Source organism: Shewanella sp. Choline-02u-19 (assembly GCF_002836205.1).
In the GTDB taxonomy this organism is placed as follows: domain Bacteria; phylum Pseudomonadota; class Gammaproteobacteria; order Enterobacterales; family Shewanellaceae; genus Shewanella.
The window spans coordinates 2,076,173-2,191,515 of record NZ_PJBE01000013.1 but is presented as its reverse complement, the minus strand read 5'-3'; the positions used below and the strand labels follow the sequence as shown (position 1 = coordinate 2,191,515).

The 115,343-nt window shown below is 42.7% G+C and carries 90 protein-coding genes, 3 tRNA genes and 1 other RNA gene (1 of these 94 cut by a window edge); 50 read left to right on the top strand and 44 right to left on the bottom strand.

The genetic code is table 11. From position 1 onward, the window contains the following. On the bottom strand, positions 1-208 hold the beginning of the coding sequence (locus tag CXF83_RS16280; RefSeq protein ID WP_101093269.1) for an alpha/beta fold hydrolase. It extends 1,676 nt beyond the left edge of the window; only the first 208 of its 1,884 coding nucleotides appear in the window; the start codon lies at positions 206-208; its stop codon lies off the left edge, out of view. Between the two features lie 967 nt (positions 209-1,175). Here CXF83_RS16280 and CXF83_RS16270 point away from each other — a divergent pair. Continuing rightward, complete coding sequence (locus CXF83_RS16270) at positions 1,176-2,183, top strand: DUF1254 domain-containing protein (protein ID WP_101093265.1); 1,008 nt, start codon at positions 1,176-1,178, stop codon at positions 2,181-2,183. Between the two features lie 128 nt (positions 2,184-2,311). On the opposite strand, the gene CXF83_RS16265 is transcribed toward CXF83_RS16270, so the two are convergent. Together CXF83_RS16265 and CXF83_RS16260 are read right to left on the bottom strand one after the other, a co-directional pair. Beyond that, positions 2,312-3,214, bottom strand: coding sequence for a mechanosensitive ion channel family protein (locus tag CXF83_RS16265; protein ID WP_101093263.1), 903 nt, complete (start codon positions 3,212-3,214; stop codon positions 2,312-2,314). 320 nt (positions 3,215-3,534) lie between these two features. Further along, positions 3,535-5,844, bottom strand: a complete 2,310-nt coding sequence (locus CXF83_RS16260) for a peptidase U32 family protein (protein ID WP_101093261.1) — start codon at positions 5,842-5,844, stop codon at positions 3,535-3,537. Positions 5,845-5,956: 112 nt separating this feature from the next. Here CXF83_RS16260 and CXF83_RS16255 point away from each other — a divergent pair, with 112 nt between their 5' ends. The 4 genes from CXF83_RS16255 to CXF83_RS16240 all read left to right on the top strand — a co-directional run bounded on the left by CXF83_RS16255 (position 5,957) and on the right by CXF83_RS16240 (position 8,557). Continuing rightward, a complete protein-coding gene (locus CXF83_RS16255; protein WP_232775132.1) occupies positions 5,957-6,622 on the top strand; it encodes a glutathione S-transferase in 666 nt (221 codons plus the stop codon). Between the two features lie 51 nt (positions 6,623-6,673). Beyond that, positions 6,674-7,315 (top strand): Vat family streptogramin A O-acetyltransferase, encoded by a 642-nt coding sequence (locus tag CXF83_RS16250; RefSeq protein WP_101093259.1) that lies wholly within the window; start codon positions 6,674-6,676, stop codon positions 7,313-7,315. A gap of 202 nt (positions 7,316-7,517) precedes the next feature. Continuing rightward, positions 7,518-7,925, top strand: coding sequence for a GFA family protein (locus CXF83_RS16245; RefSeq protein ID WP_101093257.1), 408 nt, complete (start codon positions 7,518-7,520; stop codon positions 7,923-7,925). Positions 7,926-7,957: 32 nt separating this feature from the next. Then, positions 7,958-8,557: a GNAT family N-acetyltransferase gene (locus tag CXF83_RS16240; protein ID WP_101093255.1), complete on the top strand. Its 600-nt coding sequence runs from the start codon at positions 7,958-7,960 to the stop codon at positions 8,555-8,557. Between the two features lie 176 nt (positions 8,558-8,733). On the opposite strand, the gene CXF83_RS16235 is transcribed toward CXF83_RS16240, so the two are convergent. Then, positions 8,734-10,806, bottom strand: a complete 2,073-nt coding sequence (locus CXF83_RS16235) for a TonB-dependent siderophore receptor (RefSeq protein WP_101093254.1) — start codon at positions 10,804-10,806, stop codon at positions 8,734-8,736. A gap of 521 nt (positions 10,807-11,327) precedes the next feature. Between CXF83_RS16235 and CXF83_RS16230 the strand changes: the two genes are divergently transcribed. After that, positions 11,328-12,077, top strand: coding sequence for a cytochrome b/b6 domain-containing protein (locus CXF83_RS16230; protein WP_101093252.1), 750 nt, complete (start codon positions 11,328-11,330; stop codon positions 12,075-12,077). A 116-nt stretch (positions 12,078-12,193) separates the two neighbouring features. On the opposite strand, the gene CXF83_RS16225 is transcribed toward CXF83_RS16230, so the two are convergent. Next, positions 12,194-13,030 carry a pseudouridine synthase family protein gene (locus CXF83_RS16225; RefSeq protein ID WP_101093250.1) on the bottom strand — a complete coding sequence of 279 codons (837 nt, stop codon included), beginning with the start codon at positions 13,028-13,030 and terminating at the stop codon, positions 12,194-12,196. 310 nt (positions 13,031-13,340) lie between these two features. Here CXF83_RS16225 and CXF83_RS16220 point away from each other — a divergent pair, with 310 nt between their 5' ends. After that, the gene (locus tag CXF83_RS16220) at positions 13,341-15,062 is read left to right on the top strand and encodes a phospho-sugar mutase (protein ID WP_101093248.1); all 1,722 of its coding nucleotides are present in this window, start codon (positions 13,341-13,343) and stop codon (positions 15,060-15,062) included. Between the two features lie 361 nt (positions 15,063-15,423). Here the strand turns inward: CXF83_RS16220 and CXF83_RS16215 are convergent, their stop codons facing one another. Genes CXF83_RS16215 through CXF83_RS16200 form a run of 4 tightly spaced genes read right to left on the bottom strand, consistent with a single transcriptional unit; the run spans position 15,424 to position 19,866 of the window. Then, positions 15,424-16,455, bottom strand: a complete 1,032-nt coding sequence (locus CXF83_RS16215; RefSeq protein ID WP_101098033.1) for a radical SAM/SPASM domain-containing protein — start codon at positions 16,453-16,455, stop codon at positions 15,424-15,426. 3 nt (positions 16,456-16,458) lie between these two features. Further along, the gene (locus CXF83_RS16210; protein WP_101098032.1) at positions 16,459-16,857 is read right to left on the bottom strand and encodes a hypothetical protein; all 399 of its coding nucleotides are present in this window, start codon (positions 16,855-16,857) and stop codon (positions 16,459-16,461) included. Continuing rightward, positions 16,854-17,216 (bottom strand): hypothetical protein, encoded by a 363-nt coding sequence (locus tag CXF83_RS16205; RefSeq protein WP_101098031.1) that lies wholly within the window; start codon positions 17,214-17,216, stop codon positions 16,854-16,856. The genes CXF83_RS16210 and CXF83_RS16205 overlap by 4 nt, the downstream gene beginning before the upstream one ends. Continuing rightward, positions 17,194-19,866, bottom strand: coding sequence for an SMEK domain-containing protein (locus tag CXF83_RS16200; protein WP_101098030.1), 2,673 nt, complete (start codon positions 19,864-19,866; stop codon positions 17,194-17,196). The genes CXF83_RS16205 and CXF83_RS16200 overlap by 23 nt, the downstream gene beginning before the upstream one ends. 1,408 nt (positions 19,867-21,274) lie before the next feature. On the opposite strand from CXF83_RS16200, the gene CXF83_RS16190 reads away from it, so the two are divergent. Then, positions 21,275-21,910 carry a class I SAM-dependent methyltransferase gene (locus CXF83_RS16190; protein ID WP_101093621.1) on the top strand — a complete coding sequence of 212 codons (636 nt, stop codon included), beginning with the start codon at positions 21,275-21,277 and terminating at the stop codon, positions 21,908-21,910. Positions 21,911-21,988: 78 nt separating this feature from the next. Here the strand turns inward: CXF83_RS16190 and panP are convergent, their stop codons facing one another. The 15 genes from panP to CXF83_RS16115 form a co-directional block, all read right to left on the bottom strand. Continuing rightward, a complete protein-coding gene (gene panP / locus CXF83_RS16185) occupies positions 21,989-23,635 on the bottom strand; it encodes a pyridoxal-dependent aspartate 1-decarboxylase PanP (protein WP_101093620.1) in 1,647 nt (548 codons plus the stop codon). A gap of 194 nt (positions 23,636-23,829) precedes the next feature. Further along, positions 23,830-24,987, bottom strand: coding sequence for a glycerate kinase (locus CXF83_RS16180; RefSeq protein ID WP_101093619.1), 1,158 nt, complete (start codon positions 24,985-24,987; stop codon positions 23,830-23,832). A 169-nt stretch (positions 24,988-25,156) separates the two neighbouring features. Beyond that, the gene (locus tag CXF83_RS16175; RefSeq protein WP_101093618.1) at positions 25,157-26,515 is read right to left on the bottom strand and encodes a GntP family permease; all 1,359 of its coding nucleotides are present in this window, start codon (positions 26,513-26,515) and stop codon (positions 25,157-25,159) included. A gap of 269 nt (positions 26,516-26,784) precedes the next feature. Beyond that, a complete protein-coding gene (locus CXF83_RS16170; protein ID WP_101093617.1) occupies positions 26,785-27,936 on the bottom strand; it encodes a sugar diacid recognition domain-containing protein in 1,152 nt (383 codons plus the stop codon). A 37-nt stretch (positions 27,937-27,973) separates the two neighbouring features. Beyond that, positions 27,974-28,585: a uracil-DNA glycosylase family protein gene (locus CXF83_RS16165; protein ID WP_101093616.1), complete on the bottom strand. Its 612-nt coding sequence runs from the start codon at positions 28,583-28,585 to the stop codon at positions 27,974-27,976. 29 nt (positions 28,586-28,614) lie between these two features. Further along, complete coding sequence (locus CXF83_RS16160; RefSeq protein ID WP_101093615.1) at positions 28,615-29,190, bottom strand: hypothetical protein; 576 nt, start codon at positions 29,188-29,190, stop codon at positions 28,615-28,617. Between the two features lie 167 nt (positions 29,191-29,357). Next, positions 29,358-31,475: an MtrB/PioB family decaheme-associated outer membrane protein gene (locus CXF83_RS16155; RefSeq protein ID WP_101093614.1), complete on the bottom strand. Its 2,118-nt coding sequence runs from the start codon at positions 31,473-31,475 to the stop codon at positions 29,358-29,360. A 13-nt stretch (positions 31,476-31,488) separates the two neighbouring features. Next, positions 31,489-32,478, bottom strand: coding sequence for a DmsE family decaheme c-type cytochrome (locus tag CXF83_RS16150; protein WP_101093613.1), 990 nt, complete (start codon positions 32,476-32,478; stop codon positions 31,489-31,491). Between the two features lie 105 nt (positions 32,479-32,583). Beyond that, a complete protein-coding gene (locus tag CXF83_RS16145) occupies positions 32,584-34,587 on the bottom strand; it encodes an OmcA/MtrC family decaheme c-type cytochrome (RefSeq protein ID WP_332871145.1) in 2,004 nt (667 codons plus the stop codon). 359 nt (positions 34,588-34,946) lie between these two features. Beyond that, on the bottom strand, positions 34,947-37,172 hold the full coding sequence (locus CXF83_RS16140) for an OmcA/MtrC family decaheme c-type cytochrome (protein ID WP_101093611.1): 2,226 nt from the start codon (positions 37,170-37,172) through the stop codon (positions 34,947-34,949). Between the two features lie 465 nt (positions 37,173-37,637). After that, positions 37,638-39,890, bottom strand: coding sequence for a multiheme c-type cytochrome (locus CXF83_RS16135; RefSeq protein ID WP_157822950.1), 2,253 nt, complete (start codon positions 39,888-39,890; stop codon positions 37,638-37,640). Between the two features lie 586 nt (positions 39,891-40,476). Then, the gene (locus CXF83_RS16130; protein WP_101093609.1) at positions 40,477-42,636 is read right to left on the bottom strand and encodes an OmcA/MtrC family decaheme c-type cytochrome; all 2,160 of its coding nucleotides are present in this window, start codon (positions 42,634-42,636) and stop codon (positions 40,477-40,479) included. Between the two features lie 59 nt (positions 42,637-42,695). Further along, complete coding sequence (locus tag CXF83_RS16125) at positions 42,696-44,609, bottom strand: OmcA/MtrC family decaheme c-type cytochrome (protein WP_101093608.1); 1,914 nt, start codon at positions 44,607-44,609, stop codon at positions 42,696-42,698. Between the two features lie 33 nt (positions 44,610-44,642). Beyond that, a complete protein-coding gene (locus CXF83_RS16120; protein ID WP_101093607.1) occupies positions 44,643-46,763 on the bottom strand; it encodes an MtrB/PioB family decaheme-associated outer membrane protein in 2,121 nt (706 codons plus the stop codon). A gap of 15 nt (positions 46,764-46,778) precedes the next feature. Then, entirely contained in the window at positions 46,779-47,693 is a 915-nt protein-coding gene (locus CXF83_RS16115; RefSeq protein ID WP_232775199.1) for a DmsE family decaheme c-type cytochrome, read from the bottom strand. Between the two features lie 493 nt (positions 47,694-48,186). Between CXF83_RS16115 and CXF83_RS16110 the strand changes: the two genes are divergently transcribed. The 3 genes from CXF83_RS16110 (at position 48,187) to glnS (ending at position 52,564) form a co-directional block, all read left to right on the top strand. Continuing rightward, entirely contained in the window at positions 48,187-48,426 is a 240-nt protein-coding gene (locus CXF83_RS16110) for a FeoA family protein (RefSeq protein WP_101093606.1), read from the top strand. Further along, positions 48,419-50,713: a Fe(2+) transporter permease subunit FeoB gene (feoB, locus tag CXF83_RS16105; protein WP_101093605.1), complete on the top strand. Its 2,295-nt coding sequence runs from the start codon at positions 48,419-48,421 to the stop codon at positions 50,711-50,713. The genes CXF83_RS16110 and feoB overlap by 8 nt, the downstream gene beginning before the upstream one ends. A 180-nt stretch (positions 50,714-50,893) precedes the next feature. Continuing rightward, positions 50,894-52,564 carry a glutamine--tRNA ligase gene (glnS, locus tag CXF83_RS16100; RefSeq protein ID WP_101093604.1) on the top strand — a complete coding sequence of 557 codons (1,671 nt, stop codon included), beginning with the start codon at positions 50,894-50,896 and terminating at the stop codon, positions 52,562-52,564. Positions 52,565-52,663: 99 nt separating this feature from the next. On the opposite strand, the gene CXF83_RS16095 is transcribed toward glnS, so the two are convergent. After that, positions 52,664-53,260 (bottom strand): Yip1 family protein, encoded by a 597-nt coding sequence (locus tag CXF83_RS16095; RefSeq protein WP_101093603.1) that lies wholly within the window; start codon positions 53,258-53,260, stop codon positions 52,664-52,666. A 206-nt stretch (positions 53,261-53,466) separates the two neighbouring features. On the opposite strand from CXF83_RS16095, the gene miaE reads away from it, so the two are divergent. After that, a complete protein-coding gene (miaE, locus tag CXF83_RS16090) occupies positions 53,467-54,246 on the top strand; it encodes a tRNA isopentenyl-2-thiomethyl-A-37 hydroxylase MiaE (protein WP_101093602.1) in 780 nt (259 codons plus the stop codon). Positions 54,247-54,267: 21 nt separating this feature from the next. On the opposite strand, the gene CXF83_RS16085 is transcribed toward miaE, so the two are convergent. Next, positions 54,268-54,984, bottom strand: coding sequence for a UDP-2,3-diacylglucosamine diphosphatase (locus CXF83_RS16085; protein ID WP_101093601.1), 717 nt, complete (start codon positions 54,982-54,984; stop codon positions 54,268-54,270). A gap of 10 nt (positions 54,985-54,994) precedes the next feature. Beyond that, positions 54,995-55,489, bottom strand: coding sequence for a peptidylprolyl isomerase (locus CXF83_RS16080; protein WP_101093600.1), 495 nt, complete (start codon positions 55,487-55,489; stop codon positions 54,995-54,997). A 319-nt stretch (positions 55,490-55,808) separates the two neighbouring features. On the opposite strand from CXF83_RS16080, the gene cysS reads away from it, so the two are divergent. Next, complete coding sequence (cysS, locus tag CXF83_RS16075) at positions 55,809-57,188, top strand: cysteine--tRNA ligase (protein WP_101093599.1); 1,380 nt, start codon at positions 55,809-55,811, stop codon at positions 57,186-57,188. 226 nt (positions 57,189-57,414) lie between these two features. Here the strand turns inward: cysS and folD are convergent, their stop codons facing one another. Then, complete coding sequence (folD, locus tag CXF83_RS16070) at positions 57,415-58,284, bottom strand: bifunctional methylenetetrahydrofolate dehydrogenase/methenyltetrahydrofolate cyclohydrolase FolD (RefSeq protein ID WP_101093598.1); 870 nt, start codon at positions 58,282-58,284, stop codon at positions 57,415-57,417. A gap of 519 nt (positions 58,285-58,803) precedes the next feature. On the opposite strand from folD, the gene CXF83_RS16065 reads away from it, so the two are divergent. The 9 genes from CXF83_RS16065 (at position 58,804) to CXF83_RS16025 (ending at position 67,838) form a co-directional block, all read left to right on the top strand. Then, positions 58,804-58,880, top strand: a tRNA-Pro gene (locus CXF83_RS16065). Positions 58,881-58,944: 64 nt separating this feature from the next. Next, a tRNA-Arg gene (locus CXF83_RS16060) sits at positions 58,945-59,021 on the top strand. A gap of 8 nt (positions 59,022-59,029) precedes the next feature. Beyond that, positions 59,030-59,105, top strand: a tRNA-His gene (locus CXF83_RS16055). A 254-nt stretch (positions 59,106-59,359) separates the two neighbouring features. Next, entirely contained in the window at positions 59,360-60,664 is a 1,305-nt protein-coding gene (gene tig, locus CXF83_RS16050) for a trigger factor (RefSeq protein ID WP_101093597.1), read from the top strand. A 90-nt stretch (positions 60,665-60,754) separates the two neighbouring features. Beyond that, positions 60,755-61,366 (top strand): ATP-dependent Clp endopeptidase proteolytic subunit ClpP, encoded by a 612-nt coding sequence (gene clpP, locus CXF83_RS16045; protein ID WP_101093596.1) that lies wholly within the window; start codon positions 60,755-60,757, stop codon positions 61,364-61,366. A gap of 85 nt (positions 61,367-61,451) precedes the next feature. Then, positions 61,452-62,729: an ATP-dependent protease ATP-binding subunit ClpX gene (clpX, locus tag CXF83_RS16040; RefSeq protein WP_101093595.1), complete on the top strand. Its 1,278-nt coding sequence runs from the start codon at positions 61,452-61,454 to the stop codon at positions 62,727-62,729. Positions 62,730-62,877: 148 nt separating this feature from the next. After that, positions 62,878-65,223 (top strand): endopeptidase La, encoded by a 2,346-nt coding sequence (gene lon / locus CXF83_RS16035; RefSeq protein WP_101093594.1) that lies wholly within the window; start codon positions 62,878-62,880, stop codon positions 65,221-65,223. A gap of 254 nt (positions 65,224-65,477) precedes the next feature. Continuing rightward, positions 65,478-65,765, top strand: a complete 288-nt coding sequence (gene hupB / locus CXF83_RS16030) for a nucleoid-associated protein HU-beta (RefSeq protein WP_198553577.1) — start codon at positions 65,478-65,480, stop codon at positions 65,763-65,765. 213 nt (positions 65,766-65,978) lie between these two features. Continuing rightward, complete coding sequence (locus CXF83_RS16025) at positions 65,979-67,838, top strand: SurA N-terminal domain-containing protein (protein ID WP_101093592.1); 1,860 nt, start codon at positions 65,979-65,981, stop codon at positions 67,836-67,838. Positions 67,839-68,138: 300 nt separating this feature from the next. Here the strand turns inward: CXF83_RS16025 and fabV are convergent, their stop codons facing one another. The 7 genes from fabV to pspF form a co-directional block, all read right to left on the bottom strand. Then, positions 68,139-69,341 carry an enoyl-ACP reductase FabV gene (gene fabV, locus CXF83_RS16020; protein WP_101093591.1) on the bottom strand — a complete coding sequence of 401 codons (1,203 nt, stop codon included), beginning with the start codon at positions 69,339-69,341 and terminating at the stop codon, positions 68,139-68,141. A gap of 104 nt (positions 69,342-69,445) precedes the next feature. Beyond that, entirely contained in the window at positions 69,446-70,231 is a 786-nt protein-coding gene (locus CXF83_RS16015; RefSeq protein ID WP_101093590.1) for an ATP-binding cassette domain-containing protein, read from the bottom strand. After that, positions 70,212-71,219: a peptide ABC transporter ATP-binding protein gene (locus CXF83_RS16010; RefSeq protein ID WP_101093589.1), complete on the bottom strand. Its 1,008-nt coding sequence runs from the start codon at positions 71,217-71,219 to the stop codon at positions 70,212-70,214. Before CXF83_RS16010 ends, CXF83_RS16015 begins: the two co-directional genes overlap by 20 nt. A 4-nt stretch (positions 71,220-71,223) precedes the next feature. After that, on the bottom strand, positions 71,224-72,114 hold the full coding sequence (locus CXF83_RS16005) for an ABC transporter permease subunit (RefSeq protein ID WP_101093588.1): 891 nt from the start codon (positions 72,112-72,114) through the stop codon (positions 71,224-71,226). Further along, on the bottom strand, positions 72,101-73,132 hold the full coding sequence (locus tag CXF83_RS16000) for an ABC transporter permease (protein WP_101093587.1): 1,032 nt from the start codon (positions 73,130-73,132) through the stop codon (positions 72,101-72,103). Before CXF83_RS16000 ends, CXF83_RS16005 begins: the two co-directional genes overlap by 14 nt. Continuing rightward, complete coding sequence (locus CXF83_RS15995; protein ID WP_101093586.1) at positions 73,132-74,760, bottom strand: ABC transporter substrate-binding protein; 1,629 nt, start codon at positions 74,758-74,760, stop codon at positions 73,132-73,134. The genes CXF83_RS16000 and CXF83_RS15995 overlap by 1 nt, the downstream gene beginning before the upstream one ends. A gap of 65 nt (positions 74,761-74,825) precedes the next feature. Then, complete coding sequence (gene pspF, locus CXF83_RS15990) at positions 74,826-75,872, bottom strand: phage shock protein operon transcriptional activator (protein ID WP_101093585.1); 1,047 nt, start codon at positions 75,870-75,872, stop codon at positions 74,826-74,828. Between the two features lie 177 nt (positions 75,873-76,049). On the opposite strand from pspF, the gene pspA reads away from it, so the two are divergent. The 6 genes from pspA (at position 76,050) to CXF83_RS15960 (ending at position 81,574) form a co-directional block, all read left to right on the top strand. Next, positions 76,050-76,733 carry a phage shock protein PspA gene (gene pspA / locus CXF83_RS15985; RefSeq protein ID WP_101093584.1) on the top strand — a complete coding sequence of 228 codons (684 nt, stop codon included), beginning with the start codon at positions 76,050-76,052 and terminating at the stop codon, positions 76,731-76,733. Positions 76,734-76,753: 20 nt separating this feature from the next. Next, positions 76,754-76,987 carry an envelope stress response membrane protein PspB gene (gene pspB / locus CXF83_RS15980; RefSeq protein ID WP_101093583.1) on the top strand — a complete coding sequence of 78 codons (234 nt, stop codon included), beginning with the start codon at positions 76,754-76,756 and terminating at the stop codon, positions 76,985-76,987. A gap of 66 nt (positions 76,988-77,053) precedes the next feature. Further along, positions 77,054-77,449 (top strand): envelope stress response membrane protein PspC, encoded by a 396-nt coding sequence (gene pspC / locus CXF83_RS15975; RefSeq protein ID WP_101093582.1) that lies wholly within the window; start codon positions 77,054-77,056, stop codon positions 77,447-77,449. 68 nt (positions 77,450-77,517) lie between these two features. Then, a complete protein-coding gene (locus CXF83_RS15970; RefSeq protein WP_101093581.1) occupies positions 77,518-78,963 on the top strand; it encodes a YcjX family protein in 1,446 nt (481 codons plus the stop codon). Positions 78,964-78,969: 6 nt separating this feature from the next. Continuing rightward, positions 78,970-80,070 (top strand): TIGR01620 family protein, encoded by a 1,101-nt coding sequence (locus CXF83_RS15965; protein ID WP_101093580.1) that lies wholly within the window; start codon positions 78,970-78,972, stop codon positions 80,068-80,070. Between the two features lie 325 nt (positions 80,071-80,395). Beyond that, the gene (locus CXF83_RS15960; protein ID WP_101093579.1) at positions 80,396-81,574 is read left to right on the top strand and encodes a trans-sulfuration enzyme family protein; all 1,179 of its coding nucleotides are present in this window, start codon (positions 80,396-80,398) and stop codon (positions 81,572-81,574) included. Positions 81,575-81,678: 104 nt separating this feature from the next. Here the strand turns inward: CXF83_RS15960 and CXF83_RS15955 are convergent, their stop codons facing one another. Beyond that, a complete protein-coding gene (locus CXF83_RS15955) occupies positions 81,679-83,073 on the bottom strand; it encodes an SLC13 family permease (protein ID WP_101093578.1) in 1,395 nt (464 codons plus the stop codon). 386 nt (positions 83,074-83,459) lie between these two features. On the opposite strand from CXF83_RS15955, the gene CXF83_RS15950 reads away from it, so the two are divergent. From CXF83_RS15950 to CXF83_RS15940, 4 genes are all read left to right on the top strand, one after another. Next, positions 83,460-83,771, top strand: a complete 312-nt coding sequence (locus tag CXF83_RS15950; protein WP_101093577.1) for a ComEA family DNA-binding protein — start codon at positions 83,460-83,462, stop codon at positions 83,769-83,771. A 193-nt stretch (positions 83,772-83,964) separates the two neighbouring features. Beyond that, positions 83,965-84,061, top strand: an RNA gene (ffs, locus tag CXF83_RS15945) — signal recognition particle sRNA small type. Positions 84,062-84,163: 102 nt separating this feature from the next. Continuing rightward, positions 84,164-84,313, top strand: coding sequence for a hypothetical protein (locus CXF83_RS22560; RefSeq protein ID WP_157822949.1), 150 nt, complete (start codon positions 84,164-84,166; stop codon positions 84,311-84,313). Between the two features lie 154 nt (positions 84,314-84,467). Beyond that, the gene (locus CXF83_RS15940) at positions 84,468-85,856 is read left to right on the top strand and encodes a coproporphyrinogen III oxidase family protein (RefSeq protein ID WP_232775130.1); all 1,389 of its coding nucleotides are present in this window, start codon (positions 84,468-84,470) and stop codon (positions 85,854-85,856) included. Positions 85,857-86,118: 262 nt separating this feature from the next. Here the strand turns inward: CXF83_RS15940 and CXF83_RS15935 are convergent, their stop codons facing one another. The 6 genes from CXF83_RS15935 to dinG all read right to left on the bottom strand — a co-directional run bounded on the left by CXF83_RS15935 (position 86,119) and on the right by dinG (position 91,592). Next, positions 86,119-86,385 (bottom strand): late competence development ComFB family protein, encoded by a 267-nt coding sequence (locus CXF83_RS15935; protein ID WP_101093575.1) that lies wholly within the window; start codon positions 86,383-86,385, stop codon positions 86,119-86,121. Between the two features lie 64 nt (positions 86,386-86,449). Continuing rightward, on the bottom strand, positions 86,450-87,358 hold the full coding sequence (locus CXF83_RS15930) for a histone deacetylase family protein (RefSeq protein ID WP_101093574.1): 909 nt from the start codon (positions 87,356-87,358) through the stop codon (positions 86,450-86,452). 12 nt (positions 87,359-87,370) lie between these two features. Further along, positions 87,371-88,069, bottom strand: a complete 699-nt coding sequence (locus CXF83_RS15925) for a DUF2057 domain-containing protein (RefSeq protein WP_101093573.1) — start codon at positions 88,067-88,069, stop codon at positions 87,371-87,373. A gap of 9 nt (positions 88,070-88,078) precedes the next feature. Continuing rightward, the gene (locus CXF83_RS15920) at positions 88,079-88,741 is read right to left on the bottom strand and encodes a primosomal replication protein (protein ID WP_101093572.1); all 663 of its coding nucleotides are present in this window, start codon (positions 88,739-88,741) and stop codon (positions 88,079-88,081) included. Beyond that, entirely contained in the window at positions 88,738-89,511 is a 774-nt protein-coding gene (locus CXF83_RS15915) for a sulfite exporter TauE/SafE family protein (RefSeq protein WP_101093571.1), read from the bottom strand. Before CXF83_RS15915 ends, CXF83_RS15920 begins: the two co-directional genes overlap by 4 nt. An 8-nt stretch (positions 89,512-89,519) precedes the next feature. Further along, complete coding sequence (gene dinG, locus CXF83_RS15910; RefSeq protein WP_101093625.1) at positions 89,520-91,592, bottom strand: ATP-dependent DNA helicase DinG; 2,073 nt, start codon at positions 91,590-91,592, stop codon at positions 89,520-89,522. Between the two features lie 101 nt (positions 91,593-91,693). Here dinG and CXF83_RS15905 point away from each other — a divergent pair, with 101 nt between their 5' ends. From CXF83_RS15905 to CXF83_RS15865, 9 genes are all read left to right on the top strand, one after another. Further along, complete coding sequence (locus tag CXF83_RS15905; protein ID WP_101093570.1) at positions 91,694-94,078, top strand: DNA polymerase II; 2,385 nt, start codon at positions 91,694-91,696, stop codon at positions 94,076-94,078. Positions 94,079-94,310: 232 nt separating this feature from the next. Next, positions 94,311-95,516, top strand: coding sequence for a porin (locus CXF83_RS15900; RefSeq protein ID WP_101093569.1), 1,206 nt, complete (start codon positions 94,311-94,313; stop codon positions 95,514-95,516). Between the two features lie 1,141 nt (positions 95,517-96,657). Continuing rightward, on the top strand, positions 96,658-99,633 hold the full coding sequence (locus CXF83_RS15895) for a TonB-dependent receptor domain-containing protein (RefSeq protein ID WP_101093568.1): 2,976 nt from the start codon (positions 96,658-96,660) through the stop codon (positions 99,631-99,633). Between the two features lie 1,001 nt (positions 99,634-100,634). After that, positions 100,635-101,417: a DUF3450 domain-containing protein gene (locus CXF83_RS15890; protein WP_101093567.1), complete on the top strand. Its 783-nt coding sequence runs from the start codon at positions 100,635-100,637 to the stop codon at positions 101,415-101,417. Next, the gene (locus CXF83_RS15885; protein WP_101093566.1) at positions 101,417-102,772 is read left to right on the top strand and encodes a MotA/TolQ/ExbB proton channel family protein; all 1,356 of its coding nucleotides are present in this window, start codon (positions 101,417-101,419) and stop codon (positions 102,770-102,772) included. The genes CXF83_RS15890 and CXF83_RS15885 overlap by 1 nt, the downstream gene beginning before the upstream one ends. Continuing rightward, a complete protein-coding gene (locus CXF83_RS15880; RefSeq protein ID WP_101093565.1) occupies positions 102,772-103,296 on the top strand; it encodes a MotA/TolQ/ExbB proton channel family protein in 525 nt (174 codons plus the stop codon). The genes CXF83_RS15885 and CXF83_RS15880 overlap by 1 nt, the downstream gene beginning before the upstream one ends. A gap of 13 nt (positions 103,297-103,309) precedes the next feature. After that, the gene (locus tag CXF83_RS15875; RefSeq protein ID WP_101093564.1) at positions 103,310-103,714 is read left to right on the top strand and encodes an ExbD/TolR family protein; all 405 of its coding nucleotides are present in this window, start codon (positions 103,310-103,312) and stop codon (positions 103,712-103,714) included. A 1-nt stretch (position 103,715) separates the two neighbouring features. Continuing rightward, on the top strand, positions 103,716-104,336 hold the full coding sequence (locus tag CXF83_RS15870; protein WP_101093563.1) for an energy transducer TonB: 621 nt from the start codon (positions 103,716-103,718) through the stop codon (positions 104,334-104,336). Between the two features lie 2 nt (positions 104,337-104,338). Next, on the top strand, positions 104,339-105,586 hold the full coding sequence (locus CXF83_RS15865; protein WP_101093562.1) for a tetratricopeptide repeat protein: 1,248 nt from the start codon (positions 104,339-104,341) through the stop codon (positions 105,584-105,586). A gap of 78 nt (positions 105,587-105,664) precedes the next feature. On the opposite strand, the gene CXF83_RS15860 is transcribed toward CXF83_RS15865, so the two are convergent. Next, the gene (locus CXF83_RS15860) at positions 105,665-106,177 is read right to left on the bottom strand and encodes a diguanylate cyclase domain-containing protein (RefSeq protein WP_101093561.1); all 513 of its coding nucleotides are present in this window, start codon (positions 106,175-106,177) and stop codon (positions 105,665-105,667) included. A 75-nt stretch (positions 106,178-106,252) separates the two neighbouring features. Between CXF83_RS15860 and CXF83_RS15855 the strand changes: the two genes are divergently transcribed. From CXF83_RS15855 to CXF83_RS15830, 6 genes are all read left to right on the top strand, one after another. Then, positions 106,253-108,076, top strand: a complete 1,824-nt coding sequence (locus CXF83_RS15855) for a DUF885 domain-containing protein (protein WP_101093560.1) — start codon at positions 106,253-106,255, stop codon at positions 108,074-108,076. A 107-nt stretch (positions 108,077-108,183) separates the two neighbouring features. Continuing rightward, complete coding sequence (locus tag CXF83_RS15850) at positions 108,184-108,462, top strand: peptidylprolyl isomerase (RefSeq protein WP_101093559.1); 279 nt, start codon at positions 108,184-108,186, stop codon at positions 108,460-108,462. A 36-nt stretch (positions 108,463-108,498) separates the two neighbouring features. Then, positions 108,499-109,032, top strand: coding sequence for a GNAT family N-acetyltransferase (locus CXF83_RS15845; protein ID WP_101093558.1), 534 nt, complete (start codon positions 108,499-108,501; stop codon positions 109,030-109,032). Positions 109,033-109,111: 79 nt separating this feature from the next. Further along, positions 109,112-109,357 carry an RNA-binding S4 domain-containing protein gene (locus CXF83_RS15840; RefSeq protein ID WP_180961101.1) on the top strand — a complete coding sequence of 82 codons (246 nt, stop codon included), beginning with the start codon at positions 109,112-109,114 and terminating at the stop codon, positions 109,355-109,357. Positions 109,358-109,366: 9 nt separating this feature from the next. Continuing rightward, a complete protein-coding gene (locus tag CXF83_RS15835) occupies positions 109,367-109,753 on the top strand; it encodes a ribonuclease E inhibitor RraB (protein ID WP_101093557.1) in 387 nt (128 codons plus the stop codon). Between the two features lie 127 nt (positions 109,754-109,880). Next, complete coding sequence (locus CXF83_RS15830; protein ID WP_101093556.1) at positions 109,881-111,845, top strand: NERD domain-containing protein kinase family protein; 1,965 nt, start codon at positions 109,881-109,883, stop codon at positions 111,843-111,845. Positions 111,846-111,875: 30 nt separating this feature from the next. Here the strand turns inward: CXF83_RS15830 and gcvA are convergent, their stop codons facing one another. Beyond that, entirely contained in the window at positions 111,876-112,766 is an 891-nt protein-coding gene (gcvA, locus tag CXF83_RS15825) for a transcriptional regulator GcvA (protein WP_101093555.1), read from the bottom strand. 150 nt (positions 112,767-112,916) lie between these two features. Between gcvA and CXF83_RS15820 the strand changes: the two genes are divergently transcribed. The 3 genes from CXF83_RS15820 to CXF83_RS15810 all read left to right on the top strand — a co-directional run bounded on the left by CXF83_RS15820 (position 112,917) and on the right by CXF83_RS15810 (position 115,162). Beyond that, positions 112,917-113,696 (top strand): TSUP family transporter, encoded by a 780-nt coding sequence (locus CXF83_RS15820; RefSeq protein WP_101093554.1) that lies wholly within the window; start codon positions 112,917-112,919, stop codon positions 113,694-113,696. A gap of 209 nt (positions 113,697-113,905) precedes the next feature. Beyond that, on the top strand, positions 113,906-114,112 hold the full coding sequence (locus CXF83_RS15815; protein WP_101093623.1) for a hypothetical protein: 207 nt from the start codon (positions 113,906-113,908) through the stop codon (positions 114,110-114,112). A gap of 501 nt (positions 114,113-114,613) precedes the next feature. Next, on the top strand, positions 114,614-115,162 hold the full coding sequence (locus CXF83_RS15810; RefSeq protein ID WP_101093553.1) for a hypothetical protein: 549 nt from the start codon (positions 114,614-114,616) through the stop codon (positions 115,160-115,162). Positions 115,163-115,343 lie beyond the last annotated feature (181 nt).

Sequence of the window (115,343 nt, the reverse complement as noted above, 5' to 3'; positions counted from 1 at the left end):
ATGAGGCTAGGTTCAATGCGCCTGCTGATGTACCAATTAAACAATGAAATGGATTATAATTTGCTTTCAAGAATGCATCTAATACACCAGAAGTGAATACACCTCTCTGGCCTCCACCTTCACAAACTAATGCAAATTTGTCGACATTTTCATGTCGTAAAGGGTAAGCGTCAGTATCGATCTGAGAAATAGAAAAATGATTAACCATAAATTTATATACCGATGATTTAATTCAACATTTGTAACAGCGGTGAAATATTCATTAAGAACATCCAGCCTAATGATGGAGTATCAAAAAACAGAGAAACTTAAAAATAGTCCATATACATAATTATAGCACTATCGTATGTCAGATACAGATCGCTAGATCTCAGCAGTAAGTGTCACACGCTTGTTGGTTATAAATGCATAGGGACTTAGATGCCCTAAGGCTTTTAGAATCCTCATGTTAATCAATAAATTGATTTTAAATTGTTGCTCTACTGATTGTAACCTCTTGGTATTCCTTATTAAACGATGTTGCAACATCACTCCCCCCTTAAAATAGAGTTTCAGCAGCATGGTTGACCATCATTTTTTATGGCCAATGACAGATAAATAGACATTAATTGTTATCATTGCTTAGCCGTGTAATTACTTTGTTTTTGATTGAAATTTAAGTTTTACGAAATGCTTAATAAAGTATAGCGGATTAGCTTATATAGATAATTAGACAGAGGTAGGTAATCTTCCATTTTTATAGACACTTAAGATTTTCTATAAACAGTCTTTAAATCTGAACAGGATATAGTTCATTGTTGCCATATACATCAGCGCCGCGGTGTTTTTTAGATAGTTTGATTTCTTTGCTTAGATTAATAGCTTCATCTTCAACGGATTATTTTGTACCTAGCGTGACTATCGTCGACAGTATCAGTACTGATCGATTACCTTCATTTTTGCACCAGCTTAGCGCCTTATACTCGGGTACCGATCTTACGGGGCAGCTTGAGTTATTGACCTTAATAAGGCGATTATCCAAGTGTTAGCTAAAGAAAAGACTGAAAGGATTTATCTCATGTTGGGTGATCAGCAGAGTATTGATATCTCTGCTTGAGCAACGTATGTTGGCTATTCGTGGGTGACGGATGTTATTTTTAATAATTAATAATTAACCAAATAAGGAAATAACTAGAATGAGTAGAAGGAATTTTTTGGCCATTATCGTCTTCAATATCGCAACGATTTCACCGGCTATAGCAACTGAACTCGTTGTAACGACCAGTAATTATCCTGTGGTTGAAACTCATCGGCAGATGGCAATTACTCAAACAAATGCGGGTGGCATAAATAAATTTTATCACAAGCGCCAAGTCCCTCCAGTGGATAATCAACCGGTTATTCGCATGAACCGCGATACACTCTATTCAATGGCACTGATAGATACCGTAAAGGGGGCCACTGTGACATTACCTGAGACGGTTGGTCGCTATATCTCACTTATGTATTTAGATGAAAATCATCGTGTCTATGACATGGTTTATACGGCAGGAGAGCATGAGATACCATCTTATACGGATTACATGTATGTATTGGTTCGCATTGGAGTCAAAAGCGGTGATGAGCAAGATCTTGCGGCTATTCATTCAATACAAGATCAAATTAAGCTCTCTGCGACGAGTGCTAGAACATTCGAGCCGATAAAGTACGATCAAGTGTCTTACGACAAGATTCATCATGCAATATTAGAAAGCTTCACTCAGTCAGGGTTGCGTGATACAGAAAAAATGTTCGGAACGTCCGCTTATGTTGAACCGGATAAATATCTGATGGGGACCGCGATAGGTTGGGGAGGGGCTACCTGGAAAGATAATATTTATCAGTTTTCTAAGTTTTACGAAGGGGCTGAGTGCCAAGCAACAACTTTTGACGATCCTGATAATGTTGGTGGCTTCTGGTCGATTACTGTTTACGACAAAGCTGGCTTTATGTTTAACGACGTTGCAAACATCAATTCAGAAATCGCTGAACGCAACAAGGATGGTAGCTTTACGGTCCACTTTGGCTGTAATGACAAAATAAACAATATTCCAATTGAGAATGCGTCTGGAGTGTGGAATGCGGCTATGCGACATTACACGCCCTCTAAAAAAGTCATCAGTGGTAGCATAAAACCCATGGATTCAATTTATCCCGTTCAATAGTTGTGAGCAACGTATGCAGTCGCACAAGAAGGTTATGTGCGACTGGTGCGAGCGTTAATGCCGAAGTTGTTAATATTGGCCTACATTCAATGGCTAAATGCTCTGTTTTGATAAGGTAATAGCAATAGTTAACGACTTTCTAGCGACGAGCTATCAATACTTAACCCTTCTTTTGGCCCGCCCTTTAGCTCACTTTGCGGAGTAAAGTGTTGGTGATAGGCAATCATAAAGTCTTCTCTTATCAGCTGCTCTAAGTGCATGGCGCGCTCAGTGGGGCAAAAAATCATGATATGCACATTTTGCTCGCCAGTTGGGCCACTATTGATATGAATATGCGGTTCGCTGCCGGGTAAGTCGACACCAGCATGCTTTTCTATTACACCGTTATAGCGCTTGGCCACTTCAATAAAGTCTTCACAGTGTTGTTCTATTTGAAGGGTTAACGCAGGAAACAGCGGGTAGAGATTAACGAACTCAACCACGGTAATCGTAATACTATGGTAAACATAGCGCTTCATAAAGTTGAGGTTTTTGACCGCATAGGTAAAAAACATACTGTTAGGCAGCGTGGCGGTTTTACCGGTGAAATGATATTGACCATGGTGCAGATCGATCTCTTGGATCACCGTGGCCATTAAATTGTGTTCAATCACTTCACCGTATATTTTTCCGACTTCAATCCAATCCCCAATCACAAATGAACGTGAACTCGCACGCTGTATGGAGCCAGTAAAGCAAAGAATAATCTCCTTTGATGCTACCACCAACGCAATTGCAATCGCCGTTACCGACAGGGCAAACTTGCTGACTTCGGTTTGCCACAGCATGAATAGAATAATGACAATGAGAAAAAAGGTGCTGTTTTTAGTGCGTGACATCCATTTACGTTGCACATCAGAAAGAAAAGCAACATCGCCACGAATACGTGCAATGATAAAACGCTTTATGACTGAGATAGTCATTATTATTAACACGGTTAATAATAATTTGTGTTCGAAAAGGAAATCGACTGCTAATGCTATGTTATCCACTTATTTTGTTACCTTTATTTTTGTTTATTATGCTGCTGGATGACGGTTTTCTGTGCCAATACTCTATGGGGAATATAGCCAGAAAACAAGATGATTAACACAGCACTTATAACGGGGAATAATTGAAGCAGGAGCGAGTCGAGATACAAAGTCATAGGCGCTAGCAGTTATAGGATTAAACTGTTAAGCCAGAACGACTCTAGCTTAACAGTGGTATAGCGCTTTATATAATTGTGCGTTTAATCTACCTAATTTAATCGTGTTCTCTAATCTAATAACGTCCAGTGACTCTTCTGACGTTATTAGATTAATGCGACTGTTTATAAACCGTTGTGATATTGCAGTACAGTCGATTGTGGCACCATGTTGTCGAGCGTAGCAACCGCTGCCGATTGGCCATCGAGGAGCTGCTCGAACTGTTTGATTAACAATGCTTTATCAGGTGAGGGCTTATCACCGGCGCCAATGTTGGTTAGATCAATCATAAAGCCATCAAACAGATTGGCGAGATCGTCAATGATCTCAGTATTTAAGAATTGATCTTGATTATAAATACTTGGGTAGCCTGCTTTTTGCTTATCAATGGCAAACTCGTCACCTTTAAGATTGGTGATGCTAGTTGATTTGTCGCAAGACAGCATACAGCCGTTATCGATACGCGGTTTTTCACAACCGACACTTTGCTGGAAGAAGCACTGTCTGCTGGCCATCAGCAAGATGGGGTGATAGATGCTGTAAAACATCTTGAAGTTCTTAGGCCTAGCAATATGCTTGATCTGCTGCTGGTTTATCTCATTTGAGATAAAGGCGCCGTGGCAGTCAAACTGCTCCTGCATCGCCAATAGTGCATAAGAGTTGGTGGTGTTTAAAAATGGTCCTGCAATCCACTTGATGCCGAGTTCAAAGGCACGATGTGCAATACCGGTATTGTTGGTCACAATCAGCTCAGGTTTCACCTGCTCTAAAATGTTTAAGGCCACATCATAGTCTTTACCGATTAATACCGATGGGAACCAGGGGATCAAGCGCGGGTTTTGCTGCAGAAAACTCACATACTGAGTGCAGCCACGCTTATAGGCGTCAGGCAGCTTGAAATAGATATCGGCATCAGTGTTATCTGCTAATGCCACATCGGCCTCATCACAGATCAAAATAGATAACTCAGCCCGTAGACTCTCGCTGCCATCACGCTTGAGCGGTTTTGGGTGCTTAGTGAGCTTAGGCAGCTCAACAGCAGGCAATACCGGCGTACCATGGTTGAGTGTTAACAGCAGCTGTTTTTTAAGGGTAGTGAGCTCTTTAAAGGGAATACTTAACCCTGTGGCTAAGTCATCAATTACTATTGGCTTGAGTGCGAATTCTGCATTGTTGAGACTCTTAAAGCGTTTTTCAATGGCGCCAAGGTCAATACAGGCATCGTCGCTTTTAGTCAGTAAACTGCGTGAATGCAGCACAAATGAACGTGGCTCAAGCTCGGTTTTACCGACAACGAAATCGAGACTAGTCACCTTAATCGATAGTGGGGTATCTAGCTGACCCGAAAATGCCAGAGTGAGTGGCAACTTATCAATCGTCAGGTGCTTAATCTTATCATCTACACTGGCTTGAATTTGACTCTTTTCGACTTGCAGCGCTTGCTCTGCATCGTGAATTTGTACCACTGAAATAGACTGGCTACCGTTTTGAGTCAGCTTGTCTTTGAGATGGTTTTTCGAGTTATCACGTGGATTGTCGATAAACATCGATTGGTTCAAGTCACCCTTTAAGAATGAGTTGGTGAGATCGCGGTTAAACACTTTATATAAGCGCTCGCCATCTTCCAGCAACTCACCGGTTTTGAGGTAGCCATCAATCTGTTTTCGGAAGCTATCAATGACAGTATGAACGTAGCTGGCGCCTTTAATACGGCCTTCAACCTTAAACGAATGTACGCCGGCTTCAATCAGCGCAGGTAGGTCAAAGAAAGCTGAATTGTCTTTAATGTTGAGCGGGAAGTTATGACCCGTCTCAGTGGTTTCATACTCTTCACGGCAAGCTTGGCTACAACGGCCACGATTGCCGGAGTTACCGACGCTGGCGGAAGTGGAATAACATAAGCCTGAGAAAGCGATGCACAGTGAGCCATGAACAAACACCTCGGTGGTAATGTCATGTTCTCGGCCAGTGGCTGTCAGCTCGGTGATTTCCCGCAGGTTAAGCTCTCTAGAGAGGTTAACCCTTGATGCACCCAATTTCTTTAGAAAAGGCAGCTGGCCGCGGTTATGCGTTGTGAGCTGAGTGGATGCATGCACATCCAGTGTCGGAAAGTGCTGTTTAATTAGCTGGAACATGCCAATATCTTGCACTATCACACCGTCTAATGTGGTGTTGGCAAGCTTGCTGAGTAGTTTGGCTAGTGTTTTGAATTCGTTTTCTAAAATCACGATATTCAATGTGAGAAAAATCTCACATTGATACTGGTGTGCTAAACGAATGATCCCAACAAGTTCCTCAAAGGAAATATTAGCGGCACGGTTACGCGCATTAAAGGTGTCTAAGCCACAATAAACAGCATCGGCTCCGGCAATAATTGCCGCTTTAATCGCATTGATATCTCCGCCTGGTGCTAATAATTCAATCTTTGGATCCATGGTTACAACTTGTTGTCAGAAATTTAATGGGGGGATGTTACCCGTATATTTTGTGAATGAATATCGTTAAAGTAAATTATTCGCATTTGATAATTGAGCTGATTGAGCAACAATGAACAAAATCATGGCATTACCCGTACTGTATTCCTTGAGAAATTGCCCCTACGCGATGCGCGCTAGATTGGCCATTTATGCATCCGGCCAGCAAGTACAACTGCGCGACTTAGTGCTAAGCAACAAACCCGCAGAGATGCTAGAGGTATCCCCAAAAGGTACGGTACCGGTTTTGGTGACCTCGAATGGTCAAGTGATTGAAGAGAGCTTAGAGGTGATGCTATGGGCATTTGAGCAAAGTGATCCCGATGATTTTTTAGACAAAGCAAACCAGAACGTACTTGATGAGATGCTTGGGATTATCGCGATATTTGATAATGAATTTAAAGGCCATTTAGAGCATTACCGCGCCGCTAAACGCTATCATGAACCGACATTGCCAGAGCATAGGGAAGCGTGTGAAAGCTACCTTGTTCAGCTTGAGCAAAGGCTCTGTCAGCAAGAGTATCTAATGTCAGATAAGCCTACTATTGTAGACTTAGCTCTAGTGCCCTTTATTCGACAGTTTGCCCGAGTTGAACGCCAATGGTATTTACAATCACCTTATCCAAAGCTCAGGCAGTGGCTCAATACTTATTTACAGAGTCGAATGTTCAGTAAAGTCATGACCAAATATCCAATGTGGTTAGACTCAAAAGAGGTCGTTGTTTTTGGTGAACATTAGTCTTACGCTAGAAAGTAAGCGATAAAATTATACTCAGTAGAAGGAGGCACCATGTTTGGTCCAAATCCAAATGATAAAGAGCCTATGGAGGGGTTTCCTCAGGTAGGGTTTCTAAAAAATTTCATCGAAAGTGACAATATCATTGTTGGTGACTATACCTATTTTGATGATCCGGACGGGCCAGAGCACTTCGAAAAAAACGTCTTATATCATTTTCCTTTTATCGGCGACAAACTCATCATAGGTAAATTTTGTGCGATAGCTAAAGATGTAAAGTTTATCATGAACGGAGCCAACCATAAGGTGGATGGCTTCTCCACCTACCCATTTCAGATTTTTGGTAACGGCTGGGAAAAGGTGACGCCTAATGCAGGGGATCTCCCCTATAAAGGCAATACCGAGATTGGCCATGATGTCTGGATAGGCTACGATGCCACTATTATGCCGGGAGTTAATATTGGACATGGCGCAATTGTAGCCAGTAAGTCAGTAGTGACGAAAGACGTGCCGCCTTATTGTGTGGTAGGAGGGAACCCTGCGATTGTGATAAAACAACGATTCGAGCAGGGCACTATTGAACAGCTATTAGCGATTGCTTGGTGGGATTGGCCAATAGAGAGAATATCGGTGCATTTATCTGCAATAGTCGGCGCAGATCTAAGCGCACTGGCGAATACAGCTGAAGAAAAATAAAAGAAATAGGTCGTTTTGTGTCTGAAGAGAATCGGAGCTAAGGTTAGCTGATTTTTAGAGCGGTTCAAGCTGAGGGCTGCGAAAGCTGTCTAGAGTCTTTTGTGCGGTAATGATAGGGCTGACGATGAAGTGGTAGTCGCTAGAACTCAACAACAGCAATCGAATAATAACCACAAAAGAATAGTCAAAGGAGCAAACTGATATGTACGCAGGACAGTGCTTATGTGGCGAAATTAAAGTACAAATAGTGGGTAGTATTACCGACATCATTCATTGTCATTGCTCGTTATGTCGTAAAAACAGTGGCACAGCGTTTGCGACCAATGGTTTTGTACAGAGCAATGCATTTACTATTTTAACGGGTGAGAGTCTGCTCACTACTTTCTCTTTTAAGCCTGGTCGTCATCGCCATTTTTGCAGTCGATGTGGTTCACCAATCTACAGTTCAAATGAACAAGACCCTAGCCGTATTAGAGTCCGTCTTGGCTTACTTGATTCTGATATTATAGAACGGCCGTTATCCCACAATTTTGTGACGTCAAAAGCAAATTGGGAAGATTTAGATGCTAACCTACCAAGGTACCAGGCGTTTGAGCCCAGCCGCAGCTAATGCAGATTAACGCGAAAAAAGGAATGATTTAAATGGAAGTAAGATTAGCCACTCAGAATGATATGCCAGCCTTTTTTGAATACCTTAATCGGCAACTACAAGAAAATGGTGTTGATGATTCTCCGGTGTTTCAGCCCTTATCTCGAGCCCAATCCGAGTCGCAGATGACGGATGCAATGAAGCGCCGTTTTTCAGAGGGTATTGAGCGTGAAATAGGCCAGAGTGGCTGGCGTAGAATGCTACTTGCTTTCTCTGAGGTACAGGGCAATGTTGTCGAGGGGGAGACCGTTGATGGAGAAGAGAGCAAGATTATTGGGCATATTGATATTCGACCGCACTCAGAGTCTCATACCGAACATCGGGCGCTATTAGGCATGGGCGTTGATTTATCAGTAAGAGGCAAGGGGCTTGGGCGCAAGCTTATTGAGTCGATTGAGAGTTGGACCTTACAAAACACTGGCCTTGAGTATATCGATTTATGGGTGTTGTCGAATAACCTTGCCGCGATTAAACTCTACCAACGCAGTGACTTTATTAAGTGCGGTGAAATAACCGATATGTTCAGAATTGATGGAAGAGCACTGGCTTACAGTATGATGTGTAAGCCGTTAGCGGATAATCAGCATAAGTGAGCATCAGTCACCTGCCATTTGTGATGTAACAAAGACTGCTCTAATAGAGGTTATTGATCTAGCAAACAGGCGATAAACGTATAACGTAATAAAGCGATAAGCATAAAAAAGCCTAGAGAAGACTCTAGGCTTTTTTGCTTAATGGCATATTGCCAGTCTTAAGCTAAGGTGCCGCGTTAGAAAGTGTAGCTTATACCAAATTTAACTGTTCTTGGTTTACCTACGTTCACTTCACCGTTTTCACCGCCACCTAAGTAGTCAGTATCAAATAGGTTTTCGATATTCACTCTAAGCTGTAGATCTTGGCCTGCCACTGGAATAGCATAACTAATGCCGGTATCAATGCGAGTATATGCATCCTTCTCGAAGGTATTAGCGGCATCGCCAAAGCGTTCGCCCTCGTAGAATGCGCCTAAGTTAACGGCCATTCTGTCATTAAGTGAATATTTAGCCCAAATAGAGGCGGTCCACTCTGGGACATCTTCAGGGCGGTTACCATTATATTTATCACGTGATTCAAATTCAGCATCGAGATACATGACCGAGGTGATCAAAGAAAGGTCATCGTTTATTTGGCCCATGGCACCAAACTCGAAACCTTTATGACGTTGCATACCACCTTGAGTGGTAATTGGATCATCTGGAGTTCCTTCATTGATAAGAATATTTTCACGTTCAATGTTGAACACTGCAGCGTTTAAGCGGATCTTACCTGACAGCAACTCCCATTTAGTCCCCAGCTCTAGCATTTTTCCTTTAATAGGATCGAGCTCTAAGCCATAACTGCCATCTTCATCGTCAAGTACGCTGCCCTGTGGCTCAAAACTCTCGCTGTAGTTGGCATAAATAGACGCATTATCGACTGGATGATAAATGACACCGAACTTTGGTAATGCTGAACTATTGTCAGCATCTGTTTTATCTTGTTGGTCGTAGCGCACACCTAATAACACTTGCCACTCATCATTAAGTGAAATTAAATCTTGAGCAAACACGCCATAGTATTGGTATTCTTCGCTAGAGGCTTTGGCATCAGCATAATCTAGGTCTTGCTGAGGAACGGTTAACCCAGTGCCGATGTTAGCATCGAAATTATCGCCTTTAACTTTTAGCGAGCTGTATTGGTGATCAACATAGTTGCCGCCGAAAAGTAGATCATGCTGCATTCCCGCTAGCTCAATTGAACCGACAACATCGAAGTAAAACGCTTGTTGTTGCCAATCTTCAAGCTTGTTGTAAGGATTGTTTTCATAGCTGCCGGTGTCAGGCTCATAACTGCCGGTCTGTGGTTTACTTTCCCAACGCTCACGTTCGTTGTGTTGTTTGTTATAACCTGCCGCGAGCTCCCAATCATCGGAGAGCTGATAGCTAATATCGGCCCCATAGTTTTCGCTTTGAGCATCAATCTTGGTCCAAGGCATGTCCCAAATCATCTCCTCGCCGCCGACAACATCACCATTATCGTCAATTAAGGCACCGCTGTCTTGGCCCGCCAGTTCATCTGATTTGTCATAGTGCAAAGAGAGGGTTAGATTGTCGCCGATATCAAAATCGGTCATCAAACTACCCACTAGGAAGTCACTTTCTGCCGCGTCTCCATCTTGGTATTCACGCCAGTTTTTATTTTGCTCTTTCTCAAGTACGGCGCGATAACGAATAGTTTGCTCTTCATTTAAGCTGCCACCAGCATCGAGTGATCCCCGAATAGAGCCATTCTCATCGCCCTTAAGACCGATGGTTAAGAATGAATCATAAGTGGGCTTTTTAGTCACTAAATTGACTAGACCACCAGGTGTTGATTGTCCGTAGAGTAGGCTCGATGGGCCTTTTAGCACTTCTACATTTTCAACTAATGCCATCGGTAATCTGTACTTAGAAAAGTGCTGGTGGCCATCTTTAAGCAGGTTGGTGCTTTCATCCAAACTAAAACCACGCAAGCTAAAGCGTTCTCTATCTGTGGTTACGCGACCAATTGACACACTGGCATCATTTTTAAGGGCATCACCTAATGTGCGTACTAATTGATCATCCATTATCTCTTTAGGAATAACCACCACTGACTGGGGCGTGTCTAGTAATGACACATCTGAGCGCATGGCCCCATGAGCTTGATCGGTTTTGTAATGCTGTTGGTGACCCATCACGGTGATGACTTCTATGTTGGCATCATCTACGGTCGTTGCCATCGCAGCGCCGGAGTGCAAAATGCCAGCAATAAGTGCGGTAATTAGCTTTACTTGGGTATTCATATGATCAGCCTTTATAGCTCTTTGCGATGACAGCTCTTACGTAAGCCAATCCCGATATTCCGTATCAAATGTTAAGCGCAGGTTAGAGTTAATTTGGTTATGTTGTGTAAGATTCTCAATTAGGCATGGATGGTAATGAGAATGGCTATCAATATCAAACACATTTGATTATTAAGTAAGCACTTGAACGGGCTGATGATAATTATTGTGAAGCCTGTCACTCGGGGTATTATTTAATGTTAAAGATGTTTATTGGCGTAAGGCCAACCGTGGCGGGGGCTGTGGCTAGGTTTGCTTGAACAGCATTGAGCGAAAACGTTCTGTTGAATATTAATGAATATTAACTGAAACTTAAACCTGACAGTTTATACTGGTTTTTTCTAGTAGCAGTTTGATAGCAGCGTTGTTCCAAGTTGCTAGCAATAATATAACTAAAATGGTGGCTTTAACGGGCGTTTGTACTTTAGGTCATCAATTACCTTTATGACAACTCAGCAATGTTAGGGCGTTAGGAATACCGTATGAGTAATAAAATGAATAATAAAGTAGCCAATGAATTGGTTGAACACCAAGTTTGGGATAAACCTGTGCGTGTTTTTCATTGGGTCAATGTCGTGCTAATCACAGCATTAATGTTTGTCGGTTTAATTATGCTATTTAAGTCTGAACTTGGGATCAGTGGTTTGGCTGCAAAGATTAAACTTAAAGAGTTACACACCATTATTGGCTATATGTTTGCCGTTAATTTGATCATCAGGTTAGTGTGGGGCGTTGTCGGCACTGGATTTGCTAAATTTTCCACAATGCGTCCCAAAATAAGTGATGTAACTGCCTATAGACACCGTTTGAGTAAAGGCGAAAATCCGCAATATATAGGGCATAATCCTATCGGAAAGTTCGCTGTTGTAGCAATAATGACTCTGCTGGTGGTGATTATGACGACGGGGTTGATGCGTGCGGGAACCGACATCTATTATCCGCCTTTTGCGGGAGTGGTTACTCGTTACATCGCCGCTGATAACGTCGATCCTACCACCATAAAAGCCTATGACGATACTGGAGTGAATCTCGATAAAAAAGCCAGTATGAAGCCTTATAAGAGTCTTGCTGGCGACATTCATCTCTATAGTGTTTATCTATTAATGTTGCTTATATTGATGCATATCATCGGTGTTGTATTGGCTGAAGTACGTCATCAACCAGGTATTATTTCAGCGATGTTTTCTGGCAAGAAAAGAATCGCGGGTAAGTGCGAAGACAGTACTGATTAAACAATAATCATTGAGACGGTACTGATTAAAATCGTACAGACTTAGAACGACTTTAGTGTTAATGATTAAAGCCACTTTCTAAAATAGAACGTGGCTTTTTTGTCTCTATAGTCAACTTAAAAGTGCGGACGATAAGCTTGTGGTAGTTCAAAGACTTTATCTTGTTGAGTGATAGGGCAGATAAAGTTTAAATAGCATGAGGTGAGCTGTAAATTTGGCGTCGCTTCACTGCCATTGCCGTGTAATCTATCGCCCACCACCGGGTGCCCGATACTTGCCATATGCACCCGTATTTGGTGTTTTCGGCCAGACTCAATCTTCACCTGTACTTTAGATTGATTTAGCTCGGCGTTGTATTCAAGTCGGTGGGCGTATGACAGCGCCGACTTACCATCAACTTCGCTGTCGATAGTGACCTTTGCGGCAGAAAACTCGCCCTCTACGATCACCTGATAATATTTATCTAATGCGCGTGTTTCAAATAACTTAGCAATGGCCGCAGTGATCTTTTTACTGTGGCCCAATACGATAAGCCCAGTTGCAGCAAGATCGAGCCTATGGATAATATAGGCGCTACGAGCAGGCTCTAGGTGAGTCTCGGCAAAGCGATTAATCGTGCTATGGTCGCTCCACTTAGAACCTTGGCAGCGCATGCCAAATGGCTTAAACCATACACTGTATTGACCTTCGTCAAATAATAACTCAGCCGCGTCGACTTGTTCGTCTAACACTGCTTGATTGTAATAGAGGTGCACCTCATCGCCTTGATTCAACGCTTTTTTGGCGCGTCTTAAGCGATTAGTTTGTTTACCGTGAGTCAGCCAAACAGCGCCTTTTTGCATTGCCTGTTTTATTGTCTGTTTACTGAGTTCAGTTTGTTGTGACAGCAGACTCACCGCATCAATTTCGGGATCTGTGACCTTGATATGGCATTCAGTTTTAAGCAGGCTCATTTTTCTATTACGCAGTCATCAATGTTTGTGCGGCCATTTTACACTATCAGTGACCTTCGCTGCGACCACTATCTATTGGCTGTGTTTACCAATTGTAATGCGTATTGGAATTTGGGCGCTTGATAAATGAGTCGCGTTGAGCGGACATTTACTTGATGTAAAAACTTTAATGCAAATTATCTTGTTCTCTGTTTGGGCTAGGCTTAGTGTGGATACTAATCGTTTTCAATTGCAGTAGCCGTTTATGCTTATCGAGTATTGAGCATAAAACTAATAACGGTTATCTAGCGGGTACAAACTGGAGTGAACCATGGATACGCAGTTAAAATTTAGAGTACAGCATTGGCTTAAGAATGACCCTGACCCACTAATGCGTGCAGAGCTACAAGCCTTGATTGACGCGGGTGACGAACAAGCTATCACTGCTCGCTTTGCTGGGCGTTTAGCATTTGGTACCGCAGGGCTTAGAGGCGTAGTGGGCGCAGGACCGACTCGGATGAACCGTTTAGTTGTACAGCAAACATCTGCAGGGCTGGGGAAGTATTTAATGGCACAAGTCAGTGACATTGCCACGCGCGGTGTAGTGATTGGATATGACGGCCGCCATGACTCACAACAGTTTGCTGAAGATGCCGCCGGTGTGCTGTGTGGATTAGGGATTAAGGTTTACCTTACGAAAAAAATTGCCGCGACCCCACTCGTCGCATTTGGTGTGCTACACCTTGGTGCAGCCGCTGGCATTGTGGTGACAGCCAGCCATAACCCCCCGCAATACAATGGTTATAAGGTGTATTGGGGCAATGGCGCGCAAATCATCCCACCGCATGACAGTGGTATCGCGGCGTGTATTGAAAAGGCCGCCAACGAGCAGATAAAGGTCACCTCATTAGATGACGCATTAATCGCGGGTCATTTACAGATTTTGTCAGATGATTTTTATCAGGCTTATCGTGATGGTGTGCATCAATCACCGGTATTACAACATCAAACAGCGCCAGAGCAGGTGAGTCTCGCCTACACCGCTATGCACGGCGTGGGCAATGAAATGGCACTTGATGTGCTCAAAGACGCTGGCTTTACCAAGGTCTATTCTGTCGCGGCTCAAGCGCTGCCCGATGGTGATTTTCCAACGGTAAACTTTCCAAACCCTGAAGAGAAGGGGGCGATGGATATGGTGATGGCGGAGGCTAAAAAGCACAACGCAATGTTAGCTTGTGCCAACGATCCTGATGCGGACCGCTTTGCCGTTGCTGTCCGTAAATCGGATGGTGATTACCAAATGCTGACTGGCGATCAAGTCGGGGTGTTATTTGGCCACTATCTACTGACACATGCACCCGATAATCAGCGATTCACGTGCACCACGATTGTGTCATCGAGTCTTTTATCTAAAGTTGCCACCAGTTTAGACGCGACTTGTCGCACAACGTTAACCGGCTTTAAGTGGCTGACCAATGTCGGTATGACCGAACAAACAGACGATAATCGATTTTTGTTTGCCTATGAAGAAGCGCTCGGTTACACGCTTGGCACTATGGTGTGGGACAAAGACGGTTTATCAGCATTAGTTGGCTTTGCACAGTTGACCGCAGAGCTTGCAAGCAAAGGGCTAACGATTTGGGATAGATTAGAGTCAATATATCAACAGCATGGGTTCCATCTTAATAGCCAGGTAAGTATTGCGCTAAAACCGACAACGCCCAACATTGGCGCTTATTTACGTGACAATCCACCACAATCGATAGCAGGCCACAAAGTGGTGTCGACCGACGATATCAGCCTAGGTAAACGCTTGTTTGCAGACGGAGGCGAAGAAGATATTAGTTTGCCTGCCAGTGATGTACTCATCTATCGCCTTGATAATGACGCCAGAGTCATTGTTAGGCCATCAGGCACTGAGCCAAAAATTAAGTGTTATTACGAAGTGGTAGTGGCAATGACGGCTAGCGATACGCTAGCTACAGCTCAATTACGGGCGCAAGTTGAAATGGATGAATTTATCCAAGCGCATCAAGCGTCACTGCCTAAGTAGTGGGTTAAAAGTAAATTTCGATGAACAGTCTATAAAGCCACCGAAAGGTGGCTTCTTACTTTTAAAATAGTGGTTATGCGAGTGTCAGCTCAGCAGAGTTTGATGCAGTTGGTCTAAATTGAAATTGGACATAAACGATTTAGAGCTAAAGCTCTTGAAGTGATGAGTGTCATTAGGGAAAATATGGCTAACGAATATGCGGTAACGTCCTAATAAGGACATTAAATACAAACTAAAACCGATTACTATACATGGAGTTACAGGGGGAAGGCTTTAAAAATCCCACGCCCATGTAGCTCATATGTAGCAAGCGGTAGCTACGAGTCTATTGTTATCATTCATAACAGCGTATATGTATCAACTATCTATTACCACAAACAACAATTTCATCAAATAATGGACATCCATTTAAACAAATTTTCTTACTAGAGCAGCCTCCACACCTGTTCGAAGCGAAGTAGTCACGAAATCCCGTAAAATTATCTGAATTTTGCCAGATATCTAAGAAATTACCATTTTCTGGAATCACATCCCCTTCATGGAGTTCTTTTTGAAAAGAGCACGGATATGCTTTCATATCTTCTGATATAAACATTGAGAATCTACCAGCATCACAAGCTTCAATTGTTTTTACATTAGCATCAGTTCTAGCGAATAAGCCACTAACGCAACATGAGTCAAAACCGACTTTAAACTTAGAAACGTTAGAGGTTGCTAATGCAAAGAATTCTTGAACGAGAGGGCTATTTCTTAATAACCTTTGCTCATACACTTTTCTACCCGTAGGTTTATAATTTAAAAAAACTAATGCATTAATCCCCTCTAGTAATAAAGGTGGTTTTTTTAGCCATTCAATTGCTTTTGTAATGCTACTTGCATCTAATAAAAAGTGAATGTTCGTTTTAATATTCATTTGGGTTAACTTTTTTATAGCTTCTTCTGTTTCGATATATGGTGCATAGGCACTTACAGCTACAGCTCCACAAAACTCTTTAGACGCTTTTAACACCTCGGAAGTAAGACCTCTACCGTTCGTAGTATAATTCGGCACAATTCCTTTTGAGTATGTATACTCTAAAAAGCTAATAAACTCTGGATGTTGGTTGGGGTTACCTCCACCAAGAGCAACTTGATAAACCCCCATTTTTTCTGCTGCATCTATTACATAACAATAGTCCTTATAAGACATATGAGTTCCAGACTTATCTGACTCTCTATAGCAAAAAACACAGCCTTTATCGCACCAATTTGTAATTGCAATATCTAATAATTCAGGGCCGTGTGGAGCCCAAAACGGCTCCGGTGCACCTTTATCTTCAACTCTAGCAAAAAAACCTGTTTTAGCATTAAATAATGTGCTGTAACCTAAATCTTTATATGTTCTAAATTTCATAACTTACCAATAATTGCTGTACGCACTGATCAATAGCTCCGAAGATTCAATTTCAAATGATTCGACGCATAAAAAACTTTCTGGTAATTCGGCATCGCTACTCAACCCACCAATTACAACATTATGCCCTTTAGATAGGGCTTCCTTAGCATGTTTTATTGTTTCCTGTGAAAAATCAGGATATTTGTCTTTAGAAGGAAGCTCATCCTCTCGATGTATTTTGGTACCATCAACAATGGCATCATTTACAGCGTGATATAAATCATCAAACATATTGCTAAGAGGGCTATCTAGCTCTACGCCTGCCGCATCAAAAAAGCGCTCTTTTGTTAATTCATCTTTTGAAATATAGATGAATGATGTAGATGAGCTATTAGAAACAAAATCTGTTTTTATTTTCATTTTTTCTCCGATAAAATTTCCAATACTTTTCCAAAGTATGAACCGCCATAGTTTTCATCGAGTAATTGAAAATTAGGTTGAATGATAAAAACATGTTTTCTATCCAAAAGATCACGTCCAACCTCACAACCTAAAGTCTTGCAAATAAACTCTGAAAAACTACCATATTCAACAGAATAAAATTGACTGTACTCTAAACTATAGTCAGTAGATAAAATAAAAATCTCTCTATATATTTTCCAAACTATTCTTTTAGAAAAAGAGTTAGGTTTAACTTTAATTTTTACACAGAAATCCTCAAATGTTGGCATAATATCTAAGGCAAGAACAACTTCTTTAGAGTGTAAGTATTGGTGCATTATTTTTACTCTCCCTTATTGAATTTCTTAAGTTCATAAGAAAACTACATTTTGCAACATTTAAGTAATCACATGCACTTTCTATAGTTGTAACGGGTAAGTTTTTGATGCTATTTATAAGTTCATATTGAAGATGTCCATTTGAAAGGACAGCCACTTGTATGGAGAAAGTCAATCCATTTTCACTGATTTTGTTTCCCCCCTCAATAGCCTTTATACAATCACTAATATATTTATCAGCTTTACAGTAACGAGAGTGGTAGTTCGAATAATGGTCATCGAGCATAATAGAGATGAACGTTTTGTAATCACAGTCTTCGACTGTATTTATAAAATCGATTAAGACAGAAATATTTAATATCCTAGTAAGATCTTTTTGTATGAAAAGTTTATACGCCATAACTCTTAAAGGCTCTCTATCTTTATATGAACTTAATATTTTATTAACAATAACAAGATCATTGTCAGTATGAAACTGCTCCCTTATGCTCATAATACAAGAAGAGTAAATCGAGTGGAAATTAGTTATATTTTCAATTTCCGTATAGGCTTCCACATTCTTCTTAATCCTTGTGAGCAAGTAGAAATACTTAATCACACCCTCTTGACTAGGAGTATTATTTATCATATCGATACACTCTCTGACTAATGCGGTTTCACCACTAAAGTTATTGCACTTATCAATAAAATAAAATGCAATCAAGAAGTCTCTTAACTCATCATAAGTAAAATTAACCTGTTCAGCCCCAAGATCTAATAAGCTTTCTGATGGCAACTCTCTTCTTAAAATAATATCATCATGTACTAGTTTTTCTACAATATTTATTTGCTGCGCATCAAGATTTGAAAGAGATATATTAATAAAATCATTAGCCTCGAGCATAGATTTAATTAATTTAAATATTGTTGGCATCAATCGTTTTTTTTCTGTTACTGAATAATTTTTCGCCACAACATTAAATATATAAGTTTCAAATAGCTCAACTTTATATATTTCTGTTACCTTACCAATATGTGTTCCTTCACTGGATTCACAAAAAATCCTCAATAATAAGAAATCATCTAATAAAAAAGATTTTGCTGAATTAGAAAGAGATCCTTCAATTTCAAAGTATTTAAAGTAAGATCTGAGCGCGTTACTTAATTGTAAGTCAGTAAATTCTCGTTTTAAATCTTTAATCCTATAAGTCATTTTTTCAAGTGATGAGTTTGCTAAATAATCGAAATTTTTATCAAAAAACTCACTTCTGCATGTAACCATTAACTTAATATCAATATATTGGGAAGAAACATTTATAAAGTCAATAAGTTCACATTTGAATGATTCACTATTTTTAATCTCATTTATTCCATCTATTATGATCAAAAATGGTGTACCTCTAGACTCTGAGATGCTTTCTGCAAATTCACAAAGCTCAAACTTATCATTAATGGTAGAAAAATACCTCTGATTCGTTATAAATTGTGTAATATGGTTATCACTAAACTTATTCAATTCTCTAGCAGGGATAAATACTGTAGGTATATCAAATGCTATTGTAAATTTTTCAGCAAAGTCGCATAGAAAGTTTGTCTTACCCTGACCTGCAAAACTTGTAATTAAAAACACCTTGCTTTTAATTAATTTGATGTCATCTAATATGGACTTTAATAAATTAATTATCGGGTACAACTCCCCCCAAATGGCATATTTTAATAAAGATGCCATATCCTCTTTATCTACAGGGGCTCCAATATTTTCAACCTCTTGATCACCATAAGCATTATACTTATCAAACTCAGACGCTTTCAGATTAATGTATTTTTCAAATGATTCTATAGAGTTCAAAAACTCCTTATATGTACCTTTACTATTTACTAACTCTACTAATTCCTGAGGATTAAATTGTATTTCATCAACATTCAACTTTTTAAGATATTCATTGAGGATTGATACATCGATTTTACTTAACTTACGAAATATTTTCCTATGGAAAAATAGAGGGTTAGAGAAAATCCTTGCTTTGTTCTTCACATGAACAGGTTCACAATAAACATTAGGGATATACTTCTTTGTTTTTATTTCATTACTGATTTTTTCTAACGTTCTTTCTTGTAACCCATCTAATTTGTCTCTAATAATAGTGAACTTGTCAATTTTTTTAAATTCAGAATCTAAAATATCTAAAATAATACCTGATAACGTAGCATCATGTTCCCTTTCAATTATCACTAATAGAGAAGAAAAATCAATAATGTCATCTTGTATATTAAAATTTGTTTCCTTTGCTATTTGGATTAGTTGTTTAGAAGTATAAGACTTTTGCTTTTCGGTAAGGATGAACACCTTAACGTTAATATAAATTTTATCTAACCCATACTTCTTATACTTTGTCAGCGTATTTAATATTTTGGCTGAACTACTTGTAGATGTTATTTGAAAAGATTTTTTAGATTGATCACAAGCTAGATCTATTGCTGGAAAATTATCCTGAGTAGCATTCAGGTTTTTTAAATTAGGTAGTGAATAAATTTCTTTAAGCAATGGGATGCAAATTGTTTCAGATATTTTATTAATATCATAAAGCCCTAAACAATTTAGCATTTTTACCTCAGAAGAAATCCGAGAAAAATATGCTGCTATTTTTTTTAAATTAATATCCCTTTCCATATTCCAACGACACGTCTAAGTTGCTGATATTATTCTTTAATATTACAGTTAAAAATGATGCTCAGCAAGCTGTTTTCCAAATTTACAGTCTAAGTATTAGTACAGTTATTTACAGAACTCCAAGTAAAAGCATCTTTACCATTCTGGCTGGCGACTAGCAAAAGATTTGTGAGAGGTTTCTGAATGTATTCGATTCGATCTATAGCCTAGTTTCTAGCTTAAGCTGCTGTTGAGGGGTACCTGATTTTCGTTTGAAGTTTTCACCATTCAAGGTTATATCGTCAATGCTCCTTGGACATTTTTTAGAGCCTAACCTGAAAGGTCTTATGCCTTCCCTATTCTCCATTGGTAAAGTCAGTGTAGTGGTATAGATAATTTGGCCACTCATTTGAAGGTTACATTATTTTTTTGAGGGTAAATACAAACAGCTAAACTTCAAGATATATCCATTTCAAACACGTTTTGGGGCAGAAATGCGTTACCTTCAGACAAAGGTGGTTCCAATGACCTGCGGTCAGCGTATGTGCAGACGCAACTGAGGCTCGCTGCAACTTTTTATAAAAGAAAGGGTCCATGTGAGCTCAACGAAGACATCTGACCTCCAAGGACGGAGGAAATGCCAAATTCTGTATGGAGCAGAATTGGCCATGCCATCAAAGGCCTCAGCCGCATCTACACTGGTTTCGAAAAGGACAACGCTCCAGCTCCTGCATTTTCAATTTTAAAACAGAAATCTAACCCCCTAACTACTTAGGCAGCGAATAACACCATCTTCCCCGTTGGACATTTTCGCTTTTCAGACAATTTCGCCGGGGCGCTGAGGGATTGACTCTTATTAAATCAAGAACGGGCGCAAGCGCTTTGCCCTTGGCTCTGGTGTGGGCGAAGCACCACGACGTTGACTTGGATTTTGAAAAACAATAACGGATAGATCAGCCAAATCGTTATGGGGCATAAACGAGCTGGCTTTTGGCAATGGTGGCACCGCGGCATTTGTAAATCCATCGACATCAAATGTCCCTTCGGAAGCATTAGGCTTGAATAGATAATTCAGGCTGTTCCCACTTCACTTCACGGCATACCCTGCGTCTGACTGCCTAGTATTTCCGCCACAGCAGCTCTCATCATTGACGGTGGCTGAGAGAAGTCGGCCCCATCTGCAATAAAGAACGTCGGGATATTACCCGCTCTGATTTTTTGCCAACTAATATCTCTCTTGGCATTTTGACCATGTCGAGCGGAATGAGTCAACTTGTGGGGGTATTGTTTTCACTTAAAATGATATTGAACAGGACATTAAACAGGAGATCATCTAGCAGTTGTAAATCAGCCTCTTGCAAGCTAGTGTAGATGATTAATTAATCAAAAGCGGTATAAGTGATAAGCACTGAGTGCTAGGGAATAGCGAATGGATAATAATCAAATATCGGTTAATACCTTTGATAAGCTGGCTCAAAGGTATCAGGATAAATACATGGATCTTGCTATGTATTCAGACACCTTTGATTCTTTTATTAGCCATTTACCCACCGATGATGCTCGCGTGTTAGAGCTGGCTTGCGGGCCGGGCAATATCACTCAAATGTTATTATCTGAAAAACCAAATTTGTCGATATTAGCAACGGATCTAGCACCCAACATGCTGATGTTGGCCAAGAAAAACAACCCCAAGATAGAGGTTCTGCAGCTAGATAGCCGCCATTTAAACCGCGTTGAAGAGCAGTTCGATGCCATTATGTGTGGTTTCTGTTTACCTTATCTTGATAGGCTGGAGGCAATAGCGCTGATTGATGCCGCGGCGCTGCGCCTTAAACTTGGAGGAATTTTGTATCTGAGTACCATGGAGGGGGAATGCCCGAACGTGCGCGAAGATACTTCAAGTGATGGTGATAAGGTCTTTACTTACTTTCATCATGCGGAGCAGTTAGTGCCGGCACTGAATCGTCGAGGCTTTAAATTGTTGGCGCTACAACGCAAACAACAAGCTAGCCCGATGGGTGAAGTCACAGACCTGTTTATCACCGCTCGGCTAGACTCAGAATAAGAGCCGTTTAATAAGCGCTATTGAACAAGCGTTATCAATAACAACTATGGCGTTGGCAGTTAGCAATCACAGGCTTTGTTATAGCTGAGCTAACGCCATTAGTTTAGGTAAAAAGGTATTGTCTTGAGAGGCGATAACCGTTTGCTCGGCAAGTACCTGCTGTAAAATCTCATGGGTCGTGAGTGGATTGGCTAACACGACTCGAAACACCACGGCTTTGATCTCCATCAGCTGCTTGTTCTCAGGATTAATACGGGTGCGTGAGACAAATGAGGTGCCTTGTTCACGCTGACGTTTCTGCACAAATTTAGTTAAGCCATCCAATAATTCATTAAACTCAGTCAGCTTTTGTACATCCTTGTTAGCTCGCGCCGTTGCCATCGCCGTTTGCACCACCTGCGGAACATATCGGTAGGTTAATAAGCAAAGCTCAGGCTTGGACACTAATTCAAACTCAGTATGCTTGTTAATTAAGCTCGCAAAGTAGTGCGCTTTCTCTAGACTGTTGTTGATCAGTATTTCATAACCATCGCGGCCAATAACTTGCAGGCAAGCATGGACTAGCATTGCCATGCCGGGACGCGATCCCTCTAACGTTTGGCTGCCTAAATCTTTTGAGCCTTTTCTGAGTATGTATTCGGCGTGGTGTTTAATGGCATTGGCAAAAGTGGGATCTTTAAAAATCACCATTCCTGCGCCCATGGGCACATACATCTGCTTGTGAGCGTCGATAGTCACTGAATCAGCCCGCTCAATTCCGGCTAATAGATGACGGTACTTTTTAGATAATAGACTAGCGCCCCCCCATGCGGCATCAACATGAAAGTGACAGTTAAGCTCTATTGCTAAGTCTGCTAATGCATTTAATGGGTCGATATTACCGGTTTCAGTTGTTCCCGCAACACCCACAATGGCCATCACTTTAATATTGTCTTCGGCAAGCTTGGCAGCGATTTTTCGCATCTGTACGACATCGACTTTGTTATCGTTTGAAGTCGGAACTTGAACAATGTTTTCGCGGCCGATCCCGAGTAAATCAGCCGTTTTAGATAATGAGTAATGGCCACGTTCAGAGACCAAAATCGCTAAGTCATCAAATCCATAGTGACGTAGCCCTTTAATCACGCCTTGAGCTGCAACGCCGCGATACTCACCATCTGCTTTAAGTAATTGGTTACGTGCAGTCCATAGAGCAGTGATATTAGCGACGGTACCACCTGAGCAAAACGCGCCTAATGAAACGTTAGCGCTGTGCATCCAACTCTGATAAAAATTATCATTCTCTTCATAAACAAGATGATGCATCATCCCCAAAACTTGACGCTCTAATGGCGTAAACGCTTTTGAGGTTTCAATTTTCACCAGATTTTGATTTAACCCCACCATCATTTTAGATAGCGGCAATACAAAGTAGGGCAGTGCAGATGTCATGTGGCCAATAAAGCTGGGTGCTGAGGTATGCACTGAATGCGCGACTAGCGTCTTCATCATGTCGTCAGCATAGTCTGAGACAAACTGCGGCGCGGCAGGTATTTGGTGTTGTTGAAAATCCAGCTCAATTTCGGTCAATGGCTTTTCAACGGCCACCACGCTGTCTTGTAAAAAACCCATTAAGTTCTGTGAGATATTTTGTTCAATAACACTAAGGGTTGAATCGGGGGCTTCTGGAACGGTAAAGATTCTCAGTAGTGCTTCTTCAGAAGCGGTGGCTCGTCTTGGTGTCATCGGCTAACAATCTCTATTCACCACACAGTGATTGTGTGCTGGATCAGTCTTTAAAATGGGATGCTCACTTTACTTTAAGCTTTCTAGCGCATCAAGTAGAAAAGTAAATTGCCATTATTGGCAGCGGCTTATTAAGTTTGCGATTAGCTTACTAAAAAGGCGCCGTAGCGCCTTTAATCGGACGTGGTTTGAGGCTATTTTGCTGGCATGGACAGCGAATAAAGTGCGGCAACATTTTTGCTGGTGGTATAAAGATTTGCTTTGGCGTTTGCTAACACTTCAGCTAAAGGTAAAGCGCGTGGCGTGATTGAAAATAGTGCTGTAAAGCCATGTTCTAATAACACATTGGCATCGTCACTGACACAACCTGCAATCGCGAGAACGGGTACATTGAACTGGTTGGCAACCCCCGCAACTCCCATCGGCGTTTTGCCGTGTAATGTTTGACTATCTAGCTTGCCTTCGCCGGTGATCACTAAGCTAGCGCCTTCAATATGGCTAGCTAAGTCAACGGTGTTCATCACAATGTCGATACCCGGTTTGAGCTGCGCATTGAGAAAAGCCATAACGCCGAGCCCCATTCCGCCTGCTGCACCAACACCCGCTAGGTGACGGTTGTCTTTGATGCCCGTTTGCGCAATAACATCTGCATAATGGTTTAGGGCACTGTCCAGTTGCTGCACCATGGTGGTTGTCGCGCCTTTTTGAGGGCCAAAAATAGCGGAGGCGCCATGTTCACCGCAAAGCGGATTATTAACATCGCAAGCCACTTCAAAGCGGCATTGTGAGACCAGTGGATGCAGATCCGTAATATCAATATGTTGTAACTGACTTAAGGCCGCACCACCTGGCGCTAGGGCGGTTGAATCAGCGTCTAAAAGATGTACCCCAAGTGCTTGTGCCATTCCTGCGCCGCCATCGTTGGTGGCACTGCCTCCGAGGCCGATAATAATATGTTTGATGCCACGATTAAGCGCGTCAACAATCAGCTCACCGGTGCCGTAGCTGGTGGTTAACATTGGGTTACGCTGGTCTGCAGCGACTAAATGTAAGCCTGATGCAGCGGCCATTTCGATTACGGCTGTTTTTTCATTGCCATGATAACTGTCGCCTAAAATGCCGTAAAAAGCGTTAACTTTGTGGCCTAATGGACCGGAAACCTGCGTCCAAATAAGGCGACCATTAGTCGCATCAACCATTGACTGCACGGTGCCTTCACCGCCATCGGCAACGGGGATTTTGAGATATTCAGCATTGGGTAATACCGTGCGAAATCCTCGCTCAATTTCGTTAGCCACTTCCATTGCGGAGAGGCTTTCTTTAAATGAATCGGGGGCTATCACAATTTTCATGCCGTCTTCCTATTTTCAGCGCAAGGCTGAAACTGTTTAAGCGAACGATTAGCCTTGTTCTAGGCAAATGTCTTATTAAGAGTATGAATAGTCGTGCTAACACGACTGTTCAAATGAGGAGGAAGGCGAGTAAGCACACTCGCCTTTTAATTGAGCTTAGATAAGAAACCTAGATAAGGAATAAGCTCAGTATATACACCACCGTCATGGCGGTGAGTCCTTGAATTAAGGTGGCCATGGTTTGTGCTTTATAAGCTTGCTTAACGCTCATGCGGCTAAACTGGGTAACAACCCAGAAGAAGCTATCATTGGCGTGTGATACGGTCATCGCACCTGCACCAATCGCCATGACGGTGAGCACTCTGCCCATGTCACTCGCAAGGCCGATATCACCCAACATAGGAGCGACTAACGCTGAAGTAGCAACAAGTGCAACAGTAGAGGAACCTTGAGCAGACTTTAATGCTGCAGCAACGATAAACGGCATAAAGATCCCGACGCCTAATGCCGACAGCGAACTGCCTAAAAACGCGCCAATTTCAGTTGCTTTGAGTACCGCGCCAAATGCGCCACCGGCACCAGTGATAAGTAGAATTGGGGCTGCTACAACCAGACCTTGGCTGATACGCTCGCTGAACTCTTTGACTTTGTTGTTACTTTTAAGCAGTGACAATGATAGGAAAAGACCAATCATTAATGCATTGACCGGTTGACCCAGAAACGCCAACACATCAAACAGTGTCCCATCCCCTAATGGAGCTGATGGGAAGTTGGCAATGGAGCCAAAACAGATTAATAGGATCGGCACGAAAATGGGTGCAAATGCTCGTATCGGGCTAGGCAGTTCACCATAATTTTGCTTGAGTGTTTCGTAGTCTTCAGTCTGAGTTAACAGGTCTTCTGCGCCTTCACCATCAGGTTGTACATTGGCAAATCGATTCGCCCACAGGGTGCCAGCAAGCGCCGCGAAAGCGGCAACAAACACACCGACAAAAATCACTAATCCAAGGTTAGATTCAAGCCCAAGGTTACCTGCTGCTGCAATCGGCCCAGGTGTTGGTGGTACAAAAGTGTGGGTGGCATAAAGGCCAGTTGCTAGCGCGACACTCATTGACACGCTAGAGACCTTCATTCTATTCGCCATAGACTGTTTAAGTGAGTTTAAAATCACAAAACCAGAATCACAAAAGACCGGAATAGAGACGATGTAACCAATGATAGACATGGTCAACGTTGGAAAGCGAGTGCCAAGTAATTTAATGACGACATCTGCCATGGTGATGGCGGCGCCACTTTTTTCAAGTATGGTACCTATGATGGTACCTAGTACGATAACGAGACCGATATAACCTAGGATGCCACCAAAACCTGAAGTGATGGTTTTGGCAATATCGGCGCTAGGTAGGCCATAGGCAAAAGCGGCAATAAACGACGCTATTATTAAGGTTAAAAATGGGTGTAACTTAAATTTAGAGGTAGCGATGACGATAAATGCAATCACCGCCAGCAAGATCATTACGAGGCTCATAGCGTTTCCCTGTAGGGGTATTTTTAATTTATGTGTAGGGTTTGATGTTACTTAAGCCAAATATGACCTCGACTCATTGTGAGTCGAGGTCATAGGATTTCAGGCTTAGCTATTATGCGGTTCGATGGGATGTATATCTTTGGTTGAATGCACAAATATATATCTAAAAATAAATGTTTTCTTGTTCAATTGAACATTTTTTTGCTTTGAGGCTGATGTTTAGGTCATATAGCCAAAGCGAATGATATGCAACATGAGTCATCAGCCTATTATCGGGTGGTTAACATCACTTGCCCTAGGTAGAGCTGCAGTAGACCATCCAATTTCTGTAAATTACTGCCGGTGATTTTTTCAATTTTTTCGAGTCGATAACGTAAGGTGTTTCGGTGAATAAACAGCGCATTGGCACACTGCTGTTGATCGCCAAAATGTTGTAAGTAACAGGTCAACGTTTTAGCCAGTTGACCATTTTTATCGGCACTGATTAATGATTGATATGGGCTTACTAGCTCTTGCCCACGCCAGTTATCTTTGAGGGAAGATAACAGCACTAACAGAGAGAAATCTTCATAAAGATATTTACTCTGCTCAGGGCGCATTTGAGAACCGATAGAAAGAGTCTCTAAAGCGGTTTGGTAGGAGCGATTAATTTCTTGTGGTTTCACAAAGAAATGCCCGAGGGATATTTTTAATCGTTTTCTCATTTCACTCGGTAGACGAGCGATAAGCTGATCAATACGCTCACTCTCAAGTGTTGCATCCCACTTCTGTCCATCAAGAAAAGCAGGTTTGAGGATCACCAGCTCAGTCATTGAGGTCATGGCGACTAAGTTACCGCGCGACGGATTTTCCAGTAAGTGCAATATCTGTTTTAGCATCGAATTAGCCGAGGTTTCCTCTTCGTCCGCTTGCACCTGAATAATGGCCGCAACACGAGGGGTGTCTAAGTTGATATCGAGCTGCGCCGCCCAGTTTAGCTGATGTGAGGTAAATGCACCGTCGGACTTAATCAAATCGATGATCAACTCCTCTTTTTGACGGTATTGCCATTGTGCCAGTTCAAGGGAGTTGGCTTGCTCAACAATGATTTCGGCGGTCATTTTAAGGAGCTCACCGTAATGACCGAGCTCTTTGGGGTCACCGGTGATGCCAATAACACCAATGATGTCGCCTTTATAATGCAGAGGCAGATTAATCCCCGCTTTGACGCCTTGTAAGGTGTCTTCACTTGCATGGCTAATTGCAACGGTTCTTTGTTGGCTAATGGCCAGTAATGCGCCTTCATGCACCTCACCAATTCGATGGGGATCGCCTGAGCCCAATATAATGCCGTGTTTATTCATTACATTGATGTTGTGACCAATGATTTTCATGGTGCGATTGACTATCTGTTTGGCAAGTAAGCCATCTAAAAAATACATTGATACCCCTAATTAAACTGAGCTGTAATTGAACGGTTTAGGTTTGCTCTGGACTGATAAGCGTGGCGACACGTTGCTGCAATTTGGGGATGATTTGTTGTTCGAACTCGGGGTGACGCTTTAGCCAAATGTTGTTTCTTGGGCTTGGGTGAGGCATGACTAACGTGTGTGGCCATAAGGTTTGCCATTGTTCTACTGCGTGGGTGACGGTTAATTTGCGCTTTAGATGCCACTCAATAGCGTATTGGCCCACCAGTAGGGTTAATTCAACATTGTGTAGTTCATTGAGCAAAGGTTGTCGCCATGCAGCTTCGCATTCGGGACGAGGTGGCTTATCGCCACTTTTCTTATCGGTTGTTGTGTAACTGCCAGGAAAACAAAACCCCATCGGCAGAATGGCAAACAGATCGGGGTTATAAAATTGCTCTCGCGTAACCCCTAGCCAAAGCCTGAGACGCTCGCCACTGGCATCGTCAAAAGGATGCCCTTTATGGTGTGTCTTTTGCCCTGGCGCTTGGCCAGCAATCAGTATTTTTGCATTGCTGGCAAGTTGCACAATAGGCTTGGGCGCAAACGGCAAGTGCTTAGCACAAAGCTGACATTGCTTTACTTGGCTAAGTAAATTGGTGAGGTTAGCATTTTCTCGCATAAGTGGAGGCGGACTCAGTGACGATGCATTTAGCTGTGCAGCGCAATTTGATAAGCCCAATACCCTAAATAACTGTAGCCTGTGATGAGTGTAGCGTAGCTCAGCAGTTTGACACTTAGCGTGCCACGACTTGACGCTGCAACATGAGCGATGGCCAAGGCAAATATGGTCAGTGGCGCGGCATAATAGGCAACAACCATGATCAATAATGCGACGGTCGCGAGAATTAACGGTGTTTTATCAGTAGGTGCATTAGCTGTCGGGCTCAGTTGTACTGGCAGTATACTCAACGCAATACTGACAATGATCACACCGATATTGAGTGAAATAGCACCGGCGCCTTCGATGTAAGTTATTGCTAATATAAAGGTTAATAGTGCAGGTAACAGCGAGATCAGTGTATGGATTTTGGCAAAACGTCTGCTGTGGTATTGACCTGTGAAATAGAATAAGCCAGTTAACAGCAGATTAAAAAAACAAAAGCCGCCAAGCGAGATTGCCAGCATTAATATATTGGTGGTGTCGGATTGAAACGCGAATGCAGGCATAGGCGCTAACAGACATAAACAGAGAAAAGGCTTGAGCAAAGAGGGCATACGGGTCATCGGGAGTCTTAGTAATCGAAGAGATGGCTTACAATCGCTTAAAGTGAGCCTAACTTCAAGATGAAAGCCGAGTAAATCGTTAGATTTAGATCTACGTCAGGCTATAAACCTTATTTTAGAGGCATAAAAAAACCCGCGATTGCGGGTTTTTAACGAAAGGCTAACGACTACAGACGGTAGCTCATGCTAAGCATGATGAGGTGCGCGTTGTAGTCATGGCTGTTACTGCCAAAACTTAACACGTTCCAGATCCCGTCTGGCGCAATATCATTGCCAGCGTCGTTATCTTTATAATTTTCCATCTTATAGTCTACGCGTACGTCCATCTTGTCCGTTGCACGGTATAAAGCGTAAACATTAACGTTATGGACTTTGGCATAGTAATCGCCGTAATCACCCGTAATACCTTGGGTAACTTGGGTGGTACTATTCGAATCTGAGTAAGTGTAATCAACACCTAAACGCAGTTTCTTTTCCATAAGGTTGTTGTAGCTAAAACCGGTACCAACCACATCGACTTGATCTTCAACAACGCCATACCAATTTGGGCTAGAGAAGTTGGTGCTACCTGCTTGATCTGAATCGATGTTTTGACGGTTGTAGAACGCCGTCAATGTCATGTCTTCAGTGAGCAAATAGCTGACACTTGCATCGTAACTCATATCTTTCGATTCAGTTAAGCCGATTTGTGTGTCGCTGTAATCGTCGAGCGCATAACGCGCACCAAAGTCGATAGTCAGCGTCTCAATTGGGCTGTGTGTAACACGGGCTTCAACTTGAGTACGGCTTCTATCCGCTAGGTTGTACTTACGCAGCAAGTCGTTTGACTCACTTGAAGTCCATTTTGATGCTTGATACTCAGAACCATCACGGTCGCTATAACTGCCTTTAACCCACATGTCCCACTTATCAAAGGCACTGACGCGGTACTTCGCCCAAACAGTGCTTTCTTCGGTGGTTTCGCGGTCTTGGTAGTTACGCTCATCTTTACGGTAGTCAAATCCACCTTCAAGTTTATGGCCACGAGCAAGACGGTAGTCAGCTCCTAACTTAGCTTTGTGAGTGGTGATGTCGTAAGGCGTGTTGTAAGCTGCTTGACCCGTTGTTGAGTCAATACTTATTTGCGTCCACTCTTCAATGTTGGTCTGGTTGTCACGGTCGTTGTAATCGTAACTCGCGTTTAAACGCAGTTGACGAGTAATACGTGACACAACTTTAAGTGTGGCGCCCGTGGTTTCAACTTTACCGTCGAGTGACTCTGTCGGCATTTGATAGCCGTAGCCTGAGCTGCTGTAGTCTTGGTCTTGCGTCATTTGACCATAATGAACTCGGCCATTGATGATCGTTTTGCCTGCTACATATTGACCCATTAACGATACTGTGTGTGCTTCATTATCTGGATCAAGTGACATATAGCCGGTCGTTTGTGCGCCAAACGTTGGGCTAAAGGCATTATCAAAAGACAGCTCACTGTACTCATTCTTAAAGATAGAGCCGTTGTAATTTAGCGCTGTAAACCAATTGTCACCGCCAAAACGAATACCCGCTTCAAGCGTATCAGTCGAGTAATCAACAGGTTCAGCAATCATCATCGATTGATTTGAGAAGCTACCAGAAGCTTGTTTAAGGCCGGTTTTGTCTTCACGCATATAATTGATGTAGGTGCTCCATAAAGACTCACCCTGCTGATTGACAAACGCGTAGTCAATACCTAACCCAGCTCGCTTACGTTTTAGCGATAGCTCAAGCGGGTTAAGGCTTGAGTTCAAGTTGGTCATGTCCGCAGTGCTACCGCCGTTTACCCAGTCACCAGGAAGGGTTAGGTTATCACTGCCAACTCCTTGGTAAGGGCTCATGGCGCTATCCGTTTTGTAGGTAGCAATCTGGCGATAATTTAGGTTTAGATTGTATTGACCCGCTTTGCCGACATTGATATCAGCTCGGCCATTTTCCATGCCGAGATTATCAGCTTCGATAGAGGCTTGGTAACCGCTTTTACCTGAGTATTTAAGGTCAGCATCAACTTTAGCTGCGAATTCATCTTCAGCGGCAAACGCATTTGCTGAATGAATATCGCTACTGTCGTTGTAACCTACACCGACACCCACAGTGCCGCTATAACCGGTTTCGACTGCACAACGTTTACAAGCCCATTTATCGAATTTTACTTTAGTGGTATTCGCATTTTGAATACCGTAACCGTCAGCTGCTATTGCGACGCTAGGTACAATTGCACCAGCACTTGCAAGTAGGGCGAGGGTGACTAAATTTAGTTTGAATTTCATCTTCTCGTCTCCGTTAGCGCTGGAACAGCTTGCCAGATGGATGGTTTGAACCATGGATCTGGTTATGACAGTTTAGACAGCTGCGGCCACCAGTAAAGGCATTATCGCCGACACTCGAACCTTGTCCTGTATTGCCCATGTAAGCTCTGCTTTCATGGCCATCGCTGGCATGACATTGTTGACACAGTTGCGGAGCACGCGTTTTTAACATGCCTTCATTTACACTGCCGTGAGGGTTGTGACAAGTAACACAATTCTCAGTAACGGGTGCATGCTCCCACAATTTTGGGCCACGTTTCTCTGCGTGGCATGAGTAACAGGTTTCGTTAACGCTAGGCTTAACGAGATCTGAATCACTCATTGATCCATGTGGGTTATGGCAATCGCTACAGACCATTTGGGCCCATTTCATTGGGTGGCTTGAGCGTTTGTTCATGTCGGCTTTCTGTTTGGTATGACAGCTAGTACAGACTTCCATTTCAGTATTTTTTGATAATACTGGATCTTTGGCTGCATGAATTGAGTGACAAGAAGCACAAGCAATATCAGCATTGTCATGGTGTCCACCATTCCAATCCATACGCTTGTCATCTTTGTGACAACTCATACAAACACTGTTTTGCTTTTCAGCAATTAGCGTAGAGTCTGGACCAAAAGCGATCATCGGCTCGTTGCCGCCACGGTTATGTTTACCCATTGGGCCGTGACACGCTTCGCATTGAAGGCCTGCCATCGGACTTTTACTTGAGTCTATAGAACCGTGAACACCGTCAAAGATGGCCATGACTTTTTCTGACTTCTTGTGACACATAAGGCAAGAGTCTGCGCCTTTTGGCGAGTATTTGCCTTCGGCGAATTTCTTGTCGAGTGTGGCTTCAACTTCATCAGGGCTCATCTTCGCATCCCACTTAGAAGCCATTGCAGTGTGAGCAAAGCTAAGTGAAAGTACTGCCGATGCTAATAGCGCTGGAAGTAAGGTTTTTAGTTTCTTGGTGATCTTCATAATCGATTTCCTAAACTTGCACAAACTTAGTGAAAGTGGGGGAGAGGACTCCCCCCCGATTTCAACACTTTTTAATTTTCAAAGTTGTTTTAAGTGGTGTACAAATTACATCTTAACCGCAGTGTGATCCGCTGGAGTTGGCGCATGGCAGTAGAAACACGTTTCTAGTTGAGCAGCGTTCGTCGCTTCCTCTTTAGATACGTTGACTAATGCACCTTGACCTTCAACGTGTGTCTTGAACTTGTCCATGTTGTAGCTGTGGCAAGAAGCACAAGTTGCCGCGATAGGCGTAGTGTATTGACCACCAGCAGTTGCAATCGCGCCTTTTTTCTTAAAGGCATCACGGTTGAAATCGTTATGACACTGGTCACAGTTCATTCCTGGGATTACCGCGTAATCACCTTGGCTGTGAGTCTTATGGAGTTTAGTCTCCAATGCACCCATGTTTACACCGCCAGCATAGGTACCGTCTGGAGTGTGGCAAGCTGCACAAGCATCTACACCGATGATCGGTTGGTCGTTAGCATCTTTGCTATGAGAAAGTTGCTCTGACATAACGAAACCAGCATGGTGACCACCTTTGTGGACTTGGAACTCAGCACTATGACATGTTGCACATGCGCTAAAGTTAACAGAGTCAACGTGACGCATACTTGGCGCTTCACCAGAAAGGGTAGCGAAAGCAAGATCGGCTTTCATACCTGTGTATTTGTCAGTGTCATTACCATCGAAATCAGGATCATCACATTTAACAAATTCGCCGTCAGCAGAGCACATAGCCCAACCAACAAAGGTGAAGGCTGTTTCGTCGTCAGCGCCAACAGCGCCAAGCTTAAGGTCTTTAGTTGTTGAGTAGACTAACTTACCATCTTCGATAGCGGCATTAGTATCAACAACACCGTTCTTAATCGCATTGATAGAGTCTTTGCCACCGTAACCTAGGGTTACGTTGTTTGGACCGACGTTAGTGATAACTTCAAAACGCTGCACCATTGGCAGGATGGTGCTGATATCAACTTCAGCGCCACTAGAGTCAACAACTTGAATACTAATTGTTGCCGCTTGAGTTGTGCTATCAATTGTAGACGCAACGTTGATGCCGTAAGTGTCGATTAGCGCTTTAGTGTCACCGAAGCTGCTAGTGTGTAGCTCTTCAGTCCAGCTTGCATTATGACAAGCAACACAGTTTGAGTTGTCAGCCTGTTGTGAGTGACCTTTACCTGCGACAAAATCGATACCAGTGTGACAGCTTGTACAGGTTTGCATGGTCGGCATACTTGACCAGTTGCCCCATTCCGTTAGCTCGCCACTATCTTCTTCTGGCGCAACGTGACAAGTTTGACAGTCGTTTTGTATCAGACTTTCAGCTTTTACCCCATCAAAGATGTAGCCTCTGCTTTCGAAGCTCTTATTGGAGTTGTGAATATTGTGGATCAGGTGATTCCACTCTTTCTCTTCTGACATACCATAGCTACCTGGAACATGGCATGTCGCACAGGTTTCTTGGTTGATATACGTGCTATGTCTGCGAGTCAGCGGCTCACCTTCAGCGTGGCATTTCGCACAGGCTTTCTGAGAAACAATGTTCTTAGTGTAAAGCGGCTCATAACCTTCACCAGAGAAGTCTTGTGACAGCTCTGTACGCGGCACGGATGTGACGCCATCTTGCAGTGTCGAAGCACTGGCGATAACGTTGTAACGTTGAGTTAATTCAGCGTTATAACCTACAACATCGATAGTGAAAGTGTAGTTACCATTTTTTAGGTCAATAAACTCTTTTTGGTTTCCAATCCTCTGCCACTGTGCACTATTACCCGCACCAGTAGCGCCCTGAGGGATAAGTTGATCTACATTTTTCACTTCAAGAGCTTTAAGACCAACAACGGGTAGGTCGTCTTCATTGGTTGCGAAGACATTGATTGTTGGCACACCGTCATTATAAGTCACATCAGTGACCTTTAGGTTTAGTGTGTTGATGTAGTCAGCTGCTGGGCCACCTGGGTTGCCAGGATTACCGTCAGTACCATCATCGCCGCCACAGCCGGTTAAGGCCATTGATACAGCGCTTGCTGCTAGGAGCAGCGCAATTTTAGATTTATTTACGTTCATCATTTTTTCCCTGCATAGGTTTTGGCACTGCCTAAACGTGTGGTCCGATTATGTAGACCGACTGTAATTTTTTAATTGCCGTTTAAGTCAATGCTGGAAATAAGATTCCCCAATGAAAGGCTAACGTAATGCAAGGCGAAAATCTGCATAGCAGGTGCCAATGTGTGACGTGGATCTTTCTATTTCTAAAGAGGTATTGGTGAGGGTTGCTAAAGCCGAATCAATATCAATAAATGCGCGATAAATATCCGAAATATGTAATAAAATGAGTATTGATGATGTGAGAATGACTCTCATTAAAAAAGGGAGGCTAAGCCTCCCTTTTTAGTGGTATTTCAGTTTACATATTCACGTTTAAACTAGTGGCTGCTGCCCCAGTTTGCATGTGCTTCAAGTAGCTGACTGTCATTGTGACAAGTTGAACAAGTTTCTTGAACATTTAACAGTTCGTATTCTGATGCAGGGATACCCAATGTTGTAAGCGCAACACCTTCTTCTAATAATATTCCGCCCATAGACTGGATATGAGAAGCTGTAGAAGTGTTCAAGCCATATGGCGCTACGTGACAACTAACACACGCTGCTGTTTGTGGAGAGACTACAAGTTGCTCATCCCCATAAACTGGCTTACCGTCGGCATCAACACCTGTTGTTACTTTACCAAAAGCAACTGGTGTAGCATCGCTGACTATTTTGCTTAGTGAGTAACCATCTTCACCGTGGCAAGATTGACACTCAGTCTTCTTGAAGAAGAGATCTCCTGAGCTGTCATAAAGGTAATGCTTGCTATGTACGATAACCGCTAAGTTAGAGCTAGAAGTCTTTCTATCACGTGTACCGTTGTGGCAGCTTGCACAACCATCCATGTCATTACTGAAACGATGCTTAATATCAGTGGTGTGACATTGCTGACAAGCGACCATTTCTGCATGTTGAGTACGTGGAGATGAGTCAACTACAGTTCCTGCTACGTTGAAGTAAGCGGTGTCTGAAACTGCATATGGACCTGAGTTTGATGCCGTTTTACCGTCATCACTCACATCACAGTCTTCTACAGTACCTTTACTGTCAAAACAAACGTGGATCTGGCTGCTAAGAGCAACAGTAACATCGGCAGTATTCATCACGTCTTCAACTTTGAAGAAGTTATGAGAATCATCACCATCTTGCATCAAAGATACATCAGGAATAGTAATGTCGATGGTGTTATCTGCACCTTCGGTAAATAGGTTGTAACCTACTTTCTGATAGTTAACGATAAAGTCATCATTGACTACACCGTTAAATACGATAGCACTTGTAGATCCGCCATATTTATATGGAGTTGGGTCAATTTGCGCTAAAGTAATAGTGTTATCACCGTTGGTGACAGTCATGTTTGCAGTAACAGTTTTAGTCGCTGCACTGTAAGTCATGCTGTTGAACGTTACTTTAGTTTCAGCTGCTTGCGCGGTAGTATTTTTTAGGTAGTGAGCAGATTCTGCACCACGTTGACCATCTGGGTCATTATGGCAAGATACACAGTTTGCTTTGCTTTCTGCTATCTGATCATTTTCAGAATCCCAGTGCCAGCTTGGCACTGCATATGGACTGTTGTGGCAGCTCATACAAGTTGCCGTATCTAAATCAGCTTTCCATGCATCAGCCATTGCGACATTTTCGTCTGGTTGGTGACAAGTTTGGCAATTCGATGCGATTTGTGGATAAATACCATTATCTGCATAGAAAGAATGGCTATGGATATCGTGAGCCATTGCTTTAATTGAACCGTCAAATTCGACAGAACCAGTAACGTTGCCAGCTTCATCTTTTTCATCTTTCATGTACGAGTTGTAATCGGCATGACAGAAAGTACAAGATTCTAAAGTGACGTTTCTACCGCCGTGCTTCGCGAGTGTGCCGTCTTGACCTGGACGATGACAAGATTGACAGGTTTCGTTAGCGATAACTGCTTTTGGTCTAGCTTGTTCAGTATCTGAACTTGGTTGCCAATAGTAGAAAGTATTGTTAACTAGATTTGCGCCTGCGTCGTTAGCAGATTTAACACTTAGGTAAACACCATTAGTGGCGTCTGGAGAGTAGGCATATTTACCCAAAGTATCAATGGCTTGGTTTAATACTAGTGTGTAGCTACCATCACCGTTGTCGGCTAAGCAGTCTTCACAGTTTTTACCTTTGAAGTATGAAGAGCCCGTAAAGTAACCTTCACCTTTGTCTTTGTTGAAGTAGCTCAACCAAATATCTCTTGGTGAACCCTCAATATCGGTGCCAGCTACTTCATCTTCAGTACCCACACGGCCGAATGAAACTGTACCTACATCTGATTGTTGTAAACCAAATACAGCTGCGCCGTTGGCATCAGCCAAATCGAAATTTAAGGTTAAGAAACCGTCTTCGCTTACGCTAGCTGAAGTAATATCAGCTTGTACATGTGACACTGACCCGATAGGTGTGCCAACTGGACCTGGCTTTCCGTCTTCGCCAGTTTTACCATCATCACCACCACAACCAGAAACTGCTAGTGAAAGCACTCCGGCTGTCAGTAGCGCTTTTGAAGTTGCGCTTAAGTTGAAAAATTTCATCATTTTTGTCCCTGCAATAGTTTTTTAATCATCACCAAAATAGATATAAGTTGAGAACAAATCTCATTAACCCACAATTAGTGTGCGGAATTTTATTTCCATCTCTAAGGCTAACGAAGCGGGAGGTTTTTAGCAGGTGTTTTAGCCGCTTTATGTGATTAAGATCTGACTATTTCTTTAGGGGTATACAAAAAAGTGCGTTTTTAGGACTATTTTAATTTTTGATTAAGAATGAGGCGACCTAAAAAGGCGGAATGTTGATGCTCTGTTGGTTTGGTGTTGGATGTAGTAACAGTATTTAAGTCGCTGTCACCAAATAAATAAAGTGTTACTGAGGTGGATTTTTAATAGGAGCAAAATAGTAGCTTAAAAATAAAAAAAGGATGAGAAAGCGAGTTCCTCATCCTTTGTATTTGTAGTACCTTCTACCACTTTTTGAGAGTGTTAGTCGGTGTCAACATACTTAAATTATTTAAGCATGTGGTTCTCTGCGACCTTTTCTGCATTATGACATGTTAGACATGATTCGCTATTCAGCATCGCTTCTGTATAAGTGCCAGCTACTACGCCACCCATCCCCTCGATGTGTGATTTGGCTGAATCTTTACCGCCACCGATATCGTAGCTACTAGATACGTGACACGATGCACAAACCCCAGCTTGTGGGCTAGAGAATGTTTCGTCTTTACGGTTCCAGCGCATTGGTGTTGAACGTGCATTCTCTAAGCTGTAATCGCTATTATCGTGACAAGCGGTACAGGTTTTAGTATCGACTAAAGACTGGACATCTTCACGACCATGAGCTTTACCGAATGTACCGTGAACTCGGACGATCATGCTATTGTAATCACCCGCTTCATGACACTGTGCACAAGTGTGAAGGTCTGCGTTTCGGTAGTGACTAGCGCCTTTTCGAACGACCATGTCATTGTTGTGACAGCTTGCGCAGTTGTCATAATTTACCGCACTTGCACGTTCGACCCCTGCAGTACCATCAAGCTTTAAGAACTCAGTTGTTGCTGCATTGGCGCTAAGGATCCCACTGCAGTTGCCCTCAGAATCGAGTTCAACCAAGGTTGACGCTTTATTCTTGAAGCAGGCACTGAAGCTTGCTGATAGCGCCAAGTCTGCGCCATTGTCAATCGCCTTAGCTAATGCTGGTAACGTATAGCCAGCAGGTGTTGCATCAACGACAACATTAAAACTACCATCGTCATTTGCAGTTACAGTGCTGCTAGCGCGTGATGCTAAAAAAGCGTCCGGCTTAACAGCATCAACAGCATTGGCATAAATCGTCAGTCTAGGTACGTAACTAGCGCTAACAACTTCTTCACCCATCATTAAGTTGACGGTGAAGCTAAGCTCTGCCACCTCTGTATTCCACACAATATTGCTGTAGCTTGTTTCGATGAGCTTACCGGCTTCAATTGCAGATTCACGACTTTCTTTGTCGTGTCCGGCGAAGTGACGGAAGGCGCCACCGCGAGTGTTACCATCGTTTGAGGTATGGCAATCGACACAACCGATATATGCGGTGCCACTGTCATCAGTTGTAGTACGGCCACCGTAGTGGTAATCGCCGTGACAGCTTTGACAGCTATCGGCATCCATATCTTTAAACCAATCTAGCGCGTGCACCGTTACATTTTCAGGCAGTGTTTCTGCTGTTTCAGTGTACTGCACATGGCAGCTTTCGCAGTTGGCGGTAGCGGCAGGGTAGTTGATTGGCTTTAACGGATTGCCTTCCTCATCAACTTGTGTAGTCCGGTCATATTTATAGCCAAAAACAGGGTTTTTAGCGGCGTTTCCAATGACAGTGTCAAACTTACCTAATGCACGACGATCACTTTCTGTCGCACCAGTATGAATAGCGTGAACCAGTCCTTTAATGGATCCATCGACGGTGAAGTTAACTTCATTACCTTCTTCATCTGTGCCTGCACCAGAATACTGTGTGTAGTCAGTGTGGCAGAACAGGCAACCATCGGCCGTATTTCCATAGTTACCATGACGGATGTGGTCTTCGCCAACATGGCAGCTGGTACACGTTTGGCTTTCTAGTACTAACTTAGGTGAGCTAACCGATTGCTCTGTCGCTGGCTCCCAGTAGTATGACTCAACATGCTTAACCTTATTGGCACCAGCGCCATAGGTCATTAGGTATACACCTTGAACCTGAGTGGCATCGTAACCGTAATCTAGGCTCTTAGTATCAATGATATCGGGCGCTGTAATGCGGTACTTACCACTACCAAGATACTCAAGACATTCTAGTCCTTCTTGGCAATTACGGTTCGGGCGCCAGTTATCTGTTCCAGTGACCAATGTGTCATTTTGCTTGTTACGATATGACAGCCAAATTTCACGCTCACCATCGGCACGTGAATCTACAGTGCTGCTATTACCTTCTGAATCGGTGATCTCGTAAGGCAAAAATGCTTCTGCTCGCGTTCCCATACGACCAAAGCTAACGCGGAATGGATCGGTTAGCTCCTCTAGTCCGGTAACGGCAACGCCGTTTAGGTTAGTAAAGTTAAACTCTATTGTAAGGGTGGAGTTTGCTTCATCGTAGCTGGCAAGTTCAACTTGGGTTTTAACTGCGGTTACATCGTTAATGTGCAATGCAATCTCACCATTATTGCCATCTTCACCATTTTCACCATCACTGCCACAACCCGCAAGCGCAAAAGAGAGTGCGCTAATGCCGATTGCTGATTTCACAGCTGCTGCTAATTTATACCGATTTATCATCATTTTATTCCCTGCATAGGTTTTATCTGCTGTGAGGTTTTTTACCTCTTAAGCGTGAGGGGCTTCCTCACCTTGATCTTACCCAAAAGAGGTAGCTCGCTATAAATCAATACAGCTAAATGTGAGGTATATCTTTTAGTCGTTATAAAATGTTAATTGTTTTTTAAGTTGTTATTTAACAGGTAGTTGTGGCGTTGCAGGGCAGAGGATTAATAATGGGTTAAGCTTGGCTCGCCAAAGCTTAATTTTAGCTGAAGGTTGAAGATGGTTTCACGATAGTTGTTGATTTAAATCAATTTTTATGGCGATCTTTAGTTCGTAATTTTAACGTTGCAGTTACATTCGGCGTTAACTTGTATGTGATACGTTAGCTCCTCGTGATGGGTAAGTGTCTTGAACTGTCTTATTAACACCATCCTAGGTGGATAGGCAATTGAGTGATGATACTTATCGCAAAACATCACGGAAACCAATGACTCAATACGTGCTTAAGACTATCTGAGAGTAAAAAAGGAGGCTTTAAGCCTCCTTTTTTAATTGCTAGATGATCAACATATTAGTTGCCGTGAACTTCAAGCAGTTGACTTGGATTATGGCAAGTCGCACACGCTTCTGCTGAGCGAGTTCTAACGTCATCGGCATCCATACCATCTAAAATTCCGCCATTAGAGGTGATATGACTTGCGCCTGAATCACTTAGGTACTTCTGATGACAACTTAAACAAGCTCCAGCATCAGATGATACCCAAATATCGACTCCGGTCGTAGTGTCGCCATAACGCCATACACGATCGGTTGCTCGACCTAGCTGGATGCCATCATCGGTGTGGCAGGTTGAGCAGTCTGTTTTGAGAACGGTACCAGATTGTACACCCGCATATTTAAGATAATGTCCCTCTGCTTCGTGGGCTTTATAGGCAAAGCTGGTCGGCTTCATGCCTCCAGGGAAGCTATCATCCCCTTTGGTGGTCTTGTCTGAGGTGTGGCATGTCTGACAGTTATAACCATTGTTATAATGATGATTTTCTTGATTGTGACAGCTCTGGCACTTTGCTGTGTCAACGATAGAACGACGCATCGCAGCTTGGGCGTCTCCATCGATGCCTGATCCTGACCAAACAAAGTGGTATGGCGGCTCTTTAACGGCTACAGAACGTGTCTTATCTGAACAAGCTGTCATTACCACTTCAGCCACGGCGTAACCGCCATTGTTAAAGCAGACTTCAACTGCTGACCATAGCTCAAAGGTTTTGCCATCGGGATTGGTAGGCATATCAAAGGTGCTCGCAACAATGCTAAAGGTCATCGTTGTGGCATCGTAGCTACCATCTTGGAGCTTAAAACGTCGCTTGCTGTATGATGCATCTGCATAAGCTGGGAAGTCTTTATCACTGTCCCAAGCAACCACCACACGGGTACCTTGATTAATAAACTCGCCAGCAACCGCTGCGCCAGTCGCATCGGTAATCTGGACATCAAACATCAGTTTACCAGCAGTATCTAGGCCTATATTACTGAACGTCACCCCCATAGCTTCTGCATCCGAGTAGGCTTTTAATACATCGCCATGACGTTTCTCTGCACTGCCAGTGCCAGGATAGGTATCTGTTGCGTTGTGACAAGATACGCAGTTGGTACTTGAGTGAGATTGTGAGGGTTTTTCTGTATGACACGCTACGCAAGCATTGTTACTCAGATCAGCTTTAAATAAGTCTGCATTAGCGGGCGCACCATCGCCTTCCACATGACACGAGGCACAATTGGCTGCCGGTTTTTGTGGGAACATGACTTTACCGTAGTCATGTAAGCTACCGCCGTAGCCGACGATTTTATAAGGGGCGGGAACGAGCCCATCTGGAGTGCTTGTCTCCCTATCTTGTCCTTTATGAATCGCGTGGATCATATAGGTGAACTCAACACTGTTGCCACTTTCTGGATCACCACTGGTTGCGGTATGACAACTGGCACAATTTTCTAAGTCAACTCTTCTGCCGCCATGTAGTTCGAGGCTTTCAGGTTGGTGACACGTATAACATGCTGTAATGTTAACCACATTTCTAGTTTGAATACCTGTGGTTTCACCAGAGGAGGGCTGCCAATCATGATGTGCATTAGCCGTTGCTTGGGGCAGTTTAAGCTCCAATGTGGCCCTGTGAGTATTGTCTTCTCCATAAGTAACGGCGAGTGGCTCTGTTACATTGCTAATATTTTGCATGAAACTATAGCTATAGCTACCATCACCATTGTCGACAAAGCAGTCTTCACAACTACTTGCCGCTTCTACATTAGCTTGATATTGGGCTGATGGTATTAGCCCTGATGTATCATCCGGTAGGTCACCAGGTTCTTTTAACACATTGATATAGGATTGCCATTGATAGCCACGGTTATACTCTACTTCGCCGAGGGTTTCGCTCACTTGGGCAAGCTGCGCAATACCAAACCTGAGATCGTAATCCTTTGTTAGCCCGAGCACGGCGACACCATTGGCATTCTCTAGGTTAAAACTTACAGTCACAGCGCCTTCTTCAACAGTGGCACTGGTAAATTCAGCCATTACAGTAGAGGTGTTTTCAATATTGACGCCAATAACGCCATCTTCACCATCGGCACCGTCATTGCCATCACTACAACCAAACAACAAAGCTGTACTAGCGAGTGCAATCAAACTGAGTTTTGAGCTTCTAGTTTTGATATCCATAATTTTGCGTTCCATTATTTATTCATCATAAATCAGTTAAAGCCTAGCAACCTGAGTTGTTAGGCTTATAATTTTTATTTTATGGGGTGCACTGCAAGCACATCGTAGGTGGCGCCTTGGCCATGACATGTCGCGCAACTTTCGGTCCCAGCGCTAGCGTCTGCTTCAGTGCCTTTAAAGACGGCACCTTGCTGAGCCATATGGGACATTGAGGTATCGCTAGTATGACAAGCACTGCATATTGCAGCTGTCGGACTGGTAAAGCTGCCATCATCAAATGCTAATGGCTGCACTGCACTATCAAGCGGCAATGCGGCCGTCAGCACGCCAGCGTCATCTTCAGTGTGGCACTGAGCACAATTTCCGATATTGCCAGGGTAGTTAATATCAGGATAGCTTTCACGTGAACCCGCATGCAGCGTATGTACTAAATGCTTATAATCTGCAGTTGATGCGGCAGGATTATCAGCACTGGCTTCAGCTTGCATATTACGGTTGTGACAAACTTGGCACTGTCCTTCAAGATCGTTTCGTGAACCGTGGTAGTTCAGCTGCTGATCGCCATGGCAGCTGCCACAGGTTTCGTTGGTTACAACGACTCGGCGTCCAGTATCACTCAGTGCTGTAGCACTAAAGAACTGATGGCTCGACTTGAGGTTGGTTGTGTTGTCTGTTTCAGCACAACTTGCCAACGTGTCGTCATCGCTGCAGAGCTTACCTTGAATGGCCAATGTGCCTTTGTCTGCGGTTAATTCACTAGGGACGGTGAGTCCGCTGATTTGATAAGTATATAATCCATCACTACCAGAGATAGGCGCCGTGTCCTGCAGTTTGATTGAACGGGCACTGCGGGTGGTGTAATCGACACTCACTCCCCAGTTGGCATAAATCCGTAGGTCATTGACAAAATTAAGCTTATCGGCACTTTCTGTGTAAACTTCGTTGGTTGCAGGGTTAGAAAGCCTTACCGCTAACTCAACGGTAGTGTCTGTTAATACTGCACTAACGATTTCCACATTAAATTGGCCAAGAACAGCATCGGTATCAGCTTGACTATGGGCACTCATGGTCCATTCTGAATTATGACAAGCGACACAATTACTATTGTCTTGCTGGGTTGGGTGACCTTGGCCCGCAGGGAAGTCAATATTGGTATGGCAACTGCCGCAAGCCTCCATAGTGGGCACGCGAGCCCAGTTCATGTTTTCGGTTAACGTTTCATCAGCAGCGTGGCAAGTTTGACAGTTAGCCAGTGACACTGGGAAACCGACTAAATGCTTGCCGTGAACCATGGGGGCAAATACATTGTCAGGATTGCTGACTTTATCTAGATTATGGCAAGTCACACAGGTTTCCACTTCATTGTATTTACTGCCATGAAAAGCCAAATCATTGTGGCAACTATTACACGTGTCCATTTCAATGAGGTTACGGGTATAAGCGGGTTCACTGCCTTTGTCTTGCCAATCGTGATGTTGGTTAGTGATAGGCAAAGCGGTGCCATCGGGTAAAGCATCGCCGCCCACTTTGATGACCACTCGCTGAGTAGCACCAGACATAAAGCTAATGTCATTCATGCCGTCAAATGCACCACTAAAAGTGTAGCTATATTGCCCATTTTTATGGTCGATAAATTCGCCGTCACAAACATTGGAGCAAGACTCTGACGTAAAATATTGCCACTGGCTGGCATTGCCTGCATTGGTATAGCCCATGGGTAGCAACTGAGCAGCTATATAGGTCGCAGACGGAATACCGACGACAGGTTCATCTTGCTCGTTGGTGATGCGGTAGTTAATCGTCGCAATACCAGCATCGAAAGCAACGTCACTGACTGCGATGCTAAGCGCGGTTATTTCTGTTGCTGGTGGCCCGCCGGGTTCTCCAGGGTTGCCAGAATTGCCATCATCGCCGCCGCAACCCGCTAATATGGCGATTAGACCTAGAGGAATACTTTTATGAAGTCTTGATTGGGTGATCAGTTTCATTTTTCTTTCCTTGAAATCCTTTAAATGACAAAACTACATTTGATAACTAAATGTCAGGCCAAAATAGTGAGCGTTATAATCGTGGTTTAAGTCGCCAAAAATCAGCACGTTGGGAATTGAATCAACGGCTAGTCCTTGGTTAAGCCAGTCTGAATCTTTGTAGTTTTCAAAGATCCAGTCGAAGCGTAATGCCATTTTTTCTGCTAACTGATATTTAGCAAAGGCATTGACGTTGTGCTTTTCGGCAAAGTAATCGCCATATGGCGAGGTGAGCCCTTGAATAACATCGGTATCACTTTGGCCATCAGAGTAAGAGTAATCTAAGCCCAAGTTGAGTTTGCTATCGAATAGGTTTTGGTAGTCTAAGCCTGCCCCAACGAGCGTTGACTGTTCATCGGTGTTTGTGTACCAATTGGGTAAGCCAAAGTTAGTGCTGCCAGCTTGTTCACTGTCACGCCAGTCTTGATTGAGGTAGGCATTAATGTTGAAGTCCTCATTTACCCTATAACTGGCTGAAATGTCATAGCCTTGAATATCAACACTCGTCAATCCAACTTGGGTATCATCATAGTCATCAAAGTTGGCATGAACGTTAGCGCTGGCAGAAAAGTCTTCTGAGCCACTGTAGGCCACATTTAGCTTATATTCTTGGCGCTCTCTATCGGCAAGATAGGACTTTCTTAAATAAGGATTACTGGGGCTTGATGTGGTGGTAACGGCGTTATAGGCGCTGCCGGTTCTATCGCTTGCAGTGGCTTTTATCCAAGCTGACCACGCGGGTGAAACACGGTAGTTGAGTTTTGCATACAGGGTGTTTTGCTGTAATGAATCTCTATCTAAGTCACTGTAGTCGTTATGATCATAACGATATCCACCATCAATATAGATACTGCGGCTAAATCGGTATTTGGCGCCGACATCGACTAATTGTTTGGTTCTGTCATATTCTGGGTTTACTGCGGTACCTGCATAGTAGCTATCAGTGATAACTTGAGGATAAGGATTGAGCGAAGTCTTATTATCTCTATCGGAATAGTCGTAACGCGCTCGCACGCTCAATCCACGTGCTAGTCGCCCTGAGTACTTTAACTTCATGTCGGTGGTATCAACTTGTCCATCTAGATTGCTAGTGGGCAGGACAGGTGATGGCCCGTTAATCGTCGCGGGGAGAAATGCTTGGTCTTGGGTAAAGCTGGCAACACTCAAATTCATTAATACCTGATGACCATTGCCGTTGAGTTGTGCATTAGCACCAACACGGTAGGCTTTGTTGTCAGGGGATGCTGCACTTTGGCCCTCATAGGCTGCACCAAAAGTGGGGGTGAATGCAGAGTTCCAGTTAACAGCTTGATGATCATTTTTATATTGGCTAAAGGATGAGTCAATGCCAACGAGCCAACCTTTGCCATTAAAGTATATTTTAGCGGCTAATTCATCGGTAGTGTCATCAATCGGCTGTGCCAACATGGCACTATTAGTTAATAGGTTGCCGGAGTAGGCACGTTTGCCTTGGCGTTTTTCATGTTGATAATTGATATCGGCTTTATAGAAGCTACCTTTATAGTCAGCTTCGAGTAAAAACCGATCGCGCTGAGTTTTGAGCGTGGTCTCGGTGACATCATTGTCTAACGTTGGCATTTGCCCTGTGGTTGCCCCTGTTTGCCAACTATCGGGCAGAACGAGTTGATCGCCACTGTTTCGATAAGGGCTTAGTGCTGCATTGGTATCGTAATTGGCTAATCCTCGATAACCGAGCGCAATTTGATATTGTCCGGGACGGCCGGTTTCAATTTTTGCGCTACCAGTGTCATAACCCAGTTTGTCTGCTTCGATTAGAGTTTGATAACCCGTTGCTGATGTGTAGTTAACATCGGCCTCAAGATGACCAACCGCACCATCGGTGTCAGTGCCGCTAGTATTGCCAAAATGGATATCACTGGCATCATTATAAGCGGCGCCAACGCCAACACTGCCACTAAAGCCTGATGATGTTACGCAGCGTTTGCATTGCCATTTTTCAACTTTTGCATTATCACGATTTGCACTTTGTAATCCATAGCCATCAGCAAGCGCTGGTGCGATGGAGGCGCTTATTGCTAACGCTATCAGAGATAGTTGTAGAGGCTTGTTAATATGGAACGGTAAATTTTTCATGGTTGCCACTCCTTGTTAGCGCTGCAGCAGCTTGCCAGATGGATGATTAGAACCATGCACTTGAGAATGGCAGTTCATACAACTCTGACCGGCATTAAATGCATTGGGGTTACCACCGAACACAGCATTTGAAGTATGGCCAACAGAGGCGTGGCATTGCTGGCATAACATAGGTGGCTTACTGATAAGCATGGCTTCATTCACGCTGCCATGTGGATTATGACAAGTCGCGCAATTTTCGGTGACCGGGGCGTGTTCCCATAACTTAGGTCCGCGTTTTTCGGCATGACAAGAGTAGCAATTTTCGTTAACGCTCATCTGCTTTAAACTGGCGTCGGCGAGTGTGCCGTGTGGATTATGACAATCGCTACATACCATCTGTTGCCATTTAAGCGGATGAGATGACCGTTTGTTCATATCCGCTTTCTGCTGGGTATGACAGCTAGTACAAACTGCAACTTCTGTCGCTCTGTCCGCAATAGGGTCGTGTCCGGTATGAACTTGATGACAGTTGGCGCAGCTGACGTCGGCATTGTCGTGATGGTTGCCACTCCATGCCATACGTTCATCATCGTTGTGGCAGCTCATACAAACACTGTTTTGTTTGTCGGCAGGGACAGGAGAGTTGGAACCAAAGGTGATCATTGGTTCTTTACCGCCGCGGTTATGTTTGCCTAATGGTCCATGGCAAGCTTCGCACTGCAGGTCGGCCATTGGAGAGCCTTTGACGTCGATATTGCCGTGGACGCCATCGAATAACGCCATGACTTTAGGACTTTTTCGATGACACATTAAACAGGTGTCAGCGCCTTTAGCTGAATACTTACCCTCGGCAAACTTTTTGTCTAATAACGCTTCGACCTCTTTAGGGGGTTGGTCATCCCATGGGGCAGACATGACATTAAAACTCAATGTCACTGCCGTGAGCATAAGTAGGTTGATTACCTTACTTGAGAACCATCCTGTGTTCTTATTCATCATGTCATTCCCATTCCATTCGCTTTCAATGCGTTATTTTTGGATTGTTATATTAGTATTTATGTAAATTACTAACTTAAGATAATAGAACAAAAATGTGACAAGTCCATAACATATGTAAGGTGATTTAGTCTTCTTGTTGCTGTTCTTTAAGGGCTAAGTCGAAAAGCGTGATCAAGATCACGTTCGTGTTCTGTTCGCTAATTGCTTGATAGAAGTGTAAATAATAACCATTATTATTTAGTGTGATTTAAACGTGGACGATTTATCTGTTAACAGTCGTTTATTAGTTGAGAGTTTTGTCACATAATAGAGAACACAATTGAAAATTATTATCGTTTACAGTTCGAAATATTGATCTAGGTAAGGTTTTTTAATCCAATGGTCATTTAAAATCGATACCAATTCAAAGAGAGTTGAGGCCTGTAATTAGGTGGAATGCACAATGAAGTTAAGTGAATTAAGTCCAGGCGATTTCGCCAGAATTTCTCAGGTAGGGCAAATTGATCTACCTGCTGTTGTAAAGCGCAAACTCCTATCGATGGGGATCACTCCAAATACTCGATTTTCTTTGATCCGCAGAGCACCTATGGGCTCTGGCGTAGAATTAGATATCCGAGGCAGTAAATTATGTATGCGTCGTGATTTAGCAGATATTATTGAGGTTGAAAAATCGAATGGATAAGCAATTTAACTGCGTCACTGTTGGTAACCCTAACGCGGGTAAGTCGACTCTTTTTAATGCGCTTACAGGCTCTAACCAGCAAGTTGGTAACTGGTCAGGTGTCACGGTCGAGAAGAAAACCGGTCAATTCGCTCTACAAGATACCGATGTTTTTCTAACCGACCTACCAGGCATTTATGATCTACTGCCTGCGGGGAATAGTTGTGATTGTTCACTAGATGAGCAAATCGCGCAGCAATATTTAGCTGAACAACCAATAGACGGCATTATTAACCTTGTTGATGCAACGAATATTGAACGTCATTTATATCTGACTGTTCAACTGCGTGAACTTGGTATTCCTTTAGTTGTTGTGTTAAACAAAATAGATGCTGCAGTTAGCCGCGGTATTCATATTGATGTTGCGCAAATGAGTAAAGAGTTAGGCTGCCCTGTTGTTGCTGTCTGCTCTCGTGATGAACAAGATATTGATAAGGTGAAGCAACAGTTTGTTGCTTTGCTGGATGGCAAGGTCTCTGAAGCGCCTTTGGTGCTTGACTACGATACAGAAATTGAATCAGCCGTGACTAACTTACTTGCACAAGATGAAATGTTGAGCCGAGGCCGCGCGTTAGCGATGCTTGCCAATAGCATAGGGTGTGGTAAATGTAAGAATAGCCAGATGGCCAGTGAAGTAGAGCAATACTCTCAAGCATTATCTCATCAAGGTAAAGATATTGAGATTATGGTGGCGACCACTCGCTTTAACTTTGTCGAACAGGTCTTTACTGGTTCGGTGAAAAGTGACAACGCAGAAACATTAACTGACAAGCTCGATAAGGTCGTACTTCATCCAATCGCAGGGATCCCAGTATTCCTGTTTGTGATGTATTTAATGTTTATGTTTAGTATCAATGTTGGTAGCGCGTTTATCGACTTTTTTGACATGACAGCAGGCGCTATTTTTGTTGATCATCTGGGCGCATTGATGAGCAGTTTTGGCTCGCCAACTTGGCTGGTGACGATTGTTGCTGGTGGTATTGGTCAAGGCATTCAAACGGTCGCGACATTTATCCCGGTGATAGCAGCACTCTTTTTAGTACTTTCAGTGCTAGAAGGCTCAGGTTATATGGCTCGCGCCGCCTTTGTTGTTGATGGGTTAATGCGTCGCATTGGTCTACCGGGTCGTGCATTCGTGCCTATGATTGTGGGCTTTGGTTGTTCTGTACCAGCCATTATGGCAACACGTACACTTGGCAGCGAACGCGAACGTATTGTAACGGGCATGATGGCTCCGTTTATGTCTTGTGGTGCACGTCTTCCTGTATATGCATTGTTTGCAGCAGCGTTCTTCCCAGAGTCTGGACAGAACTTAGTGTTCTTGCTTTATCTGATAGGTGTTTTTGCCGCGATTGGTACGGGTTTACTATTACGCTCAACCTTATTACCTGGCACTAGCAGTGCGGTAGTCATGGAGTTGCCGAGTTATGAAAAACCTAAGTTTAAAACGGTAATGACTCGAACGGGTAAGCGTACCAAAAGCTTTATCAAGGGGGCAGGTAAGACGATTGTTATCGTTGTAACCCTACTTAACTTTGTTAATGCCATTGGTATTGACGGTACATTTGGTCACGAAGATAGTTCTGAATCAATACTGAGTGTAGCCAGTCAGCAAGTGACGCCGTTCTTCGCGCCAATGGGCGTAGAACAAAAAAATTGGCCAGCAACAGTGGGTATTATCACCGGTATTTTTGCTAAGGAAGCCGTTGTAGGCACCTTGAATAGTCTTTATTCAGATGGCAGTGCAGGCGACGAAGAGCTTGCTCCACTGTCTGAAACATTTGCTGCAGCGTTAACGACGATTCCTGAAAACTTATTTGGCATTGCACTTGACGATCCGCTGTCTATTTCAGTTGGCGACGTATCTTCATTAGAATCAGCTTCAGAAGAATTAGAAGTTGATAGCTCTACCTTTAGTGCACTACAAGCCGGTTTCTCAGGAATTACAGCAGCATTTGCATACTTACTGTTCATTCTTCTATATACACCTTGTGTTGCTGCTATGGGCGCCTTAGTTAATGAGTTCGGTGGACGATGGGCGGCATTTGCTGGAGTTTGGACGTTTGCTTTAGCCTACGGTACCGCTACCGTGTTTTATCAAGGAGCTACGTTTGCTCAGCATCCATTGCAATCGAGTTTGTGGATTGGCTTTTTCGTTATCGCACTAGTGGTATTTTATGTGTGGCTAAAGAAGAAAGGCAGAAAAACACAAATAATTATTCCTGGTATTAAAGTGATTACCGAATAGCGCGATTAGCGTATACTCGATATGTATAAACAAAAGCAGCGATGATTCGCTGCTTTTTGCTCTGTAAATGGCTATGCTGTAACCATTAGTCGTGTTTTTAAGCGTGAACCGTTGACCCTAATATGGATCTATAGGATTATGCTTTTTCGTCATTAATCATCGTTCGCAAAGAGGAATTCCATGAGTCATGTGGACACTGAAGTACGTCCTAGTAACTTCATACGTAATATCATAGATGAAGATCTTGCCAGCGGTAAGCACACCAGTGTGCATACACGCTTTCCGCCAGAGCCTAATGGTTTTCTTCATATCGGCCACGCAAAGTCTATCTGCCTAAACTTTGGTATTGCACAAGACTATAAAGGTCAATGTAACTTACGTTTTGACGATACCAACCCTGAAAAAGAGGACATTGATTATGTGAACTCTATTCAGGCCGATGTGCAGTGGCTTGGTTTCCAGTGGGATGGCGATATTCGTTATTCTTCAAATTACTTTGAACAGTTGCATCAATACGCTGTTGAGTTGATCACTAAAGGCTTGGCTTTTGTTTGTTTTTTAAATGCAGAACAAACCCGTGAATACCGTGGCACATTGAAAGAGCCGGGTAAGAATAGCCCCTACCGTGATGCAACACCTGAAGAGAACTTAGCGCTATTTGAGAAAATGCGTAACGGCGAATTCAAAGAGGGTGAGTGTGCACTAAGAGCCAAGATTGATATGGCGTCGCCGTTTATGTGTATGCGCGATCCCATTATTTATCGTGTTCGTTTTGCTCATCATCACCAGACTGGCGACAAGTGGTGCATATACCCTATGTATGACTTTACCCATTGTATTTCGGATGCGATTGAAAATATTACTCACTCGCTTTGTACGCTTGAATTCCAAGACAATCGCAGATTGTATGATTGGGTATTGGATCATCTTGATGATTTCCAAGCACCAAACCGCACGCGTCAGTATGAGTTCTCAAGATTAAACCTTGAGTACACATTGATGTCTAAGCGAAAGCTCAATGACCTTGTGGTACGTAATCTTGTCTCTGGTTGGGATGATGCTCGTATGCCAACCATTGCAGGCTTTAGACGCAGAGGTTACACAGCAGCTTCAATTCGTGAATTCTGTAAGCGCATTGGTGTGACCAAGCAAGAGAACATGATTGAAGTCGCAATGTTGGACGCTTGTATTCGTGAAGAGCTTAATGAGTTTGCTCCACGGGCAATGGCTGTTATCAATCCTGTTAAATTGGTGATTGAAAACTACCCTGAAAACCAAATTGAGATTGTTCAAGCACCAATACACCCGAGCAATGAAGATATGGGTAAACGCCCACTATCATTTGGTCGAGAGCTTTTCATCGACGCGGATGATTTCCGTGAAGAAGCTAACAAGAAGTTCAAGCGTTTAGTACAGGGTAAAGAAGTTCGTTTACGTAATGCTTATGTGATTAAAGCTGAGCGTTGTGATAAAGATGCTGACGGTAATATCACCACTATTTACTGTACTTATGATGATGAAACATTGGGCAAAAACCCAAGTGACGGTCGTAAGGTAAAAGGGGTGATTCATTGGGTTGAGGCGTCGACTGCCAAGCCTGCTGAGTTCCGCTTATATGAGCGTTTATTTATCGACACGAATCCTGCTGCTGCAGAGTCAGTTGATGAAGTGCTAAACCCACAATCATTAACAGTTAAGCAAGGCTTGGTTGAAGCTGGCTTAGTTGATGCTGCACCTGAAAAAGCTTACCAGTTTGAGCGTGAAGGCTATTTCTGCGCCGACAGTAAAGATTCAGCTAAAGATAAGCTTGTCTTTAATTTGACGGTCCCCTTACGCGATACTTTTGCTTAAGTCATATTCAGCCTATTTGCTGAATGATTAAAAAAGCCGACATTATGTCGGCTTTTTTGTATCTTCTAGAAAGAAGACTGTCTCATAATATCGTGAGCACTATTGATACATTGGACCGAAACCCACACTCCATAAGATCACGCTAGAGGCCATCAATCCGACTAAAAGTACTAATCCTGCAGTCACCACTGAGCTTGCATAGATAAAGCCTTTCTCTTCGGGAATATTCATTATAATGGGAACGCCGGTGTAAAGCAGGTAAACCGAGTAAGCTAAGCCGGCGAGTCCAACGATCATAATGAACCAGAGTGTTGGATATAAGGTGGCTAAACCTACCATGAATAACGGGGTGGCAGTATAGGCGGCAAGTTCTAATGCTTGGGTATAACTGGGTTCGGCATCAAAGGTTTTGGCCATCCAAAAAGCCAGATATGCGAGTGCGAATACGCCAGCGATGAGACCAAAGTACATACCTGTAGACATGATGAGTGCGCTATCCGATGTTAAAAACTGACGCTCTCCAACACCAAGATCCCAACCAATTTTTGAAGTCGCGAAATAAGTACAAATAGCGGGAATGAGTGCAACGATTAATATGTGACTCAGACTGCTTCTAAGTGCTTCGTGATTTTTTTCTATTGTTTGCCACTCTTCTTTTGGATGAGTGTAAAGCCCCATTAAGTGATTCAATATCATTATAGTTATCCTTGTTTAGCATTTAACTTTTAGATTAAATTGGCTCGCCAAACTGCAGACGAACTTTTTACAGCTCTAAGGCTATTTATTGAACAAAACTAACCAAGAGTCAAGCCAATCATTTTAAGCATAGGTGTTAAGCTAGGATTGTGCAGAGAATAACTGATAAAATAGTCAGCCTAACGAACAGAGCAAAGAGCCTTAGCATGCAGCAGTTACTTGCACCTATTTACTCATTTTTAAAATGCGAAACACCAGATAGTTGGATTGAAGAGGCGAAAAAGCCAGAGCAACTGAAAGGCTTGTTAATTGATCATTGTAACTGTGAGTTAAAAGCCGCGCAGACAGCGATGTTTTTGATCCGTAAATACGCCATCGATAAGCAAAGTGGACAGGTATTATTGAACTGGGCCAAGCCTTATGAAGATTTTGTTTACATCAAAGATCGTGATACTGGCGCCTTTTTGTCTAAAGAGAGCAAAAAGAATGAATTACTAGGGGAGTTGGTTGCCCGCAAAGACTTTGCCCATAGTGACGATCTCATCCAGAAGATGGTGCGCCTTATTAAAGAGGAATTTCACCACTTTGAGCAGGTATTGGAGATTATGCATAGCCGCAAAATTGACTATCAGAATGTTAGAGCTGGTCGCTATGCCAAAGGCATGATGAAGCAGGTGAGAACACACGAACCTGCAACCTTGATAGATAAGCTGATTGTGGGTGCATTCATTGAAGCCCGCTCGTGTGAACGTTTTGCAAAGTTGGCACCTTATTTAGATGATGAGCTTAAAAAATTCTATATCTCTTTACTGCGTTCAGAAGCGCGCCATTATCAGGACTATTTAAAGTTGGCTCAGGCTATTTCTACGACTGATATAGGTGATAGAGTTGCGCATTTTGCGACGGTTGAAGCGGAACTTATATCGTCAGCGGATGAAGACTTTAAGTTTCATAGCGGCGCACCAGTTATGGCTGTAGGCGCTTAAATAATGAACCGGCAAGTAACCCTACTTGCCGAAAGGAAGCTCGATAAGTTCGATATTGTCTTGGCTAACACACAACATGCTACCTTGCTCATACCAATCACCGACGACGATACGACGTTTGCCATTCGTGAGTGAGTGGATAGCAGGGCGGTGAGTGTGGCCATGGATCATCTGCTGCGTTTGTGTTGAATCAAGTAATTCAAGTACGGCATCTGGTTCTACATCCATAATACTATAGCTTTTTTGCTGATTACTGCTTTGGCTACGGCTTCTTATTTTTGCAGCAATACCCAGCCGTTTTGATTTAGGCAGATGCGCATAAAGCCATTTAGTCCACGCCATATTACGGAATTTTCTGAAGCGTTGATAAGGTTTGTCGAGAGTGCAAAGGCTATCGCCGTGCAAGATGACGGAGTTAATGCCATACAAATTGAGGACAACGACTTCAGGCAATAACGTCATGCCACTACGTTTTGCAAATGTACTGCCAATTAAAAAATCTCGATTGCCGTGAATAAAGTAAACGGGGAGTTTTTGTGTCGCTAATTTGATTGCATCAGCAAGTTGATTTGCAAATGGTTCAGCAATATCATCGCCCACCCAGACTTCAAACAGATCACCCAGGATATATAAAGCTTCGGCATCGGCAAGTTGAGTCTCTAAGAAGGTGAGAAAAGCTTGGGTAATATCGGGGCGATCTGCACTTAAGTGCAAATCGCCCACAAATAATGTACGCATCGAGTTAATCTTACTCTTCGATAGTCACTTTTTCGATGATAACTGCTTCAAGCGGGACATCTTGATGCATACCACGGTTGCCAGTGCTTACCGCTTTGATCTTATTTACCACGTCCATACCTTCAGATACTTCGGCAAATACACAGTAACCCCAACCTTGAGCTGACTCAGACTTAAAATCTAAGAAAGTGTTGTCGTTGATGTTGATGAAAAACTGAGCGGTTGCTGAGTGTGGATCTGAAGTACGTGCCATAGCAAGCGTACCGACTTTGTTCGAAAGGCCATTGTTTGCTTCATTTTCAATGGTCTCACCGCAAGGCTTCTGCTCCATATCTTCGCTAAAACCGCCACCTTGGACCATAAATCCGTCGATAACACGGTGAAAAACAGTCCCGTCGTAAAAGCCTTCTTTTACATACTTGACGAAGTTAGCTGCTGTTTTAGGTGCGTTTTCGGTATCTAAAGAAACCTTGATGTCGCCATGGTTGGTATGAAGTGTGATCATAATATTAACTCTCGCAATTTAACACATTGTAAATAATGGCTGGATTCTAACGTAATTGTGCGGTTGCATAAAGCGTTCAGTGAGATGACTATTTAAAAAGTGCGAACAAGACTTAGCTTAATTAATCATTTGGCAAACGTAACCGAAGTATTTCGCATTCGTGTCAATAGTGGATGCCTTCGTAATGTAATCTAGACGATATTAAGAGCATCTGTTCATTTTTGCGTACTTGGTGTGGGAAAACTGCTTGGAACCGCGAGTTTTGCAATGGTAGACTGGACAACTTATTTCCAAATATAGCCGTTGAAGAGAATAATCAATGTTGAAGCTTTACAATACTCTTACCCGCCAAAAAGAACAGTTTGTACCGATACAGCCAGGAAAAATAGGCATGTATGTGTGTGGGGTGACCATTTATGATTTATGTCATATTGGTCATGGACGTACCTTTGTTTCGTTTGACATGATTGTTAGGTATTTGAGATACAGTGGCTATGATGTGAATTTTCAACGCAATATTACCGACGTTGATGACAAAATTATCAAGCGCGCCAATGAAAACAATGAAAGCTGTGACTCATTGACTGAGCGTCTTATCGGTGAAATGCATCGAGATTTCGACTCGCTCAATATGGCGCGTCCAGATTTTGAACCTCGCGCGACATTGCACATGCCAGAAATCATCACTATGGTTGAAAAACTAATAGCCCGTGAGCATGCCTATGTTGCGTCAAATGGTGATGTACTATTTAGTGTGTCTTCTTTCCCTGAGTATGGGCGCTTGTCTGGGCAAAACTTAGAACAGTTACAGGCTGGTGCTCGGGTTGAAATCGAAGATGCTAAGCGCGATCCAATGGATTTTGTACTGTGGAAGATGTCTAAACCGGGTGAGCCTACTTGGGACTCTCCTTGGGGGCCGGGTCGTCCTGGCTGGCATATTGAATGTTCAGCAATGAACAGCAAACATTTGGGTGACCATTTTGATATTCATGGTGGCGGCTCTGATCTGCAGTTTCCACATCATGAAAATGAGATCGCTCAGTCTTGCTGCGCACACGATACACCGTATGTAAACTACTGGATGCATACGGGTATGGTGATGGTCGATAAAGAGAAGATGTCTAAATCTTTAAATAACTTTTTCACCATCCGTGATGTATTAAATCACTATGATGCGGCAACAGTGCGTTACTTCTTATTATCGGGTCATTATCGTAGCCAGCTAAACTATTCAGAAGATAACCTTAAACAAGCTAAATCGGGATTAGAGCGGATCTACACCGCGCTTAAAGACTTAGATTTAACGCTAGAAGCTGCGGCGGCAGAACAGTTTGTGGCTCAGTTTAAGCGTGCAATGGATGATGACTTTAATACACCAGAGGCGTATTCAGTATTGTTTGAAATGGTGCGAGAGATCAATCGCCTTAAATTAACTGATATGGCTCAGGCATCGGCATTAGGTGTTGCATTAAAGCAGCTTGCGGATGTATTGGGTATTCTTTCGCAAGATGTCGACACTTTCTTTAAAGGTGAGGGCTCAGATGATGAAGTTGCAGAGATTGAAGCACTCATTGTTGAGCGTAACCGTGCACGAACAGAGAAAGACTGGGGCGCTGCGGACATTGCACGCGATGGGCTCAATGCGTTAGGTGTTATTCTAGAAGATGGGCCCGAAGGTACGACTTGGCGCAAAAAGTAAAACGATTACGTTGAATTAAAAAAGCCTGCAATTAGCAGGCTTTTTTGTGTCTGGAACACTTATGCCACATCCCATGGATGGGAAAATGTGGTATTTATGTCTGGAACATTTATGCCAGAACCCATGGATGGAAAATTCTGGTCGCTGTTCTAAACAAAAGGTCTGGAACACTTATGCCACTGTTCACGTTATGGATCGAACGGCGTGGCATTTATGTTTGTAACCTTTATCTCTCTAGAGGCTCATCGTGATATCGCTCGCAAGCGTATAACGTGTTCTCGAGCAAGCTGGCAATGGTCATTGGGCCTACACCACCGGGTACTGGCGTGATAAAGCTAGCATTTTCAGAGGCTTTTTCAAATTGCACATCACCAATAAGTTTGCCATTTTCTAAGCGGTTAATACCGACATCAATAACAATGGCACCAGGCTTTATCCATTCACCGGGAATAAACCCTGGCTTACCGACGGCCACGACAACTAAATCAGCCTGTCTTACTTTCTGTTCTAAATTACGGGTAAAGCGATGACATGTTGTTGTCGTGCAACCCGCAAGCAGTAACTCGAGAGTCATTGGGCGACCAACGATATTCGATGCGCCAACAACGACGGCGTCTAGACCATAAGTATCGACACCCGTCGACTGAATGAGCGTCATAATGCCCATTGGCGTGCATGAACGTAGCACTGGAATACGTTGAGCGAGTCTGCCTACATTGTAGGGATGGAAACCATCGACATCTTTATCTGGACGAATACGTTCAATGACTTTTGATTCTTCAATATGCTCTGGTAGCGGTAGTTGCACCAAAATACCGTCAATAGTGGGGTCATCATTACATTCATCAATAAGTGATAACAACACTTCTTCAGGCGTTGTACTGTCTAAATCGTATGAGCGAGACATAAAGCCAAGCTCTTCACAGGCTCTGCGTTTACTCGCCACATAAACTTGTGAAGCAGGATCTGCCCCAACAAGTATCACGGCTAAACCAGGCACTCTTAGACCAGCCTCTTTACGGGCGGTTACTTTGTCTTTGAGTTTAGTTCGAATGGTTTGAGCGATAGCTTTTCCATCGATTTTTTGAGCGGTCATGGGGCTAGGTGTCCTTTATACGGCGCGATAATGGAAAACGGCGTCATTTTAACAGGACATATGATAGGTGTCATTGATTTAGACCGCTAACAAACAATTCTTAAATACGGATAATGAGTACAAGGTAAAGTTGTAGAAAGTATCCATTTTGTCGGAGGGCGAGTGCTGCTATAAATAATGCAAATACAGTTATAAGTAGGATAAATTGCCATTTTGGCGGCAAGAGACAACGGTTACATTTTTTATGCTGACAATATTGATCAATAAATAGATTTCATGACCGGAGCCGCTATATTAAATGGTCTGCTATATTGACGGTATCTTGCGCATATTGCTGGCGATAGCAGCAAAGAACGATATCGTAGCGTGTTAAATAAGCAGCCGAACGCTTTTTTAAAGAAAGTCGTTGACGGCCTTTAGACTAGGGGATAATATGCGCTCCGTTCTCAACGAGATAGTTCGTTTAGAGCAGAAGCAGAAAATATTTCCCAATACTATATTTTCGTTATGTTTCAATTTCGGTGATTAGCGCAGCCCGGTAGCGCATCTGGTTTGGGACCAGAGGGTCAGAGGTTCGAATCCTCTATCACCGACCACATTTTAAAACTAACGTGAAACGTTAGTTGCCCAGTTCAGGAAATGAATTTAATTCATTGCCGAGCGCCCGTAGCTCAGTTGGATAGAGCACCCGCCTTCTAAGCGGGTGGCCGCAGGTTCGAATCCTGCCGGGCGCACCATTTTTGTGGTGATTGTAGCTCAGTTGGTAGAGCCCCGGATTGTGATTCCGGTTGTCGTGGGTTCGAGCCCCATCAGTCACCCCACTCTTTCTGTAAAGAAGTTGAAAAGCGACCCTAGGTCGCTTTTTTTACGCCTGTAAATCGTACTTTGAGGCTCGACTCCAGCGCATTCGATAGCTATAATGTCGCGTCTTGATAATTATCAACTAAGAGTGACCAGTGCCAAACATCAGTGTTTATGGGTATTTTGGTTAAATTTACGAGTCAAGAAACGAATACCTTAATAGTTGATTTTTCGACTATTGCAAAGGACGACAGACATATTTAGAGGTAAAAAAATGCAAGTTTCTGTAGAAACCACACAAGGTCTAGAGCGTCGCCTAACTATTTCGGTACCTGCTGAGCAGATCGAAAATACAGTTAAAGAAGCATTAAAAAGTGAAGCTAAGCGTGCTCGTATTGACGGTTTCCGTAAAGGAAAAGTACCGGTAAGCGTTATTAACAAGCGTTACGGTAAAGCTATTCGTCAAGACATCACTGGTGAAGTGATGCAGCGTAACTTTGTTGAAGCTATTATTGCTGAGAAGTTGAACCCAGCGGGTGCACCAACGTTTGCTCCTGGTGTTGCTGAAGGCGAAACCTTTGAGTTTGTTGCCACTTTTGAAATCTACCCAGAAGTAGAGCTTAAAGGTTTAGAGTCAATTGCTGTTGAGCAACCTAAAGCTGAAGTTACTGAAGCTGATGTTGACGCAATGATTGAAACGCTACGTAATCAACATGCTTCATTTGAAGTTGTTGAACGTGCAGCTGCTGAAGGTGACAAAACTAAATTCAACTTCGTTGGTTCTGTTGACGGTGAAGAGTTTGAAGGCGGTAAAGCTGAAGACTTCGAACTACAACTCGGTAGCGGCCGCATGATCCCAGGTTTTGAATCTGGTATCGAAGGTCATAAAGCCGGTGAAGAGTTCGAAATCGAAGTCACTTTCCCTGAAGATTACCACGCAGAGAACTTAAAAGGTAAAGCAGCTAAATTTGTTATTACCCTTACTGAAGTTCAAGGCGCTAACCTTCCTGAAGTGAATGACGAATTCGCAACACTATTTGGTGTTAATGAAGGCGGAATCGACGCGTTACGTGCTGAAATCAGCAAGAACATGGGTCGTGAGCTAGCGCAAGCGCTTAAAGCAAATGTTAAAGAACAGGTCCTTAACGGTCTTGTTGAACAAAATGCTTTGGATTTGCCAAAAGCATTGATCGAAGGCGAAGTAGAAGTATTGCGTAAGCAAGCTATGCAACGTTTTGGTGATCAAGCTGCGAGCATGCCTGAACTACCAGCTGACTTGTTCACTGAGCAAGCTGAACGTCGCGTTAAAGTAGGTTTACTACTTGGTGAAGTTATCAAGACTAGCGAACTTAAAGCTGAAGACGAACGTGTTCAAGGTCTAATAGCTTCAATGGCATCTGCATACGAAGATCCAAGTGAAGTTGTTGCTTACTACAATGGCAATGAAGAACTTATGCAGAACATGCGTAACGTTGCACTTGAAGAGCAAGCAGTAGAACAGTTACTAAAAACTGCAACTTTGACTGAAAAAGAAGTCAAATTTGAAGAATTTATGAACAAGGCAAGCGGTCGCGCGTAACCATCGCTTGACTTAAATGGCTATTAGCCATTTATAATGGCTCGTATGAGGTTCCTCATGCGGGCCATTTTTATTTAGGGATTATTAATAATGCAAAATGCACCAGAATCAGTTTTAAATGCACTCGTTCCTATGGTGGTTGAACAAACTGCTAAAGGTGAACGCTCATATGATATCTATTCTCGTCTTTTAAAAGAGCGTATCATTTTCTTAGTTGGCCCCGTAGAAGAGCACATGGCTAATCTGGTCGTTGCACAATTGCTGTTTTTGGAGTCAGAGAGCCCTGATAAAGATATCTTCCTTTATATTAACTCTCCAGGTGGTTCTGTAACGGCGGGTATGGCAATATATGACACTATGCAGTTCATTAAGCCAAACGTTAGCACTGTGTGTATTGGCCAAGCGGCAAGTATGGGCGCATTCTTGTTAGCTGGCGGAGCGGAGGGCAAGCGTTATTGTCTACCTAATTCGCGAGTGATGATCCACCAACCATTGGGTGGTTTCCAAGGCCAAGCGTCAGATATCGCTATTCATGCCAAAGAGATCTTGGGCATTAAGAATAAGCTAAACACTATGTTGGCAGAACATACAGGCCAGCCGCTAGAAATCATTGAGCGTGACACCGACCGTGACAACTTTATGAGTGCTGATGAAGCAACTGAGTATGGACTTGTCGATTCAGTGATGAATAAACGAGGCTGATTTTTGCTTTAGGCTGAGCTATGCTGAGTGATGAAGTAATATAAAAGAATTCTGCAGCTGATAGGCTGCAAACAGAGGTAAGGTAATGGGCGAAAACAAAGGTACCGGTGACGGCGGGAAGCTGCTGTACTGCTCTTTTTGTGGAAAGAGCCAGCATGAAGTGAGAAAACTTATTGCTGGACCTTCTGTATATGTTTGCGATGAGTGCGTAGAACTCTGCAATGACATCATTAGAGAAGAGATAAAAGAGATTTCTCCTAAGCAAGATCAAGACAAGTTGCCAACACCGCATGAATTAAGAGCGCATTTGGACGACTATGTTATTGGCCAAGATAAAGCTAAAAAGGTGTTATCTGTAGCGGTATATAACCATTATAAGCGCTTGAAAAATGCGAGCCCTAAAGATGGTGTCGAATTGGGTAAAAGTAATATTTTGCTGATTGGCCCTACAGGTAGTGGTAAAACGCTGTTAGCAGAAACACTTGCACGTTTCTTGGATGTGCCGTTCACGATGGCCGATGCAACGACGCTGACAGAAGCGGGTTATGTTGGTGAAGATGTCGAAAACATCATTCAAAAGTTACTACAGAAATGTGACTACGATGTAGAGAAGGCCCAACGTGGTATTGTCTATATTGATGAAATTGATAAAATCAGCCGTAAGTCTGACAACCCATCAATTACACGAGATGTATCAGGTGAAGGTGTTCAACAAGCTTTACTTAAGCTGATTGAAGGTACGGTTGCAGCGGTTCCACCACAAGGTGGTCGCAAGCATCCACAACAAGAGTTTTTGCAGGTAGATACCTCGAAGATTTTGTTTGTTTGTGGTGGCGCATTTTCAGGCTTAGAAAAAGTCATTGAACAACGCGCAAACGTGGGTTCAGGCATTGGTTTCGGTGCAAACGTAAAGGGAGACGCTGATAAAGCGACAATCTCTGATATGTTATTGCAAGTAGAGCCAGAAGATTTAGTTAAGTTTGGTCTTATTCCTGAATTTATTGGTCGACTTCCTGTTTTAGCGACCTTGTCTGAGCTTGATGATGCTGCACTTATTCAAATTCTTTCAGAACCTAAAAATGCGATAACAAAGCAGTTTGCGGCGTTATTTGAGATGGAAGGTGTTGAGCTAGAGTTTAGAGAAGATGCGCTTAAAGCGATTGCAATTAAGGCGCAGACTCGTAAAACGGGTGCGCGTGGATTGCGGTCTATCGTCGAAGGTATTTTACTCGATATCATGTATGACCTACCTTCAACAGATGATGTTGTGAAAGTGGTAGTCGATGAGTCTGTAGTAAAAGGTGAATCCTCACCTATTCTTATCTACGAAAATAACGAAGCACAAACGGCTAGTGCAGAGTAAGACATCGTCTTAATTGCACTCGAGCATTAAAAAGGAGCCTTTATGGCTCCTTTTTTGTGCAGTTTATTAATTAATTGTTATTCGCCATTGAAACCTATCGAATCATCCCAATATACTCTTAAGTATTCATACAAAACGGAATCGAGCTATGACTCTAGAGCGTGATACGCGAATAGAACTACCCGTACTACCACTAAGAGATGTAGTGGTTTATCCTCATATGGTAATTCCGTTATTCGTAGGACGAGAAAAGTCCATTCGTTGCTTAGAAAAAGCGATGGAACAAGGTAAACAAATTATTCTAGTCGCCCAGCGTGATGCTGAGTTAGACGATCCTACCAGCGATGACATTTTCGATGTTGGTACAGTAGCCTCTATTTTACAACTGCTTAAGCTTCCTGACGGTACTGTTAAAGTCTTAGTTGAAGGCGGTCAGCGTGCGCGCATAGATAATTATTCTGAGCAGGACGAGATATTCCAAGCGACCGCACACTACCTTGAATCTGAGCCATTAACAGATAAAGAGGAAGAAGTCTTAATTCGCTCGGCTGTGGGGCAGTTTGAAGGCTACATCAAGCTGAATAAAAAAATTCCACCAGAAGTGCTAACGTCACTTTCTGGTATCGATGAAGCCGCTCGACTTGCAGACACCATGGCAGCGCATATGCCGCTGAAGCTTGAAGATAAGCAGTCTGTGCTAGAGATGGTTGATGTTGGTGAGCGCATCGAATATTTGATGGCGATGATGGAATCTGAAATCGATCTGTTACAGGTCGAAAAACGGATCCGTGGTCGCGTTAAAAAACAGATGGAGAAGAGTCAGCGCGAGTACTATTTGAATGAGCAAATGAAAGCGATTCAGAAAGAACTTGGCGATATTGACGAGTCTCACGATGAGTTTGAAAGCTTAGCTAAAAAAATTGAAGAAGCAAAAATGCCTGAAGAGGCTAAAGAGAAAGCGACAGCTGAACTTAACAAACTGAAGATGATGTCACCTATGTCGGCTGAAGCGACCGTGGTGAGAAGTTATGTTGAGTGGATGGTGGCAGTGCCTTGGCATAAGCGTTCGAAAATCAAACGTGATTTGGCTAAAGCGCAGGATGTACTTGACACCGACCACTTTGGTTTAGAGAAAGTCAAAGAGCGCATTCTCGAATATCTAGCAGTACAGAGCCGTGTTAAACAGCTTAAAGGTCCGATTTTGTGCTTAGTTGGGCCGCCAGGTGTTGGTAAAACATCACTGGGCCAATCTATCGCCAAAGCGACTGGACGTAAGTATGTGCGCGTTGCCTTAGGCGGCGTGAGAGATGAAGCGGAGATCCGCGGTCATCGTCGTACATACATAGGTTCTATGCCAGGTAAAGTCATCCAGAAAATGTCAAAAGTGGGGGTTAAGAATCCGCTATTTTTACTTGATGAAATTGATAAGATGAGTAGTGATATGCGGGGCGATCCTGCATCAGCATTACTTGAGGTGCTTGATCCTGAACAGAACTCCACCTTTAGCGACCATTACATGGAGGTTGATTACGACCTGTCTGATGTCATGTTTGTCGCGACATCGAATTCAATGAATATTCCAGGTCCGTTATTAGACCGTATGGAAGTGATTCGTCTGTCGGGTTATACCGAAGATGAGAAGCTCAATATCGCTAAGCAGCATTTATTGCCGAAACAGATTGAGCGCAATGGACTAAAAGCCAAAGAAGTTACCGTTGATGATAGTGCTATTGTTGGCATTATTCGTTACTACACTCGTGAAGCGGGTGTACGTTCGCTTGAGCGAGAGCTATCAAAGATTTGTCGTAAAGTCGTTAAGAGAATCTTACTGGATAAAAGCATCAAGCATGTTTTAGTTAACCAAGATAACCTTAAGTCTTTCTTAGGCGTACAGCGTTGCGATTACGGCAAAGCCGAATCAAACAACCAGATAGGCCAAGTGACAGGACTTGCATGGACTGAAGTCGGTGGCGATTTGCTGACTATCGAAGCAACCTCGGTACCAGGTAAAGGTAAGTTGTCTTATACCGGCTCGCTAGGCGATGTAATGCAAGAGTCGATTCAAGCGGCAATGACGGTTGTGCGTGCACGAGCTGAGCAACTGGGCATTAATCCAGATTTTTATGAGAAGCGTGATATCCATGTGCACGTTCCAGAAGGTGCAACACCAAAAGATGGTCCTTCAGCGGGTGCTGCTATGTGCACTGCATTGGTCTCTAGTCTTACGGGAAATCCTGTTCGCGCCGATGTGGCGATGACAGGTGAAATAACCCTCCGTGGTGAAGTATTACCCATTGGTGGATTGAAAGAAAAACTACTCGCTGCGCACCGTGGTGGAACCAAAGTCGTTCTAATTCCAAAAGAAAATGAACGAGATTTGGAGGAAATTCCAGCTAATGTGATCGCTGACTTGAAAATTTATCCAGTGAGATGGGTTGAAGAGGTACTGAAACTGGCACTTGAACGACCAGTAGAAGGCTTCGAAGTAGTATAAAACGTGGACTAATGCAATAAATTACCGTATTGCACAAAAAAAAGTACAAAATGGGGCTTACCAAAGTGTCTAGCTGTGGTAGCCTAAGTCTGTGGAGAGTCAGTCGCTCCAGCCCTCGGCGCGACTGGTTTTGAGCAGTATCCTAAATTATTTCTTTGGTTTTCCTATAAGGCTTGAACTTTAGTTCTAAGCTTGTTATAAAAAGCCTCCGCAGACCGCTCTAGACATGGATTTGGTTGCGGTACAAAAATTACATTCAAGGGGATGACATGAACAAATCTGAACTAATCGAGAAAATCGCTTCTGGCGCTGACATTTCTAAAGCCGCTGCTGGCCGTGCATTAGATTCTTTCATTGGCGCTGTTACAGACAGCCTAAAAGAAGGCGATAAGATTGCTCTTGTTGGTTTTGGTACTTTCGAAGTGCGTCAGCGTGCAGAGCGCATTGGTCGTAACCCACAGACGGGTAAAGAAATCAAAATCGCTGCAGCAAATATTCCAGCATTCAAAGCTGGTAAAGCGCTTAAAGACGCTGTTAACTAAGATACTCGTTATCTGCAGCCTTTGTAAGGTTATTGTAGCAAGCACTGTTTAGACAGTGCTTTTTACGAGAAAAAGATTGTTATTAGGTTTTTACTTAGTCGCAGTCGACAAAAGTAAAGAGGTTAATTTCTCTTTACTATTAAATTACAAAAAGGCGCATCCAACGAGTGATGCGCCTTTTTATTTTATTAATCGCAACCAGCGAGAAGTCTGATGTTAGAAAAGATTCGTGAAGGATCACAAGGCCCAATTGCAAAAAGCATTTTAGTCCTAGTGATTCTTTCATTTGCATTTACGGGTGTGAGTAGTTATTTAGGTTCATCAACTGAGGTTGCAGCGGCTACCGTCAATGGTGAAGAGATCAGCAATTCAGCTTTAGAGCAAGCCTATGACAATGAGCGTGGTCGTCTTGAGCAACAATTAGGTGATATGTTCTCGACGCTATCAGCAGATGAAAATTATATGCAAAGCGTTAAGCAGAGCGTATTAGAGCGCTTAGTAGCTGAAAAGCTATTAGATCAAAATGCTGTTGAATTAGGACTACGAGTCTCTGACGAGCAGATCCGCGCAGCGATTATGGTCGAACCTGCATTTCAGACTGATGGCATATTTGATAACGATCGTTATCAAGCTATTTTGCGTCAACTCGGCTACCAAGCTAACTCTTTCAGAGACATGATGCGCACCGATATGACACGTCGTCAATTGGTGGCCACTTTAGTCGGTTCTGAGTTTGTATTAGCAGGTGAAGCTGAATACTTGGCTAATATCCAGGGACAAACGCGTGATATTAATTATTTGGTCATCGACTCAGCGCCTTTCATTGCCGCAGCAAGTGTTACAGATGAACAGATCCAAACTTACTACAACTCAAATCTTGCTCAGTTTGTAAGACCTGAACTGGTAAGCCTCAGCTACATCGAACTTGACGCAAAGCAGTTAGCGGATGGTGTTGTTGTTACTGAAGCCGATGCTAAAGCTTATTACGATGAGAATAAGGTGCAGTATCTGCAGCCAGAGAAGCGCTTAGCAGCTCATATTCTTATTGGACTTGATGACGATGATGCCGCAGCAAAGGCTGCAGCGATTTATCAGAAGCTACAAAATGGTGAAGATTTCGCCGCGGTTGCTAAAGCTGAATCTCAAGATACATTCAGTGGTGAGCAAGGTGGTCAACTTGATTGGTTTGAAGCCGGTGTAATGGAACCTGAGTTTGATACTGCATTATTCGCATTGGATAAAGGCAGTTATTCAAATGTGGTTAAGACTAACTTTGGTTATCACATTATTAAAGCACTAGACATCCAAGCGGGTGCTGAAGCTCCTTTTGCTGACGTAAAAGATAAAATCATTGCACAGTTGCAAGGGCAACAATCGGTTGATAAGTTCTACGAACTACAGCAGATCCTTGCCGATACAAGTTATGAAGTCCCTGACACTTTATCTGAAGCGGCAACCGAGCTCGGTGTTGAAGTTAAGACGACTCCTGAGTTTACGCGCAATAATGCTCCCGCTTTGTTCACCAAGCCAGCTATCTTGAAAGAAGCATTTTCTTCGAGTGTGTTGCTTGATGGTATGAACAGTGAAGTGCTTGAAGTTGAGTCAAACCACGTTGTTGTAATCCGAGCTAACTCTCATAAAGCTGCTGGTACTATGGCGCTTGAAGACGTTAGAAATGGAATTGCCGCACGTTTGAAGCAAGAACAAGCTAATGAGTCTGCGCGTCAACAAGCGCAAGATGCTATGACAGCTTTCAAAACTGACGGTGTTACAGCTGATTACCTAGCGAAAGAAAAACTTGCACGTTTCGAGCAAGATATTGATGGTGCAGTCGTCAATAAAGCCTTTGCTATGGCGCAGCCAACAGAAGGTCCAACTGTTGATACAGTTGCACTTGCTAACGGTTATGCAGTTGTTGTACTTGATAAAGTTAATACAGCAGAAGACGTTGATAGTAATCTTATCGATGCATTGAAGCAGCGTTTAAGCTCACAATATAGTGAGAATGATTATCGCGCAGTGATTGCTAGCCTAAAAGCTAAGGGTGAAGTGCTTTACCCTGTCGTTGAGTAAGTTACTGGCAGTACACGCTTAATAAGAAGCCGGCATGAGCCGGCTTTTTTGTGTCTGCTAGTTAGTAAAGAGTGGATTCGATTTTATTGTTAGTGTTACTAGATATCTGTCGATGCTGATGATTAATATTGGTGAATAAAGTGGTTTAAAGCTATTCAATCGCTCTGTAGACAACTATTTCTATTTTTGTGCTTCATAGGGGGAGCTTGGAGAGGGATAGGCGTTATATGTCGTTAAAGCATAAATTGAAGACATAAAAAAACGCCGCATAAAGCGGCGTTTCCCTAACGTTATCTCTATTTAGATAGATACAACGTCAAATTCGACATTAGGATTGACGTCTTGCTCATAATCTATGCCTTCAACACCGAAACCAAAGAGCTTTAAAAACTCTTCTTTATATTCACGGTAATCAGTGAGCTCAGAAAGATTTTCTGATGTCACTAGTGGCCAAAGATCACGGCAATGTTGTTGAATTTCTTCTCTTAATTCCCAATCATCTAAACGTAAACGATTGCAATCGTCAACGTCAGCAGTACTGCCGTCGGCTTTGTAAAGGCGTTCATTGAACATGCGAGAGATTTGTTCAATACAACCCTCATGAAGGTCTTCAGCACGCATCTTCTTAAATACCATCGCAATATAAAGTGGCATTACAGGTATTGCGGAGCTAGCTTGAGTCACAACACTCTTAAGTACAGCAACGTTAGCACTACCACCAGTTGCTGAAAGCTTAGCATCAAGTGCATGAGCGGCTCTGTCTAGGTCCATTTTTGCTTTACCTAAAGCGCCGTGCCAATAGATAGGCCAAGTCAGCTCGGTACCAATATAGCTATAAGCGACGGTTTTACAACCATCGGCTAATACACCCGCTTCAGAAAGTGCATCCATCCATAATTCCCAATCTTCGCCGCCCATAACGGTGACGGTATCGGCAATTTCTTGCTCTGTTGCAGGCTCAACATTGGCCTCAATGATGATATCTTTATTAGTGTCTACGGCTGTTGCTTTATAAGGTGCACCGATAGGCTTTAATGATGAACGGATAAGCTCACCACTATCAGGTAGCTTACGCACTGGCGATGCTAGTGAGTAGACCACCATATCGATTTCACCGAGATCTTGTTTAATCAGCTCAATCGCTTTTTGCTTCGCTGCGTGGCTAAAGGCATCACAGTTTATGCTTTTAGAATATAAGCCTTCAGCTTTAGCAAATTTGTCGAATGCGGCTGAGTTATACCAACCAGCAGTACCTGGTTTTGTTTCTGAACTTGGCTTTTCAAAAAATACACCTAAGGTGGCTGCATCACTGCCAAATGCTGCTGTGATACGAGAAGAAAGACCATAACCACTTGAAGAACCTACAACCAATACCTTTTTAGGACCATTAGCAATTTTGCTTTTAGCTTTAGTAATGTTGATCTGTTCAAGTACATTGGCTTCACAACCAACAGGGTGAGTCGTTGTACAAATAAAGCCACGCGTTCTAGGTTTGATAATCATATTTTCTATTTCTCTGAAAAAATTGTATCTAGGATAAATAAACTCACATCAAATGACACTCAATTTTCGCTAATTTGAGCATTTTTGTCAGTGGTTGGAGCAGTTTACTTTTTACGAGTAAACAAACTTTGCTCCTGTATTAGTCGCTGAGTGTATTCGTGTTGAGGTGAATTAAACAGTTGCTCAGTGGTTGCTTTCTCAATGAGTTGGCCTTTTTTTAACACCATTATTTTGTCACTAACGTGACGAATAATATTCATATTATGGGACACGAAGATGTAAGAAAGCCCCATCTCTTGCTGCAATTCAAGTAACAAATTTAGAATTTGTGCTCGTACCGATAGATCGAGCGCGGTGAGCGCTTCATCAGCAATGATAATTTTGGGGTCAAGCATCAGCGCGCGTGCAACGGCAACTCGCTGTTTTTGCCCTTCAGATATCATGTGTGGATAGAAGTCTACATGCTCTGACAATAAACCGACCTTTCTTAGCTTATCAACAACTAAGGCTCGCCTTTCTTTTTCTGTTAGGTCGGTGTTGAATTTAAGCGGTTCATCGAGTAGATCGCCAATTGTTAATCTTGGATTTAACGATGTATTCGGATCTTGAAATATCATGCGGATCATACGGCAGCGCTGTTTTAAATCATGTTTCTCTAGTGACTCACCTTCAAAAAAAATCTCACCGCCACTTCTAATCTCCGCACCCACAAGAATGCGAGCTATCGTGCTTTTGCCTGATCCTGTTTCGCCGACGATCGCGAGCGTTTCACCAGTGTTTAATTCAAATGAAACAGGTGATAACGCTTGATTGTATTGACGTTTGAAACGCTTATAACCAGCATAGTAGCTTTTGCTTAGGTTAGTAACTTTAAGTAGAGGTGTCGTCATTACAAGACTCATTGTGGTATGGGAAGTGACACGCAAAATAGCGATCTTTCTTATGGCATAAACTCGGTTGACTGACGCACTTTTTTTGCGCTTGCGGACAGCGTGGGCCGAGTCGACAGCCAATGGGTAAGTGTTGCAATGCGGGCGCTGAACCAGGCAAGGTTTGCATCATTGATTTATGCGCTAATTCACCTGAGTAGTCTGGTGCGTTATCGATCAAGGCTTCAGTGTATGGATGAAAGGGGCGCTTGAGCAGTTCCGCCGTCGGGCCCGACTCCATAACTTGACCGCAATAAAGTACGGTCAATTGATCGCACCAGCCTGCCAGAGTATCGAGCTCATGACTAATCAACAAAATAGAGACGTTCTGCAATTGGTTTAGCTTACTCAGTAATCTAAAGATCTGTGCTTGAGTGCTGAGTTCCATCGAATCGGTGGGTTCGTCAGCAATGAGCAACCGAGGTTGATTGGCAACCGCCATGGCAATCATGACTTTTTGACATTCACCTTCAGACAGCTCCCACGCATAACTCTCCATGACTTTTTCTGTATTCTTAATGCCGACTTTGTGTAGCCATTTCTCAGCGGTTTTTTTCTTAAATCTGCCACGTTTCCAGAAAGGTAAACTTTTATTGGTGGGCATGGCCTCAATAATTTGGCTACCGACAGATATCGCAGGATCTAGACTACTTGTTGGGTCTTGAAATATCATTGCTATCTCACTCCCCATCAAGTTTCGTCGCTGCTTAGAGGACATCTCCATCAAGTTCTGTCCATCCCACATCATGCGATCGGCAGTGACAGTCCAATTGTGACCTGGAACACCTAATATGGCTCTTGCCAACAAACTGCGTCCAGAGCCTGACTCGCCAACTAAACCATGCAGTTCGCCAGGGTTGATGGTTAAGCATACTCGTTCAAGGGCCTTGACACGGCCGCGAGGAGTGTCAAGTTCGATGGTGAGATTTCTAATATCAAGAAGAGGCATATTGTTAGTTTCTTATCGGCGATAGCGCCGACCTTAATCCATCACCGACAAGGTTAATGGCAAGTACGCTGCACAAAATAGCAACACCGGGAATGGTGACAGTCCAGGGTGCTGTCAGTATGTTATCGAGCCCTTGGGACACCATAGCCCCCCATTCAGGACTAGGGGCTTGTGCACCGAGATTAAGAAACCCTAGCGCCGCGATATCTAAAATGGCTGCTGATATCGCCAGTGTTATTTGAATAATCACGGTTTCCCAGACATTGGGCATAATAACGTACCAAAATATTTGTATCGAATTTGCGCCATCAAGCTTAGCTGCCGTTACATAATCTTTTTGCAACTCTTCATGAACCGCTTGATGGATAGCTCGCACAAATTGAGGCGTTAGCGCTATCCCTACTGCCCAAAATACATTTCCCAATCCTGGCCCCATGACGGCGACAACTAAAATTGCCATCAGTAGTGACGGGATAGACAATAATGCATCAAGCAGGTGGCTCAAAATTGAAGATTTAAGACCTTTCATCATGCCTGATATCGAGCCGATGACAAAACCGACGCTAAGGGAGGCGGTCACTATCGCCAATGCCATGCCAAATGTTAGGTGTGCCCCATGAAGCAGCCGGCTAAAAATATCTCGGCCTAAATCATCGGTTCCTAAAAAGTGTTCAACGGTACCGCTAGCATCCCAAGACGGCGGTAAAAGTAATGCTAAAGGGTCTTGTTGCTCTGGTGAAAACGGCGCAATCCAAGGGCCAAAAATAGCCAAGCCCAATAAGCAAATGACTGCCCATAGACCCATTAATGCAAAAGGGTTATCAGCAAAAGCTTGCCATAGCTTACGCATAGGCGAGGGGATATCATCTTCCTGATATATGCTAATTCGCGGCATAGATTTCTTTCCTGCTGATTGGATTGAAGGCGTTATGTAATACTTCAATGAAAATACTGAAGAAGATAATAATTAATGCCACGCTTAATACTCCCCCTTGAATCACCGTGTAGTCGCGCTGATATATGCCTGAGACTAACCAACTCCCGACACCCGGCCAGGAGAAGATGACTTCGACTATCATGGCGTAACTTGCGAATGTTCCCAGCATTAATCCCATATTTTTTAGCACAGGGATAAAGGCATTCGGCAGGGCGTGGCGTAACACTATGGTCCCTGTGTGTAGTCCACGAGCTTCAGCTGCACGTATGTAAGGCTCATTCATAATATGGAGCATTGCTGAGCGGGTGATTCTAACCACGACCGTGAACGGCAATACTGCCAGTGTGATTGCGGGTAACACAATATGCTGCATCGCATCTAGAAATGCAGATATACGGTATATTGATTGAGATAAAAGGGTGTCTATCAGCATAAAGCCTGTCACTGGCTCAATCTCATAGAGCAAATTGATCCGGCCTGAAATAGGCAACCAACCCAGCTCGACCCCAAACCAGAGTGATAACGTTAATCCTAGCCAAAATACCGGGATAGAGTAGCCGGTAAGCGTTATCGCCATAATAGTGTGCTGCGTAATTTTGTTCTTGCTCAGAGACGCTAAAATCCCCAAAGGCACCCCAAGACACATCGCCAATATACCCGCTACGATAGCCAGCTCGAACGATGCAGGAAGGACTTGAATCAATTCATCGATAACGGGCTTTTGTGATGTAATAGAAACACCAAGGTTGCCGCTAACTCTTTGCTCTGTATAGGCCAAAAACTGACGAAATTGATTACTGTCGAGCTTATATTCACTGCGGCTCAACGCGAGTTGCTCTGCTGTTGGAGACGCTATTCCTGTCAACGCATATTGTTGTTCAACGGGGAAATGGCTGGTAGCAATGAATAAAACACCGATAAGGACCAGTGATGTGGCGAGGAATAAGTTAAGCCTTCTTAATAAATAACGACCCATTAGTGCATGTCCTCAGGGGCTATTTTCATAGTGTTCTCGAATGAAATCCCACCAAAAGGAGTGAGCTGGGTTTGTTTGATGTTTTTTTGCTTGAAGGTGAGCTTAGTTGCATGGGCAAAAGGTAACATCGGTAGCTGCTCATTAAAGAGTTTTTCTGCTTGCTGATAGAGTTTTTTTCGGTCTGACTTAATTGTAGTCGCTTTTGCTTTGGCCAATATTGCGTCCATTTCTGGATTGCACCATTGAGCTCGATTACTCGAAGAACTTTGTGCATCACAGCTTAATATGGGAGAGAAAAAGTTATCAGGGTCACTATTATCGGCATTCCAGCCTATTAGCACAGAATCATAATCCCTGCGATTAAGCTTTTGATTAAATACACTCCAGTCGTAGGTCACGATATTGACACTGACGCCAATATTGGCTAAATCGGCCTGGATCAATTCTGCCGTTTTTAATGTATTAGGATTATAAATACGTGCAACGGGCATTGCCCATACATCAATATTGAGTTTTTCGATGCCAGCTTCTTTTAGTAACGCTTTAGCTTTTTGTGGGTTGTAATCATAATGACTGCGGTTGTATCGATAAGCCCAAGATTGTGGTGGTAACATGCCAGTAGCTTCAATAGCTGTTTCTTGGTATACAGCTCGCAAAATATTTTGTTTATCAACGGCATAAGCGAGTGCTTTTCTCACTCTAACATCGTTAAAGGGGACTTTTTGGGTATTAAATGCCCAAAAAGCGACGTTAAAACCGAGCTGGGTGTCGAGCTCTAAGTGATCATGCTGCTTGATAACGGGAAGCTCACCTGCTTTAGGTAGCGCTGACACATTACAGTCGCCGGTAATCAGCTTGGTTAATCTGGCCGTACTTTTTGGTGTTATGTCAAAAACCAGATGTTCAAATTCGGGAAGTTTGCGCCAAAACTGCTCATTTCGGTGATAACGAATATATTCATTCTTGACATATTTTGTCAGTTTAAAAGGTCCGGTACCAATGGGGGAGCTATCCAATTGCTCCGGATTATGTTGCGCGAGCAGGGTATCGGCATACTCTTTGGACAAAATAACCGAGAAACCGGTCGCGAGATTGGATAGAAAGGAGGCATCGCTAACGTTTAAATGAAACACAATTTCGTCTTCAGCGACTTTTTCAATCTGCTTAATCGTTTGACTTAACCCAATACTTTGAAAGAACGGATAACCGTTTGCTGAAACACTATGGTAAGGGTTTTCGGTATCAATAATGCGGTTAAAAGAGAATAAAACATCATCGGCATTAAAGTCTCTGGTTGGAGTGAAATAATCTGTGTGGTGAAACTGGACGCCGCTGCGGAGTTTAAATCGATAAGTCAGGCCATCGTCACTGCCTTGCCAAGATATGGCTAAAGCGGGGACAATAGAGCTTGTTACTGGGTCGTAATCAACGAGCGTGTCGTACAATTGTTGTGAGGTGGCATCAATGGTGGTCCCCGATGTCACTGTTTGCGGATTAAAGCTTTCAGGATTGCCTTCTGAGCAATAGACTAAGCCTGTGGGGATCTTTTGAGGTCCACAGGCAACAAGTAACAAGTTTATCACCGATAAACAGGTTACAAGACCTATTCGCTTTAGCTGCTGTTTCATTAAGCAATCATTTTATGATCTGAACGTTAAGAGGCATTTTAACAGTGCCAAGAGCTTAACAGCAATTATTTATCCAGTAAGTTGTATTTCTTTAGGATCCCGCGAAGTTGATGGTAGCTTAAACCAAGCAGTTCAGCGGTTTTTTTCTGGTTAAACTGTCCAGCTTCTAACGCTTGTGTTAGCAGACTGACTTCATTCTGTTCGCAATGGATTTTAAAATCTATTGGGAAGTTGATAGCGTCAGTTTTAACTGGCTCAGCGACAACACTCGCCACTGGCGTGTCGTGTATTTGTTGTCTCTCTTTGGTTTTAACCCGGGTTGTTGGACGATAAGGTGATGCAAACGGATCAATAGTGATATGAGTGATTGCAGTCCCTGATTCAGCGTTGCGATAAACGCTGCGTTCAACAACGTTCTTGAGTTCTCGAATATTACCTGGCCAGCGATACTCCATTAACTGCTTTACTGCGCTGGGGCTAAAGCCTTCAAATAGCTCTAACTTGAGTTGTCTGGCCATGCCAACGGCAAAATATTCTGCAAGCGTCATGATATCGTCTGGGCGATGACGTAACGGCGGCAGTGTAATAACATCAAATGCTAATCGGTCTAGTAAATCAGGTCTAAACTCCCCAGCTTCAGCTAAAGAGGGTAAATCCTCATTGGCAGCACACACTAAGCGAACATCGGTGTGAACGGTTTTGTTGCCACCGACACGTTCAAATTCGCCGTATTCAATCACTCTTAATAGCTTTTCCTGAATAAGGCCTGAGGTATTGGCCAGTTCATCTAGGAATAGTGTACCGCCGTTGGCACGCTCAAATCGACCTTCGTGTTTTTTATTAGCCCCGGTAAATGCACCTGCATCATGGCCAAATAGTTCACTCTCTAATAAGTTCTCACTTAATGAGGAGCAATTTAATTTAACAAAGCTTTGATCCCAACGCTTTGATAGGTAATGTAAACGCTCGGCAATTAACTCCTTGCCTGTGCCACGCTCACCAATGATCAGTACAGGCTTAGAGAGAGGGGCTACCTGCGAAATATGTTCAAGGACCTCTAACAATGCATTAGATTGTCCAATAAGATTGTCTTGCTGAAATTGATTGCTCACAGTAAGTTTTAGTCTTTAACGCTAATAATTGGTGAAAATAATAATATGATGCCCTGTTTATAAATGGAAGTAAAAGTTAAGTTTTTGGTTAAGTCATTGTATAATAGCTAAAATGTAAAGTTGGCACGAATACTGGATAGTATTTATCGAAACCAACGTTAATTAGAGGTAAATATTATGGGAATTTTTTCACGCTTTGCAGACATCATAAATTCTAACATCAGCGCATTACTTGATAAGGCTGAAGATCCAGAAAAAATGGTACGTCTGATCATCCAAGAGATGGAAGATACGCTGGTCGAGGTTCGCTCTACATCTGCAAAAGTACTTGCAGAAAAGAAAGAGATTATTCGCCGCGTCGCTAAAGTACAGCAGCAAGTACAGGACTGGGAAAGTAAAGCTGAACTGGCATTGTCTAAAGATCGTGAAGATCTTGCCAAAGCCGCTTTGATTGAAAAGCAAAAAGCGAATGAACTTGCTGAAAGCTTGGCTGCAGAATTGGTTGTAGTAGAGGAACATATTCTTCGTTTAAAAGAGGAAGTTGGTCAGCTACAAGAAAAGTTAGCTGATGCAAAAGTACGTCAAAAAACTATCATTATGCGTAAGCAAACTGCCTCTTCTCGTCTTGAGGTGAAAAAGCAGCTTGATTCAAGCAAAATTGATAACGCGATGAGTAAGTTCGAGCAATATGAGCGTCGAGTTGAAGGGTTAGAGTCACAAGTTGAAGCTTACGATTTGGGTAAAAAGAATACCTTGAGTGATGAGTTTGCAGCACTTGAAGCAGAAGACTCTGTTAATGATGAGCTCGAAGCGCTTAAAGCTAAAATGAAAGCTAGCAAGACTAAAGCAAAAGCTAAATAACAACGGATTGGAGGTGTTTTATGAACCCGGAAATTTTAATCGCACCAATTATTATTTTCTTAATTATTGTTGCGCCAATATGGCTAATACTGCACTACAGAAGTAAGCGTCAGGTTGGCCAAGGATTGACTGAAGAAGAGTTCGGTCAATTAAATGAGCTCATAAGCAAGGCTGACAAGATGTCACAACGAATTGAGACGCTTGAGGCCATCTTGGACAGCGAGGCACCACAATGGAGGGGGCGAGATGAATAAATCATCAGACTTTTCCAGCGAGGCAAATAATTTCAATTTAATCATAAAGTAAAGGGGGAAGTAGAAATGAGTGAAGGCAAAAGCAGAACTTTATATCGAATTCCTCAAACAGGTAAAATTGCCGGTGTATGTGCAGGGATTGCAGATTACTTTAATTTTGAAGTATGGCTAGTCAGAGTGGTTGCCGCCTCAATATTTTTACTTGGCGGCACAGGGATTGTATTTATTATCTATGTATTACTTTGGATGATATTAGACATCAAACCGGGCACTGACAAAAATAAGCTTAACCACAAAGACATTGAAGTTAAGAAGAAGGTTTGGCAATCCGGTGAGCCCGCTAAGATGGCATTAAGTGATGTAAATACTCAGTTTAGAACGCTAGAGATTAGATTACAGAATTTAGAGCGACACGTAACATCTGACAACTACGATCTTAAAGATCAAATCAATAACCTATAGTTCGAACCAGGGCAGCATATACACGTATACTGCCCTAGAACTCCCTTCAACAGGTTCAATTTCTGCCTATGGCAAGTATCAAACGTTCTCTTAAACAGTTCGGTAAAAAGACCCAAGCCGTAGCGCTTCGTACTACAGACAAGCATCTACGTCTTGCTGTTACTGGCCTTGCTGGCGCAGGTAAAACGGCTTTTATCACAGGTCTGGTTAATCAACTGCTGCATTCTGGCGTCATTGAGGGCAATACACTGTTGCCGCTATGGCAAGTGGCGAGAGAGAGTCGCCTTTACGGCGTGAAGCGAGATCTGCAACCTAATTTGACTATTCCGAGTTTTAATTATGAAGGGGCAGTTAATGCCATTCTCACAGAGCCGTCATCATGGCCAACATCAACGCGTAATATCAGTGAATTAAGACTTGCGATACGCTATCGTCCAGCGAAGGGCTTATTGTCAAAATTTACTGATAGTGCCACGCTTTATCTCGACATTGTTGACTACCCCGGCGAGTGGCTACTTGACCTGCCAATGCTTAAGCAAAGCTTCCAGCAGTGGTCTGTATCGCAGGTAGCACGTACTTCAGTATTCAAGCATTCAAGTTATTACACTGGGTTTACTCAAGCGATTAATAGTATTGACCTTGCGGCAACGGCAGATGAAGCAAAGTTGCAGCAAATTACCGATTGCTATCAATTATTGCTGCAAGATTGTGTTGAACAGCATGGATTTTACTATGCCCAACCAGGGCGGTTATTGTTACCCGGCGAACTTGCTGGAACACCTGTGCTGGCACTTTTCCCCTTAATCAATGTGACGGAAGAGCAGTTCGTGATACTCGATAAAAGTGCTTCAAACAGCTTTTACCATACGTTAAAGCAGCGATACTCAGAGTATATATCGCGTGTAGTGAAGCCTTTTTACCATGATTATTTTGCCAAATTCGATCGTCAGTTGGTGTTAGTCGACTGCTTTACCCCATTAAACCGTGGAAAAGAGCAGTTTGAAGATATGAAAACCGCACTTCAGGCTGTGATGGAAAGTTTTCAATTTGGTCAATCTAGTTTATTAAAACGTTTATTTTCGCCAAAAATAGACAAGCTCCTTTTTGCTGCGAGTAAAGTTGACCATGTCACACGAGATCAACAAGGTCATGTTCTCTCTTTGCTAAGCCAACTGGTACATCAAAGTCAGCAGCAGGCTAAGTTCGAAGGCTGTGAGGTCGAGACGATGGCAATCAGTGCAATAAAGTCGACGACTCATGGCATGGTGAAACAAAATGGCCGTGACATCGAGGTGGTAAAAGGCTTGGACCTTGCAAGTCATGAGCCGGTCACCTTATTCCCTGGAGAGGTGCCTAAGGCGTTACCCTCTGCAGGTTTCTGGCAGGATCAAGGGTTTGATTTTGTCAGTTTTGCCCCCAGAGCCGCGGTTGATAAACAACTCAACAATGCCGATTTTGACCATATTCGCCTCGACCATGTATTGCAGTACTTAGTCGGTGACAAATTAAAGTGATTTCTTATGGCTACTGATAATATTTCAATAAAGAAACAACAACGTTTTGACCATATTGAAGACGATAGAGAAGCAATAATCGCGCCTTCTGCGACATTCTCTGCTGATGACGACTTTGTCGAAATTGAAGCGCTTTCTGAACAGCAATTTGAGACTAAATTGGATGAGAAATTTAACCATGTTGCGACGCTTAAGAGCGACTTGTCGTCGAAAAAATCGGGTAAACGTGCTTGGTTAGGCAAAGCGTGTTTATTGGGTGTGCTACTGATTGCTGTCGTTGAAACCGTGTTGGGTCTATATGATGCTTTTATCCAAAGTACGTGGTTGTTTTCGCTATACGCTTTGGTCGTCACGCTAGTGGTGTCTTGGACGGTAAAAGTAAGTTTTCTGGAATGGCGTAAGCTTAAAATGCTTAAAAATGTCGAAGACACACAGGCGATAGGCATGCGACTGCTCAGCAGTATGCAGATGGGGGAGGCTGATCCATTTATTGACAAGTTGCTAAGCCAGTTGCCTAAAAATATACAAAATGAACGCTACTTGCAACAGGTGAGTGTTGAGCATAATGATGCTGAAAAGCTGACATTATTCGAAGCGACCGTATTAACCGAGCGAGATATAGTGGCAAAGAAAATCGTTAGACGTTTTGCGCAGGAGTCCGCTTTACTGCTCGCAGCAAGTCCTTTGGCGGTGCTTGATATGGCGATTATTCTGTGGCGTAATCAAAGTATGATTAATCAGTTAGCTAAGTGCTACGGGATCGAGCTTGGCTATTGGAGTCGGGTTAAACTGATCCGTGGCATTATCAGTAATATTATTTACGCAGGTACCAGTGAGATAGTGACAGATTTAGGGACTCAGCTATTGTCTGTTGAGATGTCCGGTAAGGTGTCTGCTCGACTAGGACAAGGCCTTGGCGGTGGGTTACTGACCGCCCGATTAGGCTATCAAGCCATGGCGTTGTGTCGACCACTTGAGTTTAATCAACAATCGAAACCGACGCTAAAAGGGATCCATAAAGAGCTGTTATTAGATCTAAAAGAGCTCACTTCAATGGTGCTCACTAAAACGAGTAAAGCGGAAAAGCAAACCGTATCCGGCAAATAAATGACCTTGTGCAATCTATTCGTTGATGCCTATTTGCCTTACAAACTCAGCACGTAACATTTATTTTACAAGCAATATCTTATAAATCTTTTCTAAATATTTTGTAATTACCTTGGACTAGTTCAAGGTAATTGTCTTAACCATATCCCCGCTAAGACTTGTATCTTGAGACCCAATAAAATGGGCTGGTCATGGCGAGTACATCGTTGCCAACTATGTCGTTTCAAATTTGAATTTCTGAATTGGTTGGCCCTATACAGACGAAAACAACAACAACTATTATTTTATTGCGTCTGTGTCACAAGCATGAAATAGGGAAAGAGATATGCGAGATAGTTGGCAATTGGCAACACAAGTTATCCATGCTGGACGAGAGCCAAATGAATCTGGCGCACTGGTATCACCTTTGTGTCAAAGTGCGACTTTTGTATTTGATAGTGCAGAGCAGGGTGGTGCGAGGTTTGCGGGTGAAGAAGCGGGTTATATTTATACGCGCTTAGGTAATCCTACTACCGCAGAGTTAGAGCGTAAAATTGCAGTGCTTGAAGGTAGTGATTGCGCCGCTGCAACAGCATCGGGTATGGCTGCCGTCTCCGCTGCACTATTAGCCAACCTTCAAATGGGCGATCACCTTGTTGCCTCAAATGCAGTCTATGGTTGTACGTTTGCGCTGATGAATTCGCAGCTGAAAAAGTTCGGTATCGAAGTGACCCTGGTCGATTTTTGTAACCTAGCGGAGATTGAAGCGGCAATTAAACCGAATACCAAAGTTATTTTTTGTGAGACGCCAGTTAACCCTCATCTTGAGGTGTTCGATTTGGATGCTATAGCTCGTATTGCCAAACAGTACCATTTAGTCAGTGTTGTCGATAACACCTTTATGACCCCGTTACTGCAGCAACCTATTAAGCACGGTATTGATATTGTGATCCACAGTGCCACCAAATACTTAAATGGTCATGGTGACGTTATCGCCGGTATTGTGTGTGCCAGTAGTGCGCAAATGGATGTCATTAAGTATGAAGTACTCAAAGACATTGGTGGCGTGATCTCTCCTCATGATGCTTGGCTTATTTTAAGAGGGCTTAAAACTCTGGATGTTAGAATTAACCGACATTGTGATAGTGCAGAGGTTGTTGCTCAATTTTTGGAAGACCATCCTAAAGTCTCCAAAGTGTATTATCCAGGATTGAAGAGCCATCGCGGTAATGCATTAATAGGCCGTCAAATGAAGCGCGCTGGCGGGGTGATAGCGTTTGAGCTGGACGCTGATTTACAAACATCCATCGGCTTTATTAATCAATTGGAACTGTTTTCGATTGCAGTCAGTTTGGGGGATGCAGAGTCGCTTATCCAGCATCCAGCCTCAATGACTCATTCCCCCTATACCGAAGAGCAGAGAGCCAAAGCCGGCATCACTGACAATTTACTGAGGATCTCAGTAGGCTTAGAAGCGGTAGAAGATATTATAACGGCGTTAGACGAAGGTTTAGCGGCTTTATAATTTAGATTTTTTGGACAATATAAAAGCGCTGTGAGCAAACACTTACAGCGCTTTTTGTTTATTTACAATTGAACATCACCGTTATAGTGGGACGATGTGTAGTGTTAGATATTCCAGAAAGTGTGCGCAATGATATAAAGCGCAAACATACTGATAAAGTTTATGATAACGCCTGCTCGCATCATCTCTGACTGTTTAATATAACCAGAGCCATACACGATGGCATTGGGGGGGGTCGCAACAGGAAGCATAAATGCACAAGAGGCAGCGATACCAATCAGTACAGACAGCATTACCGGTGATAGGCCAAGTGCTTCAGCGATAGCAGCAAACACTGGCACCAATAGCGCTGCGCTGGCAGTATTACTGGCAAACTCGGTTAGCATGACAACAAAGGCGATAACGGCAAAGGTAAACAATGCCATGTGTGTATTACCGAATATATCGGTTACCCAATGGGCTAGGAAAACACTGGTACCCGTTTCCTTAAGCACTGCACTTAGCGTCAAACCACCGCCAAACAATATCAATACCCCCCAATCAGTCGTTGTTTCTATCTTCTTCCACTTCACTAAGCCAAGACCTGCAAGAGTGACAACGGCAGTGAGTGCGACGACAGTATCGAACTGGCCAATGCCCCCAAGAGCTTGTGAAATAGGTTTACTGAAAATCCAGCAGCAGACTGTGGTGATGAAAATTAATAAAGTCAATTTACCTTGGAAGGTGAGTGATTGCTTTTCAGTTTTTATCTCACAAATCATAGATAGGTCGGGTTTTAAATATAAGTAAAGACCCACTAACATGAGCGGTAACATAATCGCCACCGTAATAAGCCCGAACTCAAGCCAGTCACTAAATGATAAGCCAACTTGCGCAGCCGCTATCGCGTTTGGGGGGCTACCTACCAGCGTACCAATACCACCAATGTTTGCTGAATAGGCAATACCGAGAAGCAAGAACAAGTAAGTACTTCTGTGTTTTTTGATATCTATTTGATGCAAAATCCCCAGTGCTAGCGGTAACATCATTGCAGTGGTTGCGGTGTTACTAATCCACATAGATAGCCCCGCAGTGATCCCAAATAGCATGACACAGGCTACAGATAAGCGTCCTTTTGATGCCGTTAATACCTTCTGGGCTATTAACTTATCAATTCCTTGATGATTCAAAGCGGCAGCTAAAACAAAACCACCAAAGAAAAGGTAAATAATGGGGTTGGCAAAATGACTCATCGCAGCTTTGGTTTCAAATACCCCAAAAAGTACCGCGAGGATCGGGATCATAATGGCTGTAATACTGATATGGATAGCTTCTGTCAGCCACAATATCGCCGCGAAGGTCAATAGTGCAAGACCTGTATTAACTCCCTGTTCAAATGGAAGAAAATTATACATTAGCAGCAGTAATATAATATCAGCGGCCAGTATTAACAGATTCTTTTGCTGTCCGGTTATTTTACCGCTGATCTTGTTGGGAACTTCAGTAGAGTCTATTGACATTTTAATGTCCATTATTATGGTCGATGACAACACTCTAGATGAGTAACGATTAACTTCAAAATAACTCCGGCTGTAACTCCATGACAGAATCGTACTGCTATTTAGGTGATGTAGTTCGCGATAGTGATTATATATTTGATGTTGAACGGCTATAAACGTCTGCTGCTTACGAAATAATCTATCAAAGTTAACCTTATCAAATAGCTCGGTGACTAAATTGAAAGTTTAGTGTCGTGCAGATTCTGTGATCAAGATCGCGCCGTAGAACTTTAGCGTGAGATGTTGGTCTCCTATTGGCTAATATCGTGGCTGTGATCTACATTTTGCAGGTAGCTAAGGAAAGGGATGAAGGCTACAACCTAAAGGATCACATAAGGAAATAAATCATGTATAAAAAACTACTATCCGTTTTATTGCTATCAAACTTAATGTTTTTACCTGCTGTTCAGGCGGCAATCGAAAAAGTAGAGCCAGAGAGTGTTACTCAGAGTACTCAAGATCATATTCAAGTTGTGAATATCAATTCAGCTAGTGTTGAGCAGTTATCGTTATTGCGGGGCATTGGCGATTCAAAAGCTAAAGCGATTGTTGATTATCGGAAAACACATGGGAAATTTGATTCGATTAATCAATTGTCGAATGTAAAGGGCATTGGTGACAAGCTAATTGAACAAAATAAAGCCGTTCTTAGCCTGTAAGCAAGTGTGTTTTGAATTTATGTTGGTAGATAAAGCACAAATAGGCCCTCAAATGAGGGCTTTTGTTTATAGAAACAGCAATTGAACCAATACTCAGGCTTCTAATGCGATAATGACTTGATTGGAATGCATTCATAGTAGATAATGCTGCCGTTCTTGAGAGTATCTGCTCTCAACGAAATCAATGGTGACCCTAGGGTCCCCTCGCAATGATAACTTGTGAACTCGGCCAGACCTGGAAGGGAGCAACCGCAGCAAGTGACTCATGTGCCGAGGTGTGGCTCTGGGGAAACCTCCAATCTCCCAGTAAACCATTCTTTTATTACACTAATCCCTGTAAATCAAAACTTAGCTCAGAATAACCTCAGGTGATACACTTGGTGGTACACTCTATGAGTAAAAGTAAATCTGTTTCATCCCCTTATTTGTTCCAATCTCGTCATGGCATCTGGTATGCGCGAATAGTCGTACCTGAAGAGCAACGAAGTTCCTTGATAGACGATAACCGCCAGAGGTTACTCGCAGTCTCTGTCGGTCGATAACCAAAGGGCCGTTGACTTGACATTAAAGGTTATTTTACTGCCTATATGTGACTATTAACAAAGACAAAACAATGTGCGTCAAGCGACAAATATCAATAAATATCAATAGATAATCATCTATATTGTTTCTATACGACAGTTTATCCGTTCCAGTTTGATTACCCTAAACTCTTCTTATCTCTATCAACACCATATAGCCCTCATTATGTTTCATCAAGGCAGTTGGTATTGCTTTTTAAGGTATTCAAAGATGATGTATTCTATTTCAAAGACTCGCCTGTACCTGGCTACCGATAGTCTGGATTGGATGATAAACCGCAGCATTAAACAATCTCTCTCGCTGCAAGATGCCGTGCCTTTAGCTGCTGGGGAAGACAGCGTTCCCAATAACCCCGTAGAAACCTTATATATTCATATTCCCTTCTGCCACACTCTGTGTCGTTTTTGCTCATTTCATAAGGTTAAGTTTCAAGAGACCCTCGCCAGAGAGTATTTTAAGGCATTGAGGCAGGAGATACGCGAGGTCATCAGCAGAGGCTACCGCTTTAACCGTGTGTATATCGGTGGCGGCACCACTACGATCCTCGAAGATGAACTGATTAAGACGATAGAGCTTATCAAGAGCTTGACGACAATCCGTGAAGTCTCTTGTGAAAGCGACCCCATCTATTTCAGTGAAGGAAATCCTAGTCAGCTGAAGGGCTTAGTAGATCGTATGTCGATCGGAGTACAGAGCTTTGATGATGTCATACTCAAAAGCACGGGGAGATTTGAAAAGTTTGGCTCAGGTGAGCAACAGGCTGAGTATGTCAGTCGTGCTATCGAATTATTTCCTACTGTCAATGTCGATATGATGTACGGCTTTAAGGTGCAGACTGCAGACTCGGTACGACAAGACCTGCTACAGACCATGGCGCTGAACCCAGATCAAATCACAACGTATCCCTTGACGGTTGGGATTGGAAAGAACCGCAAGAAAGCCGGATGTTTGGCAGGAGACCCTCATGAACTTTGGCCTCAGTTTTTGGCGGTGAAGCAAACATTGGCACAGCGCTATGAAATGGATTTCCCCTGGACCTTCAGTCGTAATTTTGGGCAGCCAGTGAAAAATAAATATGTACTCGACGGCGAAGATTGCCTGGGCGTCGGCTCTGGAGCGTTTGGCCGTTTTGGCGAACAATTTCGTATCTCAAGCTTCGATATTGCAGATTACATCCGCTTAATGAACCAAACCCAATCCGGTACTTGTTACACTAAACCGCTAGAAAGTAAAGCGGTGATGCAGCACCACTTAATGATTATGATGGGACACGGACATCTGGATAATAAAGTGTTTAAGGATCATACCGGGCGTTCTCTGTGGCAGGCTTTTCCGCTGGAAATGAGTTTTTTACTGGCATCAGGGGCAGTTGTAAAGCAGGGTGATGATTATCACACCACTGAGCAAGGGCAATTTATCGCCCTGAAGATGTTTGTTGGTTTCCTTAGTGGCATGGATCACCTCAGAGAGCAGGCGAGGGATCTGCCATTAACCAGCATTTAGTCATTAATGACTACACGTTGGGGTTTCTATTTGAAGTTAGCCTAATATTCATATACTTCAACATAAAAGGCCTCACAGCGATGTGAGGCCTTTTATTTTTCTGCTAGAGCGTATGTTCAGAGCCTAAACTCTTATCGATATGGTTAAGCGTCAGATCTAAAGGTAGATGAGGCGGTTACACAAAATGATTTACAGATAGTAGCTGATCAGGCTGAAGCAATAGGGGGAAGCTTGCAATCAAATGGTTTGCTCCCCCTTTTGTTTAACCTTCTTTCTTTTGATTTGCTTTTAAATATGCTCTGGACTTTTCGAGTGCTTCTTGGATCTCGGATTTCATTTGTTGAAGTTCGGCGTAATTTTCAAAAAAATAGGTATCAACCAAATGCCTTATGTATCGAGTGGGTAGTTGATTGAGAGTAATACAGCATAGATCAGCAAGGTAGTCTTCAGGTAACTCGTCTAACAAACCTTCATCTGAAAGCAGCTCAAGTAAAAGAACTTCATAGTAATTTCTAATTTCTAGTTGCATACACCTCTCCCTGAATCGTCTCTGTATATGACGTGGTCAATCTAATGAGACTGGATTTTTAAGCTTATTCGGACCACACAGTATTGGCGGCTAAAAACAGTTGGCTATGTCGAATGTTCAGCAAGTCCTTATCGTTACTGTATCCCCCTCCAATGACACAAGCAATGGGTATTTCGGCTGACTTTGCTTGTTGTATTACGTCCTCATCTCGCGCAAATATCCCAGTGGTACTGATATCAAGATAACCCAGATTGTCATCAGCGTGAATATCGACGCCAGCATCGTAAATGATAAGATCGGGTTGGTGCAGGCGAATAAGATAAGCGAGGGCTTGTTGCACCGTTTCTAAGTACTGTTTATCAGTGGTTCCCCGCGGCAGTTCAATATCATAATTCGATTGCTGCTTTCGGGCGGGAAAATTTTGTTGGCAATGGATAGAGCAAGTAATGATATCGTCAAAAACAGTCGTTATTGTCGCGGTACCATCACCTTGATGTACGTCGCAATCGAAAATTAAAACAGTTTCAATATTAGGCTGCTTTAATGCTTGCAGCGCAGCGTAGCTCATATCATTAAAGATACAAAAACCACTACCAAATTCATGGTGAGCGTGATGATAGCCACCACTCAAGTGGATAGCACAACCGTACTCAATGGCTTTTAAACACGTCAGTTCAGTCCCCGCAACAGAGTAGAGTGTTCTTTCAACTAGAGTCTCACTCCAAGGAAAGCCAATCCGACGCATTGATTTAGTATCAAGTGTCCCTGTAATAAATCCGCGGACATAATTGGGACAGTGAATACTGGCTAATTGGTTTTGAGTGACTTTTTCTGATGCAAAAAATTGCGATTGTGAAGCTATTTTTTGTTCGAGTAAGTATTGGTATAAATAGCGGTATTTTGTCGACGGAAAGCGGTGTTTGGAAGGTAACGCCAGCTTGGAATAGCTGGCGTGATAGATCAGCGGGATCATACTCTAAGAGACTTAAAGTTGTTTTATTGCCCAGCCCATGAATTCTTTACGTGTTTTCTCATCTGCGTGTAGCCACCAGTACTGCAACATCTGTTCAGCTTTTGCGGCATCAGCAGCAGTTGTTGTTACTGTTTGAGTCGCTGTAACGGCAGTCGCTGCGACAATAGGAGAAGGTTTACTTACTGGAGCCGTAGGTACAGCTGAAGCTGCCGCTACGCCGCCAGTAGCAACAGCAGCTTCTACATCAACATCTGTTGCAGTGTTGCCGCTAAATAGACGCGAGACAAAAGATTCCTCAGCGATATTAGTCTGAGTAACTTGGTAATTAACGACCTTATTATCTTGTCGAGTGATGACGACTTGAGGAGCCTTGGCAAACTTAGCGGGATGCTTTACAAAATCACCGTCAGCGGGCTTCATGTGATACTCATAATCACCATCCACTTTTAGAGTGATGATAAAAGGCGAAGACTTAATATTGGTTTCGCTATCACTAAAATCATCTTCGACAAGATCATTGTATCGAACGGCGATCTTGTGGGTACCATTGCTGAGTTCGAGTTCAGACTTATGGTTAAATAAACTGGTTTCAACTTCTTGCCCATCAAGCGCGATATATTCAAATGACATTGGAATATTCAAATTTGCAGCAAATGCTGCAGAGGAACCACATAAAGCGAGAATAGCGGTTATTGGTAGTAGCGGTTTCATTATTGCTCCTTAACGATTTTGGCCCTTGAAAGGTCGCTCGAATAATTGGATACGATCTTCAATGTAGCTGGTGGCTTGTCGACACTTGCCGAGGCGAGAGTGTTGAGCAAGGATCTCATTCTGTAGCTTTATTTTGTCAGCACTATGACAGTTATCAAGAGAAGATTGCAAATTTTCAATTTTTTGTTCAATAATCTTAGCCCAGTTCAAATGTTTGTTAAGTTCTTCATACAGTTGATGGCTATTTTGCATAACATTTGATGCGATCCAGCTAAAGCCGCTTTGCTGGTGAGCTCGAACTCCACGCTTTATTGCATGCGCGCGTCGAGTGCGTTTTTGCTGTTCTAACGACTTAATATTAATACCGGTTGTAGCAAGTGCTCGGCGAACGGCACTAAAGCGGTCTTGTATTTTTTCACAGCTAGATATAATGGTGTAAGGAGAGCGTTTAGCATTGATGAGTTGTTGTAGCTGAGCTACATTTTTTGAAAGCTGATCGATACAAGGTTTAAGTTGAGCGCCTTCTTGCACAAATAATTCATTATTAAAACGCTCAACGTCTTGCATCATTTTTCGTTGTCCAGCGGGCAAGTGGGCATCGTGTTGCAACACCTCTTGTTCTAGCTGCTTTAGCTGGTATTTAAGTCGATTGATGAGTTCGCTGGTTGTCATGCCCATGCACTCCAGGCCAATTGTGCTGCGATTAATAGAATCATGGTAACGAAAATAGGGCGAATGAACGGCAGTCCAAACTTAATGGCTGAATGTGCGCCAATATAAGAACCAATCATCATACAAATCCCCATAGCGAGCCCTATGGTCAAATGAACTTGACCCATGACCAAAAATATAATGAGCGATGTAAAATTGCTGGTAAAGGTCATTGCACGAGCAAGCCCTAAGCTATAAAGCAAAGGCAACTTATGCATACCTGTACTGGTGACTGTCCAGAATGCACCAATGCCTGGCCCTGCAAAGCCGTCGTAAAACCCAAGAGGTAAGCCTTGCAACCATTGCATTCTTTTACGCTTAGGTTTTACCGGTATTTCACAGTTTTTACAGCCCATGGCATTAGGCTGGAATAGAGTATAAATAGCGATGGTGATAATAATTAACGGTAGCCATTTTTCCAGCCACTGGTTATCGATAATCGAAACCACAAATGTGCCGATAACTGCGCCGATGAAAGTGGCGATAAAAGTGTGATACCACAAGCTAGGGGAGAATAATCTTTGCTTATAATAAGTAAATGCCGCCATAGATGAGCCAAAACAGGCTGCCAATTTATTGGTGGCAAGTGCCATGTGGGGAGGGATCCCCATGGCTAATAATGCAGGGATAGAAAGCAGTCCACCGCCGCCAGCTACAGCGTCGATAAAGCCTGCAATTAAGCCTATCAATGCTAACAAAGCCCAGCTACTTGGCTCTAGTAATAAATCCAATCGTTGTCCTATTCAATAACGCGTCGAAAAGGCGGTAGGGCATCTAATAATGATTTTCCATAGCGCTTGGTGACTAAGCGTCTATCTAAGATGGAAATCCGGCCATAATCCTGTTCTTTTCGAAGTAATCTACCACAACTCTGTACCAATTTGCGCGAAGCATCTGGGATTGTCAGTTGTAAAAAGGGGTTTCCACCCTTTATTTTAATATATTCTGAATGAGCTTGCTCAACCGGTGACGTTGGCACTGCAAAAGGTAACTTAGTAATGATGAGGTTAGTTAAATAATCACCTGGTAAGTCGAGGCCTTCTGAAAAACTGCCTGTACCAAAAATAATACTGGGTTTGCCATCATCGCAGCGTTGTTTATGTTGCTTTAGGATCTCTTGTCTTGGCAACACGCCTTGGACCAGTAATCCTGTTTTTATTTTACTTTCAACAAGGTCTACGACTTTTTCCATTTGCCAATAAGAGGCAAATAACACCAAACTGGCCATTTCATCTTCAACGAGTGCGATGATTTGCTTAGCGAGCTCATCGGTATAGTTGTCATGTGTTGGCTCTGTATCCATATGGGGTAAGAATAACGTCGCATTTTGCTCAAAATCAAACGGTGAGTCGAGCGCAAGATAGCGACTGCCATCGTTTATGGATAAGCCCACTTGATGAGTAAAGTGATTAAAGTTATTGAGCGCTCTGAGTGTTGCACTACAAAGCACCACACCAGCCGCCTTTTCCCAGAGTAAATTCTCTAACATAAAGCCGACTTCGATCGGTGAGACACTGAATAAGTAATCAGCCTGCTTACCTGTGAGTTGTTCAATCCAGCGTGCCATTGGCGCACCTTTAGGGCTATCTTGCTTAGCCATCATTTTCCACAGCTTTTGCAAGTTTTCAATGCGCTGCAGCATAAAGCCTGTTTCTGACAGTAGCGCTTCAGATTGGTGCTTGGGAATATCACCATCTTTTATCGCTTCATTGAGCAAGGCCAACATTTTGTTGAACTGTTTCAATGCCACATTGGAAGCTGTAGCGAGGTTTTCGGCAAGAATAAGCAGTGCTGGTGGTAATTTACCGTGTTCGAAACGAAAGCGGTTTTCTGGATTATCAAATTGGTTAGCTTGAGCATCACAAAAGTGAGCAACTTGATTGAGTAATCCGCTAATATCGCCAACATGGTCGAGCATTGCCTGTGCAGGCGCAATGATATAATTGCTCTTAATCTGGTTTTGAAGCTTTGAGGTTGTTTTGGTGAGTTTTTCAAGCCAATCGGTCGCGCCACGGATGGTGGATTGAGCGCTACTAAAGTCACGAGCAACAATGGGCAGGTGGTGTGCTTCATCGATGACATAATAAAGATCTGCAGGATCGGGCAGAATGACTCCACCGCCCAATTCCAAGTCGGCAAATAGCAGACTATGGTTGGCGATTAATACATCCCAGGTATCGAGATCTTCTCGGGCTTTATGAAAAGGGCAATTTCGATGACTTGCCAATTGCTTATGACAGCTATGCTTATCACAGGCAATCTGTTGCCACAAGTGATCCGGCAGAGGTTGAGTTAATGTATCGCGCTCACCATTCCAGCGAGACTCTTTATAGTCCTTTAGCAGTCCCTCTAACATATCAACCTGGCTTTGATCTGGCTTTGATTGCCACATCGCCATTTGATTACTGTCATCAGGACCAACAAGCATCTCTAACTTAGATAAACACACATAGCGTTGTCGTCCTTTGACTAAGCCAAAGGTAAAGTCTAGACCGGAGTGTTGCAGAAAAAAGGGTAAATCTTTATGCAGTAATTGCTCTTGCAATGCGACGGTTGCAGTCGCGATACAGACCTTTTTTTTATTTGCTAACGCTAAAGGAATTGTCCCCAAAATATAGGCCAGTGATTTACCGATACCAGTACCAGCTTCGACCACGATGATGCGTCGCTGCTTGTCATATTCCCCCGCAAGGGTTTTTGATATTTCCGCAACAATATAATTTTGCTCCCGGCGAGAGCGAAAATTGGGCAGAGCTAAAGCAATACCTTTATATATAGTACGGATCTGAGTTTTAACGTCTGCGGATAACATGAATGCACTGGTCCAGTAAATAATGCTGTACATAATAACAGTGATTACATAGCCTAAGAAGTGTTAAGTGATTATTCGTGAATTTATTTGAGTAAACAGCCATGACCTCAACAACCAATGTGCTTCAGACAATAAAGGGGCGAGTGCTAACCCGCCATGCAATACATCGGCAAGATGGACTGTGCCTACAGTACTTTATTGCCACACAATCTGGGCCGGTGACCGTTGAGCTTCCACAGCAAGAACATGTGTGTTTTATTCGTACGATTGATGAAAATATTATTAATCAACATCAAGAGTTAAAGCACATTCGTCGTAAGCGGCTAACGCTTAAAAGTTTCCAGCATGAAGACGTCACTGCGCTGTATACCCGAGATCTGAGACATCAGCGCAACCTAATACGGATTGCGAAAGACCAAGGTATTGAACTCTTTGAAAGTGATATTAAAGCTGAACATCGATTTTTAATCGAACGCTTTATTGCTCTTGATGCTGAATTTAGTGGTCATTTCGAACCTGCTGTACAGGGAGCCCAGCCACGTTTTATCGCTAATAAAGCCAGACGAGCAGAGGCTGTACAATCGCTTAAAGCCATTTCATTCGATTTTGAATGCAGTTTTAGTGGGGAACTCTATTCTGTTGGTTTATACGGTCAGACAGAAACGGGTGTGGTGTTTGAAAAAGTCATTATGGTTGGCGCGCCACAACCGGTTGAGGTTGATTATATTCAGTGGGTTGAAAACGAACCTGCACTCATTCACCAGTTGATTGCTTGGTTTGCAGATTACGACCCCGACATTATCATTGGTTGGGCGGTGGTGACTTTTGATTTAGCCCTATTATATCGGCGCGCGAAACACCATGGTATTCCGCTTACTATTGGGCGCAGCAACCAAAATTTGAGCTGGAAAGTTGATGATAAATATAGGCCAGAGACACTGCGATTACCAGGAAGAGTGGTACTCGATGGTATTGATTGGTTGAAAGCGGCATTTTATCAGTTTGATCGTTATTCACTTGAGTTTGTGTCGAGAGCATTGTTGGATGAAGGCAAAGCTATCGACAATGTGGGTAACAGAATGGATGAAATTAATGATCTGTTTGCCAACGACAAGCCCGCGTTGGCACACTACAACCTCACTGATAGTCGTCTAGTCTGGGATATATTTGAAAAAACACAGCTGTTTGAATTTGCGATAGAGCGGGCAAAGTTGACGGGGCTTGAGCTTGGACGTGTGGGAGCATCGGTTGCTGCATTTATGAATTTGTATTTACCGCACTTGCACCGAAGTGGTTACATCGCTCCGAGTGCACCCGCCAGCGATGGCATTGAGAGCCCCGGTGGCTATGTGATGGACTCCGTTCCTGGCTTGTATCGACATATTTTGGTGTTAGATTTTAAGAGTCTTTACCCATCCATCATTCGAACGTTTCTAATTGATCCTAAAGGGTTAGTTGAATCATTACATCAACAAGAGTCTGACACCGTAGAGGGCTATTTAGGGGCAAGGTTTAGTCGGAAGGAGCCCATTTTACCTCGCTTAATTAAGCACCTTTCTGAACAACGAGAGTTGGCTAAAATTAACCACAATGCACCGCTTTCTCAAGCGATAAAAATTATCATGAATTCGCTATATGGTGTGCTTGGCTCTCGAGGTTGTGTTTTTCATGACGCTAAGCTCGCGAGCTCAATTACTATGCGTGGCCATGAAATAATGAAGCAAACACGCAGCTGGATAGAGGAGGAGGGCTTTGAAGTTATTTATGGCGACACCGATTCAACCTTTGTCTGGTTAGGTAATGATTTTGATGAAAGTAAAGTGCAGGCCACTGGTAAGGAACTTGCTTCAAAAATAAATCAACTATGGCTACAGCGGCTCACTGATAAATTCGGTATTGATAGTTTCTTAGAGCTAGAGTTTGAGACTCACTTTGAACAGTTTTTTATGCCAACGCTCCGCGGTTCTGCCGAAGGTTCAAAAAAACGTTACGTCGGCACAAAGAAGGATGGGCTTGGAAAAACAACATTAGTGTTCAAAGGAATGGAACAAGTACGCAGTGATTGGTCGCCGCTGGCGAGAAGAGTACAGTATGAACTCTATGAGCGGTTATTTAACCAGCAAGATATCGAAGCGTATATCAAGCTCACTATCGATCAGTTAAACAGTGGTGCTTTGACGGAAGAATTGGTCTTCGTTAAAAATTTACGTCGCAACCTTGAAGATTATACTGCAAAGTCATCTCCTCATTTAAAAGCGGCAAGAATACTCTTTGAAGCAACCGGTGATCAAAGTGTCACCAAAAAAGGGGCAAGGATCGAGTACGTAATGACAACGTCTGGCGCCGAACCGCTATCTCATCAAAAATCCCCCATTGATATTGATTACTACATCGACCGCCAATTAGGGCCTATTGCTGAGCCCATACTTTCAATAATGAATAAAAGTTTCAGTAAAGTTACATCAAATCAAATGACGTTAATTTAAGCAGGGCCATATTAACGCCTTGCTATCTTTATGTTAACAATTGGTTCGATCCCTCGGCTGTTATAGGCTTGCGAGTTAAATTGGTGCAAAATATGGCTATTTTTGTGATGTTCGTCTTTGAGTGATTGCTAATCTTTTGCTAACCTCGTCTGCAAATAGGATAGAAAGAAAACAACGGAATGGAAATATATTGAATGAAGCAGATTGAACATAATTAAAGGTTAGGCATTAGATGAAAAAGACTTTAGTAGCATCGGCATTAGCCGCAGTAATTTTTGTACCCTCAGTATCAGCAATCGAAGTTTATAAAGATGATAAAAACGCAGTAGAAATTGGTGGTTGGATTGATGCTCGAGTGATCAATACACAGGGTGCTACAGAAGTCGAGAATGGTTCGTCGCGTATTAATTTCGGTTTTACCCGCAACATGGGCGATGGCTGGAAAACATTTGCAAAGATAGAGTGGGGCGTTAACTTAGTTGGTAATAGCTCAATTACAAACTCTAGCGGTACTTATGCTAATGAATTCACATCAGAGAGCAACGATTTCTTAAGCACTCGTTTAGGTTACGTTGGACTTGCTCATGATACTTATGGTTCATTAACTATTGGTAAGCAATGGGGCGCTTGGTATGACGTGGTTTATAATACTAACCTCGTAAATACTTGGGATGGTAATACCTCTGGTACTTATACTCTCAATAAAGCGGACGGCGCTATTAATGGCACCGGTCGTGGTGACAAAACAGTTCAGTACCGTAATGCATTCGGTGATTTTAGCTTCGCAGTTCAAGCACAGCTAAAGCAAGATAGCTTCGATTTGTATGAAAGTGATAACTTCCCAGGATTCATTGACGCTGCTGCAGTTGCCAACAACAACCCTATTGCAACGGTTCAGTATGACAACACTTACGGTGCTTCTGCAACTTATAATGTGTCAGATGACCTAGTCATCACCGCGGGTGCTAACGTAGGTCAGTTTGATGCTGATTACCAGTCAGGAAAGTCTGTCAGTGAAACTGATTTGATCTTTGGCGCGGGTGCGACTTGGGGTGAGTTCAATGGCAAAGGCTTTTACGGTGCAGTCAACGTTAACAAGCAAGAGTTCCACGATACTGATAACTTGAACCGTTATATCCCTGAAGCATTGGGTATGGAATCTCTGTTCTCTTATAAGTTTGATAATGGTCTTCGTCCTCTTGTTGGCTACAACATTTTAGAAGCCGGTGATGAATACGGCGATGCTTACAATGGCGATGTGTTCAAACGTCAGTTCTTGCTTGTTGGTTTACATTACGTTTGGGATGACAACACTATGTTGTATCTTGAAGGTCGTAAAGACTTCAGTGATTTCACCAGTTCAGACAAAGCACAACAAGCAGCGATGGAATTCTCGGAAGATGACGGTATCTCTATCGGTATTAGATATTACATGTAATATTTAGTCGATAATTACCTTAGAGATACTCAAGGTAATATTGATTCATAAGCCAGTAGCTTTAATAGCTGCTGGCTTTTTTGTAATTATTGGGCGCGCCTGTTAACTGTTTAACAATTCTAAGATGGCACCGGAGTTATGATTTAACTATCATTATAATAATGCGCACTTGATACAGGTCTTATTAATATCTCTTCGGAAATAGCTAATCGACAATATATAAAAATCTAGTCAAGTTTCTACTGTAATAGCAATTACCAACTTTTTGGATATTGTATCCGCTCTTCTTTGGTGAATAAGTTGCCTATTGAACAAGCAATCTGACCTAGCAGCTGAAACAATAAATCAATCAAAGTTTTGAAGGCCTTAGCCGCTAGTGGCAGCAAGTGCTAATAGCTATTATTTCAAACGTATGTTCTAAAGCTGTATTGCCGATCCACTTGATGCGATTGTTAATGTCTCCTGTGGTTGGATAGGAACATTAGTAAATATCGTTTGAAAATCGTCCAATAGAATATTTTTGTCAAATAATTATGAAAATATTCTTTTAAGCACACAAATATGAATGGTTAATCACTTTAAAACAATGGCTTGCGCCTGATTGCTGTGTGATGAAAGACTTGCTTTTCACTGTAAAGTTTACATTACATCCTTGGCGTATTCATTCATTTACCTGCAATCCCTTTGGCTTCCAAGCTAACAGTTTCTTGATTTTTTGTCATTTTCACTGTCCTTTCAAACAGGTTTTTACATGAGTGAAATTTAGGTTTACTCGAACTCACAGTACTTGTGTATATTGTATAAATTATTTTTAACTGTTTTTATAACAGTATGTTAGGGTTTTTTTTCTTTTATGTTCTATGTTTTATGTTTTTTTGCACTTCAGCTTTTCAGTTGCTTGTTTTGTATTTTTTTAAAATTAAAGCGGTAAGAGAAGTCGATAACTTAATAACGAAATCAAATATGACGACAGTGCTAATAAAGGTGTTACAGCTGTAGCGTTGAAACGCGGTATATGTTGTAAAAATGTTTCTGGTGTGTTTTTATTTGTGTGCAAAAGATGAATTGGTAACTAGTTGTTAACTATTTTGTCGGTTTGTTTAAAACAATAAAATAAATAGAAAGACCAGGGAGATTCACGATGTATAAGAACAGTATAATTGCTAACTCGGTGCGTTTTGCATTAGTTGGTGGCGTTGTAACGGCGGCTTTCGCTTCTTCATTTGCTATCGCAGCAGAAGAAGAGAAAACTGAATTTGAAGAAATTGAAAAAATTGAAGTAACAGGTTCACGTCTTCGAACAACTGATATGCAGGGTTTTTCTCCTGTTCAAGTTATCGACTCTAAAGACATCGACATGTCGAGTGTTGCAAACATTCAAGAATTGCTTTTAAAAAACCCAGCGTTTGGTACTCCAGGTATTAGCCGTACTAACTCTAACTTCTCAACAGCGAGTGCGGGTGCTGCAACTGTAGATTTAAGAAACTTAGGCAGTTCAAGAACATTAGTACTTGTAAACGGTCGCCGTTTCGTTGCAGGTGTTCCTGGTTCATCAGCAGTAGATTTGAACTCTATCCCGACTCAATTTATTGAACGAGTTGAAATAATGACAGGTGGTGCTTCAGCTGTATATGGTTCAGACGCTGTAGCCGGTGTTGTTAACATCATCTATAAGAAAGAGTTTGAAGGCATTGAGTTCGATGTTCAGAAAGGACAAAGTTCTGAAGGTGATTCTGAAGAAACTCAAATTCAGTTTACAATGGGTACAACATCGGGTGACGGTAAAGGCAACATCATGATTCATGGTGCTTATACTGATCAAGGTGCTGTATATTCACGTGACCGTGAACGTTCTGCTGTCGACCAAGCTTCTGAAGGCGCATATTTCACAGGGTTGCCTGAAGATATGTTTACTGCTCGTCGTCCATTCTATTCGAGCTATTCACCACAAGGTCGTTTCTTTGCTGGTGATACTCAATATACTTACAACCAAGCTGGTCAGCTGCAAGAGGGCTGGTCAACAAACGGTTCTGATACTGCAGAAGCTAATGGTTTCAATCGTATGGATTACCGTACTATTGCAATCCCAACTGAACGTTATTTATTAGCAATGTCTGGTAAGTATGAGTTTACAGATGGTTGGAGTGCTTTCATGGAAGGTACTTACGCATCGACTCAAACATCTACTAAACTTGAGCCGTTCCCAATGGCTTCAGATGATGTGTACTCAGCTTCAGGTGGTCAGATGCCGCTTGAATATGAAAAGTTCATCGAGAGTGCGACTAATCCAGGCGAATACGAGCGTACTCTAGTGAGAAACGCTTATGTTCCAGATGCTATTTATAACTCTGCTACAGATACCAATGGCGACGGTTTGAAGGATATTTTCTTCACTCGACGCTTAGCTGATGTTGCTGCACGTGGTAACACTGCAGACCGTGATACTTTCCGTATCGTTGGTGGTATTGAAGGCGAAATAACTGACGGTTGGTATGCAGATGCATACTACGGTTATGGTCAAACAAAAGAATCTCAAGTTGGTAGTGGCCAGTTTAACTCACTAAACTTTAGATCTGCTTTGGAAGCTGTAGAAGATGAAGATGGTAACATCGTTTGTCGTAATGCTGATGCAGTAGCTGAAGGTTGTGCTCCAGTAAGCGTATTTGGTAAAGATTCTATCAGCGCTGAAGGTGCTGCTTATATCGATGCACCAAACATGTTGACAACTTTTACATCGCAAACAATTGCTGGTCTTAACGTTTCTGGAGACCTATTTGAATTGCCTGCTGGTGTTGTTGGTCTTGCGGGTGGTGTTGAATATCGCGAAGAATTCTCTAGAAGTGAGTTTGATGCTTTACAGTCTTCTGGTCTAAATGGTGGTAATGCTATTCCTCGTACAGAAGGTGAGTTTGATGTCATCGAGTACTTTGCAGAGGTTAACGTTCCACTTTTATCTGACATGTTCCTAGCACAACAATTGAACCTTCGTGGCGCATACAGAATCTCTGATTACTCTACTGTAGGTAATACTGATAGCTGGAACGTAGCACTTGATTGGGCTCCAATTGATGAAGTTCGTTTTAGAGCGATTAGAGCACAGTCAACACGTGCACCTAACATCAACGAGTTATACTCGCCACCAAGTCAGACATTCCCATCAGGGCTTACTGATCCTTGTTTAGGTGTTACAGCTTCGTCTTCAGGATCTCAGTCTGAGGCTTGTCGAGCAGATGCTGGCGTAATGTCAAACATCAATGCTAATGGTGAGTTCACACTTAGCCAATCTGATTTGCAAGGAATTAGTGGCTTCAACCGCGGTAATCCAGATTTAGAAGCAGAAAAAGGTAAATCTTGGACATTCGGTGTAACTGTTTCGCCTGACGGCTTAGCTGTTATTGAAGACTTTGACTTCACTGTAGATTATTACGATATTGAAATTGAAGACGCGATTGTTTCAACTCCTCGTCAGTTTATTTTAGATGATTGTTATGGCGGTTCAGCTTCTACTTGTAATTTCGTTACACGTAGAGCACAAGATACTGGTCCTAATAGTGCAGGTTCTCTGGAATATATTGATTCTGCTGTAACTAACAGTGGTGGTTTTGCTAACGAAGGTGTGGATTTAGTCGTAACATACGGCAAAGATATTGAAGACTATGGTTTAGCTGGTCAGTTTAATGCAAGACTTGCATATACTTATGTCATTGATGCTTACACAATTCCATTACCTGGTTCTGAGAAAGATCAAGATAAAGGCGAAATCGGCGCAGCAGAGAACAAGTTCTACTTGTCACTTGGCTACACGTATGAAGATCTAACTGTTGCTTGGAACACTACGTTTATAGGTGAGTCTTACCTAGATGACCAGTTCCTTTCTGGATATGATTTAGAGCCAGAGTCTGTTGGTGTTAGTTCAGTTACTTATCATGATCTGAACATTGCTTATAGACCTTGGGATATGGCTGAATTCTACATTGGTGCAAACAACTTGTTTGACCAAGAGCCTCCTAAACTTATTACAGGTTTACCATCAAGCAATACAGGTACAGAAACTGATGCTGGTACTTACGATGCAATCGGTCGTCGTTACTACGCAGGTGTAAGATTGAAGTTCTAATCTAGATTTATTCTTTACTAGTTAAAGCCCTTTGAACGAAAGTTCAAGGGGCTTTTTACTGTATTTTTATCACGTTCCTAGAGCTTGGGATAAGAGGCCTGTGCCACGTTGGTATTTGATAAGTCAGTAGGTGAATTATTAATTTAGTCGCGCAGTATTGTTCCTTTGAAGACATTTTAGTTCTGCTTCCGAAAACTCACTACCTTCAGATGCGACTCAATTAGAGGTACGATAGCGTTAATAGCCACATTATTTTTATTTACGCTCTTTTGAATTAAAATACAGTTTTTTATCCGGCGCTAATGAAGCCTGCGACCAAAAATCGATCTGTAATTTACTTTTATAATTGCATTTATTACTCAAACCATAATGCACTTTCATATCCGAGTTAATATTTTTTTAATCGATGGTTTTACAAATAGAGTCAAGGTTTTAGGCTTCACCAACTTGTCAAATAATTAGCGGTACCATACTTCCTTTACGAGAGAAGTTAAAAGCTGTTACTGCGCTCCACTTGGTAACCAATCATCTGTTTTTGTCTGCTAGTACTACTTAATAGTGCCGAGATAGCATCACTCTAAGTAAGTTTTGATCTGGTGTTATTAGCCCTTGTTAATGATATGTTAATTGTTGATGTGTAGGTTGGGTTGTTTAACCACCTGTTTTATATGGTTTTATTTTTTTATTTTTAACATTTTTATTTCCTTTATTCTAATTTTGTTTACGCCGTTTGTTTAAAAAAAGTCACTTTTGGCTATTTTACGTGCTGTAAGCTCGTTTTCTACTAGTTTTAGGACATTTCAAATGTTGACATAGGTCAACATTTTGTGGAATGATGCTAACGGGTCTACACCCTCGAAGGTGTAGAAAAGGGAATATAATAATTAACAATCACAATAGAAAGACGAGCTTAGGCACTGGGAACTAAAGCAGAATAAGCGTACGCACCCTGTTGTCGATAAGTTAAAGCTTTTTTAATCACTTCAAATTGGTTGGGAACTATGTCCAAGGTAAGCAATAAAACAAAAATCGCTACAGCGCTCATTGGCGCACTAGCCTTAGCCGGCAGTAACTTAGTGATTGCAGATCCTCTTTCTGACGCTCAGAAAGCAGACAGTAAAATTCACACTGAAGCTGCAACGTCTCAGAAAAAAGTTGATAAGTATTTTGACCAAGCTCAGGACATGTTGTTCGAGTACGGTTCAGTTGCTGATGAACGTGAATCACTAAAATCTTATAACGATTATGTAGCTGGCTTGGTTGCGGACCAAGAAGCAACCATGAAATCTATTCAAGGTGACATCAACGGCGTTGATTCATTACGTCAGGGCGTAGTGCCATTGATGTTCAAAATGGTTGATGCACTAGAGCAGTTTGTTGCTCTAGATCTACCGTTTAATCTGGAAACACGTGTAGCACGAGTGAACAATCTTAAGACGCTTCTTAATAGCGCTGAAGTCACATTGGCTGAAAAGTATCGCCTCATTCTTGATGCATACTCAATTGAACGTGAGTACGGTACTTCTCTTGCGGTTAAAACAGGTCAACTTAAGCTAGACGGTAAAGAGGTACTAGTAGACTTTTTCAACTTCGGTCGTGTATCACTATACGCAATGAGCTTGGATCAGAAGTCTGCGTGGATGTTTAACGGAGAAACTAAAGGTTGGGACCAGTTAGAAGATAGTAATCTTCGCGAGCTCACCAAAGGTATCCGTATTGCTCGTAAACAGGGCGCACCAGATCTATTCTCCTTACCAATTCCTGCTGCGGAGGCTGCACAATAATGAAGAAGTTAATTACTACAGCAATCGTTGCTGCAAGCCTGTTATTTACCGCTGGTTTCGCAAGTGCTGCAGATGCACCTAAAACAATTGACCAACTGCTTAATCAAGTAAAGGTTGATCGTGCTAATGCATCTAAGACAAACGCGAAGCGTGAGCAAGAGTTTAAGAATGAGCGTGGCGATAAAGCTGCATTGCTAAAGCGTGAAAAAAACGCACTAGCAACAGAGCGTCAACGTGGTAAAGATTTGAATCAAGCGTTTTTGGATAACGAGCGTAAAATCGGTCAGTTAGAAGAAGACTTAAAAACAGCTCAGGGTGACTTGGGTGAAATGTTTGGTGTTGTTAAAGGTGATGCTGGTGATTTCGCTGGTAAGCTAGCTGGATCTAACATTTCTGCACAGTATCCTGGTCGCGAAGTATTCATCGCTGATCTTGGTGCTCGTAAGCAACTTCCAAAAATTGATGAGCTAGAACGTTTCTGGGAAGAGCAGCTGTTTGAAATGGCTGAGTCTGGAAAAGTTGTTAATTTTGAAGGTTCTGTTACTGCCATTGATGGTAGCGTGCATAACACAATGATTACTCGTATTGGTGCATACAACCTTCTAGCTGATGGCAAGTACGTTGTATTTAACTCTGATCTAAGCCTAATCCAAGAGCTTTCACAGCAACCTGGTGGTTATCAAGTTAAATCAGCAGCTGCTTTTCAAGAAGCGACTTCTGGTACTGCTAACCTTTATATTGACCCTGTTCGCGGTGTTCTATTAAACATCTTTACCCAAAAAGCAACTATAGAAGAGCGTATTGAGGCGGGTGGAACTATTGGTTACATCATTATCGCGCTACTTATACTTGGTGGCATGATCTCTATCGAGCGTCTTATTACGCTAGGTATTGTTGGCGCTAAAGTTAAGGCTCAACGCAAGAATATAGATAACCCAGGTAATAACGCATTAGGTCGTGTACTTAAAGCATACCAGGACAACAAAGATGTTGATGTTGAAACGCTAGAGCTGAAACTTGATGAAGCAATTCTAAAAGAAACGCCAGCGCTTGAAACACGTATCTCTATCATCAAGGTTCTAGCAGCTATCGCTCCTATGATGGGTCTACTGGGTACAGTAACCGGTATGATTGCAACCTTCCAAAGCATTCAATTGTTTGGTACGGGCGATCCTAAGTTAATGGCTGGTGGTATCTCTATGGCATTGATGACAACGGTTCAAGGTCTAGTTGCGGCGCTACCGCTGATGCTTATGCATGCGATTGTTATTGCACGTAGTAAGTCAATCGTACAAGTTCTAGAAGAGCAAAGTGCGGGTATTGTTGCTTCACACGCAGAGAAGAGGAAAGCCTAATGTTATTCCTGATGGATATCTGGGATTCCGTCAGGGGCTTCATGGCCGCCGGAGGAGACATCCTCTGGTTAGTGGCAGGTGTATTGTTTGTCATGTGGGTATTGATGCTTGAGCGCTACTGGTATCTCAATTGGATATCACCAAAAGAGCACTCAGCAATCATTAGCGCATGGGAAGCACGAGAGGATTCAACCTCTTGGTATGCACACCGCATCCGTGAAGCTTGGGTATCCCAAGCGAAGCAAGATTTAACGGCACGTATGCTGCTTATCAAAACCTTAGTTGCAATCTGTCCTATGATAGGTCTGCTAGGTACCGTAACCGGTATGATATCAGTATTCGATGTGATGGCAGTTCATGGAACGAGTAATGCTCGTATGATGGCAGCTGGTATTTCAATGGCAACCATGCCGACAATGGCAGGAATGGTTGCAGCGTTATCGGGAGTCTTTTTTAGTACTCGCCTTGACGCAAAAATGAAAATCAGTTTAGCGAAGCTAAAAGACAGCATGCCGCACCACTAGAGAGAGATTGAACATGGCACGTAGAAAGCATTCAAGCGTAGACGAAGAAGCAGAGATTGATATGACACCGATGCTCGACATCGTGTTTATCATGCTGATCTTCTTTATTGTAACAACCTCGTTTGTAAAGCCATCAGGTCTTGACTATAACAAGCCTGAAGCGTCACAAGCGACTAAGAAGCCTTCTGCTAACATCTTTATTGGTGTGAGCAAGACAGGTGTCATCATGATGGAAAACCGTCAAGTTGATATCGAACGTGTAACTGCAAACGTTGAACGTATGCTTGCAGAAGCACCAGAGGCAGCGGTATTAATTCAAGCAGACCAAGACGCTAAACATGGTTTAGTGGTTAAGGTTCTGGATAACGTTAAAGCTGCGGGTATCGATAAGATATCTGTGTCGGCGGGGAAAGACTAGTATGCTGAGAGGAATAGTATCATTCATTATTGGTGGTGCTGTGACTTTTGCTTTGTTTGTCTTCATGGCCTTTTTGGTAGGTGGCGGTCCAACCCGCCACGATGCCTCGACAGAATCACCTGTCATTGAAATAACCATGAACAAAGACGATGCATCAGCGCAGAAAAAGCCAAGGGTTAAGCCTAAACCGCCTACGCCCCCAGAGCAGCCGCCAAAGCCGGACGTAACACCGCCCGATAACTCATCTGACATCGACACTAACATGTCATTTAATATGGGTGGAGTTGATGCCGGTGGTGCTAACACTGGATTTAAACTAGGTAATATGATGACGCGCGATGGTGATGCTACGCCAATCGTACGAATCGAACCTCAGTATCCAATAGCAGCAGCACGTGATGGCAAAGAGGGTTGGGTTCAACTTAGCTTTACCATTAACACATTAGGTGGTGTTGAAGACGTTAAAGTCATCAAGGCTCAACCTAAGCGTATCTTTGATAAAGCAGCTCGTAGAGCCCTGAAAAAGTGGAAATACAAGCCTAGAATTATCGATGGTAAAGCGCAGCGTGTTCCAGGACAAACGGTTCAATTGGATTTCACTTTTGATAAGGGAGGAAAGTAGGTATGAGTAAAGTAACTTCTATCGCTGCTGCCTTAATGCTTTGTCTTGGGGGAAGTCTGGTTGTAGTGCCTGCTGTTTCTGCAGCAGAAAAATGCCCGATTGAACAGCGTAAATCTAAGGCTGTAGGCCAAAGTGCGGCTAAAAAAGTACAGAAGTCATTCAAAGCATATACTGAAGGCGATATAGACGAAGCTATAGCGATATTGTTGGAAGTAAATGCTAAAAATAGTTTCGATAAAGCTTATGTTGCTCGTATGCTAGGTAACTTCTACGCCGAAAAAGGGCAAATGAAAACGGCGGTTAAGTATTTAAAAGCAGCCGTTGAGTCGAATATTCTCGGTGGTGTTGATCATGCTCAAACTCTAAGACTTTATGCTGATCTCTTAATTCAAGAGAAAAACTTTAAAGAATCTATTCCAGCTTATTACAGCTGGATGGAGTTTACTTGTAAGGAAGATGCAGGCGTATATCGTCGTATAGGTATTGCGTATTCTGAACAAAAGCAGTGGGACAAAGTTCTTGAAGTTGCAGATAAAGGTCTAGGAATCGTTGACAAGCCTGATAAAGGTTTGTATCAAATGAAGCTGACGGCTTACTTTAACCAAAAGAAATACAAAGAGGCCGTAAAAGTCCTCGAGACAATGGTGCCTTTGTTCCAAGACGATAAACGTCTATGGGTTCAGCTCGCTCAGTTCTATTTGATGACAGAGGAGTTTACAAAATCCTTGGCCACTTATGACTTAGCGTATATGAATGGATTCTTGGAGACTCCGGGTAACATTCAACGTTTAACGCAGTTGTTGGCACAAAATGGTTCGCCATACCGTGCTGCTCAAATCTATGCTAAGCATTTGAAGTCTGGTTTAGTGAAGGAAGATCAAAAAACCCTCGCTATCTTGGCAGGTTTCTATCATAACTCGAAAGAGTTTAAAGAAGCTGCTGCGACTTACGGCAAAGCGGCCGCGATAAACAATGACGGTAAGCTTTACCTTCGTCAAGGACGTGTCTTGTCTTTGGATGGTAAAAGTAAGCCTGCAATCGCAGCCCTTAAAAAAGCACTTGATGCTGGCGTAAAGAACCCAGGAGAAGCTCAGTTTGAGCTTGCTTTATCTTATCTCAACCTGAAGCAGTATAAGAGCGCATATAAGTATGCGAATCTTGCAGCTAAAGATAAGAAAACAGCAAGAGCGGCTAAGAGTTACCTGTCATATATCAAAGAAAAAGCGCGCGTTCATAACGTAACACTTTAATTTTTTGATATCGAAAAAGCCTCTTTTTAAGAGGCTTTTTTTATGGGTGCTAAATAAGCACATAGTGATAGTTTTAAATTAGCTTCGTAGATGAATCAGTGTTTCGTTAAAGGCACTGTTACTGCGCATTTTCATTGTTTGTTGTTCGACAGTCTCAAACAATGTTTCAAGGTAAACGTTCGCGCTCGGATAACAGATACAACCCGTTAGTTCATACGATATCTCAGAGTGGCTATTGGCTTGAAATGCTTGATTGAAATCGGCAATTTTATGTTCTAATCTATCGATTACAATTTTTGTACCCATCTCGTCAGTTTCAAAAATCCCCAACGCAAAAGACTGATTATCAAGTCTTGCTAGCAGATCACTGGTACGCATAAGTGCATCTTGGACTTGCTTCATGAATAATTCTAACAATTGAGGCTGGGAAATAGTTTCATGAATGTGCGGGCATAGATACAATAAGGCAAGACTTTGGTGGTCACGTATATGGCGATGCCATTCTCGATTGAATACTTCCATAAAATAGGTTTGGTTATACACACCTGTTTCAGGATCTCTAAAACCAGAATTACTAAAAGAGTAAATCATGAGCCACTCCTAATGAGACTTGTGGTTAAGTATAGAAAAGATCGCTCACTTACAGTGAATAAAAGGAAGATTAGAATGAAAAAGGCGATAGTCGCACTATCTATTAGCATGGTACTCGGTATGACGGGTTGCGGTGATAAAGCGAATACTCAATTAAATGAATCAGATGTAGATAAGAGCACGCAATTAAGCCAACAACAAACAGTGGAACAAGCTTATTTAGTATTGGTCGGTAATTATTTTAAAGAGTATTTAGCGCTTGAACCTATTTATGCAACGTTCGTAGGCGTTAATGATTATAACGATAAATTTGGTGATGGGTTGTCTGACGAATACCTGACACACCGTCATAATTTGAATAAGCGTTATCTGAGTGACGTAAAAAAAATCGACCGTAGTAAACTGTCTAATGACTTAAAGCTAAGTTATGACATGTTTACCTACGACCGCAATGTCGCTATGGCGGATGAGACTTTTCCTAACCATTTTATGCCAATGAATCAGTTTTACAGCACCGTCATTAGCATGGTGCAGCTTGGTAGTGGCGAAAGTGCTCAACCTTTTCAAACCGTAGAAGATTACCGTAATTGGGAGAAACGTTTAAAAGGGTTCATCGAGTGGATGAAGATGGCGCAAGTGCGTATGAATGAAGGGATTGAGAGTAAGGTGGTGTTACCGAGAGTGTTAGTCGATCGCATCATTCCTCAATTGACGGCTCAATTAGTTTCAACCCCTGAAGATAGTCTGTTTTACACGCCAATAAGCTTAATGCCTGAGTCTTTCTCTGTCGCAGACAAAACAGCACTCACCATTGAATATAAGCAACTCATTACAGACGAGCTTTTACCTGGTTTAACAGGACTACGTGATTATTTCCAAAACACTTATCTAAAATCCGCTCGTGCAACTGACGGTTGGTGGGGCTTACCCAATGGCAAAATGTGGTACCAACACCTTGCTAACACTCATACTACAACGACGATGCCGGTAGATGAGATCCATAAAATTGGTTTAGACGAAGTTGCCCGTATATTGTCGGAGATGGATAAAGTACGCAAAGAAGTGGGTTTTAAAGGCGACTTAAAGGCTTTCTTTGCCTCACTTTCTTCAGAACCACAGTATTTCTTTGATGACCGTCAGGGGCTTATTGATGGTTATATGCAGCTTAAAGACAAAATTAATGCTGTGTTGCCTAAGTACTTTAATATCATGCCAAAGGCAGATTATATCGTTAAGCCGGTCGAAAGTTTCAGAGAACAATCGGCAGCGGGTGCGTCGTACGAATCTCCAGCGGTTGACGGTTCACGGCCAGGGGTGTTTTACGTTAATACCTATAACCTTAAGGCGCAGCCAAAGTGGGGCATGACTACTTTATCACTGCATGAAGCCGCACCTGGTCATCACTTTCAGATTTCGATTAAGCAAGAGTTGACCGGAGTGCCTGAGTTCCAGCGCTTTGGTAACTACACTGCATTCGAAGAGGGTTGGGCATTATACGCTGAAAACTTAGGTATCGAGATGGGGCTATTTACTGATCCGTATCAGTACTTTGGAAAGTTATCAGACGAAATGTTACGTGCTATGCGTTTGGTGGTGGATACAGGGCTACACGCAAAAGGTTGGACTCGTGAGCAAGCAATACAATATATGAAAGATAACTCGCCCATGGCTGAGTCTGACATTATTGCTGAAGTCGAACGTTATATGGCGATACCGGGACAAGCCTTGTCTTATAAAATTGGTCAGTTAAAAATATTGTCATTGCGTGCACAAGCTGAAAAAGCGCTAGGTGATAAGTTTGACTTACGCGCTTTCCATGATCAAATATTGACGTCAGGCTCACTGCCTATGGAAGTGATGGAACTGAAAATTAATGACTGGATAGCGTCACAACAATAGAATATGTAACTGATAAACCCGCTGGAATGTCCGCTAATATTTGGGATATACTAGCGGGGTTTAATTTTGCCAAACAGGCAATTATTTTAATTTATAGGAGTTAATCCATGGTACAAGCAACAGCAAGACATCTACTAGTAGATACAGAGCAGCAGTGTGAAGAGCTAAAACAACAGATCCTTGGTGGTGCTGATTTTGGTGATGTCGCTAAAGCAAACTCGTCTTGCCCATCTTCTGCCCAAGGTGGTGATTTAGGTTCATTTGGACCCGGTATGATGGTTAAAGAGTTTGATGAAGTGGTATTTAACGCGCCTTTGAACGAAGTTCAAGGTCCTGTTAAAACACAGTTCGGTTACCACTTGTTAGAGGTGACGAGCAGAGGCTAATCCGCCTGCTGTTTAGTTGTCTATAAAGGATAAGGCATGCTCGAGCTGTATACCGACAGACTTAGGTTAAGAACCGTTATCGCCAGCGATTGGGATGATTTTTTATACACTAATTCATGTGAAATATTGAATCAATACGTTCGTATTCCTCAGTCTGAATCGGTAATACGTCAAAAGTTCGAGCGTGTACTCATCCCCAATAACTTTAAAGAAGACCAACAGTTATCTTTAGTTATTGAAGCCGTACACAGTAAACGTTTTGTTGGTTTTGTGAGCTTACATAATGTAAGCCAAATTCTTGGGCAGTTAGAAGTAGGCTATATGCTGCATGATAACGCGCAAGGAAAAGGTTATGCCACTGAAGCTTTGCAAGGGTTGATTGATTGGGCATGTATTTCATTTATGCCACATAAATTTATCGCCCATTGTGCTGATCTTAATATAGCGTCAACAAAAGTACTCGAAAAGTGCCATTTTCTACAAGAAGGTTTGTTACGTCATAACTGGAAAGTGGGTGATGAATGGCTAGATGAACGATTTTATGGCCTACTTGTGGCAGAAAGAGTTTAGTCACGCTATAAAGCGTGCGCTCGCTTGATGATTTGAGTGTTATAATGCCAGTAGTTTAGTAAATTTAAGGCGAATTAAAGTGAGTTCAGATACTCCAACGCTGACATTAAAGTCAGGCGAAGAATATATCGAGTTATACAAAGTATTAAAAGTCCAAGGAATGATAAGCGGTGGCGGAGAAGCTAAGCATATTATTTCGGAAGGCAAAGTGACGGTTAACGGTGAAGTTGAGACCCGTAAACGTAAAAAAGTCATTGCGGGTGAAGTTGTCAGCTTTAATGACGAATCAGTTCAGATTATTGCAGCGTCCGAAGAAAGCGAGTAGAGGATTAATATGCAGTTTCCAGATGATGATAACGGCAAAATGCTACAAGCAATGGCCGATGCAGGTATCGATCTATCGGTTGCACTTGATGTCGACTTCTTTTTGGTTTTTGAAGATCAACGTGATGCTGAGACAGCAACTGAAGAGTTAGGCAAGTCAGATCTAGAAGGCGAAATTGAGCTTCTCTTAAATGATGAATCAGGTAAGTGGGAACTTATCGTATGCCTCAATATGGTTCCTGACTACAACACCATTGTAGAGCAAGAACTTAGCTTGCATGAGTTTGCTCAAGAGTTTGGCGGCGTAACTGACGGGTGGGGCGTAATGCAGAACCAAGAAGGTGACGACGACTTTGCTGATGAAGACCATGAATGCAGTGATGATTGTAAACACTAATGAGTGTTAAACATCAGCTCTGAAAATGAGTTTTGAAATAAGCCACTTTATTAGTGGCTTTTTTGTGTCCAGACGTTGAGAATGTTAAAAGGAAAAATAAAAATAATTGCCACAGAGGGAGAAAAGAATGGCAAGAATGATAAGTTTTGGAACGCCGGTAAATGATGCTGAACGTTGGGCATTTTCATTGCTCGCTGATGAACTTCCAGAAGATTATATTTTACTCACCAATGTTGAGATCCCCACTAAATCTGGTCAGGCAATGGAAGTTGATGCACTCGTTATTGGCGAGTGGGGCGTTTACGTTGTTGACGTTAAAGGCTATATCGGCCGATTAGACGCTGGTCTGCACGCTTGGTCTCTTGATGGACGTGAAGTCGACAATAGCCTAGCTAAGGCTAACTACGTTGCTCGTGTCTTAGCGGGTAACGTCAAGCATAAGATCCCTGTTGGTGTTTATGCCCCTTGGTGCCAAGGCATGGTGTTTATTACTGGCCGTAAAGGGGAAGAGATTGAACTTGAAAAGCAGCAAGGCTCTTTGAGTATCTATACTCCAAAACAGATTGTCGCAGCGCTAACCACAGAGTGGGGACTGACTGCACCTAGAAAGCATCAAGTGACGAATACCCAAAAAGAGCTGGTGCTTGAAACCATTGGCCAAGTCGCCATCGTTGAGCAACGTAATAACAAAATCCAAGATTTCACCAAACTCAAATGTCTATTTATTCAAAGTGGATTAGAAGTCTGGCAGGCGGAGTATAATCCGGGTGAGTGGACCGCTCCTTGGCTGTTAAAAGTATTAATCCCGACTCAGTTTGACGATAGCAGCCAATCTGAAACCCATGAAGCCCAACTTAGAACTGAATTTCAACGCCTACAAGCGTTGTCTGGCTGCAGTGGTGTGCCCTATTGTGCGCCATTAATACAAGACGGCGAGCAACTCGTTTTGCCTATTCGTATGCCGCGTGGTGTGCCGCTTAATGTGCTTGAGTCGGAGCTGATGACCACTTATCAGCTGCTAGAAATACTGCGTCGCAGTGTGTCAGGCTTACAACAGATCCATCGTCGCGGCTTTACCGTCAGTGGCTGGACGAGCAACTGTATTTTTGTATCAGACATGGGTGATGTCGAATTCATCGATATCAAAAACACACTGAGTGTTAACAACGATATCAAAGCCTATGCACAAGGGTTCTTAGCGATCGCTGAGCAGACTAAGCAACCTCGAGTCTATCAATGGTATCGCGCCGCTGTTGCGGGTGAAACCAATGACTTAGATGCATTGCGCTGCGATCTCTCTGCATTGATCGACCAAGGTGTGTGCGATACGGTGCCTGAAAAAATTGAGATCACTAAAGGCGCCGTTATTGATCATCATTTTGAGTTGGAGCAATTTATTGCAGCCACTAAGACAAGTCAATTCTGGCGGGCAAAACACCTGCAGGGACAATATCAGTGCGGTATATCAATCTATAGCAGTGTCGAAGCCAATTGGTCTATGCTCAGTAACACTTATCGGAGTTTAGCTAAACTTTTTCACCCCCATATAGAAAAAGTCCTCGCCTTCGGCCAACTGCCGCAAAGTGAAGAGCTGTTTATTGCTCGAGCGTGGGAGTATGGCGTCTCCATAGATGAGTTACCGGCAATTGAGTTGGGTCTGCCTATTAAATGGTTTACCCAGCTGCTTACGGGCTTGCAGTATATGCATCAAATGGATATCTACCATGGGGCTATTTGTCCTAAAAATATCATCTGTAACCCCAATAAAGCGATTCTGGTGAACTTTGGTATTGGCCTAGATATCGCCGCGAGTCATTACGCAAGTCAATATGCGGATCCCACGCTGTGGGATGTTGAAGGGCAAGCTGAGAAAGATCTTTATGGACTGGTGGCCAGCTTTGTTGATGCATTGGCTCCCGATAATGTAAAAGGTGATTTGGGGCAAGCAGGTATTATCCAAGCCCTAGAAGCCTTCGATAGACAATGGTTTGGAGAGGCTCTTTTTGATGCCTGTCTTAAAGTGTTGCGCTTTGAGATCGCTGTCGAGCCTGGTCTCAGTTACTTAGAACTGTTCGACATCGCAGAGTTATAGTGATAACACATTGGTAAAATAGCCAATTTGTTACGTCTCTCTATAGGGGCTAAAGAGTTCGAGTAACCAATCAATAAAGGCTTGTACTTTTAATGATAGGTTGCTCGATTTAGGCGTTAAGAGGTAGTAGCTGTATGGGCTCGTGAATTTCGCCACAAAAGGGATCACTAGCGTGCCACTTTTAAGCTCATCTTCAATAAAAAAACGTGGAATAAGGGCGACGCCCATACCACTTACAGCCGCTTGGCTGAGCATGTAAAAGTGTTCTACACCAAACTTGTTTTTTGTTGTTAGCTTAATCCCCACATCTTCAGCCCAAAGCTGCCAAAGATCAGGCCGGGTGGTATGTTTAAGCAGTGTCATCTGGTTGATTGACTCCAGAGATGTTAACTGTTGGCTTAATTCTGGTGAGCACACAAGGCAAAGATCTTCATCCATTAACTTCATCACATTGACCCCTTTCGGAATAGAAGTGGCGCTCCGTACTGCAATGTCATATTTAGCGCTACTGAAATCAACATCAAAGTCACCAATTGAGAGATCAACATAAAGATGTGGAAATCGAGATTTAAAATCCTCCATGCGTGGGATAAGCCAACTAATGGTTAAGCTAGGTAGCACGTTAATGGCCAAGGTTTGAGTGCGTAACGGATGATCAATTAGGTCGGCAGTAGCGTTATTAATCGTCTGTAATGCTGATTGAACATTAACAAAGTACCTCTCACCCTCATCGGTGAGTTTTAGGCTACGGTGCTGCCGAATAAACAATGGGGTACCCACATACTCCTCTAATATTCTAACCTGCTTACTGATAGCACCATGAGTCACAAATAGTTCTTTACTAGCAATTGTAAAGCTGAGTAATCGAGCTGCAGCTTCAAAGGCGCGTAGCGAGTTAAGTGGTGGAAGATGAGAGTACATTCGTTATGCCTTGTTTTACTTTGTATGAGTTCTTGCATGAGTTCTCGTGTGAGTTTAACTCACACTAACAATACGATAACTCCTTTGTGTTTTAACTGCAAACCTCGTTTAATAGCGGCACTTTACTCATTAACTTAACCTGAAGCCTAAATGACAATTGAACTCACCATAGAGCTTATTGCTCTGCTATTTTTTGTGGCAGTCGTTGCCGGCTTTATCGATGCAATAGCAGGTGGCGGCGGTTTGTTAACCATTCCTGCGCTTATGTGGGCAGGTTTACCACCAACAGTCGCATTAGCCACCAATAAATTACAAGCCTGTGGTGGTAGTTTCTTTGCCAGTATGTACTTTGTCCGTAAAGGTCTTATTAATTTGGCAGATATGAAGCTGAGTATCCTCTGTGCCTTTATTGGGGCAGCAATAGGTACCATTGCCGTGCAGATGATAGACACCGCTTTTCTTGAGGTTATGTTGCCGTTTCTGATTCTAAGTATTGGTGGTTATTTTCTATTTTCGAAAAAAATTACTGAAGAGGAAAAACACCAAGTACTGACACCGGCAGTATTTGCCTTTACGGCCGCATTAGGTGTGGGTTTTTATGATGGATTTTTTGGTCCCGGTACCGGCAGTTTCTTTGCCTTAGCGTTTGTCTCCTTGGCGGGCTACGGCCTTGCGAAAGCGACAGCACATGCTAAAATTCTTAACTTTTCTACTAACATTGCCTCGTTGATCTTTTTTGCCATCGGCGGCAAAGTGTTTTGGATGCTTGGTGGTGTCATGCTGGTAGGGCAGGCAATCGGCGCGACACTCGGCTCGCGCTTGGTGCTAACTAAAGGCACTAAAATTATCAAGCCATTAGTAGTGACGATGTCGATAGCCATGAGCCTCAAACTGTTGTCTGAACAATATGATCTTTTTTTCTGGATTTAGGCACCTTTGAATTGAAGTGAGTCTTGCAATGAAGGCGAGTGACATTGTCTGTTGAATTTAAGCTTTACAGTGACATGTATATCAACAAAGCTCTACCGTTGGACATTTTACGTCTTTGATAGTGGTTGACTTTAAATGGCCCGCTAACACTAAATTCGCTTATTGGCAGCACGTTATATGGCAATCAACATCAAACAGGTGGTACCCCAATGGATAGTGCATCAATAATGGTTTGGAGTGTGTTGTTTGGCAGTATTGGCATGGGCTACTTTATGTATGGCCGCAGGCAAAAAGCGATAGTGCCATTATGTATAGGTTTATCGCTTTTTGTATTCCCATACTTTATGTCTAGTGTGACTATGTTGCTTATTGTTGGTGTGATTTTAGTGGCAATTCCATATTTTATTAGAATATAAACTTTTAGCGAAGGTTACTTATTTTTAATGCATTTCATTCTTGGAGGTCAGAAGCCATCGTTGAGCTTACATGGACCCTTTCTTTTATAAAGAGCTACGGCGAGTCTCAGTTGCGTCTGTACATACGCTTGCCATAGGCCATTGGAATGTATCGGCCTGAAGTTAACTCACTTATGCCCCAATGCGTGTTGGCGGTAGAGATTTAGCTATCTTATGTTAAGCAGATATAGCCTTATATTTTCTCATCTATTACGCTCTAAATGTTAATTAGCTACGACCCCTTTGTGCTGTGGGTGGCCTGATTAAACTGTAAGTAGAACATTGATAAACGACAGTACAGGCGTTATGTTATTGATTGATAATGGCTGGCTATGATTATATTGTACTGAGATGTGATGATTTTGAACGGTATCTTTATTCTAAAGTTTCTCGTTTAAGATGGCATTGAGCTGTTATTATTTTTTATTGTTTATATTTATAAGTGTTTTAATTGGGGGAAGCATGAGTATCAATAAGTTAGTTGTTGCGTTATTCATATTTTCTAGCACTCTTGTTTATGCGGCTAGAGAACCCACAAGAGAGTCGGTTATTTTAATAGTTGTATTAAATGCTGCTGATCAGGCTGTTGATGGTGTTATACATGGGATTAATTCAAATTGTAATGATAATCAATCTAGTAAGAAGCTATGTGATGCATTAAGTGGGTTCAAGTTATCTGATATTGAAAAGAATAAGCTGATAATTGAACTTGCAATGGTCAATGATAAATATTTTGATGTTGCAACACTTGAAAAAGTTGGTACATTTCTATCAACAAATACTGGTAAAAGAATGCTGGGTTACTTCCGTAATAATCAGCTTGTTAAACTTGGTAATACACCAGTAAAAGAAATCATATTTACAGATAGAGAGCGAAAGGAAATTGCTGAGTTTATGAATTCCTCTGCTTATAAAAAGTATAATTCAAGGCATGATGGTTTTGAATCGGAAAAGCAAGAAGTTATTCTAAACATCGTTGGTGAGAGTCTTCGAAATTATACCAATTTATAAATAGGAGAGCTCGTAAGCAATTAGCCTAAATCGAAAAGATAAACAATTAGGTGTGAACGCGGGTAGTGACCTTCGACAGCAAGGATGCTGTCGGTTTTCGGGGGCCGGTCTTGTATCTTGCAAGATAAAGGCGGTACAAATTGCGTCCATTGGATAAACCAAGATACTTTTTTTAATCAAT

What these genes read in the sequence shown, in the direction of transcription:
- CXF83_RS15895 (WP_101093568.1), top strand. Translation starts at nt 96,658, where the DNA reads ATGTATAAGAACAGTATAATTGCTAACTCGGTGCGTTTTGCATTAGTT.
- CXF83_RS15835 (WP_101093557.1), top strand. Translation starts at nt 109,367, where the DNA reads ATGCAGTTTCCAGATGATGATAACGGCAAAATGCTACAAGCAATGGCC.
- CXF83_RS15855 (WP_101093560.1), top strand. Translation starts at nt 106,253, where the DNA reads ATGAAAAAGGCGATAGTCGCACTATCTATTAGCATGGTACTCGGTATG.
- CXF83_RS22560 (WP_157822949.1), top strand. Translation starts at nt 84,164, where the DNA reads ATGAGTAAAAGTAAATCTGTTTCATCCCCTTATTTGTTCCAATCTCGT.
- glnS (WP_101093604.1), top strand. Translation starts at nt 50,894, where the DNA reads ATGAGTCATGTGGACACTGAAGTACGTCCTAGTAACTTCATACGTAAT.
- CXF83_RS16230 (WP_101093252.1), top strand. Translation starts at nt 11,328, where the DNA reads ATGAGTAATAAAATGAATAATAAAGTAGCCAATGAATTGGTTGAACAC.
- panP (WP_101093620.1), bottom strand. Translation starts at nt 23,635, where the DNA reads ATGACACCAAGACGAGCCACCGCTTCTGAAGAAGCACTACTGAGAATC.
- CXF83_RS15925 (WP_101093573.1), bottom strand. Translation starts at nt 88,069, where the DNA reads ATGAAACCGCTACTACCAATAACCGCTATTCTCGCTTTATGTGGTTCC.
- CXF83_RS15875 (WP_101093564.1), top strand. Translation starts at nt 103,310, where the DNA reads ATGGCACGTAGAAAGCATTCAAGCGTAGACGAAGAAGCAGAGATTGAT.
- CXF83_RS16095 (WP_101093603.1), bottom strand. Translation starts at nt 53,260, where the DNA reads ATGATATTGAATCACTTAATGGGGCTTTACACTCATCCAAAAGAAGAG.
- CXF83_RS16160 (WP_101093615.1), bottom strand. Translation starts at nt 29,190, where the DNA reads ATGACCCGTATGCCCTCTTTGCTCAAGCCTTTTCTCTGTTTATGTCTG.
- tig (WP_101093597.1), top strand. Translation starts at nt 59,360, where the DNA reads ATGCAAGTTTCTGTAGAAACCACACAAGGTCTAGAGCGTCGCCTAACT.
- CXF83_RS15955 (WP_101093578.1), bottom strand. Translation starts at nt 83,073, where the DNA reads ATGTCAATAGACTCTACTGAAGTTCCCAACAAGATCAGCGGTAAAATA.
- CXF83_RS15950 (WP_101093577.1), top strand. Translation starts at nt 83,460, where the DNA reads ATGTATAAAAAACTACTATCCGTTTTATTGCTATCAAACTTAATGTTT.
- CXF83_RS16110 (WP_101093606.1), top strand. Translation starts at nt 48,187, where the DNA reads ATGAAGTTAAGTGAATTAAGTCCAGGCGATTTCGCCAGAATTTCTCAG.
- cysS (WP_101093599.1), top strand. Translation starts at nt 55,809, where the DNA reads ATGTTGAAGCTTTACAATACTCTTACCCGCCAAAAAGAACAGTTTGTA.
- CXF83_RS16215 (WP_101098033.1), bottom strand. Translation starts at nt 16,455, where the DNA reads ATGAAATTTAGAACATATAAAGATTTAGGTTACAGCACATTATTTAAT.
- CXF83_RS15970 (WP_101093581.1), top strand. Translation starts at nt 77,518, where the DNA reads ATGGCAAGTATCAAACGTTCTCTTAAACAGTTCGGTAAAAAGACCCAA.
- CXF83_RS15810 (WP_101093553.1), top strand. Translation starts at nt 114,614, where the DNA reads ATGAGTATCAATAAGTTAGTTGTTGCGTTATTCATATTTTCTAGCACT.
- CXF83_RS15860 (WP_101093561.1), bottom strand. Translation starts at nt 106,177, where the DNA reads ATGATTTACTCTTTTAGTAATTCTGGTTTTAGAGATCCTGAAACAGGT.
- CXF83_RS16165 (WP_101093616.1), bottom strand. Translation starts at nt 28,585, where the DNA reads ATGCGAGAAAATGCTAACCTCACCAATTTACTTAGCCAAGTAAAGCAA.
- CXF83_RS15960 (WP_101093579.1), top strand. Translation starts at nt 80,396, where the DNA reads ATGCGAGATAGTTGGCAATTGGCAACACAAGTTATCCATGCTGGACGA.
- CXF83_RS16270 (WP_101093265.1), top strand. Translation starts at nt 1,176, where the DNA reads ATGAGTAGAAGGAATTTTTTGGCCATTATCGTCTTCAATATCGCAACG.
- CXF83_RS16130 (WP_101093609.1), bottom strand. Translation starts at nt 42,636, where the DNA reads ATGGAACGCAAAATTATGGATATCAAAACTAGAAGCTCAAAACTCAGT.
- feoB (WP_101093605.1), top strand. Translation starts at nt 48,419, where the DNA reads ATGGATAAGCAATTTAACTGCGTCACTGTTGGTAACCCTAACGCGGGT.
- CXF83_RS16010 (WP_101093589.1), bottom strand. Translation starts at nt 71,219, where the DNA reads ATGCCTCTTCTTGATATTAGAAATCTCACCATCGAACTTGACACTCCT.
- CXF83_RS15850 (WP_101093559.1), top strand. Translation starts at nt 108,184, where the DNA reads ATGGTACAAGCAACAGCAAGACATCTACTAGTAGATACAGAGCAGCAG.
- CXF83_RS15995 (WP_101093586.1), bottom strand. Translation starts at nt 74,760, where the DNA reads ATGAAACAGCAGCTAAAGCGAATAGGTCTTGTAACCTGTTTATCGGTG.
- clpX (WP_101093595.1), top strand. Translation starts at nt 61,452, where the DNA reads ATGGGCGAAAACAAAGGTACCGGTGACGGCGGGAAGCTGCTGTACTGC.
- CXF83_RS16120 (WP_101093607.1), bottom strand. Translation starts at nt 46,763, where the DNA reads ATGAAAAATTTACCGTTCCATATTAACAAGCCTCTACAACTATCTCTG.
- CXF83_RS15885 (WP_101093566.1), top strand. Translation starts at nt 101,417, where the DNA reads ATGAAGAAGTTAATTACTACAGCAATCGTTGCTGCAAGCCTGTTATTT.
- CXF83_RS15900 (WP_101093569.1), top strand. Translation starts at nt 94,311, where the DNA reads ATGAAAAAGACTTTAGTAGCATCGGCATTAGCCGCAGTAATTTTTGTA.
- pspC (WP_101093582.1), top strand. Translation starts at nt 77,054, where the DNA reads ATGAGTGAAGGCAAAAGCAGAACTTTATATCGAATTCCTCAAACAGGT.
- CXF83_RS15890 (WP_101093567.1), top strand. Translation starts at nt 100,635, where the DNA reads ATGTCCAAGGTAAGCAATAAAACAAAAATCGCTACAGCGCTCATTGGC.
- CXF83_RS16260 (WP_101093261.1), bottom strand. Translation starts at nt 5,844, where the DNA reads ATGGATCCAAAGATTGAATTATTAGCACCAGGCGGAGATATCAATGCG.
- CXF83_RS15935 (WP_101093575.1), bottom strand. Translation starts at nt 86,385, where the DNA reads ATGCAACTAGAAATTAGAAATTACTATGAAGTTCTTTTACTTGAGCTG.
- CXF83_RS16190 (WP_101093621.1), top strand. Translation starts at nt 21,275, where the DNA reads ATGGATAATAATCAAATATCGGTTAATACCTTTGATAAGCTGGCTCAA.
- CXF83_RS16150 (WP_101093613.1), bottom strand. Translation starts at nt 32,478, where the DNA reads ATGAAGATCACCAAGAAACTAAAAACCTTACTTCCAGCGCTATTAGCA.
- CXF83_RS15845 (WP_101093558.1), top strand. Translation starts at nt 108,499, where the DNA reads ATGCTCGAGCTGTATACCGACAGACTTAGGTTAAGAACCGTTATCGCC.
- CXF83_RS16000 (WP_101093587.1), bottom strand. Translation starts at nt 73,132, where the DNA reads ATGGGTCGTTATTTATTAAGAAGGCTTAACTTATTCCTCGCCACATCA.
- CXF83_RS16080 (WP_101093600.1), bottom strand. Translation starts at nt 55,489, where the DNA reads ATGATCACACTTCATACCAACCATGGCGACATCAAGGTTTCTTTAGAT.
- CXF83_RS16140 (WP_101093611.1), bottom strand. Translation starts at nt 37,172, where the DNA reads ATGATGAAATTTTTCAACTTAAGCGCAACTTCAAAAGCGCTACTGACA.
- CXF83_RS16175 (WP_101093618.1), bottom strand. Translation starts at nt 26,515, where the DNA reads ATGAGCCTCGTAATGATCTTGCTGGCGGTGATTGCATTTATCGTCATC.
- CXF83_RS16170 (WP_101093617.1), bottom strand. Translation starts at nt 27,936, where the DNA reads ATGTATTTTTTAGATGGCTTACTTGCCAAACAGATAGTCAATCGCACC.
- lon (WP_101093594.1), top strand. Translation starts at nt 62,878, where the DNA reads ATGACTCTAGAGCGTGATACGCGAATAGAACTACCCGTACTACCACTA.
- CXF83_RS15830 (WP_101093556.1), top strand. Translation starts at nt 109,881, where the DNA reads ATGGCAAGAATGATAAGTTTTGGAACGCCGGTAAATGATGCTGAACGT.
- CXF83_RS16155 (WP_101093614.1), bottom strand. Translation starts at nt 31,475, where the DNA reads ATGAAATTCAAACTAAATTTAGTCACCCTCGCCCTACTTGCAAGTGCT.
- CXF83_RS16180 (WP_101093619.1), bottom strand. Translation starts at nt 24,987, where the DNA reads ATGAAAATTGTGATAGCCCCCGATTCATTTAAAGAAAGCCTCTCCGCA.
- CXF83_RS16145 (WP_332871145.1), bottom strand. Translation starts at nt 34,587, where the DNA reads ATGAACGTAAATAAATCTAAAATTGCGCTGCTCCTAGCAGCAAGCGCT.
- pspA (WP_101093584.1), top strand. Translation starts at nt 76,050, where the DNA reads ATGGGAATTTTTTCACGCTTTGCAGACATCATAAATTCTAACATCAGC.
- CXF83_RS16245 (WP_101093257.1), top strand. Translation starts at nt 7,518, where the DNA reads ATGTACGCAGGACAGTGCTTATGTGGCGAAATTAAAGTACAAATAGTG.
- CXF83_RS16015 (WP_101093590.1), bottom strand. Translation starts at nt 70,231, where the DNA reads ATGACGACACCTCTACTTAAAGTTACTAACCTAAGCAAAAGCTACTAT.
- CXF83_RS16085 (WP_101093601.1), bottom strand. Translation starts at nt 54,984, where the DNA reads ATGCGTACATTATTTGTGGGCGATTTGCACTTAAGTGCAGATCGCCCC.
- CXF83_RS16125 (WP_101093608.1), bottom strand. Translation starts at nt 44,609, where the DNA reads ATGAAACTGATCACCCAATCAAGACTTCATAAAAGTATTCCTCTAGGT.
- CXF83_RS16005 (WP_101093588.1), bottom strand. Translation starts at nt 72,114, where the DNA reads ATGCCGCGAATTAGCATATATCAGGAAGATGATATCCCCTCGCCTATG.
- CXF83_RS15815 (WP_101093623.1), top strand. Translation starts at nt 113,906, where the DNA reads ATGGATAGTGCATCAATAATGGTTTGGAGTGTGTTGTTTGGCAGTATT.
- CXF83_RS15965 (WP_101093580.1), top strand. Translation starts at nt 78,970, where the DNA reads ATGGCTACTGATAATATTTCAATAAAGAAACAACAACGTTTTGACCAT.
- fabV (WP_101093591.1), bottom strand. Translation starts at nt 69,341, where the DNA reads ATGATTATCAAACCTAGAACGCGTGGCTTTATTTGTACAACGACTCAC.
- miaE (WP_101093602.1), top strand. Translation starts at nt 53,467, where the DNA reads ATGCAGCAGTTACTTGCACCTATTTACTCATTTTTAAAATGCGAAACA.
- CXF83_RS16225 (WP_101093250.1), bottom strand. Translation starts at nt 13,030, where the DNA reads ATGAGCCTGCTTAAAACTGAATGCCATATCAAGGTCACAGATCCCGAA.
- CXF83_RS16025 (WP_101093592.1), top strand. Translation starts at nt 65,979, where the DNA reads ATGTTAGAAAAGATTCGTGAAGGATCACAAGGCCCAATTGCAAAAAGC.
- CXF83_RS16255 (WP_232775132.1), top strand. Translation starts at nt 5,957, where the DNA reads ATGAACAAAATCATGGCATTACCCGTACTGTATTCCTTGAGAAATTGC.
- CXF83_RS15820 (WP_101093554.1), top strand. Translation starts at nt 112,917, where the DNA reads ATGACAATTGAACTCACCATAGAGCTTATTGCTCTGCTATTTTTTGTG.
- dinG (WP_101093625.1), bottom strand. Translation starts at nt 91,592, where the DNA reads ATGTTATCCGCAGACGTTAAAACTCAGATCCGTACTATATATAAAGGT.
- CXF83_RS16250 (WP_101093259.1), top strand. Translation starts at nt 6,674, where the DNA reads ATGTTTGGTCCAAATCCAAATGATAAAGAGCCTATGGAGGGGTTTCCT.
- CXF83_RS16220 (WP_101093248.1), top strand. Translation starts at nt 13,341, where the DNA reads ATGGATACGCAGTTAAAATTTAGAGTACAGCATTGGCTTAAGAATGAC.
- CXF83_RS15865 (WP_101093562.1), top strand. Translation starts at nt 104,339, where the DNA reads ATGAGTAAAGTAACTTCTATCGCTGCTGCCTTAATGCTTTGTCTTGGG.
- CXF83_RS15920 (WP_101093572.1), bottom strand. Translation starts at nt 88,741, where the DNA reads ATGACAACCAGCGAACTCATCAATCGACTTAAATACCAGCTAAAGCAG.
- CXF83_RS15905 (WP_101093570.1), top strand. Translation starts at nt 91,694, where the DNA reads ATGACCTCAACAACCAATGTGCTTCAGACAATAAAGGGGCGAGTGCTA.
- clpP (WP_101093596.1), top strand. Translation starts at nt 60,755, where the DNA reads ATGCAAAATGCACCAGAATCAGTTTTAAATGCACTCGTTCCTATGGTG.
- CXF83_RS15930 (WP_101093574.1), bottom strand. Translation starts at nt 87,358, where the DNA reads ATGATCCCGCTGATCTATCACGCCAGCTATTCCAAGCTGGCGTTACCT.
- CXF83_RS16115 (WP_232775199.1), bottom strand. Translation starts at nt 47,693, where the DNA reads ATGCTCACGGCAGTGACATTGAGTTTTAATGTCATGTCTGCCCCATGG.
- CXF83_RS16205 (WP_101098031.1), bottom strand. Translation starts at nt 17,216, where the DNA reads ATGCACCAATACTTACACTCTAAAGAAGTTGTTCTTGCCTTAGATATT.
- CXF83_RS15880 (WP_101093565.1), top strand. Translation starts at nt 102,772, where the DNA reads ATGTTATTCCTGATGGATATCTGGGATTCCGTCAGGGGCTTCATGGCC.
- CXF83_RS15870 (WP_101093563.1), top strand. Translation starts at nt 103,716, where the DNA reads ATGCTGAGAGGAATAGTATCATTCATTATTGGTGGTGCTGTGACTTTT.
- gcvA (WP_101093555.1), bottom strand. Translation starts at nt 112,766, where the DNA reads ATGTACTCTCATCTTCCACCACTTAACTCGCTACGCGCCTTTGAAGCT.
- CXF83_RS16200 (WP_101098030.1), bottom strand. Translation starts at nt 19,866, where the DNA reads ATGGAAAGGGATATTAATTTAAAAAAAATAGCAGCATATTTTTCTCGG.
- CXF83_RS16240 (WP_101093255.1), top strand. Translation starts at nt 7,958, where the DNA reads ATGGAAGTAAGATTAGCCACTCAGAATGATATGCCAGCCTTTTTTGAA.
- folD (WP_101093598.1), bottom strand. Translation starts at nt 58,284, where the DNA reads ATGACCGCTCAAAAAATCGATGGAAAAGCTATCGCTCAAACCATTCGA.
- pspB (WP_101093583.1), top strand. Translation starts at nt 76,754, where the DNA reads ATGAACCCGGAAATTTTAATCGCACCAATTATTATTTTCTTAATTATT.
- CXF83_RS16210 (WP_101098032.1), bottom strand. Translation starts at nt 16,857, where the DNA reads ATGAAAATAAAAACAGATTTTGTTTCTAATAGCTCATCTACATCATTC.
- CXF83_RS16235 (WP_101093254.1), bottom strand. Translation starts at nt 10,806, where the DNA reads ATGAATACCCAAGTAAAGCTAATTACCGCACTTATTGCTGGCATTTTG.